Source organism: Gilliamella sp. LMG 34362, assembly GCF_984569125.1.
This window is the reverse complement of the sequence record NZ_OZ474902.1, coordinates 979079-1094421: the sequence shown is the minus strand read 5'-3', so window position 1 is coordinate 1094421 and position 115343 is coordinate 979079. Positions and strand designations below refer to the sequence as shown.

Genomic DNA, 115343 nt, shown 5'->3' with positions numbered 1-115343 from the left:
GTAGTGATATCATACCTCTCACTGGGTGTGGTACGCGCATACGCTCAATATGAGTCGCATTTCGAATAAAAAAATCTGGGTTATCAATAATATATTGGCTAACCATTTCATCATTTAATTTAACAAATGATTTTTTTCGTTGCGACGGTTTTGACTTCAATGTTTGTGTTTTTTTTACGACCATAATTTATTTCATTGTCTTTATGTAATCTATTAATAAAATTCATAAAGTCTAGCGTAATTAAATTGCAATATAACCATCATACACATGCGTAGCTGGTCCTGTCATATAAAGCGGCGACTGATTACCTTTCCAATCTATTATTAATTTTCCTCCGGGTAGATTAACATTCACCCGCTGGTTTAATAATCCTTGATTAATACCAACAGCAACTGCGGCACAAGCTCCGGTTCCACAAGCTTGAGTTTCACCAACGCCTCTCTCATAAACACGTAAATTAATATTATCTCTATCAATAATATGCATAAAACCAATATTCGCTTTTTCAGGAAAGCGTTCATGTTGCTCTAATAACGGACCTAAAGTTAATACTTTAGCGGTTAACACATCTTCAACTTGAATTACACAATGCGGGTTCCCCATAGAAGCGACACCACATAAAACTGTTTGTTCTTGTGCTCGAATAATATAAGTTTTTTCTTCTTTAATGGCTTTGAAAGGAATTTTATTAGGCTCAAAAATTGGTGTTCCCATATTAACCCGAACGGTTTCATCATCATTTACCGTCAAAACAATATTACCTTTCATAGTACTGACTTTTAATACTCTTTTTTTAGTCAATCCTTTCAATCGTACAAAACGAGCAAAGCAACGAGCACCGTTACCACATTGCTCAACCTCTGAACCATCAGCATTAAATATACGGTAATGAAAATCACTTTCAGGAGAATAAGGTGGCTCAACAATAAGTAACTGATCAAACCCTATTCCTGTATATCGATCTGACATACGTTTGATCATTTCACTTGAAAGATGAACATTTTGCGTTACTGCATCAATAACCATAAAATCATTACCCAGTCCATGCATTTTTGAAAAGTTCATCTCTAGTTACCTTTTATTGTAAATCGTCAGTATTTATTACTTTTTCATCATATTGTTTGATTAGATGTATTAATCAAGCAAAAATTAGAAAACATATGTATCAACTTCATAATGAATTATAATACTAATTCACCACGCCATAAATCATCAAAAGTTTCACGCTCTCGAATCAATTTATGCTGATTACTATCTTCAAGCATGACTTCGGCCGGTCGAGGATGACTATTATAATTAGACGCCATACTAAAGCCATAAGCACCTGCACTACAAATAACTAACAGATCATCTTGTTCAACTGAAAGTTCACGTTGATAAGCTAATACATCACTAGATTCGCAAATTGGCCCTACAACATTATAAATCTTTTTGGTATTTGAATCTGTTGATTCTTTAACAGGTAGGACTTGCATCCACGCTTGATAAAGCGCTGGTCGAATCAGATCATTCATTCCGGCATCAACAATCGCAAAATGATTGCCATCTTGATGCTTAGTATATTCAACTTTAGTAATTAATAATCCAGCATTGGCAACGATTGATCTACCTGGTTCGAAAACAATTTCAAGTTCAGGATAATTTTTTAACTTTTCAATTAGTTTTGATACCAGTAATGTCGCTGATGGTGGCTGTTCATCATCATAACAAACACCTAAACCTCCGCCTAAATCAATATGCTTAAGATGAATATTTTCTGCTGCTAGTTGGTCAACTAATGCCAATATACGATCAGCTGCATCAAGAAAAGGCGACAGCTCAGTTAATTGAGAGCCAATATGACAATCAATACCGACTATTTTAATATTATTTAATGATGCTGCTTTACGATAAGTATCTAAAGCTAATTGATAACTTATACCAAATTTGTTTTCACGTAATCCTGTTGAAATATACGGATGTGTTTTTGCATCTACATCCGGATTAATCCGTAAAGAAATGTTCGCTGTTTTCCCTAATTGATGAGCAATATCATTGATACGATATAATTCAGGTTCTGATTCAACATTAAAACATTTAATTCCTACTTCAAGTGCACGTCTAATCTCAACAACAGATTTTGCAACTCCTGAAAATACAATTTTTTTAGGATCAGCACCAGCTTTTAATGCTCTCTCTAATTCACCTTGTGAAACAATATCAAAACCAGCACCAAGTTTAGCTAATAAGTTTAAAACAGATAAATTGCTATTCGCTTTTGCTGCATAACAAATCAAATGCTTCTTATTTTTTAAAGAATCTTGATAAGAAAGAAATTGCTTAGTTATGTGATCAGCAGAATAAACATATAAAGGAGTACCATATTGATTAGCTAAATCGCAAATAGAAACGTTATCCGCCAATAAATAGCCATTTTGGTAATGTAAAAAATCCATCATATTATTCCTTTAAGCTAATTTATTTGTATCATTAGATTCAATAATTGCATTTGACTGATCTGCTGGATGATAAAGAGGTCCTTTTAAACCACAACCTAATAAGGTGAAAATAACTAAAAAAAGAGAAAAGAGTTTTAGAGCGGATTTCATAAAATATTCGCAATTTAATCAGATTTATAATGCAGACTATATTACACGATAGCCATATTCGTGCAAAGATCAAATCTTTAAGTTTTCTAAGCATGATACAAAAAAAATTTGCATAATTTTATGCTATTGATAATAAAAAGTTATATAAAAATTTAATATAAATTACAACACTTACATCATAGTATCGCTAAAATTTAGTTCAATTAATCATAATTATTTTATTATTGATAATCAGAGAGTCTAAAAATAAAATTATAATTGCAATTAATAAATTTAAAGCTGCCATAATTGGATTAATTATATATCTTCAAATGATATATAAAGAATATCAATGCTCCATTTCTAAAATTCATGAAACATAGAACATTGATAATTTATGATTAGATAAAAATTAACTAAACAGGACAAATTCGGCATTTTCAGCTATGGTTTTGAGCCGTTTTTGAGCTGTTATAATGTTTTCTCTCCATTTATGATCTTTTGCCCACATTTCAATAACAAGCGGAGCAGTATAATTTATCTGTTTTAGTATTTTAAATATAGCAAGAAAATCAACCTCCCCCTCACCAATAGTTAAATCTCTAAACTGACCAGAATAATTAGCTTTAACCTTATAAGTATCTTTTAGATGTATTTGAACAATGTGCTCTCGACTTAACATAAGCTCTGTACAGACATCATAATTCCAACCAGAAATGTTCCCTACATCTGGGTAAGCCATAAAATAAGGAGAATTGACTTCTTTTTTTAGAATTTCAAACTTACAGAGTGAATTGAGATAACTAGTATCCATGATTTCAACGGCAAGCATTATCCCCATTTTTTCAGCCTGTTTCGCTGACCACTGCATTCCCGCAATAAATCGCTGGTGAGTCTGTAAATTGGCTGGTTCATAATAAACATCATATCCAGCTAATTGAATTACCCTTATTCCTAGTTTATAGGCGAGCATCAGTGCTTTATTCATAATAACTTTGGCTTGCTGACGTACGCTTTTATCGGCAGATCCAAATGGAAATTTACGATGAGCACTTAAACACATAGAATGCAATGGTAGTCCATATTGTTCACATAATCGCTTTAATCGATAAATTTCATCATCTGACCAATCAAGTCTTGCTCTTCGCTGTTCTGATTCATCAATTGATATCTCGATAAAATTAAATCCTAATGTTTTCGCTTCGTGCAGTTTTTCTTGCCAAGTAAGTTCATTAGGTAATGCCTTTTCATAAATACCAATATAATTAGATTGATTGGTCGGATTGATTGCATATTTTGCCATAATAAAACCTAATAATATTTATTTGAACATCAAATATGCAGTCATTTTACTGACTGCATCGCATCTATTACCAATATTTAGCAATTTGCTCTCTTAAAGCTTGAGCAGTTTGCTTACCATTTTCACTAGCAAGAGCTCGACCAGCAATAAAGGCTTTGGTTTTAATTCCTGCAAATAGGTGAATATCTTCAGGAATAATTCCGCCCGTTATGGAAAGTTCAAGACCTAAATCTGACAATTGTCGCATTTTAACCAAATCATCCTTTCCCCAGCCAATACCAGCTAATTCAGCATCACGAGAACGGTGATAAATAGCCTGTTTAATACCTAATTTTCGCCACGCTTTGGCATCATCAAAAGTCCAATGTCCATATAGTTCAATTTGAATTTCACCTTTGAAATCATCTGCCACTTTTTTACATGCTTCAATAGTGGCAATATGTGCTGCTGCTGATACAGTTAACCAATTAGCACCTGCATTAAAAGCCATTTTTGCTAAAATAGCTCCGCCATCAGTGGTTTTCAAATCACACACTAAGATATGATTAGGATACAGTTGCCTTAAACATCTAACACTTTCCATTCCACCACCAAAAGCAAGAATAGTTCCTACTTCTATGATATCTACAAATCCTGATACGTTTTTAGCAACATCAAGAGCTGATTTTAAGTCTGTTTGATCTAAAGCAATTTGTAATTTTGGTAAAGTCATTTTATTTCCTTAATTTATTTTATTTTGGCCATAATAAGCATTAGCACCGTGTTTACGGAAATAGTGCTTATCGGATAATGTTTGTTGAATTTTAACTGTTTGGTTAAGTTGTCGAGTTGAAATGGCCATCATTGCCACTTCTTCAAGAACTACCGCGTTATGAACAGCATTCGAAGCATTTTTACCCCAACAAAAAGGCGCATGACCTGAAACAATCACACCAGGCATAGCACTAGGATCAATAGCTTTACGCCTAAATTCTTCAATAATGACTAAACCGGTATTTTTTTCATAATCTGTAGCAATTTCACTATCAGTTAGTCGACGAGTACAAGGTACATCACCATAAAAATAATCAGCATGTGTAGTGCCTAGTGCTGGTATATCCAATTCAGCTTGCGCCCAAACGGTTGCATATCGCGAATGAGTATGGACAATCCCACCAATATTTGGGAATGCTTTATAAAGTTCAATATGTGTAGCTGTATCACTAGAAGGGTTTAAATGACCCTCTATTATTTCACCCGTTAATGACACAATGACAATATCATCAATAGCCATATCACTATACTCAACACCAGAGGGTTTAATAGCTATCACCCCATTTTTACGATCAATTTCTGAAACATTACCCCAGGTAAAAGTGACAAGATGATATTTGGGTAATAATAAGTTAGCTTGTAATACTCGGTCTTTTAAAGCTAGAAACATATTTAACCTCCATTCAATGCCTGATCGATGACAGCATAGACATCTTCTTTCGTGTTACAGCATCTTAATTTATCTAAATCAATACCTGTTTCACTATTTTCATCCTCTACGATTTTTATCACTTCCATCAAACCTTCCATATGCTGATCAGATGTACTGCCAGCAAGCGTGACAAGTACATCAACAGGTGCAACTTCACCGTCAAAATATATTGGATTTTTCAAGGTAACTAACGCAAAAGCAGTGCGATTTACACCATCTTCAGGTCTGGCATGTGGCATAGCGAGATTTGGAGCAATAATAATGTAAGGTCCCATTGTGTTAACACAATGAATGATTGCTTCATGGTAAGATGATTCAATTGCATTAGAAGCAATAAGCATATCAGTACCTAACTTCACCGCCTCTTGCCAATTATTAGCGTCTGCTTTTAGTAAAATAGAGTTATTTTCAATTAATGATTCTTTGAAAGCCATGTTAGCCTCCTTTTTAGTATATTTTGTCTATTTAGCATTAACTTTATTGATAATCTCGATGAGTTCATCGCCAAATGTTTGTGGATTTAACATATTTTGTACACCTAATGCATGTTGTCCTTCATTAACTTCAATTTCATGAATTAAATGCTTTGAAGCAACAATAATGTCAACGTTAGGCAATCGTGATTTGTAATCCGTAACTGCACATGAATCCATAATATTTGGAATACCTTTTTTATCTAGATAGTTAGCTATTTTCATTTTCATCATCATTGACGAGCCTTGACCACTACCACAGACAGCAAGAATACGTATCGGTTGACCTTCACTGATTGCTACTTCATCCATTTTTTCAACAACAGCTTCATTAATATCTTGGCTAACATCGTTGTCTTCTAGTCGATTTTTTTGTAATGCTTCTTCTGCTCGTAATCTTTTTGCAGCAAAAAACATATACACCAGTGCTAGTCCGATTAGTAAATAAATGAATAAATGAGAGAAAGATAAGCCTTGTAAAATTGGAGGAAATAAAATTGCCCAATCAGCCATTCCCATCCATGAATCAATTGGTGTGCCATGTTGAGCAAAAATATTAATTACCCACGCCGAACCCAATACTTCTATCATTCCCATCACAAAACAGATTTTCATTACTGCTTTCCATCCACCAAAATGGTTAGCGAATACCCCTATTGTTGCATTTGAAAAAAACATCGGGATAAATCCAGGAATAATCATGATTGGAGATTTAAAAATCAGTAATAGTGCAATAGCTAAAAATTGACCTAATGCGCCCCATATAAAACCGAATACCATTGCATTAGGAGAAAATGCATAAATAGCAGCACAATCGATAGCAAGAACCGCATTCGGAATTAATTTTTCAGAAATGCCTTTAAATGCTTCGGATAACTCTGCTACAAACATTCTTACACCACCAACAATAACCTGAATTGCGACAGCAAATTTAAGTCCTGTTTCAAAAATATAAATAGTCCAATGGGTTGATCCAGCCATTGTTTGTAAGTTATCTAAGCCAAATGAAAGTAAAATAATTCCGAAAAATATCGTCATAACTATTGTAGTTGCAGCAATACTATCGTGAAAAATATGTAACCATTTAGGTAGTTTTAAATTATCAACAGAATCATTTTTGTCCCCTAATTTTGGCGCTAACTTAACCGCTATCCATGAACCAAACTGTTGTTGATGGCCTATTGAAAAACCTGCTCCTCCAGTGACTGCTTCGGTAGGTTTAAACATCATATTCGAGAATATCCCCCAATATAACGCAGTGATAATTGATGAATAGATAATGGTTTCCCACATGCTATAGCCAAATAAGAAATAAAATAGTGTAATTAAACCAACTTGTTGAAACATAATATGGCCAGTTAACATAATCGTTCTAATACCAGTTAAACGACGAAAAATAACAAGTAGGATATTAATAGCTAATGCCAGTAAAACAGCATAGCCAACCCATGAATAGTGTTCACCCATGCCATTTTCCACCGCAACCATAGAAGCATATGTATCAATGATTGATCCTGTAATACCATGATATTCTGAAAGTTTGGCAATAACAGGTTTAAAAGTTGAAACTAAAACACCTGAACCAACTTGTAATAACATAAAACCAACAATGGTTTTAATCGTACCTTTTAAAATAGTCGTGATATCTTTACGTAAAAGGCAATAACCTAACATGGTGACCAACCCTAATAATAAAGGTGCCTTTGTCATAACCTGACTATAAAAAATATAAAATATGTTATAAATTACTTCCATATGTCCCTCTCATTGGTTATCGACATTTCTAACGTTAACGTTATTGTTTAGGTATCTATAACCTTCAAATGTCTTTTATATAATTACCTATCGCAAAACTCATAGATGGAACTTCAACCTATTTAATATTATTCAGTTCGCTGAATAACACTTGTTATATTCCACAATCAAAAATAATCATTCAATGATTGTTTATGATTATTTTGATATTGATCACTTTTCTAAACTTATTGACTTAGCAATTGTGACATTCATCACATTATCTTCAAAAAACAGAAGCAAAACCTAAAAATATAACTATTATTATCAATATATTGAACTTATGATTATTAATATTGATATTTAAATAATTGACAAAATACAAAATGATAACTAACATCATTTTCAATCAAATTTAATCATATTAAATTAATAAGAGGGAACAATGAACGAAATATCACGCCACAACGAAATAGTGGCAATGGTTAATGAAAAAGGGATGGTAAGAGTTACTGAATTGGTTTCTTATTTTGCAATATCACCAGCGACAGCCCGTCGAGATATTACAAAACTCGATCAGGACGGAAAAGTAAAAAAAGTTCGTAATGGCATTATGCGAATAGAAGTACAAAAACCAATTTGGGCACCGATAGGAAATAATAATACCGATCATTATCATGAAAAAGCACGTATTGCCATAAGAGCGGCAAAATTGTGTGGAAGTGATGAAAATATAGTTATTAATTGTGGTTCAACAGCATTTTTATTAGGTCGTGAATTATGTGGTAAAAATGTTTCGATCATTACCAACTACTTTCCTTTAGCTTGTTACTTGATTGAACATGATCACGAAAACGTCATCATTATGGGAGGATTATATAACAAAACACAAAACATTATTCTCAATCCTATAGCAAATATAACTGATTCTTATGCAGGAAAATGGATGTTTACAAGTGGTAAAACATTAACACCCAATGGGCTGTATAAGAATGAAATACTAGGAGCAGTGGCTGAACAACAAATACTTGAAAAAATTGAAAAATTAGTAGTCGTTGTTGATAGTTCTAAAATAAATACTAAAGCTAATTCTGGTATGCTTTTTTGCCCAGTAACTAAAATTGATATTTTAATTACTGGTAAACAAGCAAATAAGGAAGTAATTGAAAAGATAAAGGAACAAGGTACTGAAGTGATTTTAGTTTAAAAACGCAAATATAGAAGGAATAAAGTATGAGTAAAGTGAACGAAATTACCAGAGAATCATGGATTTTAAATACATTTCCTGAATGGGGAACATGGCTTAATGAAGAAATAGAAACGACCGAGGTTAAACCAAATACATTTACCATGTGGTGGCTTGCTTGTACTGGAATTTGGTTAAAATCTGCAGGTAATACAAATATTTCTGTCGATTTTTGGTGTGGTACAGGTAAAAAAACTCACGCAAATCCATTCATGAATAAACAACATCAAATGATGCGAATGGGAGGAGTAAGAGAATTACAACCTAATTTAAGGACTAGCCCATTTGTCCTCGATCCTTTTGCAATAAAAGAGATTGATGCAGTTATGGCAACCCATGACCATGCCGATCATATTGATGTTAATGTTGCCGCGGCAGTCATTCAAAATTGTTCACCGAAAGTAAAATTCATCGGCCCTAAAGCCTGTGTTGAGCTATGGAAAAGCTGGGGAGTTCCAGAGGATCGTTGTATTGTTGCTAAGGTAGGAGAAACCATTGAAGTTGGTGATATCACAATTCGCGTATTAGACTCTTTTGATAGAACGTCATTAGTAACCTTACCTATAGGTGTATCATCCACTGACAAATCAATATTAGATAGTATGGATGATCGCGCTGTAAATTACCTATTCGAGACTTCTGGTGGTTCACTTTATCATTCTGGGGATTCACACTATTCTAATTATTATGCGAAACATGGTAATGATCACAAAATTGATGTTGCACTGCTATCTTATGGAGAAAACCCTAGGGGGGTGACGGATAAAATGACATCTTCTGACATTTTACGAGCAGCAGAATCATTAAAAACGGAAGTCGTAATACCTTTCCATCATGATATTTGGGCAAATTTCCAAAGTGACCCTCGTGAAATAGAAGTACTTTGGCGAATGAAAAAAGATCGTCTTGAATATGAATTTACACCGTTCTTTTGGCAAGTTGGTGGGAAATATACATATCCAACTGATAAGCATAAAATGAACTATCAACATTATCGCGGATTCAGAGATATTTTTACAGATGAACCTGAGCTGCCATACCGTTCATTTTTATAATTAAAAAGCTAACTAATGTGGACTAGAACAACTTTCTATGTCCACTTTTTTATTGTTTTTTTCTATTTTGTTATATCCTAGTAAGAAAAGAGATTTCAACAAAAACAATAATTACTAATATTCTAAACTATAAGCAATTTATCAATAAGAACAAGATTAAGCATTGATATATTTTTGCCGTTCCGGAAGCCAACAATTAACAAGTTGTTTAGCGCACTCTGGAGACTCGCTTAAGATAAGATATGATGCTTTTTGCACCTCGCTAATTAAATGCTGATCACGGATTAAATCAACGATCTTAAAATTCGCTTCCCCCATTTGCCTAGTCCCTAAAATTTCACCACTACCTCTAATTTCAAGATCTTTTTGGGCAATCACAAAACCATCATTGCTTTCACGCATTACTTTCATGCGAGCCTGAGCAATTCTACTTAATGGAGCTTGATACATTAACACACAATGTGAAATTGCACTGCCTCGTCCTACTCTACCTCGTAATTGATGTAGTTGAGCAAGTCCTAAACGTTCAGCATTTTCAATGATCATTAAGCTCGCATTGGGCACATCGACCCCAACTTCAATAACCGTTGTCGCAACTAAAAGTTGAACCTCTCCCGCTTTGAAAGCCTGCATAACAGATTGCTTTTCATCAGATTTCATTTTGCCATGGACAAGTGCTATATTTAAGTGTGGTAACCTTTCTTTCAATTCCTCAACTAACATTTCAGCCGCTTGAGCATCCAGAGTTTCTGATTCTTCTACTAAAGTACAAACCCAATAAACCTGACGATGACTTAAACAAGCTTGATTAACCTTGTCGATAATTTCTTCTCGACGGGAATTAGGAATAACAACAGTGGTAACAGGGGTTCGTCCTGGAGGTAATTCATCAATTATTGAGACATCCAAATCTGCATAAACTGTCATTGCCAACGTTCTTGGTATTGGTGTTGCTGTCATGATTAATTGATGTGGATGTATGGCATTTTTAATACCCTTTTCCCACAAACTTAACCGTTGATTCACGCCAAATCGATGTTGTTCATCAATAATAACCAGCCCCAAATTGGAAAATTCAACTTTATCAACAAACACCGCATGGGTACCAACTAACATCGTTATTTCACCTTGCTTTAAAGCCTCATATCGCTGCTGTTTATTTTTAGCTGTTAATCGACCAGATAGCCAATCTACAGTAATACCTAATGGTTCAAACCATTGTTTAAAATTATTAAAATGTTGCTCTGCCAATATTTCGGTTGGCGCCATTAAAACAACTTGATGACCATTCTCTATCGCATTTAAGGCTGCCATAGCTGCCACTAAAGTTTTACCTGAGCCTACATCTCCTTGCACTAGTCGCATCATTGGAATATGTTTTGTCATATCTTGGTAGATATCTTGTACAACTCTTTGTTGAGCATGCGTTGGATTAAATGGTAATGAAGCTAGAAAAGGCAGAATCAATCGCTGATTACTGTGCATTGAATAAGCACGTTGCTTTTGATTATCTCTTTTAATCATTAACATGCTTAAATGATAGGCAAGTAACTCTTCAAATACAAAACGTTTTATAGCTGGGTGTTCACCGACTAATAACTGATCAATATCAGTCGTAATAGAAGGATTATGAATGATATTTAATGCATCTAAAATAGGTAAATAATTTTGACTTAATGAATCAGGTAATATTTCATTTGGTAAATTGTTTTTCAGTAAAATTAATGCCGATTTTATCATTTTACGGATTACATTTTGTGTCAATCCATATGTAGAAGGATAAATAGGTGTAAATCGCTCTTCATTTAAATCGCTTAGCGAAGCTTGTTCAGCTTTATTCGCTTTGATCTTAAATTGCGGATGAATAATTTCTAAATTAGTTTTACCGCTTTTTATTTCACCATATGCACTTATCCATTTTCCTACTATCATCGACGCTTTCATACCTGCATTAAAATGCATAAAACGTAAAATAGCGATTCCAGAATCATCTTGAATATAACATAACAGCATTTGACGACGCTTAAAAATAATCTCTGTTTTAATTATGCAACCTTCAATAGTGGTATATTCGCCAACTGTAGCATCACCGATAGCGCAAGAAGAACTTCGATCTTCATAACGGAGAGGAAAATGTAATAGCAGATCTTGAATGGTTTTAATGCCTAGTGCATGGAATTTACTTTCTAAACTAGCACCAATACCAGCTAATTTGATTAGTGGTATATGGTTTAGTAAACGATCAGACATGATAATTAATTAATATTACGCATCACACTCACTACATCTTGTTGTAGTGATAACTTTCTAATTAAATCATTTAATTGTTGTGAGTTTTTAACTTCAAGCTGCAAAATAATTGTATAAATTTGCCTATCTTTTTCTTCGGTATTCAACCACTGAATGTGAGCTTTTTCGTCATTAATAATCGAAAGAATATGACCTAAAGTGCCTTGACTGTTAATAATATCTATCCAAATCTCAGCAACAAATAGTTGTTCGATATTTGGTGCCCACTTAAGTGCAATATATTTTTCTGGGTTATTTTGATAACCACTAATATTGCGACATGATTCATGATGAACGGTTAAACCTTTTTCAGGGCTAACATGGCCAACAATCGGATCATTAGGAATAGGATGACAACATTTTGAAAAGGTCACTAAAACGCCTTCACTACCGGTAATAACTAGGGTTTTATTGGTATCAGATTGATTAGATAAAAGCGCTTTATGTTCTAAACCTTTAACAATAAAATGGGACATGATGTTACCAAGACCAATTTCGGCTAATACATCATCGAAGCATGTTAACTTGGTTAACTCAACAATACGATCTTTCTGTTTGAGTGTTAACGATTCAATACCACCTGATTTAATTAACGCTAAATTAAGTAGACGACGCCCTAACTCAATTGCATCTTCTCTTTTTAACGTTTTTAGTGCTTGGCGAATACGAGATCGTGCTTTAGCACTAACGACAAAATTTAGCCAGCTAGCATTAGGACGACTTTCTGGCGAAGTTATAATTTCGACAGTTTGGCCATTACTTAAAGGTTGAGAAAGCGGATAAGGTTTACGATCAACTAACGCACCAATACATTGGAAACCAATATCAGAATGCACTGCATAAGCTAAATCAACTGCTGTTGAGCCTTCAGGTAATTGGACGATACGACCTTTTGGAGTAAAAACATAAATCTCTTTTGGAAAAAGGTCTGATTTAACATTTTCAATAAATTCAAATGAATTACCAACACTTTGCTGAAGTTCTAGCAAACTTTGCATCCAGCGTTGGGCTTTAATCTGAGTGGTGGTATTGTTTAACTCATCATTTTCATTATAAATCCAATGCGCAGCAACGCCCATTTCCGCCATTTGTTCCATGTCTTCAGTTCGTATTTGAACCTCTACCGGGGTACCATGCGGACCAATTAATGATGAATGCAATGATTGGTAACCATTAGCTTTAGGAATAGCAATATAATCTTTAAAACGATTCAGACGTGGCTTATATAAATTATGCACTAAACCAAGTGCACGATAACAAGCATCAACATCTTCCACTACAATTCGGAAAATATAAATATCCATAATTGAATGAAAATGTTGTTCACGCAGTTGCATCTTCTGATAAATCGCATAGATATTCTTTTCAAGCGCTTCTACTTGAGCATCAATACCTGCATCTGCTAGACGACCTCGTATTTCAGTGAGAATTTGCTGAATCAGTTCTTTTCTGGTTCCTCGAGCAATTTTAACCACTTTTTTAAGAACCTTAGCTCGATTAGGATGCATAGCAGTAAAACCAAGTATTTCAAGCTCAGTTTTAATATGATGAATGCCTAAACGATGAGCCAATGGCGCATAAATCTCTAAAGTTTCTTTAGCAATACGGCGACGTTTATCTGGTCTTAAAGCACCAAGAGTACGCATGTTATGCGTTCTATCAGCTAATTTAATTAAAATTACTCGCACATCTTCGGTCATGGCTAAAACCATTTTCCGAAAATTTTCAGCTTGAGCTTCTTGTCGATTTCTAAATTTTAACTTATCAAGTTTTGAAACCCCTTCCACTAAAACTGCAACATGCTTACCAAATTTCTGCGTAATATCTTGGAAGGTTACCGGTGTATCTTCGATAGTATCATGCAAAAGTGCAGCGATGATGGTTTCATAATCTAGCCGCATATCAGCTAAAATGGCTGCAACAGCAACTGGATGGGTTACATATGGTTCACCGCTACATCGGAATTGCCCTTCATGTGCTTGCTTAGCAAAGAGATATGCAGCTTGGATCAATTCAACTTGCTTGACAGGAAGATAAGATGCAACTACCTCTTTTAAGCTTTCAAAATATTGCATGGGCAATTCTCAGCAATGTTTATTCGTATGAAGGAGTATTTTCTAAAAGTACCGTTTCATGAAGGGCTGTACGCACTTCTGATTCTTCATCTTGACGAGCTTGGAATTCAGCAGTATCAAGAATTTGTTTATTGACAAGTCCATCTTCAATTTCGCGTAAAGCAACCACAGTTTCTTTATCGTTTTCTTCTGGAATTAGTGGCGATTTATTTTCGACTTGTAATTGACGAGCACGTCTTGCGGCAACTAAAACGAGATCAAAGCGATTACCAATTTTTTCTACTGCATCTTGGACAGTTACACGAGCCATTTTTACCTCTAATATTTTAACTTATATGCTTCAATTGAAAGATCCGCTATTCTACTTAATTTTGTAGCGAATTGTCCATAACTAATATTACTATGTTATGCAAAATTCACTATTTTAGATAAATTAAAATAATAAATATCTATTCCATTACCTCTAGCCAAACATTAGCACCTATTATAGGCATATCTAAAAGGTAACGTCGTAAGCCATCCAACGCAATTGCTGCCAAAACTTGTTGCTGCGTTCTTTTGCTTTGACTTCGACCAATATACTTTAAGTTGAAATGCAATACTTTTTTTAATGTTGCAATAATTAAAGTAAATTGACTATTCTTTTCTTGAAAATTGATAATACCGATCGCAATATTAGCACCATGTTCTTTTAATAATTTTGTGAAATAACTGCTCGGATCATCCAATAATAAAGGTACAATCTCTGATTTTATGACAGGCGCATCAGCTTCGAGCAATTGATAACTAATAATCCCCGCTGATTGCTGTTCAATAATAACGACAGATTGATTTTTATCGTGCAATAATTTTGATACCACATGAGCCAATCCTGACTCATCTGATTCATTTAATACACCTTCATAAAGCAAATTAGCATTAACAATCGATTTAATTTGTTGCCATAGCTTATCCATTTCATTTTTTTGGCTTTCAGGACCCGTTAATTTTAATTCAATAATAGGCATTGCAGCACGATAACCTATCGTGATATTTTCTGGAATCTCGAGTATAGCGTCAATTTCTTGTGCTAAATCGCTTTCAGTTCGGCCCATTGTTGTTAATCGATAACAAAGTTGGCTCTCAGTCAGTGGATAGTTGAACTTGATCTCGGGGAGAATCTCATTTTGAATCATTTGTTTAAATTCAGAAGGTACACCAGGAGTAAAGAATAATAGACAATTATTCAGCTTCATTTTAAAACCGCATGCGGTACCAATAGGATTATCAATTAACGTCGCACTTTGAGGTAACATGGCTTGTTTAATATTACTTGCAGGCATCGCCCTACCACGATTAAGAAAATAACGCTCAAGTGACTTAAGCCATTCTTCGTGTAAAACTAACGATTCATTATTAGCCAGTGCGGCTGCTTGAGCACTAAGATCATCACTAGTCGGCCCTAATCCACCATTGACAATTAAAATGTCATTTTGCAAACTACGCTCTTGCAAAGTATCAATCAGCGTTGATAAATTATCCCCTACTGTATGACGAGAAGTAATGATAATACCTTCTTGAAACAGAAAATCAGATAACCATGCAGCATTAGTATCAATAATTTGACCATATAAAACTTCATCACCGGTACTAAGCATTTCAATTTTAATACGATCTTTGATGTTAGCCATAATTACCCTTAGTTAATTAAAAATGATTATTCAATGTTTAGTTAATAACTTCTTCATCCTCTTTACTATCCATATGCTCCTTACTTTGCACTAATCGCACAGCAAAATAGAGGTCATAAGCAAATTCGATATAATCACTATCTAATTTAAGATTCATCTGTTTAAACCAATTTTTTAATGTTTTGCGTCGACCAGCCAAAATTAGCACAACATTTCTAACTTTTAATGAATTTACCAATTCATCAATACCCGTCAACACACTAACATCTTTATAAGTAAAACAAGGTATCGCATCGACAATGACATAATTGATCGGATCAGCAGAATCATCAATATAATTGATGATTCTACGCTTAAAATAGGCAATATTAAAATAAGTAAGTGGCGAATTAAATCGATAAATCATAGTATTACTCAATGGTTTGACATCTGAACCAATTGAATGAATTCGACCACCATCATCAACACCTAATAGTTGATCATTCGGTCTAAAAACACGACGTAAAAATAAAAATAATCCTAATAAAACCGCCAGCGCCATCCCCGGAATAATACCAATAACTAAAACTGAAATAAGTGTAGTTAAACTTAAATAGAATGCATCGCGATCAAATTTAAAAAACCGAATAATGGTTTGAAAATTAATAAGTGACAACGAAGAATAGATGAGAATCACGCCTAATACGCAGGTAGGAATGTATTGTAATGGAGATAAAAAGAACAACACTACAAAACCAATTAAAACAGCTGCTATGATTGACACTAATTGGGTTTTACCGCCATTAGCATCATTAACAGCTGTTCGAGATGAAGTACCACTAACAACAAATCCTTGGGATAACCCAGCAACTATGTTGGCCATACCCAATGCTTTAAATTCCACATCGGCATTGGTTTCATAATTATTTTTAGAAGCAAAACTACGTACCGTTATCATCATACTAACAAAACAGATAACGGCAATATTAAGAGAAGGAACGACTAGATTTCGCATTAAGCCTTTATCAAAATCTAACCATGATTCTGCTGGAATGAAATCACTGGTCACGCTACCAATAATCCGAACGTTATATTGTTCAAAATTAAACAGCCATGAAAAAAAAGTCATAATAATGACCGCAAACAGTGGTGCCGGATAACGTGGTTTAAATTTTTTTAAAGCAACCAATATTACTAAAGTAAAAAATGATACTAACGCAGTTAATATATGAATTTGTGATATCTTTAAAGGAAAATAAACAATCCGCTCAATCAAATAAGAGTAGTCATACTGAAATCCCAATGTTTTGGCGAGCTGATCAACCATAATCGTAATTGATATACCATTTAAAAGACCAATTAAAATCGGTTGGCTTAATAAATCAGCTAAAGCCCCTAGGTGAAGTTTACCGGCAATTAGACACCAAATACCAATCATAATGGTTAATAATACAACTAATTGCCAACGTAAAACGGGATCATTAGCAGCTAAAGGGAAAACTACAGCGGCTACAACTGCACAAGTTGCTGTATCTGGCCCAACGATTAATTGTTTAGAAGAACCAAATAGTGCATACACAATCAGTGGCAAGATGGTCGAATATAAGCCAGCAATTGCTCCCACGCCAGTCAGTTCAGCATATGCTATTGAAACTGGTAACGAAACCGCAGCTACTGACAATCCAGCTTTAATATCAAAATTGAGATATTCTCGCTTATAATGCAATAAACTCATCAGCCCAGGCATCCAAAAAATGATTTTTTGGAATAATGCACTATTAGTAAACTTTCCCATGTTTAATTACTTTCCTGCTATACTCATTTTCTCAATCAATATTGAACCACATTGTATATTACTTCTTGTTTCAATATCATTACCTATCGCTACAATATTCTGATATATTTCTTTAAGATTACCGGCAACGGTAATTTCATTAATTGGATATTGGATTTTACCATTTTCAACCCAAAAACCTGTAGCTCCACGCGAATAATCACCGGTCACATTGTTAACACCTTGTCCCATTAATGACGTAATAACAACGCCTTTATCTAGTTTTCTTAACATTGCAGTGAAATCAGCATCAGTTTGGCTTGGTGAGACTAACCAATTATGTATACCACCTGCATGTCCAGTAGATTTCAAACCCAGTTTTTTGGCTGAATAATTACTTAATAAATAAGTTTGCAAAATACCTTGTTCAATAATATTGCGCTTAACAGTTCTCGTCCCTTCACTGTCAAATGGTGAAGAACCTACTCCTCTTAAAATATATGGGTCTTCCAAAATTGTCAGCCAAGCGGGAAAAATTGCTTTTCCTACACTATCCAACAAAAAAGAAGACTTTCGGTAAATCGAACCACCACTAATTGCAGCAACTAAATGCCTTATTAAACCCACGGCTACTTCAGAACAAAAAAGGACAGGTACTTGCATGGTTGGAATTTGTTTAGCACCTAAATGGGCAACAGCTTTCTCAGCAGCTTGTTTTCCTACCCAAACAGGTGATTGCAGCTCATTAATCTCCCGAGACGAAGTATAGGCATAATTACGCTCCATTTGCCCATTTTGCTCAGCAATCACCGAGCAAGAAAGTGAATGCGAACTGGCACAGTAGCCTTGTAACATTCCTAAACTATTACCATAGACATAAACACCATAACGGCTATTAAAATAACCACCATCACAACTTATTAATGAAGACTCAGTAAGCGCTGTTAGTTCCGTCTGTTTAGCTTGTTCTATTGCATTATCAACATTTAAATCACTTGGATGAAAAAGATCTAAATCGGGAATATCAAATGCCATTAACTCTCGATCGCCCAAACCAGAACATGGGTCAGGTGAAGTATATTGCATAATATTGATAGCCATATCCACTGTTTGGCTGATCGCCTGTGGTGACAAGTCACTAGTAGATGCGCTACCCTTACGTTGATTTTGATAAACGGTTATACCTAATGCACCATCACTATTAAATTCAACATTTTCAGTATCACCTTCTCTAGTACTGACACTAATACCAGTAGATTGATTAATCGACACCTCTACTGAATCGACCCGAGCTTGTGCTTGTTTGATAGCATCGGCAACAATAGCGGATAGATGTTGTTGTTGGCTTATCGCATCTTTTTTAATTTGTTCAATACTCATTTTATTATTTTCTACAATTCTGCTAGTGATACGTTATAATATGCCAGAATTTAATTTTAGTTAACAAAAGAAATAGCATGAATAACAATCAAGAGCCAAATCTAGAACCCGACTTCAATATAAATCAAGAAGATGATGAAATTATTTACGTTAGTAAAAGTGAAATCAAAAGAGATGCCGAGGTGCTTAAAAAATTAGGTGTCGAACTTGTCAATTTAAGCAAAAATGAAATAAGTAAAATCCCACTTGATGAAGACTTATTATATTCTATTGAATTAGCTAAAAAAATAAAAAAAGAAGGCTATCGTCGACAAATTCAATACATAGGTAAATTACTTAGAAATCGTGATATTGAACCGATTACACAGGCATTGGATAAACTCAAAAATCGCCATAATCAGCAAGTTGCCATGTTTCACCGATTAGAGAAACTACGTGATGAATTGATCGAAACTGGCGATGCTGAATCAATTATGGAGTTATTTCCTACCGCAGATAGACAGCAATTACGCACACTTGCGCGTTCAGCTAAAAAAGAGCTAGCTGCAAATAAACCACCAAAAACAGCCAGACAAATTTTTCAATATTTAAAAGAATTGTGCGAAACAGAGTAAGTTTTTATAATGTTCGCTTTATATTTATGATTAAATACTACTAACTAATAAAAGATAGAGGATACAAAAATGGGACTATTAAACGTACCAGCCGGTAAAGAATTACCAGATGACATCTATGTTGTGATTGAAATCCCAGCGAATGCTGACCCGATTAAATATGAGGTCGATAAAGATACAGGCGCAGTATTTGTTGATAGATTTATGGCAACTGCAATGTTTTATCCATGTAATTACGGTTATATTAATCACACTTTATCACTTGATGGAGATCCAGTTGACGTATTAGTTCCAACTCCATACCCATTACAACCAGGTTCTGTAATTCGTTGTCGTCCAGTTGGTGTTTTGAAAATGACTGATGAAGCAGGTTCTGATGCTAAATTAGTTGCAGTACCGCATACTAAACTATCAAAAGAATATGACCATATTAAAGATGTAGACGATTTACCTGAATTATTAAAATCACAAATCAAACACTTCTTTGAACAATACAAAGCACTAGAAAAAGGTAAATGGGTAAAAGTTGATGGTTGGGATAATGCTGAAGCCGCTCGTAAAGAAATAATTGAATCTTTTGAAAGAGCCAAACAGAAGTAATCCTACCTAAATTATTCAAAAAAGTAATCATTTCTACTGAGTCATAAGAAAAATTTTTTATGATTCAGTTTTTAAACTTTTTTTTACTTTCGAAATAACTTCAATAACTTAGCACCACTACAATTTGTCATTTATCAAATTACACTATTTAATATAAAAATTTTATATAAAACCGCGCACTAAGATGAAAAAATTGTCATTAACATCTTGCTTTCGATTTTAAATTGTGAGGTAATAGTAACGGGCTAACAACAAGAAGCATTTTTATGAAAACGATTAACTTTCTAATTTAGTTCCAGACTAGTTAGATTAGTTTATGAGTGGGTATATTAATGTTTAGTTAATGCCTAAACTGCCGATAAGGCAAATTATTAATTATTGTTAGGATGTCTAGTAAATGAATAAAAAAACAGGCCAAGTAAAATGGTTCAACGAAAGTAAAGGTTTCGGTTTTATCACTCCAGCCGATGGCAGCAAAGATGTATTCGTACATTTTTCTGCAATCTCTGGTGATGGCTTTAAAACCTTAGCTGAAGGACAACAAGTCGAATTTGCTATCCAAGATAGCCCTCGTGGACCAGCAGCGGCTGAAGTAGTTGTTATCTAATTAAACTTTAATTAAATAATAAAAACAAAACGCCTATTTCTCGAAATAGGCGTTTTTTTATTAAGGCAGAATATAATTTCCCTTTCTAGAATTAAAAAAAGCGACACAAGGTCGCTTTTTTGCAATTACAACTACTTCTAATTATTTAGCAACAACTGCAATTAAGTCTAATACTTTGTTTGAGTAACCAACTTCGTTATCATACCAAGAAACTAATTTAACAAAGTTGTCACTTAATTGGATGCCAGCTTTAGCATCAAATACAGAAGTACAAACTTCACCTAAGAAATCTGTAGACACAACGTCATCTTCAGTATAACCAAGAACACCTTTCATTGGACCTTCTGCTGCAGCTTTGATAGCTTTACAGATGTCTTCGTATTTAGCTGGTTTTTCTAAACGTGCAGTTAAGTCAACAACAGAAACGTCAGGAGTTGGAACACGGAAAGCCATACCAGTTAATTTACCATTTAATTCAGGGATAACTTTACCTACAGCTTTAGCTGCACCAGTTGATGATGGGATGATGTTTTGAGCAGCACCACGACCACCACGCCAATCTTTGTGAGATGGACCGTCAACTGTTTTTTGAGTTGCTGTAGTTGCGTGAACAGTAGTCATTAACGCTTCAACGATACCGAAGTTATCATTAACTACTTTAGCTAAAGGCGCTAAACAGTTAGTAGTACAAGAAGCATTAGAAACGATATCTTGACCTGCATATTCTTTATCATTAACACCCATAACAAACATTGGAGTATTGTCTTTAGATGGGCCAGTTAAAACAACTTTTTTAGCACCAGCTTGGATGTGTTTACGAGCCGTTTCATCAGTTAAGAATAAACCAGTTGCTTCAGCTACAACATCAACACCTACTTCATTCCATTTTAAGTTCGCAGGATCTCTTTCAGCAGTAACGCGGATTGTTTTACCGTTAACGATTAATTTACCGTCTTTAACTTCAACAGTACCGTCAAAACGACCGTGAGTTGAATCATATTTAAGCATATAAGCCATATAATCAACGTCTAATAAATCATTGATAGCAACGATTTCGATGTCAGAGCGTTTTTGAGCAGCACGGAAAACAATACGACCGATACGGCCAAAACCATTAATACCTACTTTGATTGTCATAACAATTACCTTCTTTTTGTTTTAAATGATAAAAATAACTTGCAGTAAACTACCAAATTTTGGGGGCTTATTCAAGACCATTACACATAATTAGGCACGAATTAATCAAATAGTTTTTAACCATAAAAGAAATTACAAACAATATTAAATAAAATCAAATAATTAATGTAATAAAAAATTTTGCTCTCAGCATAAAAATAACCACTGCATTAAGTAAAAATAATTCGTTATAATAAGTTGGATTATAAGAATGATACCGCTTCAAATTCAGTAACAATTTCATAGCGAAGATTTTATCGACCATAAACCTAATATATATTATTCTAGCAATAATTTATGCTAGCTTAGCTTAGTTACAAAATTTTACTATCATAAGCCATTTGGCTGTCTGACTATGAGATTCTGCGATAGAAGTTGAAATTGCAATAGATTTGATAAATTGAATTTTAAACATTAAAGAAATAACACTATGACTGATAACCAAGATTTTACCGACCACACACCAATGATGCGCCAGTATCTAAAGTTGAAAGCTGAAAATCCTGATATTTTGCTATTTTATCGTATGGGGGATTTTTATGAGATGTTTTATGAAGATGCTAAACGTGGTTCACAGCTCTTGGATATTTCACTAACCAAACGAGGCTCATCTAATGGTCAACCTATTCCGATGGCAGGAGTACCTTACCATGCGGTTGAAAGTTATTTAGCCAAACTCATTTCACTTGGTGAATCAGTCGCAATTTGCGAACAAATTGGTGATCCAGCAACAAGTAAAGGACCGGTTGAACGTAAAATTGTCCGTATTGTTACTCCCGGTACTGTAAGTGATGAATTATTGTTAGAAGATCGCAAAGACAATTTGCTTGCTTGTATTTGGCAACAAAAAGAGCACTTTGGTTATGCAACTTTAGACATGAGTTCTGGCCGTTTCTTTGTATTTGAATGTGATAATCCCGAAGCAATACAAGCAGAATTACAACGGACCGCCCCTGTCGAATTACTCTATCCAGAAAATTTCGAATCGATGTCTTTGATTGAACATCGCCATGGTTTAAGACGAAGACCAATATGGGATTTCGATCTTGAAACGGCAAAACAACAACTTAATTTACAATTTGGTACTAATGATTTAGTTGGTTACGGAGTTGAGAATTGTCATTATGCATTATGTGCAGCAGGTTGCTTATTGCAATATGTCAAAGATACCCAACGCACAGCTATGCCTCATATTCGATCAATAATTAAAGAATCGCCTGTTGATTTTGTAGTCTTAGATGCAGCTACCAGAAAAAACTTAGAAATTACTGAAAATTTATCGGGTGGCACTGAACATACCGTTGCCGACATTTTAGATAAAACACAAACCGCTATGGGTAGTCGAATGCTCAAAAGATGGTTGCATTCACCAATACGCAATCTATCTATCTTACACAATCGGCAACAAGCAATAAGTGAATTACAAAATAATATTATCGATTTACAACCGTTATTAAAACAAATCGGTGATCTTGAACGAATTTTGGCAAGATTAGCATTAAGAAGTGCACGTCCGCGTGATTTTGCTCGATTACGTGATGCCTACAACCTTTTACCACAACTTCAGCAATCATTGTCAGAATTTAAGGCACCTGCACTCATTGCATTGAGTGCTAAAATCAATCAATTTGATCAAATAGCCGATCTATTAAATCGAGCAATTATTGAATCACCACCAGTAATTATTCGTGATGGAGGTGTCATTGCTAGCGGTTATAATCAAGAGCTGGACGAACTGCGTGATTTAGCAGATGGTGCAACCAACTATTTAGAACAGCTCGAAATTCGCGAGCGTGAAACTTTAGGCATTGATACATTGAAAGTTGGTTTTAATGCGGTTCATGGTTATTACATCCAAATTAGCCGTGGGCAAAGTCATTTAGCACCAATCCATTATACGCGAAGACAAACACTAAAAAATGTCGAACGCTATATTATTCCTGAGTTAAAAGAGTACGAAGATAAAGTTTTAACATCTAAAGGGCGAGCTTTAGCTCTAGAAAAACAACTTTATGAACAACTATTCGATCAACTGATGCCATCATTAGCTGATATGCAAATCAGTGCTGATGCAATTGCGGAACTTGATGTACTAACCAACCTTGCTGAAAGAGCCTTGACGCTTAATTATTATTGTCCAACCTTAACCAATCAAGCAGGTATTGAAATCAAAGATGGCCGACACATTGTAATAGAACAGGTATTACAAAAGCCATTTATTGCCAACTCATTATCATTATCACCAAATAGAAGAATGCTAATTATAACTGGTCCAAACATGGGTGGTAAAAGTACCTATATGCGTCAAGCTGCATTAATCATTCTACTTGCTTATATTGGTAGTTTCGTTCCTGCCTCTAAAGCAATCATTGGTCCTGTTGATCGTATTTTTACACGGATTGGTGCTTCCGATGACTTAGCTTCGGGACGTTCAACCTTTATGGTGGAAATGACTGAAACCGCTAATATTATGCATAATGCGACACCAAATAGTTTAGTTTTAATGGACGAAATTGGGCGTGGAACGTCAACTTATGATGGTCTGTCACTAGCATGGGCATGTGCTGAAAATTTGGCTAACCAAATCAAAGCGATGACTCTATTTGCTACCCACTATTTTGAACTAACTCAATTGCCAGAACAGATGCAAGGTGTTTATAACATCCATTTTGATGCAATAGAACATGATAATACTGTCGCCTTTATTCATGAAGTCTCAGAAGGTGCTGCAAGCAAGAGTTTCGGTATAGCGGTAGCAGGACTTGCAGGAGTACCTAAAACCATCTTAAAACGCGCCAAACAAAAACTAAAAGAGCTAGAAGTCATTTCTAAACAATCAGCTAATAGCTATGTTGAAAGCTCACAACTTACCTTTATTGGCGATGCAGAACCATCAGAAGTCGAACTAGCCCTACAACAGATCGATCCTGATGCACTAACACCAAAACAAGCGTTAGAAACCATTTACCAATTAAAAAAATTACTTTAACTAATCAACAATGATAGTAAATTAATCAAAAACCGCCATTAAATTAATAGTGGCGGTGATAATTTTAGAATTTTGGTTTGAATTATTTCCAAAATTTCTTCTTGGAGGTTTTACCAATACCTGGATTGAAACTATTAGTTGGATCTAACTCATGGTAAAAGTTTTTCAAATCTGAATTAGCATGATACAAATGGCCAACATTATGTTCAGCTGGATATTGCGCTCCACGCTGATCAAGTATCACCAACATCTCCTCTTCCACTTTAGCACAGTCAGTACCTTTTTTTGCCAAATAGTCTTGATGGAACACTGAACAGAAAAAATGACCATAATATAACTTATGAATAAAATGCTGACTAATACTTTCAGGCAAGGTTTCGAACCAATCTTTATCATTACGTCGCAAAGCGATATCTAACGCGACTAAATCCTCAACCGTTTTAGTATGCACATTACGATAAACTGTCGCCGCACCAGCAACGGCAAAACGGTGCAACATTGCGGCTTCTGCCTCTTTATCATTACAACGAAAATAACTGCCATTACGTTTTTCCGTTGAACTGGTAGCAAAATAGTCCTGCAAAAATGCCTCAGCTTCAGCTATGCCTCCATCAGACATTTTTAAAATCAAATGATGTTCATAACGATCACGATAATCACGCATCGATTTTGGCAAATGATTTGGCCACAATTTACAAACAGTCACGGCAAATTTATCGGAAAAACTGCCCGAAATGAAGGGAATTTTACTCATTATTCGATCAACAAAATTCTTCAAAGCATACATGCGAGGTATGTTATCGGTGCCCAATTTTTGGATCGCTAAAAATAGATGTTTACCATATACTGCAGCTATATCAAACGCATCTCGATGAATATACTCACCAGATACTGGTAAATTTTTAAATTGTCCTAAAATATGACGACGAATATCATCCAGTTCATTGGTATTATTCGTGCCAATATAAAACACTGCAGTATTTTCTTCTAATGGAAACGTATCTAATCGCACCGCAAATACCATTAACCGCCCTGCACTACCTGACGCTTCGTAGTGACGAGCTGGATCTGCATTATATCGAGCCGGCGTATCAGCATCGATTTGTCGCACATGATCACAATAATGGTGATCATGCCCTAAACCTGCGTTCGGGTTAACATCTTTATCGGTATAAACACGATTTTGTAGATTTTGTAAAATATCTTCAGGCGTATCGCCTAACTCAATACCTAAATGATTAACCAAATGTAACTGCCCTTGCTCGTCCAATTGAGCAAATACTGCCATTTGAGTATAAGCTGGCCCCCGTTGAATTAACGCACCACCCGAATTATTACAAACGCCACCTAATACTGAAGCACCAATACAAGACGAGCCAATCACTGAATGTGGTCCACGATGATATTTTTTTAGTTCTTTTTCTAAATGAAATAACGTACTACCCGGCAAACAGACAACCTGATCGCCATTTTCAATTACTTGAATACCATCTAATCGACGGGTACTTACAATAACTATCGGTCTATCATAATCATTACCATCTGGCGTTGAACCACCTGTTAAACCAGTGTTAGCTGATTGAGTTATTACAATAACATCAGCTTCAACACAAGCTTTTAAAACTTGCCACTGCTCTAATAGTGTGCTAGGTATAACCACCGCTAATGCATCCCCTAGGCCAAAACGCGCACCTTGGCGATAAGGTAAAGTACGACTTGGATCAGTTAAGGTATATTTATCGCCAACAATACTTTTTAACTTTTCAACAAGGCCTGATGTACTATTATTCACTGTCATTTTGGTTCCCTTATTTAAATTAGAATTAGACAAATATTCAACTCTTCCTGATCATATTATAACCAATTAAATTTATTGAAAAGAGCACATTACACTTTACAGAGAGAAAGAACAAAACTGACACAAAAAGCTAAAAGGAATAAAAATAAAAGATAATTATTAGTGTATAGAGGTGGTATAAAGAATGAAGATTAAAGTTTTATTGAACAATGCATACATTTTTGAGTTTTAAAAATAGCGTTCCTCAACTTTTTTTGCTAAAAAATTCTTTTAGTCGATAAAAATACTTTCCTAAAAAAGCAAATATACGGTGTTGGTTACTATTCTTTTTTAGTTTTTTAAATTCTTGAACTGATTTTATTAATGGTACATCTGTTTTGAATATTTTTTTCGGTTTCTTTGGCTTTCTAATATTTTTATTTTGTATTCGATTTTCAATAACGCCAACAATACTAATCATAATAACAAATAATATGATTAAAAATTCAGAAAAAACAAAGAAAAATACCTGTTCACTATTGCCCCTAATAGTATAAAATCTTGTTGATACTACAGCTGCATAGCTATCTGTGATAGTCAGCAAAAATAGCATGAGAAATAAAAAAACACTTTTCAAATTTAACATTCCTTTGTCACTATATTCTTAAGTGATGACTGAAAATAAGCATACAACAAAGTATAAAATTTGCATATAAATTAGATAATTTTAGATTGTATTTCATTAGAAAAATCATTTAATTTTTCCAATTATATTATATAGGTTATGCAGATAATTTAAACATTGTTGTATTATAGATTTCATAACTTCATAATTAAAAAATATAGTTTAATCGCTTCAATATCTCGTTCGTTTCGTATCGGTGCTTTAATGACCTTATATATCGGTGGACAAGTAGGATTTAAACTCCGAATAATTGAAGAAACACCTGAAGAAGAAAAAATTGAATCGACATTATCGTTATTAGACGGTCAATAACGAATTACTTCAATGTATCAAATAACTCTTCGCAAACAAATTGTTGAAACAAGCACACCTAAAAGTAAAAAGTTAAACGCAGATTTATATTGATAGAAAAAAGCCTTAGATTCTAATATAGATAGAGAAGAAGCAATTATAAATATTGCTGAGGATAAAAATTTGAAAAGAACAAGAAGATTAACTCAGATTTAATTCTTTGTACATTAACTATTTAATATATTAAAATTTAAAATAAATATTTAATGGTTCGGAATATAATAACTAAATTTTATATTAATATGATGAAAAAACTTTATTTATTGATTATTTTCTTTTTTCTATTTTATTGTAGTAAGTCTGCAATTGCCGAACAAAAAGCTATTGATTTAAATCCTATTAAAGAAACATCAGTAGTGACAGAAAAAAATACTCAATCTCAATATATTTCTTATGAAATGGTGAAAAATTTATCCTTAGATGATGCACTAGAAAAATTTCCTTCCTATGAAAAAGAAACATATATTTTAGGAACTGATGAAGGTCCAATAACAGAATTTAGGATAAGGCTGCTAAATATTTTCAAACCAGACGAAATTGAGCAGCAGGAAATTAAAATAACCGAAATAACTTGGCAAATTAATGCTGAAGAAAATTTAACAGTTTGGTATCATCTACAAAAAGATCAATGGTTACCTATAGATCATTATATTTGGCATAAAGATTCTCTGTTTTAATCTGTTAAAAAATAGTTTGCCACCAATGACGACCACTATCTACAATTTAATAAGAGATCCATTTTATTAGTAAATGGATCTTAACGCTAAATTATAGAATCAAAAATCAAGTATAAAAAATACTAGAACAACGTAGTTTATCTTATAATCCGAAATGCTTTACAAAGCGGATAGAACACGCCATCACGTTCAATTTCATCTTAATAAAATTCAATTATTCATTTTCAATCACGAGTTTGTAATCTTTTGCAATAATATCAAAAATATAATCATAAGTTTGTAATACATAGTGTTTATGATCTTCGCTTATCTTAGAGGATATGCTGCCGTTTTTTAACTCTTGAATTAAACTAGAATTACAAACTAAATCAAAAGATGAATCTAATTTTTTTTCATTTATATAAAGATCTAATTCGCAACACTGATAATAAATAACATCAGAAAAAGAAAAAATATATGGAATAAAATGTTTGTCAGAATTTATATCCGTTAATGAGGAGCTAAATTCACCTTTAAAAATACAACAATATTCTGCACCAAATATCTGTCTAAATTCATCCAAATAAATAGCATCTCTGCCATAAATAATACCTATCTCTTTGGTCTTAATAGCTCTATATTCCATAATATTAAATCATCCAGTTTTTAATTTTTTATATTAACTTAATATTAACAAGCACAAAAGTGCAAAAGTCAGTAGATAAATTTTGCACTAACAGAACTCATTAGCTGTAGCCGATTGCATTATAGAAAATATAAAATTGTACATTTATAGGATTAAAGCATTTTATTCCTGCAAATTCCTAATCAACCAGAATAATTAAGTAAATACAAAAATTTTGCATATCTTTATATTTTTTGGGAATAAAACTTTCTAATCCAATTTTGGATGCTGATCAACCAGTTCTTGTCTTTTATTTTGTAGTTCTTCGATCTGTTGATCAATATCTTCTACTTCATCTTCAATAGAATCAAAATGTTCAGATAAGAGAGCTTTGGCTTCATAGCGATTAGCCGCAGTTGGAGTCGTACCGTGCAATGGTTTTTTAGCTGTTTCGTGCATTGCAAGACCAGTAATAACACCAATAAAACCTATCATCATTAAGTAATAAGCTGGCATAAATAAATTGCCGGTTGATTCAACTAACCATGCCACTAGTGTTGGTGTTAACCCAGCAACAATAATCGCAATATTAAAAATACTGGCGATGGCACTATAGCGAATATTAGTTGGAAACATTGCCGGCAATATTGAAGTGATAATTCCAGTAAAACAGTTTATGAATAACGCTAAAATAAATACGCCTAAAAAGACGAGTGGAATATGTTGGCTATTGATTAACACAAATGCAGGATAAGATAAAAGGAGTAAGCCAATACTACCAATCAATATAAAGGGTTTGCGACCTATTTTGTCACTTAATAAGCCAATTATGGGTTGAATAATTAACATCCCAACCATAATAGCGATAATAATTAGCAAGCCGTGCTCAGTATCATAATTTAGGTTATGTGCTAAATAGCTTGGCATATAAGTTAATAATAAGTAAAAAGACACATTAGTCACAATGATCAATCCAGCACAAATTAAGATATGTCGCCAATATTGGCTAATAATTTGTTTTAGCGCAGTAGTTGATGATGTTTCAGCTATGTCAGCTGATTGCCTAGCCTCAAGGTGCTGTTGAAAAGTTGGGGTTTCTTCTGAGATATGATGCAATATAAAGCTAATTATACCTAAAGGTAAAGCGATTAAAAATGGGATACGCCAGCCCCAACTGTACAAAGCCGACTGACTAAGTAGCATAGACAAAAATACTACTAGACCTGCCCCTAAAATAAATCCAACCATTGAACCAAAATCAAGCCAGCCACCAATAAAACCTCGTTTACGATCTGGTGAATATTCAGCAACAACCGTTGCCGAACCTGAATATTCGCCACCTATTGAGAAACCTTGCGCTAATTTAACAATTAATAACAGAACTGGTGAGGTAACACCAATAGTTTCATAAGTGGGAATAAGCCCAATACCAAACGTACTTAATGACATTATCACTAAACTAATCGATAACACTTTTTGACGGCCAATATTATCACCAATTAAACCAAAAATAATGCCACCTAATGGGCGAATGAAAAAGGGAATCGAAAAAGTCGATAATGCAGCAATAATTTGCACACTAGGAGATACATGAGGAAAAAATATCTGTCCGATAATATAAGCCAAAAAACTGTAAACCCCAAAATCATACCATTCAATAGCATTACTAAAAGCCGATGCCCAAGTCGCTTTTTTTAATTGATTATCATCAATAATGGGAATATCAGTAATGTCTAACGGTTTATTATTCGTTTTATTCACTTTTGCCATAAAATACCGCCTTTTAAATTAATCAATATCAAGATTTAAATCCAAATAATTAACTTTAATTAGCTACTATGCCAAACAGCAGTAGTTATCATTACCCGACTTGACTTACTTTTTGTTGAAAGTGTACGATTCTTATTAATAGAAGACCATATCACAATGATTGATACAGTAAAAAAGATAAAATCGTAAAGTTGTAAAAATGTATAATAAGTAACACTGACAAATAATTAGCGTTATCTAAGTGACTAGATAAAGAATTAAGATAAAACTTTAATCACATATAATTGCAAATTTAGTTTTGTTTATACGAATAATACTCCAAAGAGTATAACCAAAATTATATACCTAAAATCAGCAAAAATAACGCTCTTATCATACTATTTTATCATTTACTTTTTTAATCAAGTAATGGATGTCTATTGCTAGTAACCTTATCTATAATCCTTTAAAATAATATAACTTAAACTGATGAGGTATTCCCTATGCGTTGGAGAAACCAAAGAGAGAGTGATAACATTGAAGATCGCCGCTCACAATCAGGAAGTGATATTGGAACAAGGATTCCAATTGGTGGTAAAGGTAAAATTATTTTATTTATTGTCGTGTTAGTTGCTGGTTATTACGGCGTTGATTTAACTGGCTTACTGAATAGCAATCTGATTGATTTAGACGATACCACATCCATATCATCAACATTGCCTGTTGATAATAGTTCTATAAATAATAATGCAACTAAATTTACCTCAATTATCTTGGCCAGTACTGAAGATTATTGGAGTCAAGAGTTTCAACAATTAGGTAAAACCTATATTGCACCTAAATTAGTACTTTATAATGGTGCAACTCGAACTGCTTGTGGCACAGGTCAAGCAATGACGGGGCCATTTTATTGTAATCTCGATCAAACGGTTTACCTTGATCTATCATTTTATCAAGAGATGAAACAACGCCTTGGAGGCGGTGGTGATTTTGCTCAAGGCTACGTGATTGCTCACGAAGTAGGACATCATGTACAAAACTTACTTGGGATTTTTGCTAAGGTTGAACAATTAAGGCAAAATCAATCTAACGAGACCAATAACCAGTTATCAGTCAAACTTGAATTACAAGCCGATTGTTATGCTGGATTATGGGGAAATGCCATGCAAAAACAGAATATTTTAGAAATGGGTGATATCGAACAAGCCCTAAATACCGTACAAGCAATTGGCGATGATCGCTTACAACAGCAAAATAATGGTTATATAATTCCTGATAGTTTTACTCATGGTTCATCAAAACAACGTTATAGTTGGTTTAAACGTGGTTTTGATAGTGGAGCAATTGATCAGTGCAATACATTTATTCAATAAGGAAATTAAAAAGGAAATAAGTATGTCGAAAAAATTAGTCAACCGAGTTTTATTAGTTAATGATGATGGAATTGATGCACCTGGGATCCGAATTTTAAAAAGTATTGCTGAAAATATCGCCAACGAAGTTTGGATAGTTGCACCAGTTGTCGATCAAAGTGGTGTTTCTTGTTCAGTTAGTTTGAAATCACCATTTCGCGTACAAAAACGTAACCAAACAGAATATGCAGTTTATGGCACACCGGCTGACTGTTCGTTATTTGCCATCAAATCATTAATGGCAGCACAATTACCAGATTTGGTTCTATCTGGGATTAACAATGGTTCAAACTTAGGCTTTGAAACTGTATTATCTGGAACCGTTGGCGCAGCAATGATGGCTATGACACTCGGTGTGCCAGCAATAGCATTGAGTCAAGTGAGTAGTGAGGACAATATACCAACAGATTGGCATTGCTCAACTCATCTTGCTGAGTCAGTAATAAGGCAATTGCTATCCCTAACGACACCAAAGAATACTTGTTTTAATATTAATTTTCCTAATTGCCGAGCAGAGCAAATAAAAGGAATTAAAATCACCAAGCAAGGGACTGCTGATGTTAGCAAATTTGTAGTTGCTGAAACACAAGATCCTGAAGGTCATGAATATTTTTGGTTTAGAGCACAACGCAATCAAAATGTGCTTGATGATGATAAGGAGCTTGATGCAGCCAATAATGGCTATATCGCGATTACGCCATTACATTATGAACGTACTGATTACGACTTTTATCAACAAATAAAAGCTACATTTAACGTTTAACTTTTTGTTTTATGGAATTATTGCGTCTTCCTTGATTAGCTAAATAATCAGGAAGACGTAAAATATAAGTATAAAGCTTTTGAAATTATTTCTTAACCAATGCACAAAAGACAAAAGAAATAGTAACCATCACTAAGCCAATCCAATAAATTATTTCATGACCATATGCTTGTGATGCAAAACCTTGAATAATCCCAGCCAAAATAACACTACAAATAATGCCATTATTAAATAAAGTTGAAGCAACCCCCATTCGAGTTGGTAACAAATCTTGGAAATAGATAATACCAATATTGGCAACGATGCCAATAAATAATGCGTTAAAAATCTGCAATACATATAACATGGTTGGGTCAGTGAATAAAATCATACCAACATAAAATAAAATTCCGCAAATGATAGCGATAAAAAATAGATTGCGCTTACCTAATGCTGGTACCATATACCCTGCAATTATCATTACTGGAATCTCAATCCCTGCAGCCAGCCCCATTAACGCACCAGGTAATGAATCAGAAAGATGCAATACCTTTTCAACATAAATTGGCATATCGATAATATACATCATATTAGCAGTCCACATAAAAATAGTAGAAAGTAGCAAACACATCACATTACGATTAGTAAAAATTGATTGATTAGCGGTAGCTAACTGACCAGGACTAAGTGAGCTGATTGACTTCTTTTCTACTGGTGGTAAAAAAACTGCTACTACAAACATGGATATGATAAACATCGACATCGCACATAAATACATTGAGGTAAAACCATAATGGATAGCTAAACCAAATGATAATGGCGGACCAATAACCCATGCCAAAGATAATTGCGCTCTAATCAATGAATTAAATGCAACGGCATTACGGCCACTTTTTTCAGCATATTCTCGCGCCATAGCAAAAACTTGTGGCATGGCAGCCGAAGCTAACGCTGCAAAAAATACGCCTAATGTAATTAATACATAATAGTTACGTGAATAAGCAAAAATCAGACTATTTGCTAATCCCATCAAGCAACAAAAAATAACAATCTTACGTCTGTCACCTTTGTTGTCTGAATATTTGGCTAACAAATAACTACCGATAATACTAGCTAATGCATTAATTGAGAAAAAGATACCTACCAAACGAGGATCAGCACCCACTTCAAATGATAAGAAACGACTTAATGTGGGTGATTGCAATGCACCAGCCACACCAATAATAAATGTAGTCACTAAAAAAGCGCCAAAAATTACGCCCGATTTTCGAAGAGATGAAGAAGTCATAATAGGAACTTAACAATTTGATAATGTGCGATAATTATATCCCTAAAAGGGGTGTGAATATAGGCTTAAGTTTGATCAGTAGCTAATTATTCAAGCAATAGTTAATATTAATAATAAAATAAATTTGTGCTAATGATTTTTTCACCACTAAATAAACCATCCTAGTTTGAAACCAAAACCTAATTACACCGTTATCCTTTCAATCGATTTTCTCCAATTCATTAATTAACCAAATTTCTATGGCATTTCTATAATATTATTAGGTGATAACTTAATTCAGCAATAAATTAGCTATCTTAAGTTAAACCTTGCTTGGGTAATTGCCAAGTTAATAAAAAAAGCAAATTGCTCGTAAGTAAGATGAAATTTATTAACTAAATCAAATTGCAAAATTAAACGATCAATGCCATTAAGTTTGCCATCAAACGCAGAGAAAACAATTGTTATTGCACTGCCATTAGCTTTTTATATCATTGGATCTTCGCCAAACTAAATAACCACTTGAGCAAAGTCGCCAGCAAATTTAAATCCTCATGACTTAGGTTTAGATTTCTTTTCTACTATAGAATGACTTTTTCTTTGATGATTAAATAATTGTAGTAATAAAGGATAACAAACGAGTTTTTTGAGAAAAGTTCCTAATTTTAATTAGAAAAATAGAAAAAATTTAATATTTTTAATCTTTCAAAATCCCCGTTCCTCAAAATTTTTTAAACATTATTTCTATAAAAAATTTGAGACAAAGAAATTTCGGTATCTTAATCATCATTGAATAAATAGGTAAGCGACATGGTTTAGTAAAACTAAAATAATATATAAACTGGGTAAATTACAGAAAATATATTATTAATTGAATTATTTTTTATTATTCAATTAATCTAGTATTTACTAAACCATGTATGAAACCAATAGATTGATAGTAATCTCTTTATCAACAATAAGTTAGCAAATTTTTACTTTAATCGAATTGATTTAAATCAATTTTATTGACAGATCCTGAATAAATTCATAAACAATTTCAACAGAAAATATCTCGACAACAACAAAAATTCATGATTATTCCAATCTTTGGTTAGAGAACATCCATGTTAATTAACAAAAATACCTTTTTTTGTACTGGTTAGTATAAATAATTTATTTTTTTTTACAATTTTAGTTTTAAAAAAATTGTTAAGATATGTAAATAAATTTCAAAATTACTATTCCATTTTCTTTATTATGTTTTACAAATTTAGTTAAAAAAGATTTCTTTTTGTTTTTTTGAGTGTACAATCAAAATCATCCACAAAAAGAGGTAACGTTATGTTATATAATAACAAATCCACCAAAACTCACCATAATAATCACGACCATTGTCATGGAGATTGTCATAATATTGCTCATAATCATACACATAATTCCCAACATACTCATGAAACAAATCATGAACAGGCTATAGGACATTGTTGTGATGGGCATGATCATAATTCATCACAACAGTGTGAAATTGAAGATCCTCCCGAAGATCCTGAACGGAGCAGTCAAGATGTTAAGCTTACCTGGAAAATTCAGGGTATGGATTGCGCACATTGCGCAAGTAAAATCGAAAACGGTGTAAAAATACTACCTAATATAAATCAAACCAAAATTATTTTTTCTACTGAAAAGTTAATTGTTTTTGTTCCTAAGCATGATGATGCAGTAATAAAGATGATTGAAGACAAAGTCACGGAATTGGGATATACCCCAATTTTTGAATCAACCCCTAACCATGTTCATCACCACGAGCATTCACATAATTTTGATAAAAAAGCATTTATTCCGTTAGGTATTTTAGGCATATTAATTGTTATTAGTTATCTTATTTTGTTGATGAACCATACAGTTGGAGAGTATGCGTTTATAGTGACAGCTGTTATTGGGATAATCCCAATTTTGAAACAGGCTATGGTGTTAACCCGTAGTGGTACACCGTTTGCTATTGAGTCTTTAATGAGCATTTCGGCGATTGGTGCGCTGTTTATTGGTGCCGCCGAAGAAGCCACCATGGTCATCTTTTTATTTATGATAGGTGAAATGCTTGAAGGCTTCGCCACTAGTAAGGCCAAAAAAGGAATTTCGTCACTGGCAGAATTAATGCCTGATGAAACAGTGGTTATCATTGATGGTAAAAGAAAAACCGTTGCCAGTCATACATTAAAACCTGATGATATAATCGAAATTTCCTCTGGTGGACGATTACCTGCTGATGTTGTTTTGATTAGTGAACAAGCCAGTATTGATGAGAGCGCTTTAACTGGTGAATCAATTCCAGTTAATTACTTAAGTGGTGACAAAATTTTAGCTGGCTCGTTAGTGGTAGATAATACCATTCAACTTAAGGTAGTTTCGGAATCAGGACAAAATGCGGTCGATCGCATTTTGCAATTAATTGAAGATGCAGAGGATCGTAAAGCGCCAATTGAGCGGTTTATTGATAAATTTAGTCGTTATTATACTCCAGGCATTACACTATTTGCTTTATTAGTGGTAATAATTCCACCATTATTGATGGGTGCAGACTGGTATACATGGATCTATCGAGGATTAACATTATTATTAATTGGTTGTCCTTGTGCATTAGTCATCTCCACACCAGCAGTTATTACTTCTGCCTTATCTAGCGCGGCTAAATATGGGGTATTGATAAAAGGTGGTGCCGCACTTGAACATATTGGTTCAATCAAAATGCTGGCATTCGATAAGACGGGTACCTTAACCGAAGGTAAACCACAAGTAACAGATGTAATTAACCATCAATGTTCCATAGAACAGTTATTATCTATTGTTGCGGCTATTGAAAGCGGATCACATCATCCGCTTGCGAAAGCTTTAATTGATTATGTGAGGCAAAAACAGATCCCTTTTTACGAAGCAAATAATCGTAAGGCAATTGCTGGCGTTGGCATTCAGGGAGAGCTTGATCAACAAACTTATTTTGTCGTGTCACCAAATAAGATTGAAACAGTAGCAAACGCACTAAGTATTGAAGATCTGCAAACGATCAATCAACTTGAAGATAATGGTAAGACTGTAGTAGTCGTCACAACTGACCAACGATTATTGGGAATTATTGCTTTACAAGATGTACTACGAAATGATGCTTTGCCAGCTATCGGTGAACTTAAACGACTTGGTTTACAAACCTTAATGTTAACCGGTGATAATCAACGAGCAGCAAAAGCAATTGCAGGTCAATTGGGCATCGATTATCGTGCAGAGTTACTGCCAACTGATAAGTTAGCAAAAATTGAGGAGATTGGACGCAATACTTCAATTGCGATGATTGGTGATGGAATTAATGATTCCCCGGCAATGAAAGCTGCAACTGTCGGAATAGCTATGGGCAGTGGTACTGATGTTGCACTTGAAACTGCTGATGCAGCACTGACTAAAAACAGTTTATTAAGTTTGCCAATATTAATACGCCTAGCCCGTTTTGCTAATCGTAATATTAAACAAAATATCACTATTGCATTAGGTATTAAGCTGATATTTTTAATCACCAGCTTATTTGGCGTAACTGGACTTTGGTTAGCTGTGTTAGCCGATTCGGGTACCACCGCGATTGTTACCGCTAATGCCTTGAGATTATTAAGAGTTAAAAAATAACAAACAATTAAATGGTGCCCCATTACAATTAAATGGGGCTATTTTATACAGTGCTAGTCATCACTTCTTAATGAAATTTCCCCACCAATAAAAGTATTAGTTTTACCATTTTGTTCTAAGATTAATGCACCTTGTTCATTTATTCCTTTAGCAACACCTCGAATGACATTATCACCAATTAATAGTTTAACTGGACGATCAACAAAATTGTCGAGTCGTAGCCAATCATCAAGAAATGGTGCTAAACCATGTTGTTCAAAGTCAGTAAGTTTTGATGTTAAGTTCTTGACCACTTTGGCCACTAATAAATTGCGGTCAACTTTACCTAAGTTAGCCCATTTCTGATTAACAATATTAGGATCGGGATTAGTCATCATTAAATTGACACCAATACCAATAACAACATGAGCACAGTCACCTGTTTTACCAGCAAGTTCAACTAATATACCCGCAAGTTTTTGATCATCTAGATACAAATCATTAGGCCATTTAACTTTGATATCTTGACCAGAAATTGCCCTTAACGTATCAGCCATTACAATACCAACCACTAAACTCAGTCCCATAGCAGCAGCAATGCCCTGATCGAGTCGCCAATACATCGAAAAATAAAGATTACTGCCAAATGGTGCGAACCATTGACGCCCTCGCCTGCCTCGGGCTTTGGATTGAAACTCGGCAACACAACTGTCACCCGTTGTTAATCTTTCTATATTATTTAATAAATATTGGTTAGTCGAATCAATGATAGGCAACACTTCGACGTGACTATCTGCGCCATAATAGTTATCGATTTTAGTTTTATCGAGTAAGTCTATAGGTGATGCTAAGCAGTAACCTTTACCTTGTACAGAAGATAAGGTAATCCCCCACTCTCTTAGTACTTTGATATATTTGTTGATACCCGCACGAGTAATACCAAATAGATTAGCTAACTCTTCACCAGAATGAAACTCTCCATCAGCTAATATATTAATCAGCTTCAATGGATTTTGGTTACTGCGCATTAAATCCCTCACTTTTTGACTAACAATAAAACAACAAAATATAGTGAAATTATAGCAAAACTGATGAATAAATAAGTATTGCTTAACTTATCCATTATAAAGGCTATAACCGCTGGTGCAACTAAACTACCAAGAGTATTAGTTAATAACATCGCTTGATTCATTGATACAATTTCTTGTTTGCGTACACACGAACAAGCCCACGCCATAGATATTGGATAAATGGTATAAATGGTTGAACCTAATAAAATAATGGCTAATACGCCACAAACATTAAATATCAGCAAGCTACAAGCAAACATCATTAAGATTGATTCGACCAGTAGCACTATACGCCTTCCAAACTTGTCAGCACACCAGTTGGCAGGCATTTGGGCAATCACACCAGAAAGGATCAGCAATACCATCCAATTTGCTACTTGATTATCAGTATAACCTAAGTGAGAGTAGTAAGCAGGCATTAGTGAATAAAGTGATCCAATTAACATACCAGCAATAGCACAACCAATTAAACCAACTCGAGAAGGTTTGTATAATATCATTGGCATAATATTAAAACTGCTTTTTTTCTTTTTCGGCAATTTATAGTGGGTTAGCAATATAAATAAGATGGCTAATCCCATTAGTACGGTAATCACTAAACCAAAATAGAGTACGTCTTGCGGAAAATATTGTAGCAATGCTTGTCCTAATACAGTACCTAAGTAATAGGTAGTCAAATATACAGCAAGCATTTTCCCTCGTGTGCGTACTGTACCTGTGACTAAAATACAACTTTCGATCACAACCCATGTGACAGCACAGGCAATACCAATAAAAAATCGCCATATTGCCCAACTGTAAAAATCCATAGAGAAACTTAAACCAATTGTCGCAATCGCAAAAATGATGCAACTGTAGGTATAAGTAAATCTGGCGTTAAATCGGCTAATAAACCAATTTGCCATAATCGTACCAAGCAAGTTACCCGTGAAATAACTTGAACCAACTAAACCTATTTGTCCAAGCGAAAAATCTTCACGGACTAGCCAAAGCGGTACTTGCGTATTGAGTGCCGATAAAGCAATGGTAACAAATAATAAACTTGTTAATAAAATAGGAAATGAATACGAATGTTTCATAGTTTTATTGTTTATAAGTAGTTTTATTATCTATAAAGCGTTTGCCACTTTATAAAAAATTATCCACGTCAATTTCACCTGTCGCGCCCATAAATCGAATTTCTGGCGATAGGTGCACCGAGAACTTTTGTAATACTGCATCTTTGATATAACGCGCTAACGCAACTACATCTTGCGCTGTAGCATTATCTTTATTGACTAATACCAGAGCTTGTTGTTGATGAACTGCTGCACCACCAATTTGATAACCTTTTAAACCACACTGATCAATTAACCAACCAGCAGCTAATTTTATTTGATTATCTATTTGAGGATATATAGGCATTGATGGGTATTTTTCAAGTAGTTTATCAGCAAGTTTTTTATCTACCACGGGATTTTTAAAAAAGCTACCACCGTTACCGAGTACTTTTGGGTCTGGCAATTTACTACGACGAATCTCACATACTTTGTCGAAGATCATTTGGGCTGTAACATTCTGCGGATCAAAATTTTTTAATTCCCCATAAGTTAGCACTGGGGTCCACTGTTTTGGTAATTTAATTCCTACATAGACAACCGCATAACCTTCGGCGTATTTTTGTTTAAAAATACTTTCACGATAACCATATTGACCATCAGTAATGCGAATAATTTGACCAGTCGCAAATTCAAGCAATTCAACATAATCTGCTACTTTTTCAAATTCAACACCATAAGCACCAATATTTTGGATTGGTGCAGAACCAACACATCCAGGAATCAGAGCTAAGTTTTCAAGTCCAGAAATATTTTGGTTAATAGTTTGAGCAACAATATCATGCCAATATTCACCGGCACCAACTTTTAAATGCCAGTGAGTTTGCGTTTCAGTAATCGTTAATCCTTTAATTCGATTAACAATGATTGTTCCAGCAAAATTTTCAGTAAATAACGTATTACTACCTTGCCCAATCATCATGATTGGTTGATTATTGGGGTTGTTTTTCCAAACTTGCATTAGTTGTTCAACTGTTGTGATAGTTTCAACTTGTTTAGCATAAACATCTAATGCAAAAGTGTTAGGAATTTTTTGATTCATTAATAACGACCTTTTATAAAAACAGACTTTTAATTTCGTTTAAACCAATCTTATTTGGCATTTTTATGAATTATTCCATTTGTTTGATTAGTTTTAGCGTTTAAAAACATCAAATTAATGGCTTTATCAATTGCATATATGATATAGCTTCTTTATGCAATTGTATTTACTCTTCATTTAGTTACTATTTTAGCACAATGCAAAACGATCTTTTATTTATTAAAATTTTTTTACAGATCTTAATGAGTTACTTGAGCAAAAAAGTGCCAAAAGATTAAGCAAATAATCAAGTAATGTAGATCGATCTCTTTTTTGTTTTTTTTTATCATGTATTATAGTCAGCCAAGCGATCTTTTTTATAAATTGAGTTAAAATCTATTTTACTCAAACTAATGGTAAACGTTATTATTAAAAGGTTTTTAAAAAGCTGATAAATCAGTCATTGATCCTATTTTCTAAAGATCATGGCTTTAGATGGCTTAATAATTTAGAATTGTTGCTATATTTAAAAAGTAGTTGAGATTTAGAGGAAAATATGAAAAGAGTTTTTATTATGATCCTCGATTCCTTCGGGATCGGTGGTGCAGAAGATGCAAAAAAATATGGTGATGAAGGTTCTAATACATTAGGTCATATTGCCGAAGCTTGTGCTTTAGGTAAAGCTGATAACGGCCGTCATGGACCATTAAGTTTACCAAACTTAGGAAAGTTAGGTTTAATTGAAGCTGCCTACGAATCAACTGGTTCATACCCAAAAGGAATGGCTACTGAAGGTAATGTTATTGGTGCTTATGGCTATGCCAGTGAAATTTCATCAGGTAAAGACACACCATCAGGTCACTGGGAAATCGCTGGTGTTCCTGTGCTATTTGATTGGGGATATTTTACTAATACTACTAATAGCTTTCCGCAAGAATTATTAGATAATATCGTTAAACGCGCCAAGTTACCTGGTTATCTTGGCGATTGTCATTCATCAGGTACAGTGATTCTCGATGAACTTGGCCTTGAACATATGGCTACTGGTAAACCTATCTTTTATACTTCCGCTGATTCTGTGTTTCAAATCGCCTGCCATGAAGAAACTTTCGGTTTAGATAAGCTTTATGAAGTGTGTGAAATTGCTCGTGATGAACTTAATAAAGGCGATTATAACATTGGCCGAGTTATTGCTCGACCATTTTTAGGTAATAAACCAGGTGAATTCGTGCGTACTGGTAATCGTCATGATTTAGCTGTTGAACCACCAGCACCGACGATGATTAAAAAATTGGTTGATGAAAAACAAGGTAACGTTGTGTCAATCGGTAAAATTGCTGATATTTACGCCGAGGTAGGTATCACAAAGAAAGTGAAAGCAACTGGCATTGAAGCACTATTTAATGCTTCACTTGATGAAATTAAACAAGCTAAAGACAACACTATTGTATTTACCAATTTTGTTGATTTTGACTCATCATACGGCCACAGACGTGACGTTGCTGGTTATGCTGCAGCATTAGAATATTTTGACCGTCGTTTACCTGAAATGTTAGAACTGATTCAACCTGGTGATCTATTAATTATTAGTGCCGATCATGGTTGTGATCCTACTTGGCCGGGAACAGATCATACTCGTGAACATATTCCTGTTTTAGTTTATGGTGATAGTGTTCCTGCTGGGTCATTAGGTCATCGAAAAACATTTGCTGATATAGGACAAAGTGTTGCGGATTATTTTGATTTATCACCGATGGATTATGGTGAGTCATTTATTCGCAAATAGTAAACTGTTTTTTTGTTAGTGTAGTAACGTATTTTAGACATAAATCAGGAGAGTTAAATGCCTACCCCACATATTAACGCCGCCGATGACGCTTTCGCTCAAACGGTTTTGATGCCCGGCGATCCATTACGCGCTAAGTTTATTGCCGAAACTTTTTTAGAGAATGCTAAAGAAGTAACCAATGTTAGAGGAATGCTAGGTTTTACCGGTGACTATAAAGGTAAGAAAATTTCTGTTATGGGGCATGGTATGGGCATTCCATCCTGTTCTATATACACAACCGAACTGATTAAATTTTATGGTGTTAAAAACATCATTCGTATCGGTTCCTGTGGCGCCATCAGCCCCGCTGTCAATCTTGGTGATGTGGTTATTGGTATGGGTGCCTGTACTGATTCAAAAGTCAATCGGTTACGTTTTAAAGATCATGATTTTGCTGCGATTGCTGATTTCGGTTTAATTTGTAATGCAGTTAATGCTGCTAAACAATTAAATGTTAATGTGAAAGTGGGTAATCTTTTTTCTGCTGATCTATTTTATAGCGTCGAGCCAGATCTTTTCGATATCATGGAAAAATACAATATTTTAGGTGTCGAAATGGAGGCCGCTGGTATTTATGGTGTAGCAGCAGAATACGGAGCTAAAGCATTAGCGATCTGTACTGTTTCAGATCATATTCGCAAAGGCGAAGCTATGTCATCTGAACAGCGCCAGCTGGGTTTTAAAGAGATGATTACAGTCGCTTTAGAATCGGTATTAGTTAATTCATAATAAATAATGGCAGAATATCTGCCATTTTTTTTGGTTACTCAAAAAAGAGGAACCAATAGTTTTAACATTGACGTTATTATTAACGGTAAATGTTGTTGAGCGTTATAACTAGGTTATTAATAGTAATAACAAAATTTTATCTTTATTCATTAATTTTTATCTAATAGGTTAGAAAGATCTCATTTAATAAGGAATCGAAATGAATACCAAGCTACAACTGAAAGTTATATTATTCTTACAATTTTTTATCTGGGGGAGTTGGCTAATTACCTTAGGCTCCTATATGATGATTAAATTAAAATTTACTGGTATTGAAGTTGGCGCCGTATATGGCACCATGGGTATTGCTTCAGTATTTATGCCTAGTCTGCTTGGTATCGTAGCTGATAGATGGATACCTGCTAATCGCTTATATGTGTTATGCCATTTGGTTGGCGCAGTAACCTTATTTATCGCTGCATCTATCACATCGCCATTTTTAATGATGATTGTGATGCTTATCCATTGCCTTGCATTTATGCCAACTATTGCCATTTCTAATTCAATTTCTTACTCTTGTTTAGAATCACAAGGACTAGACGTTATCGAACAGTTCCCTGCTATTCGAATCTTCGGCACTATCGGCTTTATCGTAGCAATGTGGATGGTTAGTTTTATGCAGTTAGAACTCAGTAATATGCAACTTTATATTGCAGCTGGTAGTTCAGTTTTATTAAGTCTCTATTCATTAACCTTACCTTTAATTGAAGTTGCAAAAAATGATGGCAAAGAAAAGTCTATTGTAAGTTCATTAGGTTTAGATGCATTTGTATTATTAAAACAACCTAGATTGGCTATCTTCTTTTTATTTGCTGTATTATTAGGTGGGATTTTACAAATTACTAATACTTTTGGTAATCCGTTTCTACATGACTTCGACAAAGTACCAGAATATGCTGATAGCTTAGTGGTTAAATTCCCATCAGTGTTATTATCTATTTCACAAATTTCGGAAGTTGTATTTATCTTATTTGTACCATTTTTTATGAAAAAACTTGGTATTAAATATGTCATGTTAATCAGTATGCTGGCATGGGTTGCTCGTTTTGGTTTATTTGCTTATGGCGATCCATCACCATTCGGCTTTGTGCTGTTACTGTTATCGATGATCGTTTATGGTTGTGCCTTTGATTTCTATAATATTTCTGGCTCAATGTATGTTGAAAAAACAGTATCACCTAACATCCGTAACAGTGCTCAAGGTTTATTTATGACAATGACTAACGGTATTGGTGCTTATTTAGGTTCAATGATTAGTGGTATTGTTGTTGATCACTATACTTCAGAAGCGGGTATTGATTGGCATAATGTATGGCTTGTCTTTGCAGGTTATTCATTAGTGCTTGCAATTATTTTTGTTTTCATTTTCCAAAATGATACCGCTCAGCAAAAAACAGAAACCATTAGCAGTTAACTAAAATAAAATTCAAGTCAAAGAACCTTCTTTGACTTGAAATATTCAATTAATATTATAGTAAATAGTTGAATCAGATTATTCGCTAATAACTTGATAACATCAACAATTAGGCAACCGTTAAATAGTTGCCTAATTCTTAACTAGGCTAAAATGTTACCAGCCTCACAGAAATTTGATAAGTCACACAAAATGTATGGAAAATAAGTGTCTTATCAAGGTAGAATAAAACGCTTGTAAATAGGGCTTCAATTCGGCTTTTATTACTTAAATCAATTACCGAAATATGACTATTACAAGTGCCCTATAAGCATAATTGAACAGATTAGAACTAGATGAATAAACAAATAATCCCAAAAGTTATACTTCATGAGCATGTAGAAGGCAGTATTACTCCCTTTATGGCTAAAAAACTAGCCGATAAAAATCATTTACCTTTTCCTGATTCATTGTGTTATCAAATCGGCGATTATAATGAGATCGAGTATAAAAATGGTCGATATAATTATGATGAATCTGACTTTGTTTCATTTATCCAAACCTATGATACTGTTTCTAACTTTGTTAAAAGTCCTGACGATTATTACCTAATTACCTATGATTTTTTAAGTAGAAATGCTAAACAAGGGTTAATTTATTGCGAATTATTTTTGTCACCTTATCATATTTGTGCAACAGAAAACCAAGGTAAAGTTGTTTGGGATCAAGCAAGATTTCAACAAACACTAAATCAAATGGATAAAGCAATCATAGATGTTCAAAAAGAGCATAATATAACCGTACGATATCATGTTATTGGTGTACGCCATCTTGGCGCCGATGTAGTATACGATACATTGCAATTTATCGAAAATAATCCGCATCCATTTATTACTGGATTTAATATTGCAGGTAATGAAAAAGCTGGGCATTTTGATGATTTTGAAAAAGCTCATCAACTTGCTGAAAAATTAAATTTAAAAAAATCCTACCATGCAGGTGAAATTGATTCGGCTGAAAGTATTATTCAAGCCTTAAAACATGGTGCAAATCGAATCGGACACGGTATCGCGGCAATTGAAGATGATAGCTTGATTAAACAATTAGTTGATAATGAAATCACGTTAGAAATAGCTCTTACCAGTAATCGTATTTTAGTCAATAATTTACATGGTGATATTCATAAGCACCCAATTCGACAACTTTATGATAAAGGGGTAAGAATTACCCTTAATACCGATGATGCTGGTATTTTTGGTACCGATATCGAAAAAGAGTATCAGCTAGCCGAGCAAGCGTTTCATTTTTCACGTTTGGAATTATTTGATATTACCCTTTGTGGAATTGATGCCGCATTCGTTGAGTCTAACGAAAAATCACGTTTACTCAAGGAGGTTCTATCTTGTTTTAACGACAATGATAAGCAATCTTTACAACAAGCAATTAATGCTAAGCAGTATCATCCGGCTATTATTGCCAGATTAAAAAAATACCAAGATTTATTATTACAACATGTTAATGGATAACCATATCAGAAAAATAGGAAATAAATATGAATAAAACTCGATTAACCCTAAGCCTACTGACCCTATTAATTTCTGGAACACTACAAGCTGCAACGGTTGATTTAAGAATTATTGAAACGACTGATCTGCACGGCAATATGATGAATTACGATTATTTTAAAGATCAGTATATTGATACCTTTGGTTTAGCTAAAACAGCCAATTTAATTCATCAAGCGAGGGAAGAGGTAAAAAATAGCGTATTAGTTGATAATGGTGATCTGATTCAAGGCAGTCCAATGGCTGACTATGCGCTTAATAAAGGACTAAATAAAGGTGATATTCATCCAGTTTACAAAGCCCTTAATACCCTTGATTATGTTGTTGGTAATATTGGTAATCATGAATTTAATTTTGGTTTGGATTTTTTACAAAAAAGTCTAGCAGGGGCAATTTTTCCTTATGTTAATGCCAATGTTTATGATGCAAAGAGCAATAAGCCTTTCTTTAAGCAATATATTATTTTAGATAAAAAAGTGGTTGATAGAGAGGGTAAGCAACACTCTATAAAAATTGGTTATATTGGGTTTGTACCACCACAAATTATGCAATGGGATAAACTTAATTTGGAAGGTAAAGTGATAGTTAAAGATATCACTGAAACCGCCAAAAAATTAGTACCAGAAATGAAAGAGCAAGGCGCTGATATCATCGTTGCTATTCCTCACTCCGGTGTTTCTGCGGAACCTTATAAAGCATTAGCTGAAAACTCTGTTTATTATTTAACTCAAGTTGAAGGTATTAATGCCATTATGTTTGGCCATTCTCATGGCGTATTCCCAAGTGAGGATTTTAAATCGCTACCTAATACCGATATTAATACCGGAAATATTAACAATATTCCTGCAGTGATGCCCGGACAATGGGGAAGCCATTTAGGGGTAGTCGATTTAGTGATTGAGGGAGACAAATCTAACTGGAAAGTAGTTTCTGGTAAATCACAAGCCCGCCCTATCTTCGATAGTAAAAATAAAAAAGCACTAGTTGATGCAGATAAAAATATAACCAAGGTATTAAAAGATGATCATGAAGGTACCCGTGAATTTGTTGGTAAGCCAATTGGTAAGGTATCAACGGATATCAATAGTTATTTAGCCTTAATCGAAGATACATCTGCTTTACAGATTATTAGCGATGCCCAAATTGATTATGTAAAACAATTTGTTCAAGGTGATCCTGATCTAGATGGGTTACCAATTTTATCGGCTATTGCACCATTTAAAGCTGGCGGTCGCAAAAATGATCCTACAGCTTATGTTGATGTGAAAAAAGGTGATTTAACATTTAGGAATGCAGCCGATATCTATCTTTATCCTAATATTTTATCTGCCGTAAAAATTACAGGAAAAGAGGTTAAAGAGTGGTTGGAATGTTCGGCTGGTGTTTATAATCAAATTGACATCAATTCCTCAAAACCACAATATTTGATTAATTGGGATAAATTTAGAACTTATAATTTTGATACTATCGATGGAGTAAGTTATGAAATTGATATCACTAAACCAGCACGTTACGATGGTAGTTGTCAATTAATTAATCCTGAATCAGAACGTATTATAAATTTAACCTATCAACAAAAACCAATTGATCCAAATCAAGCATTTTTAATTGCTACTAACAACTATCGTGCTTATACCGGTGCATTCCCTGGTACAGGTGGTAAAAATGTTAAATTTAATTCACCTGATGATTTAAGAGTTATTCTTTCAGCTTACATTACTAATCACACTAAAAAACAGGGACAAGTTGATGTTACTGTAGATAATAACTGGCGAATTGCACCAATTATCAGCCAAACTAATTTGGATATTCGTTTCGAATCTTCACCAACTGATGAAGCTAAAACCTATATTGAAACACATTCATTGTATCCAACTAAGTTTGTTGAAAAAGATAATCTAGGCTTTGGTGTCTATCAACTTAATTTACAAGCACCAATAAATTTACAATCTAAAAAATAATAACATCTTGATGATGACAAGGATTATAAATATGGCAAATTGAATAATTAATCGAACTAGCAAAAATAGCCCGCTTTAAGGCTTATGTACCCTATCCTAAATTTCAAGTAGGTACGGTATTAATAATCGAAGATGACGAAGCAATTTTAGGTTGTAACATTGAAAATGCTTCCAATGGAATTGCTAACTATGCTGAAATAACAGCGATTTTTAAGGCAGTAGCAAAAGGCAAGAAAAAATCCGAAAAATTGTTGTGATTGATGATACTGAAGGGCCAATCTCAATTTATGTTGCTTGTCGTAAAGTAATTAGTGAGTTTTGTGCTAAAGATATGCCAGTGATTTTGATCAATATACAAGGGAAAATCCAAGAAACCACTGTTGGTGAATTGTTGCCTTGGTGTTTTTCACAAAGTGATTTAGATTAATTTTATTGTTGAACAATATAATTTAACATATTGAAAAAGAAAAATAGCGATTGATGATAGTTAACCAAGATCAGCTCACTCATCAGTCCAAATTTTGGATGAGAAGAATATAATACTAATTTGCTTTATTAATATTAAGAGAGAAGTGTAATGAGATTTGTAGATATTATTGAAAAAAAACGTGATGGTAATGCTTTAACAACCGAAGAGATTCAATTTTTTATAACTAACTATACCAATGGTTCTATTCCTGATTATCAAGTCAGTGCCTTACTTATGGCGATTTATTATCAAGGCATGACTTCAAAAGAGTGTGCTGATTTAACTAGTGCGATGATGTATTCAGGTGATACCGTTGATCTATCATCAATTAAAGGCATTAAAGTTGATAAACATTCAACCGGTGGTGTGGGTGATACAACTACTTTAGTGTTAGCACCATTAGTTGCTGCATTAGATATTCCAGTAGCTAAAATGTCAGGTCGTGGATTAGGCCATACTGGTGGAACGACTGATAAATTTGAAACAGTACCGGGTTTTAAAATTGAATTAGATAAACAAGAATTTATTGATCAAGTTAATCAAAAAGGTGTCGCTGTTATTGGTCAATCCGGCAACCTAACCCCTGCCGATAAAAAACTTTATTCATTACGTGACGTAACAGGTACGGTTAACTCTATTCCTCTTATTGCTAGCTCAATTATGAGTAAAAAACTCGCAGCTGGTGCAGATGCTATTGTTTTAGACGTTAAAACAGGTGACGGTGCTTTAATGAAGACCATGGAAGACTCAGAAAAATTAGCTCATGAAATGGTTAATATTGGTAATCAAATTGGTCGTAGAACCATGGCGATTATCTCTGATATGTCTCAACCTTTAGGTTATGCGATTGGTAATGCGTTAGAAGTTAAAGAAGCCATAGATACATTAAACGGCCATGGTCCTGCTGATTTAACTGAACTGGTATTAACACTTGGCAGTCAAATGGTGGTGTTAGCGAATAAAGCTGAAACACTAGATGAAGCAAGAAAAAAACTACAAGAAGTGATTAAAAATGGTAAGGCCATTGAAAAATTCAAAACATTAATTGAAGCTCAAGGTGGTGATAGTTCAGTGGTTGATCATCCGGAGAAATTAGCTAATGCGCCTTACCAAATTGATCTACCAGCGCAAAAAGCAGGTTATGTATCACGCATTATTGCTGACCAAATTGGTATTGCAGCGATGCAACTGGGTGCAGGTCGAGCAACTAAAGAAGATGTTATCGATCCTGCTGTTGGTATCGTACTACATAAAAAAGTAGGTGATAAAGTTGAAGTAGGTGAAACACTGTTAACTATTCACGCAAGTAGTGATCGTATTGATACAATAAAACAAAAACTATATGACAATATTACTATTAGTGATAGCGCTGAACAGCCACAATTAATTTTTAAAGTAATTACGGAATAGCTTTAATAAATACGGATTCAGGAGACATCATGCATCGTTTAAAATTAAACAAAAAACTGTCACTACTTGTTATTTTAAGTTTGTTTTCAGTCAATTCATTCGCAGCTGTTGCTACCAAACAGTCTACGGCACCTGCTTGGGAAAAAGACAAGTCCTATTCTTTTACTATTTTACATACTAACGATCATCATGGCCGTTTTTGGCAAAATGATATTGGTGAATATGGGTTAGCAGCACAAAAAACAGTTGTTGACCAAATAAGAAAAGAAGTAGCAGAAAAAGGCGGAAAATTACTTCTGCTTTCTGGCGGAGACATTAATACTGGTGTTCCTGAATCCGATGTGTTACAAGCAAAGCCCGATTTTATTGGTATGAATGAAATTGGCTATGATGCAATGGCAGTAGGTAATCACGAATTTGATCATCCGTTAGCGATTATTCGTGAACAACAAAAATGGGCTCATTTTCCATTTTTATCAGCAAATACTTACTTCAAAAATACCGATAATCGTGTTTTTGATGCCTATAAAATATTTGATTTAAATGGTATTAAAGTTGCAGTATTTGGTTTAACCACTGATGACACTATTTTCCTTGCTTCGCCTAAAAATACCGATGGTGTTGAATTTCGTAAAACACTACCAGAAGCGGAAAAAGTCATTAGCCAAATTAAAAGCAATGAACGTCCAGATATGATTATTGCGGTTACTCATATGGGGCATTATGAAAATGGTGAGCATGGTTCAATGGCTCCAGGTGATGTTGAGCTAGCCCGAGGATTAAAAACTGGTGAATTAGATATGATTGTCGGAGGCCATTCACAAAACCCAGTATGTATGGCTAGCCCTAACAAACGTATTACCGAATATGTCCCTGGAACACCTTGTGCTCCAGATCAACAAAATGGTACGTGGATTGTTCAAGCTCATGAATGGGGGAAATATGTTGGTCGTGCTGACTTCGTATTCTTAAACGGTAAAATTACCCTCAAAAATTATCAGTTAATTCCAATTAATTTGAAAAAAGAAGTTGATAACGGTAACGATACCAAACGTCTTGAATATTACACCAGTGAAATCGAACAGGATAAAAAACTGTTGGAAACACTAAAACCTTATCAAGAACAAGGTAAACAACAATTACTCATTAAAAGTGGTGAGTTAACCGGTCGTTTAGAGGGCGATCGTAACGTAGTTAGATATCAACAAAGTAATATGGGGCAATTATTACTTAGTGCCTTTATTGAAAAGACAAATGCCGATATTGGTATTATGTCTGGAGGTATGATTCGTGACTCACTTATAGAAGGCGATATTACTTATCGTGATATTTTGAAAGTTGAACCATTTGGTAATAGTGTTGTTTACTTTGAATTAACGGGTAATGAATTAATCGATTATCTTAAGGTTGCATTAGGTAAAAAACAGGGTTCGGGTGGTTATACTCATTTAAAAAATATTAGCCTAACTAAAACTGGCGATACTATCAGCGACATTAAAATTAATAATGAACCAATTGATTTGCAAAAATCATATCGAATCGCAACATTAGACTTTTTAGCAGCTGGAGGAGATGGTTACCCTATCGTCAACAACTCGCCAACTTATGTAGATACAGGTTATCGAGATGCGGACGCAGTAAAACAATATTTTGAAGCGCATTCACCAATTAATGCAGCCGATTATCAACCGTCTAATTTTATTTTAGAAAAATAATTTCACGTTTTAAAACAGAAATATAAAAACTAATGGCACTGATAATCATAATTCTCAGTGCTAATAACTAAATGATTAGTCATAAAGATTTAATCTTTGCTTTCAGCATATAGGTAATATAGAGGTATTTATGAACATGACAGAATTTCAAAAAAATTGTTACGATATAGTGACCGATGCCAATTTGTCACCAAAACAAAAAGCGAACCTTCTCGCATTAGCCGCAGAAAATAACTTACCTTATGTTGATTTAGATAATGAAACGCAAAATGCGCTCAATGAAAGGGTAATTTGTGATATGTACGAAGGACATGCGCCGTATAAACCTCGTTATGTATTACCTGATTATGCAAAATTTCTTAAGCAGGGATCTGAATACTTAGAACTCGAACCAGCAAAAACCTTTGATGATGCATTAAATATGCTCACTATTGCTTATCATCACGTACCATCGGTCACTGGTATGCCGGTTTATTTAGGCTGTTTAGATCAAGTGTTGCTTCCTTATATCGGTAATTTGACAGAAGAAGAACTTTACCCACGATTAAAGCGTTTTTGGATTATGCTGGATCGCAATCTTCCAGATGCATTTATGCATGCCAATATTGGGCCAACCGATAATGTGATCTGTCGGGTTATTTTACGTGTTGATCGCGAACTTAAACAAGTTGCCCCTAATTTAACTTTTATTTATGATGAAAATATCACACCAGAATCTTTACTAAATACCGCAATTGGAAACATTTGTGAAACAGCAAAACCACATATTGCTAATAATATGATGATTAAAAAGGATTTTGATGAAAAAGGTTATGGTGTTGTGAGTTGTTATAACTCTCTTCCTGTGGCTGGTGGTGGTAGCACTTTATCAAGAATCAATTTAAAAGAGGTTGCGTTAAAAAGTAAAAGCATCACTGACTTTTTACAAAATACTTTACCTTATTATTGCCAATTGCAATTAAATTTGATCAAAGCAAGATCAGAATTTCTTTATGAAAAATCTAATTTCTTCCAAAATAGTTTTTTAGTGAAGGAAGGATTAATTGACGCTACCCGATTTGCACCAATGTTCGGTATTTATGCCATGGCTGAAGCAGTCAATATTTTACAAGAAAAATCTAACTTAACCGGCCGTTATGGTGTTGACGAAGATGCGAATGAATTGGCAACAACCATTTCTAAACAGCTAGCTGACTTTATTGACAGCCATACAATTAAGCATGCTTGGAAAGGTAAAGCAATGTTACATGCTCAATCTGGCATCAGTTCAGATAGAGGCGCTACGCCAGGTTTACGTATTCCTTATGGTCATGAACCAGATCCAGTAACCCATATTATGGCATTATTCAAACACCATAAATATTATGCCTCTGGCATTAGTGATATTTTAACCATTGATGAAACGATTAAAAATAACCCATTAGCCTTAGTACAGATTTGTAAGGCGGCATTTAAATTTGGTTTTCGTGAATTTACCGCTAATATCAGTGGCAATGATCTGGTCCGTGTAACTGGCTATATGGTGAGATTGTCAGATATCAAAAAATATAAACAAGAAGGTTCACGAATTAATACCACATTTTTAGGTAGTGAAGCAGCCGAAGATACCGATAACAATAGTTACTTATGCCGAACACCTCGAGTAATTAGTCATGAACAAGTCATGGGCAATCGTTAATAAACTTTTACCCTTTTCTTGTGTTGACGGACCGGGAAACCGGTTAGTCATTTTTTTACAAGGTTGTAATTTTAAATGTTTAAATTGCCATAATCCTTACACCATTTCACGGTGTAAGAATTGTGGTGATTGCGTTACTACCTGTCCACATCAAGCATTAACATTTATCAATAACAAAGTGATTTGGCAATCTTCAAATTGCCAGCAATGTGATACCTGTATTAATACTTGTAGTTATCAATCCACACCAATGACCTATAACTACAATGTTGAAGATATTCTACTCGAAATTCGTAAATACTTACCTTTTCTAAATGGCATTACAATTAGCGGTGGTGAAGCGACATTACAATTACCTTTTATTGAAAAATTATTTCGAGCAATTAAACAAGCAGATGATTTAAAACACCTGACTTGTTTTATTGATAGTAATGGTTACTTAGCTGAAACTGGCTGGCAAAAAGTTGAAAAGGTTATGGACGGTGCGATGATCGATCTAAAAGCTTGGGATACTCAAGTTCATAAAAAACTCACAGGTCGGGATAATGATCGCGTCAAACAGACCATTGAATATCTAGCCAAAATAGAAAAACTATATGAAGTCAGATTTTTAGTGATTCCCGAGCATACTGATTTGCAAAACAGTGCTAAACAACTTGCTAATTTTCTAATAACACTCAATCCAGAAATTAAAGTCAGAATAAATGCATTCCACAATCACGGCGTACATGGCGTAGCCAAAACATGGCCATTGGCAACACAACAGCAAATCGAATCTTTTGCTGCTGAATTAAAACATTATGGATTGCAGAATATTACTTTGCCGAGTGTTTATTTATAATATCTTTATAGTCACATTAATTATAAGGTCGGATTATTTACAGGTACTTGCTAACCGGTAATTGTGATGATAGTCATATTGCAAATGCAAAAATAATTATCTTTAATCAATACGAAACGACTGATAAGCATAATTATCCTTCCTGACAAAATAAACTTGCTGAAAGTTGGTAATATTTTTTACCAACTTTAGCAAATCATCAATTTTAATTAATATTTGGTACACATTGTATAGGCATTATCTGGTTCGACAATGACATTACCCTCAGAATTTCCTACACTATAGCGATGGATAAATCCATCGGAGTCAACCACAGAAGTCAATTCATTGGTGAAATAAAAATCATAATTAAATAATTTTTCGTAATCAGAATCACTGATACCAGCCATCATATCGCGCAAGTCACCATTTATTGGCGCATAATAGAAAATTTTACCCCACTCTCCCATTAAACTATTGCCAATAGCACGTTTATATCCATTTCCTTGGAGATACCATTCGGTATTAGTGTTATTATCATAAGCAAGAGGTGAATTAGTCAGTTCTGCTCGCGTTGGTAAGCGGTCACCACTGTTTCGGCATAAGGTTTCCGCATTATTGAAAGAGATGAAGCCAAGATTGCCTTTATGTACATAAAACCAATGTTGTATCGAGAATTGATAGAAGAAGGTTGCGTTTGTTTGCGTGTTGGTAAGTTGAATTACAAATTTATCTCCTTTACTAGGAACATTATTAGTAAAGATAAATTCACTTTTTGAGTCTGCAACCGAACTGCGTGGTACATTTTTTAGGGATGAATTTGGATTTTTAAGTATTTTGTATGTATATTGTGATATCGAATTAACTGGCACAATTCTGAAGCGAGCATATGGAAATGCAGTGCTTGGGAAATGATTACCGGAAGCATCAACAGCCGAGGCTATAAAACCAGTACCTTTAACAAATTGATTTGGATCATAAGGATCGGCTCGATTAACAACGTTACTCCCCCACCATGCATTATTATTGCCTTCCGGCCAGCCAGTTGGATAAAGGGTGTTAACTGCTAAAACGCCAGGTCTTATAAAACAAATACCATCGTTAGCTTTTACGGTAAATATTTTGGAAACTTCTTTAGGCTGAGATTCAGTTGGAACACCATACTGAGTTTTAGCAGAAATACTAAAAGTAAGCTTTAGTGTTGAATCACCTTTATAAGTAGATGAATTGCAAATATTACTACCTAATGGAGCGGTTGAATCAGAAGGAATTATATTATTATTACTATCACGCCATTCAGCTGTTACACTCTCCACTTTAAAATTATTGCTACTTCCCAAATAATCACCATCAATATCAATAATATCATCATTAGTCACAGTCGAAAAATCAACATCAAATGAATACATACTTGGTGAAGTATTAAAAGCAACAGATATTTGCTTAGATGAACCAGGGGTTATAACTAAAGGATCACTGTTTGGTACATTTAATTTTACTTTAATACCATTAAGCGCTTTTGTGCCGCCTGACTCTGAAATCTCCGGCGCATTACCATGAATATACATTTGCGTAGTCACGGATAATGATAAAATTGCAAATAGATTATTGGAAAAAATCAATAACATTAATAGCAATAATCTCTTTTTGAAAAATAATCTCAAAGAAATTTTTTTTAAAACAACAGTACAATTATTCATCGCTACTCCTCTACTCATAAACTTCTCCGCCTATCCGAATAAGATTATTGATTTGAAGCATTAGTGAATTAACAATTTTTATAAGTTGTTCAAAAATTGTTACCCGTTAATATCAGAGCTAAGACAATTAAAATCGTTATTTTTCTAACAGAAATTCATCCATATCTAATATACGGCTCGAACAAAATAATTTGACTACAACAATTTGTTTGTTGTTTAAGACTTAAATCGTAACATCCTAAATTTTAAAACTTGTAAAATAAGAACATCAGACAAAATTTGGAAAAGCTAAAAAGGTAAGACTCAATAAAGAAACTGAATTTGAAAACAGTTACTAATTAATTCAAATTCAGTAGTAGCATTATTATATATGATTATACTTTGATAAGGGAATAGTAAAAAAAATTATTTTCCGTTTATTAATACTAATTCATTGAAGAATTTAAAAGTAATGATATTAATTAAGTTATATCTCAATAATCAAAAAGGGGATAATTCCCCTCTTTTTAATTTGATATATAATTACTTGCCTTTTTTAAATGCGGCAGCAAATGCATTACCCATAGCACTGTTAGTCAGCGTTGCAGCAGATTGATTTTTATTAGATACCTTATTGTTAGCCGATCTGCTACTATCTTGTTTCGGCGTAGCTGTATCATCTAAACGCATTGATAAAGCAATACGTTTTCGGGCAATATCAACTTCTATTACTTTCACTTTAACAATATCGCCTGCTTTTACAATGCTTCGCGGATCATCAACAAATCGATCTGATAATGCTGAAATATGAACTAGACCATCTTGATGCACACCGATATCAACAAAAGCACCAAAATTTGTCACATTAGTTACAGCCCCTTCCATAACCATACCGATTTTTAGGTCTTCCATTGTTTCAATGTTATCGGCAAATTGCGCTGTTTTAAATTCAGGCCTTGGATCTCGTCCTGGTTTATCTAATTCTTTAATAATATCAGTTACTGTCGGCACACCAAAATGGCCATCAACATAATCGATAGCTTTTAGTGATTTAAGATAATTCGAATCACCTAAAATGTCTTTTAAGGCTTTATGATTTTTTTCTAAAATCCTTTCAACAACAGGATAGGCCTCTGGATGAACCGCTGATGCATCAAGCGGATTTGCACCTTCCATAATTCTTAAAAAACCGGCACATTGTTCAAAAGCTTTGGGACCTAATCGTGACACTTTTAATAATTGTTTTCTATCAGTAAATTGACCATTTTGGTTACGCCAATCGACAATATTTTGGGCGATCACTTTATTAAGGCCAGCAATACGAGCAAGTAACATCATAGAGGCTGTATTTAAGTTAACCCCTACCGCATTTACCCCATCTTCAACTACTGCATCAAGTTTTTTAGCTAATTGAGTTTGACTTACATCATGTTGATATTGACCAACACCTATCGATTTTGGATCAATTTTCACTAATTCAGCTAATGGATCTTGTAAGCGTCGAGCGATTGAAACGGCTCCCCGAATTGAGACATCTAAATCAGGAAACTCTTGTGCCGCAAGTTCTGAAGCCGAATAAACAGATGCACCAGCTTCACTTACAATCACTTTTTGGCCTTTGACTTCTGGATATTTCTTTTGTACATCAAGATAAAAACGTTCTGTCTCTCGTGAAGCCGTACCATTACCGATTGCGACAAGTTCAACTTGATATTTTATACATAACGCCGCAACAACCATTGCCGCTTTATCCGCCTGACCGGTATGTGGATAAATAGTTTCGGTAGCAACTAATTTTCCTGTTCCATCAACAACAGCAATTTTAACACCGGTACGTAAACCCGGATCCATACCCATGGTAACTTTCATACCAGCCGGTGCGGCCATTAACATATCATGAAGGTTAGCCGCAAAAACTTTGATAGCTTCTTCCTCAGCTCTTTCTCGCAGCGTAGTCATAAGTTCAGTTTCCATATGCATTAAGATTTTAATGCGCCATGTCCAGTTGATCACTGCTTTTCGCCACTTATCAGCTGGCTGATCGTTGAAGCGCACACCTAAATGTTCAGTAACAATCTGCTCGCAATAACTCTCTTTAGGTGCTTCTTCAAACTGTGGATCAGCATTTAATGATAACTGTAAAAATCCTTCATTTCGACCACGGAACATCGCTAAAGCTCGATGTGATGGTACTTTGGAAATAAGTTCACTTTGGGCAAAATAATCTCTAAATTTAGCACCCTCTTCTTCTTTACCAGTAATAACTTGAGAGACAAGATGCGCATTATTCCAAAGATAATGACGAACTTTAGCGAGTAAAGTCGCATCTTCAGCAAAACGCTCCATTAAGATATAACGAGCACCATCTAATGCAGATTTAGTATCAATAATACCTTTATCAGTATTAATATATTTTTCCGCTTCTGATTCTGGCTTAAGATCTGCGTTTTGCCACAAAGATTCAGCAAGTGGCTCAAGACCCGCTTCAATTGCTATTTGACCTCGAGTACGACGTTTTGGTTTATAAGGGAGATAGAGATCTTCTAATTCGGTCTTACTAAGGGTATTGGTAATTTTTTGACTTAATTCAGAGGTTAATTTACCTTGTTCCTCAATTGATTTTAAAATCGTTTGTTTACGATCTTCAAGTTCTCGCAAATAACTTAAACGGCTATCTAAAGTACGTAACTGAGTATCATCCAGTCCTCCCGTTACCTCTTTACGATATCGAGCAATAAATGGCACGGTACTGCCATCATCTAATAATTGAATGGCAGCTAAAACTTGTTCTGGTTTTACGGTTAATTCACCCGCTATAATATGGCTTATTTGATTATTTATCATGGTATCTCTGTATATCTTGTCGATTAACGGAATTTATATTCATCATGCAAAAAGCTAATTATATAACAAGAGAAGGCTACTTGGCACTCGATCGTGAGTTGAAATATTTATGGAAAGAAGAAAGACCTAGAGTAACTCAAGCAGTATCTGATGCCGCAGCACTCGGTGATCGTAGTGAAAATGCCGAATACATTTATGGAAAAAGAAGGTTACGCGAAATTGATAGACGAGTTCGTTTTCTAACTAAACGTTTAGAGACGCTAACCATCGTTGATCCAGATCCACGTCAAGAAGGTAAGGTTTTTTTTGGCGCATGGGTAAAACTTGAAGATGAATCTGGAGAATTACATATTTATCGTATTGTTGGTGCTGATGAATTTGATCCGAAAAAAAATTGGATATCAATTAATAGCCCTGTTGCTAGAGCCTTAATAGGTCATAAAATTGATGATGAAATATCAGTTTTAACACCAAATGGTAAAACATATTATGTTATTGTTGATATCAGTTATCAAAAAATAAGATGATTAAGCAAACCAAAATAATTTACCATATTATTCTCCCACTATAAGAAATTGGCTATATAATTTTATTTAATAATAAATTTAAGTTTTAAAACATAATGATCAAAGTTAACCAACTATTTATCTATCCCATTAAATCAATGCAAGGTATTACATTAACAGCCGCTAATAGTATTGATGGTGGTTTTGAATATGACCGTGTTTTGATGATAAGTGAACCAGATGGCACCTTTATTACGGCTAGACAATATCCAGAACTTTTAAAACTTAAAACTGCATTACACAATAATAAAATAAGGGTTTCGCTGCCAACTAACCAATCAATAACTATTGATTTTGATGAGTTTTCATTAAGCAATGAAGCCACAGAGGTCTGGGGAAATCACTTCACCTCACATATTGCACCAATAAAAGTTAATCAATTTTTTAGTCATATTCTCGAAAAAGATGTACAAATGCGCTGGATAGGCAAACAACTAACCAGAAGAACTAAACGCTACCCAGACGTACCGGTAAGTTTTGCCGATGGTTATCCCTATTTATTATTAAATCAAGCTTCATTCAATTATCTGCAACAGCAATGTCCTGAAACATTGGATATTCAGCAATTTCGTGGCAATATTATTATTGATGGTGCTCTTCCGTTTGCTGAAGATGGATGGAAAACGATTAAAATAGGCGAAGTAATTTTTGATATCGTTAAACCTTGTACCCGTTGTGTACTAACCACCTTCAATGTTAATTCGGCCAAAGCATTACCGAATAATGAACCTTTAAGAACTTTAGGTTACTTTAGAGCTGATTTAGAAGGGAAAATCGATTTTGGCATAAATATGATTGCTCGCAATCATGGCAGTGTATCTATTGGCGATAACATTGAGATACTTGAGCGGCAACCTGCTAAAAATTACATAAAAAACTTCCCTAAACAAACAACAAAAGACTCTCAACTTTGTACAATTACATTCGAAGATAAAAAAATTGTCGGTAATAATCAGCAAACAATTTTAGAACAACTCGAACAACATCATATTTCACTCCCTAATTCTTGTCGAGCTGGCGTATGTGGCCGTTGCTCAGTATTATTAAAAAAAGGAAATGTAAAATCTTTAACTCAATCAGTGGTCAAACAAAATAAACATATTCTTGCTTGTAGTTGTATACCTAAAGGGGATATCACGATAGAATTGGTAAAATGAAAATAACTTTTATTGCAGGACGTAAAATTTATTAAAATTATAAGAAAGATAAAAGGTTATCATGGATGTTTAGAAAATTATTTTTATTTATATTTCTCTGTTCGCTTTCTACAGCTGCATTTTCTTTGGATCATTATAAAATGGTGTTTGATGATATAAAGGAAGGAAAAGAAGCTAAAATTCTTAAAGAACTAAATGAAGGCAATACAACAAACCTCAGTTCCCTTTCACAATTAGGTATGAATTATATCGAATTAGCGCATAATTTTAGCTTAAAAAATTGTAAAAAGGTTTACAAAATTAATGAGTTGGTGTCTAGTTGGAAGGATCATTTTGTTTTGACCGAAGATATCTACTATAACGAATATGATGAGGAAAAAGAATATAATGACTCCTTATCATATAGATGTAAAAAAGTAGATTATGCAGACATAAATTATTTTATTAAACCTAAATTAGTGGATAAAGGATTATCACTAATTCGAATAGCAATCCTGAATGGTGATTTAAACGCAGTTAGATTATTAATAGATTTAAAAGATTCAGATAAAATACCATACGGTTATGTCATTAATTTAATTGAATGTTTAAAAACAGATAATGAGATAAATGTTAATCAATATGCATCATTTTTAATTGGGCAAGAGTATCTTACCTCCCCACAGATTGATCCAACAAGCGCATTGCAACAATTTGCTAATGCAACAGATATTGATGATCCATCTTTATCCTATTTTATTGCTTACGCTAAAATTGAAAAGCTAATTGAGGATTTATTAGATAATAAATACAGTTTTAGTGAAGAAGATTATAAACATGAAAACAAAATAATTGATAAAGATACCTTAGAAAATATTCAAGAGAAAGCTTCTCGAGGCAATATAAAATCCCTACTTTATTTGAGCAAATATTATGTAAACGAAGTAAAGCTAAGTAAAGCTTTGATGTATTTTAATCAAGCTTGCTCACTAGCGTCTTCACGAGCATGTGAAATGTATCAGTTACAGTTCAAGCTTTCAGAAAATCGAGAATTTTACACTTTATTAGAAAAATTTGATAAAGATACACTTGATCCTGAAATAGCCATTGCCATTGCTAAATGGTGTGAATCACATAACAAGTATTTAGCTGCAATTTATTTCTATTCACATGTTGCTGATAACAATCCTCAATTATTCCTTCATATAACTGATTTATATCCTAAAACAGAGCTTTTTACCTCCGAAAAAGATGCAGAAATATTGAAAAATTATATCAAGTACGTGAATTATGTTAAAAGTCCTAAAATCATGGAAAAGATTGCTTTCAAGTATGACGATGATTCAAATCTTGATCAAAAAATTTATTGGTTAGAAGCGGCTGCAAATGCGGGTAGTTTTTCATCTAAACAAACATTATCCGAAATGTATATGAAAGGCGATTATGTAACTCAAAATTATGACAAAGCAATTTACTGGCATCAAAGATACTGTTTCGATGAACAAGATGGATATACATGGGGAAGTTGTATTGCTTTAAATAAATTAAAACAAGATCCTCAATTACAACGTGCATTAGATAATGGTGATATGGAGGCCCAGTACAAAGTAGGTTCAATGTTTATTGAACATACAACATTGTATGAAATAGGGGTAGATTTACTTGAAAAAGCAGCCAAACAAGGTCATAGCTCAGCTGAACTGAGACTAATTTTGAATCGTAGTAAACGCAGCGATTTAAACTTTTCTCAATAATATTAAATTGAAAGTAAAATTATTTTATTAAACGGAATTGTTAAGTTAAAAGAGAATAGATTAATAAATGAGTAGAAACTTGCTACTCATTTAGAATAAAATTATATTAATTAAGAAATAGCTTTTAATGCTAATTGCTCATTCTCAGAAACTACTGAATTTTCTGTTTTTGCTAATGAGTTAACTAAAGCTAATCTGTCATTCATCACTTTGATTGCTTCTGAAAAATAGAAAGTTTTATTCATCGCTACAAATGTTGGTTGTGCAATAATACAAAGTGAGGCGTTTTCACCCGCTTCAACAACTAATAAACATACTTTTTGGCCATTCTCTTGCATATTTACGCTAACAACATCAGCTACTTTAGGTTGGTAAAACATTGGCTGTTGAGAAAAATACCAGCTTTTAGGCATTTGTGGCTTTAAAAAATTTGCTGCAACAATTGCATTAATGGATAATTCAATTTTTTGAGAGTCAGTTAACGCCAACGATTGACAGCTATCATAAAACTGATAATAAGCTGTTGCATCATCAACTGAAAAAGAAAACTCATTAAATACATCTGGAATTAATATTTTGCTAGCATAATTACAACGAAATAGCATTTCTGATGAAATTTCAAGCATTAAACTATCATATTCATTATCAAAATACCAACGCCAGCTGTCTGTTGGTCGAAAAGCCATTTTCATTGATATTTCATCCTTTCAAATTGAACTAAATTTGAACAAAATATATCATGATTTATATAAAAAATAAATAAAAATTTAAAATAAGAAAATTTTAATTATTTAATTTTTAAAAATTTTATGTCGATCCACTCAAGATCAAAATGATCTAAGTTAGATCTAAATTTAGATCTTAATGATCCTTTCGGATCAAATTTAATTTTAATGAAAATAGCATGTATATATAATTATAAATAACAAATTTTTAGCATAAAAAAAGGTGCTATTTAGCACCTTTTTATAATCAGTTAATAGAATTAACTTGCAACATTAATACGTTTCATATCAGTCATATAGCTACGAAGTTTACGTCCAATAACTTCGATTGGATGATGACGAATAGCTTCATTAACATCACGTAGTTGTGCGTTATCAACACTTCCTTCAGGGATTGCTTTCCCTAAATCACCAGCTTGTAACATTGGCATAAATTTCTCTTTTAATAATGGTACAGCAGCATTAGCAAATAAATAGTTACCATATTCAGCGGTATCTGAAATAACAACATTCATTTCATACAGACGTTTACGGGCAATAGTATTTGCGATAAGTGGTAATTCGTGTAATGATTCATAATAAGCTGATTCAGGTAAAATTCCAGACTCAAGCATGGTTTCAAATGCTAGTTCAACACCAGCTTTAACCATAGCAACCATTACAACTCCTTGATCGAAATAAGCTTGTTCATCAATCTTACCTTGGTATTCTGCCGCTTTTTCAAATGCAGTTTCACCTGTTTCTTTACGCCATTTCAATAAGTTAACATCATCGTTAGCCCAATCTTTCATCATAGTAGATGAAAACTCACCAGAAATAATGTCATCCATATGTTTACGATAAAGATCGGTCATAATTACTTTTAATTCTTTAGCTAACGCATTAGCGCGTAACTTAGCTGGATTTGATAAACGATCCATCATTAAGGTAATACCACCTTGTTTTAATGCTTCAGTGATCGTTTCCCAACCAAATTGTAATAATTTACACGCATATGCTGGATCTACGCCATCAGCAACCAATTTATCAAAGCAAAGTAATGATCCAGTTTGTAACATACCACATAAAATAGTTTGTTCACCCATTAGATCTGATTTAACTTCAGCAACAAAAGAAGATTGTAACACACCGGCACGATGACCACCTGTTGCTGCCGCCCATGCTTTAGCAATTGCTAGACCTTCACCTTTCGGATCGTTTTCTGGATGTACAGCGATCAAGGTTGGTACACCAAATCCACGTTTATATTCTTCACGAACTTCTGTTCCTGGACATTTTGGCGCAACCATAACGACAGTAATATCTGGTCGGATTTTTTCACCAACTTCAACGATATTAAAACCATGTGAGTAACCTAATGCCGCATCTTTTTTCATTAATGGTTGTACAGCTTGTACCACAGCAGAATGTTGTTTATCTGGAGTAAGGTTGATAACCAAATCAGCTGTTGGGATTAATTCTTCATAAGTTCCTACTTTAAAACCATTCTCAGTAGCTTTTTTCCATGATGCTCTTTTTTCATCAATAGCTTCTTTACGTAATGCATAAGCAATATCTAAACCAGAATCACGCATATTTAGCCCTTGGTTAAGACCTTGTGCACCACAACCTACGATGACAATTTTTTTACCTTTTAAAAAATTAGCTTCTGATGCAAATTCATCGCGCGCCATAAAACGACATTGACCTAATTGTTCTAATTTTTCGCGTAAATTTAGTGTATTAAAATAATTTGACATTATTCTCTCCATGAGTTGAATTTCTGATAATTAAGTTGTATGCACTATACCGTAAAAGCATAATTGCGGAAATTGATATATTTAGAATATTATGTTGCATAAATTGCAATATACTTGCTAAGTTAACTACTTTCTTTTACTCTAAGCCACCCCAGATAACTTAACCATTTATTTATTATGGATACTCGTTACAAGCAAGCTAATAAAGAAGCAAAACTTTCATTGCTACTGACTATCATTTACTTCGCTGCATGGGTAATTACTGCTTATATTGTCAAAAATCAAACCGGATTTTTGGGTTTACCATTATGGTTTGAACTATCCTGTATATTTGTACCATTGGGTTTTATCTTGTTGTGTTTTGTTATAGTAAAAAAACAATTTAAAAATATTCCACTAGAATAGGCCATTAAACCGTGCAATTAGATATTATTATTCCTCTTGTTATTTATCTTATATTTGTATTTGCATTATCAATTTATGCATATGCAAAACGAAAAAAAGTAAACCAATTTACTGATTATTTTATTGGTAATCGGACTATGGGCGGTTTTTTACTGGCAATGACTTTAGCTGCAACTTATATTAGTGCCAGTTCTTTTATCGGTGGTCCAGGTGCTGCTTATAAATATGGTCTCGGTTGGGTTCTGTTGTCGATGATTCAAGTTCCAACCGTATTATTATCACTTGGTATTCTTGGCAAAAAATTCGCAATTTTAGCGCGTAAATACAATGCAATAACGCTAAGTGATATGCTCTATTCTCATTATAAAAGCAAACTAATTGTATGTTTTGCCAGTATTGCGCTTATTGCGGCTTTTATTGGTGCTATGACCGTACAATTTGTCGGTGGAGCCCGATTACTACAATCATCTGTAGGTATTCCCTATGATATAGGATTACTTATTTTTGGTATTGGTACAGTAATTTACACAGCTTTTGGCGGATTTAGAGCCAGCATATTAAATGATGCATTTCAAGGGTTGGTAATGATGATTGGCGCCATTTTGTTATTATTTGCCATTATTTATGCTGGCGGTGGCATTACAAATATAGTTGATCGTTTAAATCAGATCGATCCTGCTTTATTAACACCTCAAGGCCCTGACAATTTTATGGACTTTCCATTTATGGCATCATTTTGGGTTTTAGTCTGTTTTGGAGTTGTTGGTTTACCTCATACCGCTGTTCGTTGTATGGCTTATAAAGATAGTAAGGCTGTTCATCAAGGCATTATTATTGGTACTGCTGTTGTGACAATCATTATGTTAACAATGCATCTATCTGGCGCACTTGGAAGAGCAATAATAAGTGATTTAACTATTCCAGACCAAATTGTACCAACATTAATTATAAAGGTTTTACCACCTTTAGCCGCAGGAATTTTTTTGGCAGCGCCATTATCAGCAATTATGTCCACTATTAATGCACAATTATTACAAGTTTCATCTGTAATTATTAAAGACCTGTTCTTAACGATGAGACCAAATACTAAATTTAGTGATAAAATGCTTACTCGCATATCAATTATCATCACCTTTATTTTTGGTGGTTTATTAATTGTCGCTGCATGGAACCCACCAGAAATGATCATATGGCTTAATTTATTAGCTTTTGGTGGACTTGAAGCAGTATTCTTATGGCCTCTAGTACTAGGATTATATTGGAAAAAAGCTAATTCAACAGGTGCTTTTTGCTCGATGTTTGCTGGTGCTATAAGCTACACATTACTTGCTGTTTATAACATTAAAATTTATGCTTTCCATCCAATAGTGCCATCATTACTTATTGGATTAGTTATATTTATTATTGCCAATCATTTTGGCCAGACGGGAAAATATTATGCCTTGGATTCAACTCAGAATTAACACAACTAGTGATTTAGCTGAAAGTATTAGCGAACAATTAGAAGAATCAGGGGCAGTGTCAGTCACTTTTCAAGATACTTTTGATAACCCTGTTTTTGAACCTTTACCTGGTGAAACAAAACTTTGGGGGAATACCGATGTTGTCGGATTATATGATGCTGAAACAGATATTGACGAGTTAAAATCAATTTTAAATCTTGAGCAATATTCTTATAAAATCGAACAATTGGAAGATAAAGACTGGGAACGAGAATGGATGGATAATTTCCATCCAATGCAATTTGGTAAACGATTGTGGATTTGCCCTAGCTGGCGTGAAATACCCGATCCTAATGCGGTTAATGTAATGTTGGATCCGGGTTTAGCTTTCGGTACAGGTACTCATCCTACGACGGCTTTATGTTTAACTTGGCTAGACAGTCTCGATCTTAATAACAAAATTGTGATCGATTATGGATGTGGTTCAGGTATTTTAGCCATTGCTGCGTTAAAATTAGGTGCAGCAAGAGTTATAGGCATTGATATTGATCCTCAAGCGATCCAAGCAAGTCATGACAATGCTGAACGTAACAAAGTAAGTGAAAAGATTGAGCTTTATTTAGCAAAAGATATTCCAAATAATTTACAAGCTGATGTGGTAGTAGCTAACATTTTGGCAGGCCCATTGAAAGAACTTAAACCCCAGATTAGTAAATTAGTAAAGCCATCAGGAGAACTTGGACTATCTGGAATTTTAGCTAATCAATCGCAAAGCGTATATGACGCATATCAAACTGAGTTTGTCCTTGATCCGGTTATTGAACAGGATGAATGGTGCCGTATAACCGGTAAAAAATTATAAAAAATTAACATTACCCCTTTTAACTTCGAGAAAAAATGCGTAATATAGCCGGCCTTAATTCGCTTAGTATCGGCAAGGTCAATTTGAAAAATAATCTGATTGCTGCTCCAATGGCAGGAATCAGTGATAAACCATTTCGGAATTTATGTCACCGCTTTGGTGCTGGGATGACTGTCTCTGAAATGTTTTTAGCAAATTCTGATGTTTGGCATACTGATAAATCAGCATTAAGAATGATTTCAAATGATGATGTCGGTATACGTGCAGTTCAAATAGTTGGCTCAGACCCCGACGAAATGGCGAGAGCGGCTGAATTTAACGTCAAACATGGAGCTCAGTTAATTGACATCAATATGGGGTGTCCGGCTAAAAAGGTGAATAAAAAATTAGCTGGCTCTGCTTTAATGCAGTATCCAGAGCTAATAAAAACTATTTTGCAGAAAGTTGTTGGTGCTGTTGATGTACCAGTAACATTAAAAACTCGGACTGGATGGGATAAAAATAATAGAAATTGCATTGAAATCGCACAAATTGCGCAAGATTGTGGCATAAAGGCCATTACTATTCATGGGCGAAGTCGTGCATGCTTATTCAATGGGAAGGCTGAATATGAATCCATTAAAGCAGTTAAAGAAAAGGTAACTATTCCGGTAATTGCAAATGGTGATATTTGTACCCCAGAACAAGCAAAAGATGTTTTTAAATATACGCAAGCTGATGGTATAATGATCGGCCGAGCGGCACAAGGGCGACCTTGGATATTTGAAGAAATTGCATTCTATTTAACACACGGACAGTTAAAGAAAAATAAGTCAATTGATGAAGTTGAGCAAATAGTGTTAACACACCTTGAAGAACTTTATCAATTCTATGGAGAATACAAAGGATTACGGATTGCCAGAAAGCATGTAAATTGGTATACCAAGAACTATGCTGACAGCGATCAATTCAGGCGCTTATTTAGTGTACTTAGCAATTCATGTGAGCAAGTAAAAACACTAAAAGCATTTTTTAGTCAAATTAGAAACAAATAAAAGAGTTAAATATACTATGTCAGAACAACGCGTTACAGCTGCAGCACTTAAATTTACAACTGTAAACTCACAAGACCAAATAACACAAAAACCTTTGCGAGATTCGGTAAAACAAGCTTTAAAAAACTATTTATCACAATTAAATGGTGAAGATCCTACTGATCTATATGAATTAGTGTTAGCTGAAGTTGAACACCCATTCCTTGATATGGTTATGCAATATACTCGTGGCAATCAAACTCGAGCAGCAAATATGCTTGGTATCAACCGTGGTACTCTACGCAAAAAATTAAAACAATATGGAATGAGTTAGTCTAAATCTCTAAAACCATATTATAGGATTATTTAAAAGCGTCTTCTTTGGAGGACGCTTTTTTTGTTCTCAATATATCAATTAGATGTTATTTACGCTGAAAAACGTTTAATTAATGTAGGAGTTAAAGTCAATATTTGTCGCGACTCTTGAGGATTTTGAATACGATTTAGTAAAGTTTCGACTGCTAACTGGCCTAATTCTTCTTTTGGTTGATGGATAGTTGTCAAAGAAGGAGTCATGTATTGCGCAATTTCAATATCATCATAACCAATAATAGCGATATCTTTGCCAACTTCAAGACCATTTCGATATAGAGTTTGGTAAGCACCAATTGCCATGGCATCATTAAAACAAAATACCGCTTCCGGCGGAATCGGTAAATCTAATAATTGCTGCATAGCAATTACGCCAGATGAAAAGTGAAAATCCCCTTGTACTTCATAGCCGTCAAGTATGGTTATATTAGCGGCTTGCAGAGCATTTCTAAAGCCTTTTAAACGCAATTGAGATTGGTTATTATTCAATGGCCCAGTAATACAAGCAATCTTTTTATAATTTTGTTCAATGAGATAATTGGTAGCTAAAGTAGCACCATATAAAGAATGATCCTTTATAATATCATAAAGAGCACTAAATGGTGTCCGGTCCACCATAACTATGGCAAGTTTAGGATATTTAGTGAATATCTGTTGTGGGATTGGCTGAGTTTCAGTACACATTGTTAGTAAACCATCAACACGTTTTTGTAATAAATGTTCAATATTAATTAACATTCGTTGCTGGTCACCTTCGGTATGACATAATATTAAATTATACCCCAGCCTATAACAACATCTCTCAACGCCCTGCACTATTTCTGAAAAGAAGGGGTTATTACTTGCTGTTACTACCATACCAATAGTAAATGTTTTATTACTTTTTAAACTTCGAGCAATGGCTGAAGGTGTATAATTTAGTTGTTTGATTGCCAATTCAACTTTTTTGCGAATAGTTGGACTAACATAACGGTCATTATTAATGACATGAGAGACAGTTGATGTCGATACTTTCGCAAAATTTGCGATATCCTTCATAGTTGCCAAGTCGAAACTACCTATTTACTTTGTTGTTCAAGAAACTCTTCTACTTCATTTCGAGATGGTACTGCTGTTTGAGCTCCCGGTTTCGTAACTGATAATGCACCAGCTGCATGGGCATATTTAATCGCTTGTTCTAAAGTTTTACCTTCTAACAACGCGGTAACTAACATACCATTGAAAGTATCACCTGCACCAATAGTATCAATTGCTTTGACTTTAAATCCAGCAATGATTGCCCCTTGTTGTGCAGAACTTACCCAGGCACCTTTACAGCCTAAAGTAATAATAACCGTTTCGATACCTTTTTTATGTAAAAAAATCGCAGCTTGCTCGGCATCTTTTTCCGTTAAAACTTTAATACCTGTTAAGTATTCAGCTTCAGTTTCATTAGGGGTAATAATATCAATGTGTTTAAGTAAATCATCTGATAATTTTTGTGCTGGAGCCGGATTTAAAATAACTTGAGTCTGATGTTGTTTAGCCAATTTTGCTGCTTGTTCAATTGTTGCCAACGGTGTTTCCAATTGCATTAAAATAGCATCAGCATTGATAATATCTTCTTTATATTTAAGTAAATATTCTGTAGTAACTTGTGCATTTGCACCAGCATGGATAGCAATTTGATTTTCACCTTGTGCATTAACTAAAATCAAAGCTACCCCAGTATTTTGCCCTTCAATACAAGCTACTGAACAAGTATTAATATTATCATTGTTAAGCTGCTGTTTAATTTTGTTACCTAGTTCATCATTTCCGACAGCAGCAATAAATTGAATATTTGCACCCAATCGACCTGCTGCAACAGCTTGGTTTGCCCCCTTACCACCAAAAGAAATTTTATAGTTTGATCCTGATAATGTTTCACCCGGTTTAGGAAACTTAGGAACATTTAAAATATGATCAACATTAACACTACCTAAGACAATCAATTTTTTACGTTTCATTTATCTAATTCCTAATTAAATAGGACGTTTATCACGTCCTATACTAATCTATTTACTAATTAATTTTAACTCCACAGGAATACTCGGACTGACTTTTTCACCTTTTATAACTTTATCAGCGATTTCGACCCCAATTGCGCCAATTTTATCGGGTTGTTGTGCCACAGTTGCAGCTAATTTACCGCGTTCTACAGATTTGATACCATCATCAGTACCATCGAATCCAACGATCAAAATGTCAGTTCGACCAGCGGTTTGAATCGCTCGCATTGCACCTAATGCCATTTCATCATTTTCTGCAAATACAGCTTGAACAGTGGGATAAGCCGTTAATAAATTTTGCATAACATTCATACCTTTAGCTCTATCAAAATCCGCAGGCTGTGCAGTTAAAATGGTAAAATTATTTTCTTGTTGTGATTGATTAAATCCTTCACCTCTTTCACGTGAAGCCGAAGTACCTACAATTCCTTGTAGTTGAATGACTTTTGCCTGTTTACCTAACTTATTAACAATAAAATCACCAGCCATTTTACCGCCAGCAACATTGTCTGATGCTATATGGCTAACTACCTCACCTTTCACTGAACCACGGTCAAGGGTTATAACAGGAATATTTGCTTTGTTAGCCGCTAGAACAGCGTTACCAACTGCTTCCGAATCTGTCGGATTAATTAAAATAATCTTTGTTCCTTTAACAATTGTATCTTCAACATTTGCTAACTCTTTGGCGGGATTATTTTGGGAATCTAACACTACTAAATCGTAACCTAGTTCATTAGCTTTTTTTACGGCTCCCTCTTTTAAAGTAACAAAAAATGGATTGTTTAGCGTGGATATTATTAAAGCAATATTCTCTTTTGCCGAAGCTTGAAAGACAAATAAAAAACTTATTAATACAGCAATGTACTTATTTAATCTCATAACTTTCTCCTAGCTACTTTTATTAAAAAAATTACTTATTAGTTTTTTTATCAACTAAAACCGCAAGTAATATGACGCCACCTTTGACTATCATTTGATAATACGCATCGACCCCTAACATATTTAAGCCATTATTCAAAAAACCTAGAATTAATGCACCGATTAGGGTCCCAATAATTTTACCGCGCCCTCCTGACATACTTGTGCCGCCAAGAACAACAGCAGCAATTGCATCCATCTCGTAACCAGTTCCTGCTGTAGGTTGAGCTGAGGACAATCTTGAAACCTCAATTGTACTGGCAACAGCACACAGTAAACCACTCATCGCATAAACAATAATTTTCACCTTATCAACATTGATACCTGATAATTGTGTTGCTGATTCGTTACCGCCAAGGGCATAAATATAGCGACCTAAACGCGTATATTTCAACAAATACCATGCCGCGGCAAACACAACCAACATAATGATAATTGGTACTGGAATACCGAATACTCGACCAAATGCGATCCATTCAAAAATTTCGGAATTATCATTAGTACCAATAGAAATTGGACTTCCTTTTGTATATACCAGTGTTGCACCACGTAATATTAACATCATCACTAATGTTGCAATAAAAGCTTGAAGCTTTCCTTTCGCGATAATGACTCCAGAAAAGGCCCCTAATATTGTACTTAAAATTAAAGCAGTACATATAGCAATAAATGGGGAAATGTCGGCACCAATCATCGATGCGGTCACAGCGCCCGCTAGTGCAAATATCGAGCCAACTGTAAGATCAATACCGGATGTTAGAATGACTAAAGTCATTCCAACCGCAATAATGGCGTTAATTGAGGTTTGCTGCAAAATATTAAAAATATTATTTAACGTGAAAAAGTTATCACTTAAACATGAAACGATTAAGATTAATACCAGTAACGTTATTAATGACTTCTGCTCAACTAATACATTTTTGAGCGTTTTATTTTGCAGCATCAGATTTCTCCTGTATTTTTCCTACGGCAGCGGCCATAAGTTTTTCTTGTGTTGCTTCATTAATAGTAAAATTTCCGGTTACTTTTCCTTCATGAATAACTAAAATACGATCACTCATGCCAAGAATTTCGGGCATGTCGGACGAAACTAAGATAACACTTAATCCTTGTTGTTTGAATTGATTGATCAGTTGATAAATTTCCTTTTTAGCGCCAACATCAACACCTCTGGTTGGTTCATCCAAAATTAATATGCTTGGACGTGTCATTAATCCTTTAGCAATAGCAACTTTTTGTTGATTACCACCTGATAATAAACCTATAGTTTGATTAATTGATGGGGTTTTAATATTGAATAGTCCCACATAATCATCAACCGCTCGTCGTTCATTTTTTAGTTTTAACTGTTTAAATTGATTAACAAAATAACCAAGGGAGTTGAGTGACATATTATCTTTAACTGACATGCCTAAAATTAATCCATCTCTTTTGCGGTCTTCAGAGATATAAACAATGCCGTTCATTAAACCATCTTTTGGCGAACGTGTTTTAATGGCTTTGCCATTTAAAGTTATTGTTCCTGATTTAGCGGGATTTGCGCCATAAATCATCTTCATCAACTCGGTTCGTCCAGCCCCCATAAGACCAGAGATACCTAATATTTCTCCTTCATGAAGAGAAAAACTAACATCATTCACACCATCACCAATAAGGTGGTTAACCTGTAACGTGATATTTCCTTTTTCCATTTCGATGCGTGGATATTGTTCTTCAAGCTTACGACCCACCATCATCTCAATTAAACTATCTTCATCCAATTGAGTGATCTTCTTTTCCCCCACAAATTGACCATCACGTAATACGGTTACTGCATCGCAAATTTGAAAGATTTCTTTTAGACGATGAGAGATATAGACAATGCCACAATTTTGTTTTTTGAGTTTATTAATGACTTCAAATAATGAAGCGGTTTCTGTATCGGTGAGAGCATCGGTTGGTTCATCCATAATGATAACTTTAGAATCAAAACTTAGCACTTTGGCAATTTCAACCATTTGCTGTTCACCAATCGACAAATCACTAATCAATCTTCGACTGTTATAATTCAAATGCAATTGCGCTAATAATTTATCGGCTTCAGCATAGGTCTTTTGCCAATCAATACAACCGAATTTATTGGTAAATTCTCGACCTAAAAAGATATTTTCGGCGATGGATAATTGCGGTATTAGATTCAATTCTTGATGAATTATACCTATTCCGGCTAATTGCGAAGCTTTGGGACCATTGAAGTTAACTTTACTACCTTGATAAATAATTTCACCAGAATCTTTTTTATATATTCCTGTGAGTACTTTCATTAACGTAGATTTACCCGCGCCATTTTCGCCGATTAAGGCCATAACTTGACCAGCTTTAACAGTCAGATTAGCGCCTGAAAGCGCTTTAACACCGGGAAAAGATTTAGATATATCAGTAAGCTGTAATAAAATATCACTCATAAAATTCCCATTATTTTAATTGTTGTTTTTAAAAAATTACTCCCGACTGTAGAATAATATTCGCGTAAGGTGAACATTCACCAGTCCTAATTACCGCTTTGCATTCGCTGGTTTGCTGTTTTAACATTTCGTGAGTGACATATTCTATATCAATTATATTTTGTTGTGATTCCTCAATTTGTTTAATCTGAGCTAATATTTTTTTATTTATCTCTGGATTATGTTCAAGGATCTCTTCTGCCAGAAGAACTTTTTCAATTTGCATAGATTCAGTTACAGTTTCCAAAACTTGCATAAAAGATGGCACGCCAGATGTCAGCGCCAGATCTATTCTTTCAACATTTTCAGGTATGGGTAAACCTGCATCACCAATAGCAATTTGATCGGTATGTCCCATTTTGGCTAAAGTCTGAACTATTACTGAATTGAACAACTTACTTTTATACATAATGCAATCCTAAGAATAATAATGAAATTGTTTATCGAAACGTTTCGATGAAAGCTTAATCTATCAAGACTAAAGATATAATGAATTAAAACTAAATGAGTTGCAATGAATAAAATATGAATATTTGATACAAATCAATATAATTATTCATTATTAAAATGACATGAACCAATGAAAAAATAGATTGATAATGAACTTTAGTTAAAAGTTTGTTAAAATGATGCGATTTTTAAATTATTTAATCTGGAGAACTCTATGGCAGGTCATAGTAAATGGGCCAATACCAAACACCGCAAAGCAGCTCAAGATGCTAAGCGCGGTAAAATCTTTACCAAAATTATTCGCGAACTTGTAACGGCAGCCAAAATTGGTGGTGGCGATCCAGCGTCTAACCCTCGTCTACGTGCTGCTATGGACAAAGCATTATCTAATAACATGACTCGAGATACCATGAATCGAGCTGTTGCTCGTGGTGTCGGTGGTGAAGATGATACTAATATGGAAACTATCATCTATGAAGGTTATGGACCTGCAGGTACTGCAGTAATGGTTGAATGCTTAAGTGATAACCGAAACCGTACTGTATCTGAAGTTCGTCACGCTTTCACTAAAACTGGCGGTAATCTAGGTACTGACGGCTCAGTATCTTATTTATTTACTAAAAAAGGTGTGATCTCTTATCCTGCAGGCACTGATGAAGATCAAGTAATGGATGCAGCACTTGAAGCTGGTGCTGATGATGTGGTTACTTATGATGATGGTGCAATTGATGTATTTACTACACCTGAATCATTCGGTGAAGTTAAAGATGCACTCGATGCAGCTGGTTTAGTGGCTGAATCCGCTGAAGTTTCAATGATTCCAGCAACCAAAGTTGATCTTGATATTGAGTCTGCACCAAAATTACTACGTCTTATCGATATGCTTGAAGATTGTGATGATGTTCAAGAGGTTTATCATAACGGAGAAGTGTCAGACGAAGTTGCTGCAACACTCTAATGACTATTATTCTGGGTATTGACCCAGGCTCTCGTTTGACGGGTTATGGCGTAATTCGTCAAACGGGACGACAACTCACCTATCTTGGCAGTGGCTGTATTCGCACTGCTGTCGATGACTTACCCACACGTTTGAAACGTGTCTATGCAGGAGTAAGCGAAATCATTCTTCAATTTCAACCGAACATGTTTGCTATTGAACAAGTCTTTATGGCACGTAATGCCGATTCTGCTTTAAAATTGGGTCAAGCACGAGGCTCTGCAATTGTCGCAGCAGTCAATCATGATTTACCCGTTTTTGAATATGCTGCACGCTTGGTCAAACAAAGTGTAGTTGGCACTGGAGCTGCCGACAAAAAACAAGTTCAACATATGGTTAGACTACTATTAAAATTACCTGCAAGTCCTCAAGCAGATGCGGCAGATGCACTAGCTATAGCAATTACCCATGCCCATATGAGTCAACAATTAATCAAATCACGTAAATAATCTAATACTATTCCATATTAACGCCCTGCGTTTATAACTTAAAAACCCCTTTCCTCAACTTTTATCCAACTGTATGAAAACTGTTAAATTAAAATATCAAATAGGCAATCTATTAAAAGTTAGATAAAAAAAAGCACCAATATTATTGGTGCTTTAAATTCATATTAATTATTCATTAACTATTTCTCAGTTTTACCAGTATAGTTAGTTGGCAACACCACTTTATTCTTATGTTTAGTGAATAGTTTAGTTATAAATAAGAAGAATAACGGAACATAGAAAATCGCTAAGAACGTTGCCGTTAACATACCACCAATAACCCCCGTACCTACCGCATTCTGACTTACAGAACCGGCACCACTACTGGTAGCCAGTGGATAAACACCTAGAATAAAGGCAAATGAAGTCATTAAAATTGGGCGTAAGCGTAAGCGACACGCTTCTAATGTTGCATCAATTAATGACTTACCTTCTTTTTCAAGCGCATCTTTAGCAAATTCTACGATCAGAATAGCATTCTTAGCCGATAGACCCATTGTTGTTAATAGACCAACGATAAAGTAGATATCATTATCAAGGCCTCTAAACATAGTTGCATATACAGTACCAATAATACCTAATGGGATAACGAATAAGATAGAAATAGGTACAGTCCAACTTTCATATAATGCAGCTAACGATAGGAACACTACGATAAGTGAGATAATATAAAGTGTTGTCGTTTGTGAACCTGTTTGACGTTCTTGGTAAGAAATATCTGTCCAATCATACGAGAAACCTTTCGGTAAGTTTTTAGATAGTTCTTCCATTATTGCCATAGCTTGTCCTGAACTCATACCTGGTGCAGCGGCTCCACTGACGCCCATGGCTGCAACTCCATCATAACGAACAAGAGATGGCGAACCATAACTCTTAGTTGTAGTGGCAAATGCATCATAAGGAACCATTTCACCTTTTTGATTTTTAACATGCCAAAAGCTGAAATCATCAGGTAACATTCGATAAGCCGAATCTGATTGTAAATAGACTTTTTTAACCCGATTGTTATAAACAAAGTCATCAATATAAGCTGAACCCAATGCTGTTGAAAGTACGGTATTTACGCTACTTACTGCAACACCAAGTGCTTGAGCAGTTTCAAAATCGACATTAATCTTATATTGTGGGACATCTAGCATACTACCTGGACGAACTTGTTGTAGATTAGGATTCTGTGCAGCTTGCCCCAATAATTGGAAAAATGCCCCCATTAGTGCCTCATGGCCAAGTCCAGCGGTATCTTTTAACATGTAAGAAAAACCATTTGCCATACCAAGTGATGGTACAGCCGGTACATTCGTAATAATGACCCGACCTTCAGTAATAGTAGAAGCGAATCCCCAACCACTACCAACTAATGCATCAACTTTTTGATCCGGGCGTTTACGTTCATCCCAATCTTTTAATCGAATAAAGCCAAGTCCCATGTTTTGCCCACGACCAACCATGCTAAAACCTGCAACGGTGAAAATCTCTCTGACTGAATCAGCTTTTTCATTCATATAAAATTGAGAGGTTTTGTTCAATACACCCATGGTTTGTTCTAATGTCGCACCGGGTGGTAACTCAACCATTACAATCAACACCCCCTGATCTTCATTTGGTAAGAAACCAGTTGGTAAACGGTTAAAGCCAAATACTAAGCCAACAACTATCAAGACATAGCAAACAAATGAAATCAGTGGATAACGAATAAACTTAATTACCCCTTTTTCATAGGCATATAAACTTTTGTTATACAAATTATTGAACTTATTGAAAAACCATTTAGTTCCAATTGAAAGCCACGTAAACGGAGGTATGGTTTGTAATTTTTCGCCTAATGTTGTTATCTTAACTTTATTTTTCGATGGTGCTTTTAAAATTTGTGCGCAAAGTGCTGGCGTTAATACAATTGCCATCAATACTGATAAAGCCATTGACGTTACAATTGTGATTGAAAATTGACGATATATCCCCCCTGCAGCACCACCATAAAATGCCATTGGTACGAATACGGCGGATAATACCACCGCAATACCCACTAATGCCGAAGTAATTTGTTCCATCGATTTAACCGTTGCATCATAAGGCGAAAGGCCTTCGTCATGCATAATACGTTCAACGTTTTCAATTACTACGATGGCATCATCGACCAGAAGACCGATGGCCAGCACCATAGCAAACATAGATAACGTATTAATGGTAAATCCAAATATATATAAAACTGCAAAGGTACCTAACAATACTACTGGTACGGTAATAGTTGGAATAAGTGTAGAACGCAGATTTTGTAAAAAGACATACATAACGATAACAACCAATATGATTGCTTCAATTAATGTATGCACAACGTTATTAATCGATAATTTAACAAACGGAGTTGTATCATAAGGATAGGCAAATTTGATATCTTCAGGAAAAATCTGTGATAATTCTTGAATTTTTTGGTCAACTTTTGCTGATGTATCGAGTTGGTTTGCTCCTGTCGCCAAATAAATACCTAAACCAGCTGATGGTTTACCGTCATAACGTGAAAGAAAGTTATAATCAGCAGCACCAATTTCAACATTGGCAACATCTTTTAATAAGATGTTTGAGCCATCTGTGTTAACACGTACTAAAATATTTTGAAATTGCTCAGGTGTTTTTAACCGTGATTGAGCTGTAATAGTTGCATTGAGCTCTTGACCTTCAGTTGCTGGTAAAGCACCTAATTGCCCTGCAGTAACCTGCGCATTTTGTGCTTGAATAGCAGCAATAATTTCTTCAATAGATAAATTAAAATAATTTAGTTTATTAGGATCTAACCAAATACGCATTGCATATTCAGAACCAAATAACTGAGTATCACCGACACCTTGTACACGACGTATCTGATCTTGTACTGTTGAATAAATAAAGTCAGCGATATCTGCTTGTGTTTTTTGAGGATTGGTAGAATAGAAACCAATAACTTTTAAGAAGTTGGTATTATTTTTAGCAACCGATACCCCATTTTTTTGCACGCTTTCTGGCAAACGAGATTTAATACTTTCTACTTTATTTAAGACCTGTACTTGCGCAAAATCAGGGCTAGTGCCGGGAGCAAAAGTCAGAGTGGTTTGTACAACCCCTTGAGCACTACTGGTTGATTTCATATAAATCAAATTATCCAAACCAGTCAAGTTTTGCTCAATCAATTGGGTAACTGTATTCTCAATAGTTTGAGCATCAGCCCCTGGATAAACAGCAGAAACCGTAACAGCTGGTGGTGCGATATCAGGATACTGTTCAACAGCGAGTAGCTTAATACATAAAGCACCGCCCAGCATCATCATGATAGCAATTACCCATGCAAAAACAGGTCTATCAATAAAAAACTTAGCCATAATTAACTCTACCCCTGTTTTATTTCACGCTGCTTTTGATGATATTGTCTAATTGCTCTTGAGAAAGAGTAGCTGGCTTATCTACTACTTGAGCCTTCATTGGTTGCCCCCTTTCTACTGCGGTTAAATTAAGTAAACCGGTAGTAATCACTTGTTCACCAACATCAATGCCACTGGTAACAACCCAATAACCACTGATGCCAGTATAAACTTTAATATCTTGACGATATTCAACTGTATTATCTGGTTTTAAAATCTTAGCTGTATATTGACCTTTTTGGTTACTAGTAATGCCCTGCTGAGGAACTAGTACTGCATTTTTGATAGTACCTAATGTCAATTGTGGTTTTACAAACATCCCCGGTAAAATTTTACCTTCAGCATTTGAAAATTGTGATCGCAGAGTAACTGTTCCAGTCGTTTCATTAACCGTCATATCTGAAAATTTAATATTTCCTGATAGAGCATATTTTGATCCATCATTAAAAAACAATTCAACATTATCGCCTTGAGCTGGTTCATAAATTATATTTTCATCTTGAAGATATTTATTATAACGAGTTGCAGCTTCAGTCATATCAACATAAATTGGATCAAGTTGCTGTACCAAAGCTAATGGAGCAGCTTGCCCTGCTGACACTAATGCCCCCTCCGTGACACTTGATTTACCAATATACCCATCAATTGGCGAGTATACTTTCGTGTAGTCCAAATTAACTTTGGCTGCGTGCTCTGCTGCTTGAGCAACTAAAACACTTGCCTCAGCTTGTTTGGCATCGGCAGCCGCTTTATCATATTCTTGTTGACTGATAGATTTAGTATTCAAAAGTCCAGCATAACGCTTTAAGGTTAGTTGAGCTATATTAGCGTTAGCTTTCGCACTAGCTACACTGGCCACCGCACTATCATAATTCGCTTGATAAATGGCTGGGTCAATTTGATAAAGTGATTGACCAGCTTTAACATTTGAACTTTCTTCAAATTCTCGATTTAGTACAATCCCACTAACCTGTGGTCGGATTTCAGCGATCTGGGAAGCAACGACCCGTCCAGGTAAGTTTATTTTTAGAGTATAGTCTAAAGGTTCAACTTTAAAAACAGTTACCTTTGGTAATTGGCCAGCACCATCTTGTGATTGATTATTATCACAACTTGTTAATAACAATAGACTAGTTAATGCCGCTGGCAGAGTAAGTAATAGCTTATTAAATCTCATATAAAAAAGACCTCGGTAACTTAATAATTATTTTTTAAATAAAAACAATGAATATTATTCAAAAGTGATCGGAGATTTTACAAAAAATATGCATAGATTGTAAGAGTCTTAACGCCTTAATAGCACAGAGTTCTAAAAATTATCTGACTTATTAGCCTTAAAAGCAAATTAATAAAAAAATTCTATTGATAATTATGATTATTGCTAGAAATAAAGTAATATAGACTAATAGTTTTTTTGCGCTGTAATAAGTGAGTATGGATTTAACTTAAATGTAAAAAGTAAAAAAATTTCGTTGTGGTATTTTTTAATCCTTTTTTTTCAATTATATTATTGAATAATTTGAATCTATATTTAATTTAATTCTGAGTGGGTATTATGGATAATTTACGTACTGTTCTAATTGTAGTGGCATCCTTGGTCATCATTGCATTATTAATTCATGGGCTTTGGATCAATAAGAAAGAACGTTCTTCTTTATTTAAGTTAGGCAAAAAAGATAAATTCACAACAAATACTCAGCAATATGAAGACATCTATAATGATGAAGATGATGTGATTTTACTCACGCCAAAAAGCAAAACAAATCAGGACGATGCTAATATTTCTATTAATAAAGCACTAGTAGTAGAAGAAGAACAACTACCCCTTCAAGTTGATCTATTTTCAGATGATGACGAACAACAACCAAAAATCGAAACTAAGGTTTCTAATGAGTCGACTCACGATGTTCAACAGGATATCTTTACTGATGAGCCAATGAAAGAAACTTCTGAAATCGAAAAAACAACCAACGCTAACGAGGATATAAAAACAGATGCTCCTCAACCTGAAGAAAAACTCGAAAAACAAGACAAACTAACAATAGACGATAGTGAAGAAAGCAAAACTGAAATTATTGTATTAAATGTTACTGGCTTAAATGGCAAGGAATTACAAGGTGATATGCTATTAGCTAGCATCATGCAATCAGGATTTCAATTTGGTGATATGCGTATTTTTCATCGCCATGTTGACCCAGCAGGTAATGGGCCGATATTATTTAGTTTAGCAAATATGATTAGTCCGGGGCATCTAGATCCCGAAACTATGCACGAATTTACAACACCAGGTGTATCAATTTTTATGGTTGCACCAACCCATGGAAACAATCAACAAAATTTCAAATTAATGCTACAAACAGCACAACGTATTGCCGATGATGTTAATGGTGTCGTTTTGGATGATGAACATCATATGATGACACCTCAAAAAATCGATAGTTATAAAGAACGCATAAAAAAAGCTTGTAATGAAATTTAAGCTAGCTATTTAAAATTCCTCATTTTTGCTACTATTCCACTAAAAAATTAGTGGAATAGTCTGACTTATATTAGATAATTGACTATATTTAGTAAAATCTGTTGTCCTAAATACAGTTAAATACTATTTTAGTAATAAGCTTAAAAACCTTCTTGATAAATTAAGAGTTTAAAATCATGCCACAATCAAATATAACTGAACATTCAGTAGCGCCATCTAGCTCTAACCAAGATGTAATAACACAGATCTCGACTTTACGTGATCTGATAAGACATCATGAATACTGTTATTATGTGTTAGATGCTCCCGAAATACCCGATGTGGAATATGATAAATTAATTAAACAGCTGCAAAATCTGGAGCTGACTCATCCTGAACTTATTACCCCTGACTCACCAACCCAACGTGTTGGAGGAGCACCATTATCACAGTTTTCGTCGATCAGACATCAATTACCTATGTTATCATTGGATAATGTTTTTGATGAATCGAGTTTTATCGCTTTTAATAAAAGAATAAAAGATCGCTTAGAGCTTGATGAAGAGCAAGCCGTTGAATACTGTTGCGAGTTAAAACTTGATGGATTGGCGGTAAGTCTGTTATATGAAAATGGCCAATTAATTCAAGCTGCTACACGAGGAGATGGAACGACTGGTGAAGATATTACAGCCAACGTTCGAACAATAAAAACTATTCCACTCGTATTGAAGGGTGAGAATATTCCGTCTCGCCTAGAAGTTCGAGGTGAAGTTTTTATGACGCATAAAGGTTTTGCTAAATTAAATGCAGAAGCTGAAAAACGTAACGAAAAAATATTTGCTAACCCTCGTAATGCTGCTGCCGGTTCATTAAGACAGTTAGATCCTAAAATCACGGCTAAAAGACCACTTACTTTTTTCTGTTATGGCGTTGGTATTAATGAAGGAGCAGATTTACCCAATACTCACTATGCAAGACTAATGCAATTTAAAGCTTGGGGCCTACCAGTAAGTGACAAAGTTCAAATTCGCCATGGTGCACAAGAAGCACTAGATTATTTTAAGCAAATTGGTGATCAAAGAATGTCATTAGACTTTGATATCGATGGTGTTGTAATCAAAGTCAATAGCATTACTGAACAAGAACAACTTGGTTTCGTTGCTCGTGCACCTCGTTGGGCTACTGCATTCAAATTTCCAGCACAAGAAGAAGTAACAAAGTTAAATAAAGTTGACTTTCAAGTCGGGCGTACTGGTGCGATAACGCCAGTAGCCAGATTAGAACCAGTATCAGTTGCCGGGGTAATTGTCAGCAATGCCACACTGCATAACAGCGATGAAATCATCCGGTTAGGTATTCGTGAGGGTGATTATGTCACCGTTCGTCGAGCTGGCGATGTTATTCCACAAATTGTCGCAGTAATTAAAGATCGAAGACCTGCTGATACTAAAGAAATTATTTTTCCAACTCACTGCCCGATTTGTGGTTCAATCATTGTCCGTGATGAAGGACAAGCGATATCTCGTTGCGCAGGAGGATTAATTTGTCAAGCACAACGCAAAGAAGCTTTAAAACATTTTGTTTCTCGTCGAGCAATGAATGTCGAAGGTTTAGGCGATAAAATAATTGAACAATTAGTTGATAAAGAATATGTCAAAACACCAGCAGATCTTTATAAACTTACAGTGCCAATTTTATGTTCATTAGATAAAGTTGGTGAAAAGTTAGCCAACAATTTAATGGGCGCATTAGACAAATCAAAAAATACGAGCCTAAATCGATTTATTTTTGCGCTTGGTATTCCTAATGTTGGTGAAGTCACTGCGGAAAATTTAGTTAATCAATTAGGAAATTTAACCGCAATTGAAAACGCATCTTTGGAACAATTACAATCGGTAAATGATATTGGCGCTGTTATTGCAGAAAGTATTATCGACTTCTTTCAAGAACCTCATAACCGCACAGTAATTGATCAGTTAATTAGTGAGGAAATTGGTATACACTGGCCAGATGTTGAAATACAACTGCTAACAACTGACTCACCATTTTCTGACAAAACCGTCGTGTTAACAGGAACTTTATCAATATTAACACGTGACGAAGCAAAAGCTAAATTAAAACAACTTGGTGCTAAAGTAACAGGTAGTGTTTCAAAAAAAACCGACTTTGTAATTGCTGGAGAAGCAGCTGGTTCAAAATTAACCAAAGCTCAAGAACTTGGAATAAAAGTGATTGATGAACAAGAATTGATAAACTTATTAAATCAATGAATATAAAATAGTGGGGTATATTAAGCTAATCAAGCAAAATGGCTTAATCCCAAATTCAAGGAGAAAATTATGCCTTTATTAGACAGTTTTAAAGTTGACCATACCAAAATGAAAGCGCCTTTTGTACGAATAGCCAAAACAATGGTAACCCCAAAAGGCGATGATATTACGGTATTTGATCTTCGCTTTACCATTCCTAATAAAGCACTATTACCTGAAAAAGGTATTCATACCTTAGAGCATTTATTTGCAGGCTTTATGCGTGACCATTTAAACAGTGATAAAGTTGAAATCATTGATATCTCACCAATGGGTTGCCGAACTGGTTTTTATATGAGTTTAATTGGCAAACCAGAAGAGTCTTCAGTTGTTAATGCTTGGTTGCAAGCTATGCATGATGTTATGAATGTAAAATCTCAATCAGAAATTCCTGAATTGAATGAATATCAATGCGGAACCTATACCATGCACTCTTTAGATGAAGCCAAAGCGATTGCTGAAAAAATTATCCAAACTGGAATTGGAATATGCCATAATCAAGACATCGCATTAACCGATGAACAACTAGCCTCCATTAATAATTAGGAAATATTTATGCCAAATGTAGTGATTGATTTTTTAGAAGGACGCACCATTGAACAAAAACGTGAAATGGCAAAACGGGTAACTGATGCCATTGTTGAAACGCTTAACTGTAAACCTGAAGCGGTACAAATTATTATGCATGAAGTCTCAAAAGATCAAATTGCTAATGGTGGCGTACTAAGATGTGACAAAGATTAATAAATTTTTTATTAACAGATAAAAATTAACCTCAAAACCGCTGATAGATTTTGAGGTTAACGATTAAATAATTATAACAACTAAATTAAAAATATGGCAACTCGTATAATTCACCTTTTAAGTGTTAGTGATTACATTGATGTAAATGTAATAAATGCCCCAATTTATTAGCTTTAGTCGCTAAATAATACTCATTGCTCGGGTTTTCTCCCACTTCCAAAGGAACTCGTTCAGTAACATTAATACCTGCTTGCTCAAGAACTTTTATCTTTTCTGGATTATTCGTTAATAATCGAACTTGAGAAACATTTAATAACCTTAGCATATCAGCACACAAAGTAAAATCACGCTCATCAGCAGCAAAACCTAATTGCTCATTTGCCTCAACCGTGTCTAAACCCTGATCTTGAAGCGCATAAGCCCTAATTTTATTTAGCAAACCGATATTACGCCCTTCTTGACGATGATAAATCAAGACACCTTTACCCTCTTTAGCTATCTGCTTCAATGCAGCTTCTAATTGAAAACCACAATCACAACGTAAACTAAATAATGCATCGCCCGTCAAACATTCTGAATGAACACGTGTTAATATTGATGAATGATCATTAATATCACCAAACACTAATGCGACATGATCCTTACCTGTTGCAATTTCTTCAAAACCAACAATAGTAAAACATCCCCAAGGGGTTGGTAGTTTAGCTTGTGCAACATGTTTTAATTGCATTATTATCTCCAAGTTTTGTCACAACATGATTAAGATTTTTTAAAAATAAATCGTATTTCCATGTTAAAATAAATAAATTTTTATGCTTAATTGAGTTTTAAATGGGGTTAGTAATAAAAAAAACAATAGTGCCATTGATCTTATTTCTGATTATACCGTTATCTGTTATAACCGTAAATTGGCAGTGGCAACCAACGTCAATAAATAATACATCTAAATATTTATTTTGGGTAACTGAAACTGCTAGTTTTCCGTGGGCAATAATAACATCTGGGCTATTTTTCTTTATCTTTTACCTAAAACTGGTTAATAAAAATAAAAAAACATTATTACTATTATGTCTAGTTTTAGTCAGTGCTATGTTAGGTGGTCAAATTATTAAAAGCATAATCAAACAACAAACTGCTGAAGCCAGACCTTATGTGATATGGTTAGATAAAGAGTTTAATCTTAATCAACAGCAATTTTATTCACAAGCAAGAGCAGAACGCAAAGCTAATATTGAAAAATTGTTAGCCAATTCAACCATTATTCCTAGATGGCTATCTAATCATTGGCAGAATGAAACAGGCTATGCTTTTCCTTCTGGGCACACCTTATTTGCAGTAACTTGGGCTTTATTAGCCATAACACTACTAAGTTTTAAACGACATTTTTTTATTGTATCAATCATTACTATTTGGTCATTGCTCATTGAAACGAGTCGGCTATTACTAGGCATGCATTCTGCTTATGATTTAATATTAGGGATATTGCTTGCTTGGTTAATTTCACTTATCTGCTGTTTTTATGTTAAAAAATGGCATATAGTAATGGAATAACACTAGGAAAAAGAATAGTTTTAAAGAAAAGAATTAGATTAAATCAATATTTTTAATAAAATAATAAGGTTAGCATTATGAAATTAGTAATATCAATTTTATTGATAATTCTTATTTTCGCCATTTCGATAACAATAGGTTCAGCTAATAATCAAATAGTGACTTTTAACTATTTAATTGCTAAAACTGAAGTCAGATTATCAGTATTACTGGCAATATTATTTGGCTCAGGTTTTTTAGTTGGCTGGATATTAACTGGAATATATTTCTTAAAATCTAAATTCCAACATTCATCAACTAAACGTAAATTAAATAAATTGCAAAAAAAATATGATGAAGACATATCTAATCATCAAAAAATGAATTTAACCAATACCAATTAAAATAGGTAATTATGTTTGAATTGTTATTTCTGTTACTGCCAATAGCCGCTGCCTATGGCTGGTATATGGGTGACAGGAATGCCAAACAAAAATATTTAAATCAATCGAATCGATTATCTCGAGAATACGTAGATGGTCTAAATTTTCTTTTGTCTAATCAAAAAGATAAAGCGGTTGACATCTTCCTTGATCTACTTAAAGAGGATGAAGGTACTCTTGAAGCGCATTTAACATTAGGAAACTTGTTCCGTTCACGAGGAGAAGTTGATCGAGCAATACGTATTCATCAAGCATTAATGGAAAGTTCATCATTATCATTTGATCAACGATTATTGGCAATTCAGCAACTCGGACGAGACTATATGGTTGCAGGTCTTTATGACCGTGCCGAAGAGATGTTTTTACAATTAATTGATGAAGAAGACTTCCAACAACATGCTCTACAACAATTACTTATCATTTATCAATCTACAAGCGAATGGAGTAATGCGATTAATATCGCAACCAGACTAGTAAAACTCGGCAATGAAAAATATAAGATCGAAATCGCCCAGTTTTATTGTGAACTAGCGACACTCGCTATCGCTGATAATGATTTAGAACAAGCATACAACTTCTTAAAAAAATCCGCTACTGCCGATGCTAATTGTGCACGCACTTCATTAATGCTTGGGCGAGTATTAATGGCTTTAGACAAAACCGAACAAGCAATTGAATCTTTTCAACAAATAATAAACCAAGACAAGGCTTTTATTGGCGAAGCATTACCACTATTAAAAGCATGTTATGAAAAAATAAATCAGCCACAACTATTAAAACAGTTTTTAGAAATTTGTGTCAAACAGGACACTGGTAATGTAGCCGAACTAATGCTTGCCGATATTGTTGAAAAGAACAACGGATTAGATGCCGCCCAATATTACCTTTATCGTGAACTATTAAAACACCCAAATCTTAAAGGATTCTACCGTTTAATGGATTACCATGTGGCAGATGCTGAACAAGGAAAGGCTAAAGAAAGTCTACTACTACTTCGAAATATGGTAGGCGAACAAATAAAATCAGTTCCTAATTACCGGTGTCAAAAATGTGGATTTACCGTTAATACTCTCTATTGGTTGTGCCCAAGTTGTCGCTCATGGTCAACCATAAAACCTGTTCGTGATTTCGAACATCATTCAAATAATTAAAAGAGTTTAATATGTTTCTAATTGATTCGCACTGTCATTTAGACAGTTTGGACTATACTAATAAAACGCTTGATAGCGTTTTGCAAGAAGCACTACACAATGATGTGAAACATTGTCTAAGTGTTGCAACAACGTTGTCGGGTTATGAATCGATGAAAGCAATGCTAATGCCCTATAAAAAACAGTGCTCGTTTTCATGCGGTATTCACCCTCTCAATTTAGATGATGAACCTTACGATGCCGAGCGTTTTGCCCGCCTCGCTCAAGAAGACAATGTTATCGCTCTTGGCGAAACAGGTCTTGATTATTACTATCAACAAGATAATCTTGAACTACAGCAATACAATTTTATACAACACATTCATTTAGGTAAGCAATTAAAAAAACCAATAATTGTCCACACCCGTAACGCTAAACAAGATACCCTAAAAATATTAAAAGAAGAGCAAGTTTACTCGGGGGTTTTACATTGTTTTACTGAAGATATTGATACAGCTAAAGCTTTATTAGATATTGGTTTTTATATTTCATTTTCAGGAATTATCACCTTTAAAAATGCCGAATCTCTTCGAGAAGTAGCAAGATTTGTGCCATTAGATCGTATGTTGATTGAAACTGATTCCCCTTATTTAGCACCTGTTCCCTATCGGGGAAAAGAAAATCAGCCCACTTATGTTAGAGAGGTAGCTAACTATTTAGCCGCACTAAAAGGCGTAACTCTTGACACTATTGCACAACAAACTACAACAAACTTTTGTCAATTATTCAATTTACAAGGAGTAATTAATGAGTAATAAATTAACAATCAATTGGGATGACTTTTTAACTAATTATTGGCAAAAAAAACCAGTTATTTTACGTAATGCTTTTAGTAATTTTATCGACCCAATTTCTCCTGAAGAACTAGCTGGTCTTGCCATGGAAGAAGAAATCGAAAGTCGAATTGTTACCAACAAAAATGGGGAATGGGACGCAAAATATGGGCCATTTATCGATTATAGTGACTTAGGTGAAGATCATTGGAGCCTGCTTGTCCAAGCTGTCGATCATTGGCATGAGCAAGCAGCCAGTTTAGTCGAACCATTTAAATGCATTCCACAATGGCAATTTGAAGACCTAATGATATCTTATGCAACCCAAGGTGCTGGTGTTGGCCCTCATATTGATAATTATGATGTCTTTATCATTCAAGGTAAAGGCCGCCGCCGTTGGCAAGTCGGTGATCGCAATCCTAACTATAAACAGTTTAGTGCTCATAAAGCTTTATTACATGTTGAAGATTATCAACCTATTATTGATGAAGAAATCACTGCTGGAGATATTTTATATATACCAATTGGTTTTCCACACAATGGAGTATCGATTGGCGAATCACTTAGTTACTCAGTAGGATTTAGAACCCAAACATCACAAGACTTACTCAGTGGATTTGCCGATTATATTATCGATAATTTGCCTAATGGTATTTTTTATCAAGATCCAGAGTTAAAATTACCAAAAGATCCTTATTTAATTCAACCATATGAAATTGAAAAGCTTCAAAGTCAAATGATTGATTTAATAAAAAATCCTGCTTTGTTTAATGATTGGTTTGGTAAACATATCACAATGCCTATGCATGAACTAAACATCATTCCTATTGAACCAGCTTATGATTTAGATGAATTCGAAGCAATTCTCAAAGCTGGAGCTGAACTCTACCGAGTTCCTAGTATCCGTATCTTAAAAATCGGTGATACCGCCTATATCAACGGCAAAAAAATACCTTTACCAATGACAACAATCAATTTGTTATGTGAAACTGAAGTACTTTGCTATGAGCAAATACAAGACGATATAACCTTAGAAGTCATGTTAAAATTTGTTAATCTTGGCTATTGGTATTTTGCCGAAGAGTAAAATTTTCATTTTAACAATATCGGTTACTAAGCTATCGGCTAATATCCGTAAAATGGCAAAATTATCGGCCAATTTGTCTAAAAAATTAGATATTTTTCAATATTAAACAGATAATTTTGCCAAAACAACAATAAATAAAATAAAAGCTGATATTTTTGGATTTTCATTTAGCTTTTTGCCATTTTTAAGTATATACTTGCCCCCGCTTTTTGAGCCCCTTCGTTTAATGATGAGTTAAACAAAATAACGCTTATATTGAACCACTATCTTTTTATTGACTTGAGGTAAACATGAATATTAACGCAAACATGACCAACCAAGCTGAGAGTGAAAGCGCACAAACAACTCCTTATCAAAAACGTACTTTATTTGCATCAACGGTAGGATATGCATTAGATGGTTTAGATATGATGATTTTAGGTGTTTGTTTTAGTCTAATTGCAACCACTTTTAACCTAACTAACCCCGATCTTGGTACATTAACTTCAGTAACATTATTAGGAGCTGTATTAGGTGGAATTCTTTTCGGCGTGCTTGCTGATAAATTTGGCCGTGTTAGAGTATTTTCATGGACAATCTTAATCTTTTCATTATTTACAGGCCTTTGTGCTATTTCACCAAATTACGAAAGCTTTTTAATTTTTCGCTTTGTTAGTGGCCTTGGTCTAGGTGGTGAATTTGGTATCGGCATGACATTGGTATCAGAAAGCTGGCCTAAACACAAACGTTCCAGAGCAACATCGATTGTGGCATTAGGCTTTCAAGTGGGTATAATTCTTGCCGCTTTAACAGTTAATTTTATTGGTGAAGTGCATGGCTGGCGTTGGGCATTTGCCATGGGTGTATTACCAGCACTATTTGTTGCATGGACACGTAAAGGATTAAAAGAGCCTGAAATTTGGCAAAACTTAAAAGACCAAAACAAAAATAAAATCGCTATCGGTAAATTATTTAAATCCCCTAGAATCACAGCTACTACTATTGGTTTAACTATTGCTTGTGCAGTACAAAACTTTGGTTTTTATGGACTCATGGTTTGGATGCCAAACATGATTGCGACTGAATTAAAACTACCGTTCAAAAACACGATGTTTTGGACCATATCAACTACGATTGGTATGTCATTAGGGATCTTAATTTTCGGCTGGTTATGTGATAAATTTGGTCGTCGCCCATCTTATATAATATTCTTACTTATATCAGCTATTTCAATATGGTTTTATTTTCACCAAACTGATATGTTAGTTTTAATTCTATTTGGTTCAGTAATTGGCTTTTTTGTTAATGGTATGATGGGTGGATATGGGGCTTTACTGGCTGAACATTACACTACTGATGCCCGTTCTAGTGCTGAAAATATTATCTTTAACGTGGGTCGTGGTATTGCGGGTGTCTCGCAAGTACTCATTGCCTATTTAGCAACTGTTTACTCTATCAGTTATGCATTAGCATTACTTTCTGGAGCTTACTTATTATCAGCAATAGCCTTTATCTTCTTGATCCCTGAAACCAAAGGCAAAGCATTAGAATAATTACATAAAAAAACAGGGCTAAATAGCCCTGTTTTACTAATAAAAGTAATAGTTATTTTTAACTATTTTGCATCACAATCAGAAGGTTTTAAGTGAATACTAAATACCACTTCATCTTTAATATAATAATTATGAATCGCACCATCAGGGAAAGCATTTTTAAAAGCTTTCATTTCACTATTATCTGAACAATAAAGAGTTTTTAATGCATCAGCTGTAATTTTTTTACTTTGGTCAATATCTAACTCATCTTTAGATATATCCATTACATATTTATAGTTAATTGAATTATTTTCTTTATAAAGATCAACTAGGCTTGAATTTGAATTCACTTTTGTTGGTAAGAAACCTTTAGCTTCACTTATATAATTGTCTTGAGCTTTACTTAGATCTGTCTTGGCTGCCTCCGCATCATTAGAAGCTGGTGCAGTTTTGGCTGGCTCACTATTGGCACTGTTATCTGCTGGTTTAGATTTTGAATCATCACAACCGAATAGAGCGGCAGCCATTAGGACAAATGCCGAATATTTTAAACCTTTCATATAAATTCCTTATTATAAAATTAATTAATGATTTAATCAGATTAAAAAGACTATTAAATTGTAAATTATAACTATAAAAAAATATACAACTTTTCATATTGAAAAAGAAAGAAAAAATCGTTCATATACAATATAAAAAAAGGGCTAATACAGCCCTTTAAAATATTATAATTATTGAAAATTAATTAATATGCATACCGCCAGTTACACCATATACTTCCGCGGTGGTATAGCTTGATTCTTCTGATGCAAGATGAACATAAACGCCAGCAAGTTCAACAGGCTGACCAGCACGTTTTAATGGCGTCTGTTTACCAAATTCAGGTATTACTTCGCTTGGTTGACCACCACAGATTTGTAATGGCGTCCAAACTGGACCAGGAGCTACACAGTTGACACGGATACCTTTACCACCTAATTGTGCAGCTAAACCTCGAGTAAAAGCTATAATTGCAGTTTTAGTTGCAGCATAGTCCAATAAATTAGCACTTGGTTGATAAGCCTGAACTGAAGAAGTGGTAATAATCGTTGCCCCTGGTTTTAAATACTCCAATGCAGCTTTAGTTAGCCAAAAGAGTGAAAAAACATTAATTTCAAAGGTTTTTTTAATCTGTTCAGTAGAGAGATGCATAATATCTTCAACGGCTGTTTGTTTACCAGCAACTAAGGTTAGATTATCAAGCCCACCTAATTTTTTATGCGCTTCATCAACTAATTTTTTACAAAATCCCTCATCACTTAAATCCCCAGGAATCAACACTACTTTACGCCCTACAGATTCGATAACTTTAGCAACATCTTCAGCATCTTTTTGTTCAGCTGGCAAATAGTTGATTGCCACATCAGCACCTTCTTTTGCATAAGCAATAGCTGCTGCACGACCAATCCCTGAATCCCCACCAGTAACCAACATTTTTCGACCTTCTAACCGTTGATGACCTTGATAACTTTTTTCACCACAATCAGGCACTGGATTCATTTCATATTGTAAGCCGGGAGGAGTTTGCTTTTGTTTAGGAAACTTGTCATGATGATATTTAGTTATCGGATTATAGGTTTGCTTGCTCATAATTTTCTCCTAAGTTAGACATGTATTTGTAGACAAATTCAATATAACTTAAATGAAATCAATTAATAATCACAAATTCCTATTGCTAGATTTATTTTATATCTTTAAAATATTTAATTAATTCAATTAATTATATTAACCGATAAAACACTGTAAAAATATTAATCATTAATAACCAAAATTTGAGAATAAAGTAACAGTGACTTCCTTGAATGGCCTAGCGAGGACAGAATAGACTTATGCTAAAACCATGACTGATTATAAATTGAACAGCAAAAATAGTGTAACAAATAAATAAACATTAAGCTAGCAACGCCTGCTTAATAATCGCTATTTATTAGTTGAGCAAGCAATCACGACTATAGTTAACACACTTTTCCCTTCAATATAATAGATAAATTTCGCACCTTGATTAAAATATTTTTTTCACCCTTTTCATTTGGGGAATCTCTTTGCAATAACTTTCAACCATTCCCTGACGAATTTGCTGTTTATTTTTTGGCGACATTAAAAACTTTCTAGCTATCCCTTTAATTTTATAATGATAAACAATAATATTATTTTCAGCTGTAACATCAAATAAGATCGTATGAACATCAATAGTAATAGACAATATTTCCTTAATTATACTGATGGCAGCAGCTTTATCATCATCTAAACCATAAGGTTTATTATTTTTTAACGCATTGTATTTTAACGCATTGTATTTTGCATAATTAGCTTGATCGATCAGTTATAATCGCTTCTCGGTCTTTTCAGCTCCAACATTTTACACAAGTCTATCAATTTTCTTATTACCTATCGGTGAATTATCACAACCAAATTGGAGCATAACCAACACAATAAAATAAATAATTGTCTTCATCCATAATCCTTAGCTAGCCTATTTCTTATACCTTCTTTGAAGAATGATCATTTTATCAATTACAGATAATTATTTAACATGACAATCTACCGGGGTTAATTCAACCACGACAATCTCTTTATTATCAATAAAATAATGATAGTTTGCGCCATCAGGAAATGCTGTTTTTAACTGTTGCATTTCTTCATTATTTTCACAATAAGCCTTAAACAAAGTTTGACGGATAGTATCAAGTGTACTTGGCAATAATAACGTATGTTCAGAGGTATTTTTAACCTCATATTGGTAATTAATGATGTTATGATCTTTATCGATACCAATCAAAGTCGTTAACTCATCAATCACAATGGGTAAAGCTTTCTTGATGGGTTCAATCATTGCATTTTGTACCGCAACAAGTGATTCATCATTAACGTTATCCACGGTATTGTCTTTTGCTTTTTTACAACCAAACACTAAAAAACTCACTAGCAAAAATGCAACCAATCTAAGTATTTTCATATAAACATCTCTTAATGAGTAATAAATAATAATTAACAATACTAGGTTAAAACAGCTAGCTTACTTTTAAGATCAATGATTAATATTTATACACTAACCAGCCATAAAAAGCCAAATTAAAACTGAAAATAATCTTTTTTTAAGTCTAAAAAACCCCTTTCCTCAAACTTTTTTCAAACAATAAACAAATTAATTAAAGCTGCTTTTGAAAAAAGCATAAAAAATTGTTGCACTTTTTTTTAAAACGAGTATTTTGATTAAACATCTTTCGAAAATGACAAAAGAATTACAAAAGCATTATGATTTTTTCACTCATCGTCGTCCTCATTAACATTATTGTCAGCGTGGTCATTATTCCAACGCGGGGGCGTCTTTTGAGTTAAATATATGGTTACCATATTTCAAAAACCCCCGCCCCAAAAAGCGGGGTTTTTTTTATGAAAAATTTTGACATTAACAATAAATGAGCAAAAGTAACAAGTGAGGAATAAATGTTAGGAACACAGTGGATAGTAAGAACCTTAAAAGAAAAAGGCATTACCACCGTTTTTGGATATCCTGGTGGTCAAATTATGCCTCTATACGATGCACTTTATGATGGTGGAATTGAACACGTATTATGTCGTCATGAACAAGGTGCCGCAATGGCAGCCATTGGTTATGCTCGCGCCACCGGAAAAATTGGAGTTTGTATTGCAACATCAGGCCCTGGCGCGACCAATATTATTACTGGCCTTGCTGATGCATTAATTGATTCAGTACCTGTTATAGCCATTACAGGACAAGTTCCAACCACATTAATTGGTACTGATGCCTTTCAAGAAGTTGATGTTTTAGGCTTATCCTTAGCTTGCACCAAACATAGCTATTTAATTAATGATGCCACCCAGTTGCCAAATACCTTACAAGAGGCCTTCAATTTAGCCAATTCGGGCAGGCCGGGACCAATATTAATTGACATCCCAAAAGATATCCAGCTTGCCGAACATGATTACCAAACCTATTTAACACCGACAACCATAAAAACTCCTTCTGATAATGCTCAATTATATCCAATCTCATCTGACGAGATAGCCCTTGCTAAACAAATGATTGGCCAAGCCGAAAAACCAATGCTTTATATTGGTGGTGGCGTTGGACTATCAAATGCAATTGCTGAAATGCGTGAATTTATGAACTTAACGCAAATACCTAGTGTATCGACATTAAAAGGACTCGGTGTTGCTGATCTTAACAATCCTTATTACTTAGGATTAATTGGTATGCATGGCGCCAAAGCAGCTAATTTAGCGGTACAAGAGTGTGATTTATTGATTGCTTTAGGCGTTAGATTTGACGATAGAGTAACAGGCAAACTCAATGAATTTGCTAAACATGCTAAAGTCATTCATATTGATATTGATCAGTCTGAAATCAATAAATTACGCCAAAGCCATTTAGGATTGCAAGGTGATATCAAACATGTTTTACCAATGCTTCATCAGACTGTCTCTATTAAAGATTGGCACGAGAAAATTAAACAATTGAAGGCGCAGCACCCTACTCGCTATGATCATCCAGGTGAAGCAATTTATGCGCCAGCATTATTAAAACGTATTTCAGAAAGAAGGCCAGTCAACAGCGTAATTACCACTGATGTCGGTCAACACCAAATGTGGACAGCGCAACATATGAGTTTTAATCATCCGCAAAACTTTATTACTTCTAGTGGATTAGGAACAATGGGCTTTGGTCTACCCGCTGCTATAGGTGCACAACTGTCCAGACCTGAAGATATGGTAATTTGTGTATCTGGTGATGGTTCTTTTATGATGAACGTACAAGAATTAACCACAATAAAACGTAAAAAATTGCCAGTCAAAATTGTGCTAATTGATAATCAACGCTTAGGTATGGTAAGACAATGGCAAGAGCTGTTTTTTAATGAAAGATATAGCGAAACCAATTTATCGGACAACCCTAATTTTCTAATGTTAGCTAAAGCATTTGATATTCCGGGACAAATGATCAGTAAAAAGTCGGAAATCGAATCAGCCCTTGACAATCTATTTAATTCATCTGGAGCTTACTTACTGCATGTATGTATTGATGAACTAGAAAATGTATGGCCACTAGTACCACCAGGGGCAGCAAATGAAAATATGTTAGATAAAAGTAATAAGGAGTAAGTGATGAATCAAATAGCAACACATCAATTTACTATAAAAGCCAATGATAAATTGGGTTCTCTTGAACGCATTTTACGCGTTGTTCGCCACCGTGGCGGACATATACAACAGATGCAAATGCAATCAATTGATAATCATTTATTTATCTTAAATCTAACATTAACTACGGAACGATCACTATCATCATTACAAAGCCAAATTAGCAAATTGGAAGATGTTATAGAGATAGAATAAAGTATAAAATAAACCTTAGTGAAACAATAAGTTAAATAAAAAAAAGTAATTTTTTTAGCAGTTAAACAAACAAAAAAGTGATGTATAATGCTTACCATTAAATGAATAAAAGCAGTATACATGCTTAACAAAAGTAAATTTAAGAGGAAAACAAAAAATGGGTACTACAGCAAAATCTGATTATATTTGGTTCAATGGCGAAATGGTTCCATGGGCAGATGCGAAAATTCACGTAATGTCACATGCTCTGCATTATGGTACTTCAGTATTTGAAGGTGTCCGTTGTTATGAAACTAACAAGGGGCCAGCAATTTTTCGTCATAAAGAGCATGCGCAGCGCCTATTAAATTCAGCTAAAATTTATCGTTTTCCTGTTCCTTATTCACTTGAAGAGATCATGGAAGCAACACGTCAAGTAATTAAGAAAAACAACTTAAAAAGCGCATACATTCGTCCATTAGCATTTATTGGCGATGTTGGTATGGGGGTTATTCCACCAGCAGGTTATCAAACAGATGTTATGATTGCCGCTTTCCCATGGGGAGCCTACCTTGGTGAAGACGCCTTAGAACAAGGTATTGATGCAATGGTATCATCATGGAACCGTTTTGCTCCAAATACCATTCCAGCAGCAGCAAAAGCTGGTGGTAACTACTTATCTTCACTACTTATCGGATCTGAAGCTCGTGCTAATGGCTTCCAAGAAGGGATTGCATTAGACGTTAACGGTCAGCTTTCGGAAGGCTCAGGTGAAAACCTATTCATCGTTAAAGACGGTATATTATTTACCCCATTACTATCATCATCTGCCCTTCCAGGGATCACTCGTGATGCGATCATTACTCTTGCACGTGATCTAGGCATTGAAGTACGTGAACAGACTCTGTCTCGTGAATCACTATATCTTGCTGACGAAGTGTTTATGACCGGTACTGCTGCCGAAATCACACCAGTACGAAGTGTTGACCGTATTCAAGTTGGTATTGGTCGTTGTGGCCCAATCACTAAACAAATCCAACAGACATTCTTCGGATTATTCAATGGCAAAACTGAAGATAAATATGGTTGGTTAGATCTAATTAAATAAGCATTAATAAGAGCCGCCGATTAAGATTAATTCGGCGGTGTCATCATTTTACTATTTATTAAGAACTCAAAAATGTACCGATAGAAATCGGTCACTTGCATTAGGAAAAATTGGGAGCAACAAATGCCTAAATATCGTTCAGCAACCTCAGTTGAAGGTCGCAACATGGCAGGCGCCCGCGCCTTATGGCGTGCAACAGGCGTAAAAAATGAAGACTTTGGTAAACCCATCATTGCAGTGGTTAATTCATTCACACAATTCGTACCTGGCCATGTCCACTTAAAAGATATTGGTCAACTAGTGGCAAAAGAAATTGAAGCTTGTGGTGGTATTGCCAAAGAGTTTAACACTATTGCTGTTGATGATGGTATCGCTATGGGCCATGGTGGTATGCTTTATTCCTTACCATCTCGAGAACTCATTGCCGATTCAGTTGAATATATGGTTAATGCACACTGTGCTGATGCTATGATCTGTATCTCAAACTGTGACAAAATTACCCCAGGGATGTTAATGGCGTCACTGCGTTTAAACATTCCAACTGTGTTCGTCTCTGGCGGTCCAATGGAAGCTGGTAAAACTAAACTGTCAGATCAAATCATCAAACTCGACTTAGTTGATGCTATGATCCAAAGTGCTAACCCCAATGTTAGCGATGCCGACAGCGAGGCAATTGAACAATCTGCCTGCCCGACTTGTGGATCATGCTCTGGGATGTTTACTGCTAACTCAATGAACTGTTTAACCGAAGCATTAGGTCTCTCTTTACCGGGTAATGGCTCACTGGTTGCCACCCACAAACAGCGTGAACAACTTTTCTTAAATGCGGCTAAGCGCATTGTTGAAATAACCAAACAGTATTACGAACATGATGATGTAGCTTATTTACCTCGATCAATTGCAACTAAAGCTGCTTATGAAAATGCTATGTCTCTTGATATCGCCATGGGTGGCTCAACAAATACCGTATTACATTTACTTGCCACAGCGCAAGAAGGTGAAATAGACTTTACTATGTCAGACATCGACAGATTATCACGTAAAGTTCCTCATTTATGTAAAGTTGCACCAAGTACCGCAATTTATCATATGGAAGATGTCCACCGTGCTGGTGGTGTGGTCTCTATCATGTCTGAATTGGACAAAGCAGGATTACTAAACCGTAACGTACATAACGTACTTGGTTTAAGTTTACAAGAAACCTTTGCCAAATATGATATTACGCAAACAACTGACGAAGCCGTTAAAAAAATGTATCGCAGTGGTCCAGCAGGCATTCGCACCACCAAGGCCTTCTCTCAAGATTGTTATTGGGATAGCTTAGATGATGATCGTGAAAATGGCTGTATTCGTGATAAGGCACATGCTTATAGTCAAGATGGTGGATTAGCAACCCTTTATGGTAACGTCGCCCAAGATGGCGCTATTGTAAAAACCGCTAGTGTTGCTGCCGAAAACCTAGTTTTCCGTGGTCCGGCCAAAGTTTATGAAAGCCAAGAAGATGCCGTTGATGCAATTTTAGGTGGCAAAGTAGAGGCAGGCGATGTGGTAGTAATTGTCTACGAAGGACCAAAAGGTGGGCCGGGTATGCAAGAAATGCTTTATCCGACAAGTTACTTAAAATCAATGGGACTTGGTAAAGCCTGTGCATTAATCACTGATGGCCGTTTTTCTGGTGGTTCATCTGGATTATCTATTGGTCACATTTCACCAGAAGCCGCTAATGGTGGGGTGATTGGTCTTGTGCGTGACGGTGATATTATCGATATCGACATCCCAAATCGTAAATTAGAGCTCATCGTACCAGAAGATGAATTAGAACGTCGCCGTGTCGCAGAACTTGCTCGTGGTGATAAAGCCTTTACTCCTCATAATCGTGACCGTTATGTCTCATATGCATTAAAAGCTTATGCTAGCTTAGCAACTAGTGCAGACAAAGGTGCGGTACGTGATAAAAGCAAATTAGGTGGTTAATGTGAATCAACAAGCTAACAAACTAACCGGCGCTGATTATTTAAAAGCTACACTATGCAGTGCCGTGTATGATGTCGCCCAAGTGACGCCACTGGAACATATGGAAAAAATATCCACTCGTTTAAAAAATCAAATTTTTGTTAAACGGGAAGATCGTCAATTAGTCCACAGTTTCAAAATTCGTGGCGCTCAAGCCATGATAGCCAGCTTAACCCCCGAAGAACGTAAATGCGGCGTAGTTGCCGCATCAGCCGGTAATCATGCCCAAGGCGTTGCATTTTCAGCAACTAAATTAGGGATTAAATCGTTAATTGTAATGCCATTAAATACAGCTGATATCAAAGTCGAAGCCGTAAAAGGCTTTGGTGGTGAAGTACTACTCTATGGAGCCAATTTTGACGAAGCTAAAGCCAAAGCAATGGAATTGGCTAAGCAACAAAATCGGATATTTATTCCACCTTTTGATCATCCACTAGTTATCGCAGGTCAAGGCAGTATAGCTATGGAACTGCTACAACAAAATGCCAAGCTTGACCGCATTTTTGTGCCCGTCGGTGGTGGTGGACTCGCTGCTGGTATTGCCGTATTAATTAAGCAAATCATGCCATCAATCAAAGTGATTGCGGTTGAACCTGAAGATGCTGCCTGCTTGAAAGCGGCTTTAGTGGCAGGACATCCAGTCGATCTTGATCGCGTTGGTTTATTTGCTGAAGGTGTTGCAGTTAAACGAATTGGTGATGAAACATTTAGACTCTGTCAGCAATATATTGACGATATCATTACTGTTGATAGCGATGAAATCTGTGCGGCAGTTAAAGATCTATTTGATGATGTACGTGCCATTGCAGAACCATCGGGTGCAGTAGCATTAGCTGGTCTTAAAAAGTATGTCGAACAAAATAACATCTGTAGTGAAAATTTAGCCCATATTTTATCTGGCGCTAACTTAAACTTCCATAATCTACGATATGTATCTGAACGTTGTGAATTAGGTGAAAAACGTGAAGTACTCTTAGCGGTAACTATACCTGAACAAAAGGGTAGCTTTTTAAAATTTTGCCAATTATTAGGTGGACGAGCAGTCACAGAATTCAACTACCGCTATCATGACGATAAATCGGCTTGCGTTTTTGTTGGCGTTAAAATTGCTCGAAGCAATGAAAAAGACGAAATCATGCAAGAACTCAGCGCAGCTGGTTATCAAGTTGTCGATCTCACTGATGACGAAATGGCCAAACTACATGTTCGTTATATGATTGGTGGTAAACCATGCCAACCTCTTAACGAACAAGTTTACAGTTTTGAGTTTCCTGAATCACAAGGTGCATTGCTTAAGTTTTTACAAACGCTAGGTACTAATTGGAATATATCAATGTTCCATTATCGCAGTCACGGTACCGATTATGGCCGAGTACTAGCTGCTTTTGAAATAGATAAAGCTAGCCATACAACCTTTGCAAAACATTTAACCGAGTTGGATTATGGTTTTAATAATGAAACTGAAAATCCATCACTTAAATTATTCTTAACCAATGAATAATTCAACCGCCCCTAAAATAAATTAGGGGCACTTTTTCTGCCTAATAAATAGCATAATTTTTTAATTAATAATGATAATTTTTGGCAATTAAATAGACTCAAAAACGCCGTTCCTCACATTTTTTTGCCAATAATTATCTTTCGATTATTATGTGATATGCACTAAGTCATTTAATATAGGAAATTAATTATGTGTCGCCCAACCTTTAAATATCATCCTAATGCCTACGAACTTGATATATTTATTCATGAAGAAGGGAAGTGTTCGGTCTGTAATCAATTACGCCATCTTAAATATTCAGCAGATTTTTATAGTGATGAAGAACCAGAATATATTTGCCCATGGTGCATAGCTAATGGCCTAGCAGCGGAAAAATTTGCTGGTTCATTCAATGATTATATTGGCGTCGAAGTTATACCTAAGGATAAACTTGATGAAGTGTTATATAGAACACCAAGTTATATATCTTGGCAACAACAAGTATGGCTATCACATTGTAATGAACCATGTGCTTTTTTAGCTTATGTTGGTGCAAAAGAGATATTACCTTTTTGGGATGAGCTTATTGAAGATATAGAACAACAGGAACTTTCTGCAGATTTTATTAAAGCCAATTTATCCAAAGATGGGGATATGATTGGATATTTATTTGAATGTCTTCATTGTTCAAAAAAGCGATTACATATTGATTTAAATTAATTTCATTTATTAATAGATGAATTTGGTAAACTAATTTAATTAGCATTTATAGAATAAAAAACCCTCATGCGAGGGTTTTTTATTTAGTTAGGTTCTTATTTTTCTAATTTCATTCTATTGCTTAAATCTTCATAAATAATTGATACACCATTATCAAATGCAGATGACACAGAAACATCAGATAATTTGAATGTGCTTTCTTTTCCAGATAACAGAGTGTAAGTCGATACAGTCATGGGCTTACCATTTAGATATGATGCATGAGCAACAATATCAACATTTTCGCTAGTATCATTTTTAAGTGTTATTGTTACTGATGGCTGTATTTTAGACATTCCTGACTTACTGACTTTGTCAATTTTAGTTTTTAAGTTTGGTGACATTTTTACCACCAGACCTCCACCAAAATCAGCATTAGCTAATTGTATATCACCAGTTAACTCTTTACCACCAACAGTGATAGGAATTTCAAATAATGCTTTTGAATCCATTTTTTCTCTATAACATTCAATATATTTGGCATCACCAAATACTTCTGTTATCCCCTTTTTAGCTTGGATTAAGCTAGATGATTCATTACGAGAATCTTTATAATCAGCACATGCTGTCACTTCTACAATTAATTTTGATGAAATAGTTTTCGCTGTATCGCTGTTTATATCACTTAAATTTACCGTTGGAGTTAATTCGACTTTACAGCCAGTTAATAACACCACTGACATTAAAGAGATAAGTACTTTTTTCATGTATTACTTCCTTTTATTAAAACAATCTCATTAAGGTTATTGAATTAGATTTAATTAGTAATAATTAAAGTTAAGATTATAACTAAGATATATAACGATATATTACATAATAATGATTCCAATCAAATCGGCAAATAACCACTTTGTATAGTAGCAATTGTGTAAATAGTTTTTAATTATATGATAGTTATAAAAATAATATTATTAACTGAAAAATATGCCATTCAAAACTATCCACCAACTTCAGTTGATCCCATTGAAATAATGAAAATTAGAATGTAACAATAAAGATTATCTACTAAGGATTTAGTTAATACGATTGATCAATCCAATAGAGATTATGAAATTTTAAATGGAAAACATCAATTGCCTTAACAACGATAAAAAATCTAAATCATATACTGAATATTTCATTTGAGAGCTTAATTAGATAATTTGTATTGAGATAACATTGGGCGTAATCAATAGCTGATAATAAGTATGAAAACGCCCCTATAATCAAATTTTTTAACAATTAGAAACTAATATGATCAATATATCCTTTCACTATATTGACACTATTAGTGAATAATTTTTTTTCGTTGTCATTAAAATTAAGTTCGATAACTTTTTTAATACCATGTTGATCTAAAATTGCCGGTACGCCTATTGCCAAATCTTTATAACCATACTCACCATCTAATACACAACTAAGAGCTAATGCTCGGTGACTATTGGTAAAAATATGTTGGCAGATCTCTGCAATAGTACTAGCTATACCATATTCAGTACAATGCTTATATTTGGCTATTTCAAAGCCTTTGTTTTTTGCTTTTAGCCCAATATCATTAAAATCGATGTTTTTACTTTCTAAATCGTTGAGATTGATACCATAAACCGATGAGTGTGACCAAACTGGAAATTGGGAATCACCATGCTCGCCAACAATAAATGCATCAATACTTTGTGGACCAATATCCATCTGTTCTCCTAATAGTCGTCGTAAACGCACGGTATCAAGCCAAACACCAGTACCAATAACTCTATGACGAGGTAAACCAGATAACTTCCACACTTGATAAGTAATCGCATCACACGGATTAGTAGCAATTAAAAATATCCCTTTAAAGCCACTTTTCATCATACTAGGAATAAGATTAGCCATAATTTTAGACGTACCTACAAGTTCTTCAGCCCTGCTTTTTTGCGCTAATCCGGAGGTAACAGTAATGACTGCAATATCAATATCGGCACAGTCCGTCGATTCACGCAAACTGACTTTAATCATATTTTGTCGATATGCTGCGGCGTCTAATAGATCTTGCCCATGACCGTAAGCTAAATCCTTATTAAGATCAACCAGTGCAATTTCTTCACAAAAGCCACGATTGACCAATGTATAAGCGGTAGTTGAACCAACATTACCTACACCAATAACCATTACTTTACGCAGTTTCATATTTAAATCCACCTTTTTAAATTACTGATTTTTAAGTTGTATAAATATCGTTGATTACTTCACTATCATATACCTTTACCATTAATAAGCAAGGAGCAGCAAATAGTTGATATAAATCGTTTTTAATAATAATTATTCGATAATAACAATTACTAATTTGAGTAACCTATTTTATTCTGTTAGGCTGTTTGTGAATATATAAGGAAAAGAAAGAGAAAAGAGATGAAAAAGAAAAAATTAATTACATTATTATCCCTAGTTATGCCATTAACGGTTAACGCTTTGAATTTACAAGGTACACAAACTTTTACTGATGAAGTAAATATTCCGGAAACACATAATTTCGAGAGTTTTAGAGATAATGTTACATCGGCAATAAATATAACTTCTGGAAGTAATACTGTTTTTGAAAAAGATGTTAGCATAATTATGTCCAGAGATGATTTACACAATCTTGATGATAAGTTTAACATTTCAGGTATTAGCGCATTTTCACCGTGGTCTCCGATAGGAGAATCATTTGTTGTATTTAATGGAGATCTTAACATTGAAATGAACGGCGAGAAAATGAATGCTATTTCTTTATTAGATAAAAATGTCAACTTGACTGTTAATGGAAAAGCAAATTTAAGATCTAAAAGTAGCGAAGATGATGAGACTATTTTTATTATGGGAGGAAGTAGTATAACATTTAATGATGAAACACATATAGATAGTGATATTGATGCTATTTTTCTATCAGGAACTGGTTCAAATGTGACATTAAATGGTGAATCTTATATCAATGGTAATCTTTTTATTAATAGCGGTGCATTATTAGAAATCAAAAATAAATCCATTATAAAAGGCGATATATGGGCTGAGTTTGGTGGTAAGGTAATTCTAGATTTAGCTGCGGGCTCTAAAATTGTCGGGGAAGTTTCAGCATTTGGAGACCCTGATGATCCTGACGAGCCTAATCAAGATACCACAGGAATTATAAAAATGAATCTAGCCAAAGGCTCTTCTTGGGAACTTGATGGTTACGATTCTTATTTAACTGAATTATCAGGACAAGGAAATATAATATTTACTAATATTGAGAATGATAATGATGACTACTTTGGTGAGCTCGTTATCGAAAATTTAAAAGGAGCTTCGACGTTTAATTTACGTACCGATATTGCCGCTCAACAAAGCGACAAAATTATTATCTCAAAATCATCTGATACCAATCGAACAGTTTCAGCTGAAGGAACCCATACGATTAACCTAATTAATAATGGTTCTGCAAAAACTACTGGTAATGAAAAGTTAACTCTAGTTGAAATCGATGAGAATGCGACAAATACAGCAGAATTTAAAACTAATCATGATGTAGAACTCGGTGGTTATCAATATAGTTTAAATAAAGAAGGGAAAGATTATGTCCTCACAGGACAACCGATTACCTCATCGGCTATGGCGAGTGTTAGTTTTCTTAATGCTAACTATTTGATGAGTTATGTTGAAACTCAAACCCTTTTAAAACGTTTAGGTGATATGCGAACTAGTGGTGAATTTGGTGATGTTTGGTTACGTGGTTTCACCGGTAAATTAGATTCATTTTCTGGTGGCAAATTAAGCAAATTTGATATGCGCTATCATGGTTTCCAATTTGGGGCAGATAAACAACTATCTGAAAATTCACCATTTGTCATTGGTGCTTTTGTTGGACAAACTTATGGTGACCCAAATTATCGTAAAGGTGATGGTTCACTGCGTTCATTTAACACCGGTCTATATGCAACTTATTTAGATAATAGTGGCTTTTATATTGATGGTGTTGCCAAATATGACCGTCTAAAAAATCAATTTAAAGTTAGAGATACAGCGAATAATCGTGTGCAAGGTTCAGGACATTCCAATGGAGTTGGTGTATCAATGGAATTAGGTCAGAAATTTAAAATTAATGATTTCTATATCGAACCACAAACACAGTTATCATATAGTCATCAAAATGGTACTACGATTAATGCTTCTAATGGCCTTAATGTTAAATTAGGCAATTATAATTCATTACTAGGCCGAGCATCAGCTCTATTTGGTTATGAATATAAATCAGATAAAAATAGCATCAATCTCTATGCTAAAACCGGTATTGTAAGAGAGTTTGATGGTGATACTTACTATAAACTAAATAACCATAAAGAAAGCCATTCATTTAAAGGCAATTGGTGGAATAATGGCGTTGGTATAAACGCTCAAATAAATCAAAATCATAATATTTATTTAGATTTAGAAAGCTCACCAGGGAATAAATTCGATTTATTACAAGTTAATGGTGGTTACCGCTATTCGTTCTAATGCATGACTTTATTTAAATCTGACATATCAATCACACGCTGATTAATTAAGCGTGTGATTTTTTCAATTATTATTAAGTTTAACACTACATTAGCTATCAATCTAATAGATGTATCTATCTACGCTTTTTTTGTATCTTTATTTAACATTAATAGAATTAGTTATAAAAAATAATTTGACTTTCATTAATTAAATGATAATAATTCTCATTAACATTTAAATGTTATGATTTTGTTATTAATAATTTATCTAGAGAAGGATTTCATTCATTTCTGATTAGTTTTATCTATAACTTATTTTTGTATTTCGATCTAGCTTGAGCAAGTAGTATTAATAAGGATTCGCTAATGAAATTTAATTTTTTTAAAAGCCGCAAAACGTTATTAAATATGATATTAACATCATTGTTAGTTTTAACTGGCTTAGCTAATTCAGCATCGGCTGATGAAAAGAAATTTAAAGTGGTTACCACATTTACCGTCATTCAAGATATTGCCCAAAACGTTGCAGGTGATGCTGCAATTGTTGAATCCATTACCAAGGTAGGAGCCGAAATTCATGAATACGATCCTACCCCAAAAGATATTACTAAAGCTCTCTCTGCCGATTTGGTGCTTTGGAATGGTTTAAATTTGGAACTTTGGTTTAAACGTTTTTTTGAGGATATTAAAGATGTACCTTCAGTTGTAGTTACAGAAGGAATCGATCCTATGCCAATTCAAGAAGGCAGTTATAAAGGTAACCCAAATCCACATGCTTGGATGTCACCAACCTTAGCTTTAATCTATATTGAAAATATTCGAGCCGCTTTTGTTAAATATGATCCTAAAAATGCCGAAATTTATAATAAGAATGCCGCAGATTATGTAGCTAAAATTAAAGCGCTAGATGCCCCACTTCGTGAGCGTTTAGCTAAAATTCCAGAATCACAACGTTGGTTAGTCACCAGTGAAGGGGCATTCAGTTATTTAGCTCGTGATTATAATCTTAAAGAAGCTTACTTATGGCCAATTAATGCGGAACAACAAGGTACTCCCAAACAAGTTAAGAATCTTATTGACTTAGTTCGAGCGAATAATATCCCTGTCTTATTTAGTGAAAGCACCATTTCAGATAAACCTGCAAAACAAGTCAGTAAAGAAACCGGTGCTAAATACGGTGGTGTGCTATATGTTGATTCACTTTCAACTCAAGATGGCCCAGTACCAACTTATATCGATTTATTAAAAGTGACTGTTGAAACAATCGCTAAAGGATTTGAAAAATAATGACTCAAATTTGCTTAAATGTTGATGATATTACCGTGACTTATAATAACGGTCACACCGCAATTCATGATGCAAGCTTTCGTTTAAATGGTGGCACAATCTGTGCGCTGGTTGGCGTTAATGGTAGTGGTAAATCAACACTATTTAAAAGCATTATGGGAATGATAAAACCAACTAAAGGACAAGTGACTTTTAATAATATTTCGGTAAAACAAGCATTGAAGCAAAATATTATTGCCTATGTTCCACAAACAGAGGAAGTCGATTGGGATTTTCCGGTTTTAGTTTCTGATGTGGTGATGATGGGACGCTATGGTCACATGTCTTTTTTGCGAATACCAAGTAAAGAGGACAAAAGACAAGTCGATTTAGCGCTAGAACGGGTCAATATGTTAGATTTTAAACATCGCCAGATTGGTCAACTTTCTGGTGGTCAAAAAAAACGTGTTTTTTTAGCAAGAGCTTTGGCTCAGCAAGGTAAGGTATTGTTGTTAGACGAGCCATTTACCGGCGTCGATGTTAAAACAGAAAATGCTATTATCGATCTGCTTAAAGATCTTCGTGATGAAGGCCATTTAATTTTGGTTTCTACTCATAATTTAGGTAGCGTACCTGAATTTTGTGATCAAGTGGTGTTAATTAACCAAACCGTATTGGCTTTTGGCGAAACAAAAACCACCTTTACACCACAAAATTTGATGACTACTTTTGGTGGTGCATTACGTTATTTAAGCTTGTCAGGTGAACAATTGCATGAGGATGAAGATCCTCGCAAGATGTCGATTTTAACTGATGATGAACGTGCTGCTGTATTTTACGGTGAAGGTAGTGATAGTTCACCTCATCAAGATTTATTAGTCGAACCAACGATAATTGAACCTAAAGGGCAAAACTAAATGGAATTACTTCTGGAACCTTTTACCTATGGCTTTATGTTAAAAGCAATTTGGGTAAGTAGTATAGTTGGCGCCGCTTGTGCATTTTTATCAGCGTTTTTGATGTTAAAAGGCTGGTCTTTAATGGGTGATGCCCTTTCCCACTCTGTAGTACCTGGTGTAGCTGGTGCCTATGCGATCGGCTACCCTTATTCGGTTGGGGCGTTTTTTACAGGCTTGTTGGCAGCTTTATCAATAATCATTGTCCGTGCTTTTACCCGTTTAAAAGAAGATGCAATTATAGGTTTTATCTTTTCCACCTTTTTTGCTATTGGCCTTTTAATCATCTCATTAAATCCAACCTCAATTAATGCTCAAACCATTATTTTTGGGAATATTTTGGGAATTGATGATAGTGATATGAGACAAGTGCAAATCATCATTCTGGTTTCGTTTATTTTGTTATTCTTATTCTGGAAAGATCTGTTAGTGGTGTTTTTTGATGAAACACATGCACGCTCTATTGGTTTAAAACCATTACCATTAAAGATTCTATTTTTCACTATTTTAAGTGCTTGTACGGTTGCAGCTCTGCAAACTGTGGGGGCAATATTAGTCATTGCGATGGTGGTAACGCCAGGCGCAACCGCTTACTTACTCACTGATAGATTTACAAGGTTATTAATTATTTCTGTGGTTATTGGTGCATCAACTAGTGCAATTGGCGCTTGGATAAGTTATTTTTTAAATGGCGAAACCGGTGGCGTGATTGTGACACTACAAACCTTAATCTTTTTGACTGCTTTCTTCTTTGCGCCAAGACAAGGATTGATTTCCAACCGTCGTCGAATTAGACAAGCAAGACGCATTAAAGGGGGAGTGGTATGACTATGTTATGGGAGCTGATTTATCATCCCCTAACAATTCCTTTTGTTCAACGTGCTATTCTGGCTGCCTTAGCTACGGGGATTGTTTGTGCTTTGCTATCGTGCTTTTTAGTATTAAAAGGCTGGTCATTAATGGGGGATGCTATTTCTCATGCAGTATTACCTGGTATTGTACTCGCTTATTTAATTGGAATCCCCCTAATAATAGGTGCGTTTACTTCAGGATTATTTTGTTCTGTCGCCACCGGTTATATTAAGGAAAACAGTAGAATTAAAGAAGATACCGTGATGGGTATTGTTTTTTCGGGAATGTTTGCTTTTGGCTTGGTGCTATTTTCTAAAGTTGAAACATCCCAACATTTAAACCATATTCTATTTGGTAGCGTATTAGGTACTAGTTATCAAGAATTAATACAGATTATTGCTATTGCGGGCATTGTTTCGGTTATAGTGATTGTTAAGCGCCGTGATTTAATGTTGTACTGCTTTGATGCCGTACAAGCCAAAGTGGTAGGTTTGCCTGTTAAATTATTGCATTACGGTTTATTAAGTATTTTAGCATTAACCATTGTTGGATCACTAAAAGCCGCGGGTGTTATATTGGTTATTGCAATGCTAATTGCACCTGGTATCACTGCATTTTTATTAACCAAACGATTTGAGAAAATGCTAATAATTGCCGTGATTGTATCGGTTTTTTCGACAGTAACTGGCACATTAATCAGTTTTCATTTAGATGCATCTACCAGTGCTTGTATTGTGATTTTACAGGCGTTTATCTTTATTGTTGCTCAGTTTTATCGAGTCTATGCTAACCATAAGATAAAGCGTTAATTGTTCTAGTGTAAATGTTATATTTTTTCACATTTACACTAGTTATTTAGTTGATTTTATTATTCATCATCTAAATATTTACTGGCATCAGCATAATTATCAAATCTTGAAAATTGACCTTGGAATTTTAATCTCACTTTACCTATTGGGCCATTACGCTGTTTACCTAAAATGATTTCGGCAATACCTTTATGTTCCGAAGCTTCATTATAGACTTCATCACGATAGATAAACATAATCACGTCAGCATCTTGTTCAATAGATCCTGATTCACGTAAGTCAGAGTTAACAGGTCGTTTATCGGCACGTTGCTCTAAGCTACGGTTAAGCTGAGAAAGTGCAACCACTGGGATTTGCAATTCTTTTGCTAATGCTTTTAATGAGCGTGAAATTTCAGCGATCTCAAGTGTTCGGTTTTCAGAAATATTAGGTACACGCATAAGCTGTAAATAATCGACCATGATCATACTTAATCCTTTATGTTCACGATAGATTCGTCGTGCTCGTGAACGCAATTCCATAGGTGTTAATCCTGATGAGTCATCGATATAGATATTTTTCTTCTCAAGGAGTAAGCCCATAGTGCTCGATATTCTAGCCCAGTCATCATCTTGTAGTTGACCTGTACGAATACGAGTTTGGTCGACACGTGATAGCGATGCTAACATACGCATCATAATTTGCTCTGATGGCATCTCAAGACTAAAAATAAGAACCGGTTTTTCTTGCATCATGGCGGCATTTTCACAAAGGTTCATAGCAAAGGTGGTTTTACCCATTGATGGACGAGCCGCGATAATAATTAAATCTGAACGTTGTAAACCTGCGGTTTTCTTGTCTAGGTCAAGGAAGCCTGTCGATACGCCAGTCACTCCATCATGTGGGCGTTGGAATAGTTCTTCAATTTTTGCTACCGTAGCTTCAAGCACATCGGTAATATTTTTAGGCCCTTCACCTTGCTTGGTACGACTTTCGGCAATTTGGAAAATTTTGCTTTCAGCTAAATCTAAAATTTCCGTACTATCTCGACCTTCAGTTGAGTAACAGTTGTCGGCTATTTCATTTGAAGCACTAATCAGTTCACGCAATATAGCTTGTTGACGAATAATATCGGTATATGCAACCACATTAATCGCACTAGGGGTATTTTTAGAAAGTTCAGCTAAATAGGCAAATCCACCAACATCGATCAGCAAATCCTTACTTTCTAAACTTTCGGAAAGTGTTATTAAATCAATCGGAGTACCACGACTGACTAAGGTATGCATTTCTGAAAATATTAATTGATGATGACGAGAATAAAAATCGCGGTCAGTAATCATTTCTGCGACAACATCCCAACGTTGATTATCCAACATTAGGCTACCAAGCACAGCTTGTTCTGCCTCGATAGAGTGAGGAGGCAACTTTATATTTTGCAGTTTTGATTTTTTTGCGTCTTGATTTTTGAGTTCTTTATTCGAACTTGTTTCATCATTTTTCATTGCATTCATCTTTGTGTTTTTAAATTAATTTAACCTATAACTAATTCGCTTACTGTATAAATAATGGACCTAAAGCGCAATTAGGAATTTGATATTCTAATGGATAATCCACCTGAACCAAATATAATCCTTCAGGTTTTGCCGTTGCTGCTGCTTGGGTACGATCTTTTGCCGCTAATAAAGCTTCGATCCATTGTGGTGATTGGTTACCTGCACCAACTTCCAACAAACTGCCAACAATATTACGCACCATATGGTGAACAAAAGCATTAGCTTTAATATCGACAACAACATATTCACTCTGTCTTGTAACTTCAATATGGTGAATATTACGCCATGGAGTCCGTGACTGACATTGCGCAGCTCTAAATGATGAAAAGTCGTTTTCACCTAATAAATATTGTGCTGCTTGATGCATGAGTTGTTCATTTAATGGCAGATAATAATGTGACACACCTTTAGCTAAAATAGCCGGACGATAACGATGATTATAAATAATATATCGATAACGGCGAGCTGTTGCGCTAAATCTAGCATGAAAACTATCATCAACACTTTTTGCCCAGCGTACAGCGATATTGTCAGGAAGATGTGAATTGACTCCCATTGTCCATGCTCCTTCAGCACGCTGAGCAGTGGTTTCAAAATGAATTACTTGCCCTGTTGCATGAACTCCGGCATCAGTTCTCCCAGCGCAAAATACCGCGATAGGTTCATTAGCAATTACTGACAAGGCTGATTCTAATCTTTGTTGTACTGAATCAACATGTTGTTGACGTTGCCAACCAAAATAACCGCTACCATCATATTCAATACCTAAGGCAATCTTACAGGTAGTCATTAATTAAGATCTCTAACGTCTCGATTAACATTAAACCACCTAAATAACGGACATTATCCGCCACTGACCAAAATTGAATTTGCTCATAATTACCATAACTGTGTCGTAAATTAGCAAGTTTGATCGTCAGATTACTTTCAGCATCAGTATTTACTTCGGTTACCGGTGTTGGTAAATCTTCACTTTTTACTTCAACGCCAAATTCACCAAAACGGGCCATATCTAATTCAATTGGTAAACTGCTTGAAACATTAACTGCTTGGGCCAATCCATAAAATACGGGAACAATAACTGATTCAATAGAGATAGGTAAATCATAATTGCTTATCACTTTACGAATTTGATTAATTTGTGAGTGTTCACCTAAACTTAAGTGGTCAGACTCATGAGAAACAGGTAACAAATTAAAAGCAAGTTGATTGTCAAACAGTTGATTATCAACAGGCATACCATTTAGTAACCGAGCACTTTGCCCAGCAAGTTCGTCAACACCTGGTTTGCCATATAATGAAGAAGGAATAAAACTACTTAAATGTAAATTAGTCAATAACTGAATATCGGTTAGCGAAGCAACACAGCGTAGTAATTGTGAAACGGTAGGGCTAGCAACAGCTATAATGTTTTCATTGCGATATTCGGTGAGTACACTGTCATTTACTTTCGGTACAATTAATGGAATATGATCCTGATCAGCAAAAAAACCACTAGCATCAATAACGATACAGCCTGCTTGCGCTGCTGTTTGAGCATATTTTTCACTGGTTTTACTGCCGGCAACAAAAAAAGCAAAATGACATTGACTCCAATCCATCTGCTCACTATCAATAACCGTTAAATTTTTACCAGCAAAACGCACCACTTCGCCAGCGCTGTTATCACTACCAACTAGGTAAAGATTATCAATTTCAAAACTTTTTTTTGGTAAGCTATGTTCTTGCAATAACTCAACCAACGCAGAGCCTACTTGCCCTGTTGCACCAACAATAGCTATATTCCATGCAGTCATATATTAAACCCAAATTAAAAAATATAGCTGTAATTATACCACTATATTGCCAAAGATTTTGCAAAAAAGATGTTTTCTAACTTTGGAATATTGCTCGAAAAAATAGATATTAGCTAATTACAATTTCGCTGTTCTTCGTTAAAGTGATTTTATCTGTTATTCGATTGCAGTAAGAATTATGGCAAAAATCACATTATCAGCGATTGCGAAAAAAGCTAAGGTTTCAGTAGCATCTGTATCTAGAGTACTAAGAACTCCTAATATGACATCGTCACGAACTCAATCTATTGTTTATCAAGCCATGAAAGCTTTAAATGTTGATCTGTCAGAAAACTTGAAAGATTACCAACTAGATCATTCCAGTAATAGAATACTAATTATTGATAACCAACTTATTTCAAAAAGTTTAATCAATTTTGGTATTGAACAAGCTTTATATGAAGTTAAATTACAATTTTGCTATTTACAATTTTCTTACCAAGACGACAGTGATATTTATCATTTGATTCAGTACATTACTCAAAATCGCTTTATTGGTATTTTAATAATTAATCAAGCACCTTATTTAGACCATCTGTATAGTTATAAAAAATCACTACCGCCAATGGTATTTGTGAATCATTTTAAACATAATTTTTCTTGTGTCTATTTTGATCATCTCACAATTGGTTTTAAAACAACGCAACAATTAATTAAAAAAGGCAACCAACGGATCGCTATTTTTGTTAATAGCGATAAAAGCATCAACTCATCGTTTTTCCTACAAGGTTATCAACAATCCTTACAACGACATAATTTATCAATTGATTCTGACTATATCATTCAAGGCTGTTTAACTTATGAACATGGTCGAGATGCAATTAAAACCTTATTAAATAGTAATAAACCACCAACAGCTATTATTTTTGAAGAT

At 34.6% G+C, this 115343-nt stretch carries 96 protein-coding genes and 2 pseudogenes (2 of these 98 running past the window's edge); 52 read left to right on the top strand and 46 right to left on the bottom strand.

Features of this window, described 5'->3' with window-relative positions; genetic code table 11:
* The 9 genes from AC5LWZ_RS05080 to AC5LWZ_RS05040 all read right to left on the bottom strand — a co-directional run.
* On the bottom strand, positions 1-160 hold the 5' end (the start) of the coding sequence (locus tag AC5LWZ_RS05080; RefSeq protein ID WP_370527365.1) for a DUF484 family protein. The gene continues 551 nt to the left of window position 1, outside the view; 160 of the gene's 711 nt are visible here — the first part of the coding sequence; the start codon lies at positions 158-160; its stop codon lies beyond the left edge, outside the window.
* Between the two features lie 81 nt (positions 161-241).
* Positions 242-1066, bottom strand: coding sequence for a diaminopimelate epimerase (dapF, locus tag AC5LWZ_RS05075; RefSeq protein ID WP_493464086.1), 825 nt, complete (start codon positions 1064-1066; stop codon positions 242-244).
* A 116-nt stretch (positions 1067-1182) separates the two neighbouring features.
* Positions 1183-2436 (bottom strand): diaminopimelate decarboxylase, encoded by a 1254-nt coding sequence (lysA, locus tag AC5LWZ_RS05070; protein ID WP_493464176.1) that lies wholly within the window; start codon positions 2434-2436, stop codon positions 1183-1185.
* Between the two features lie 12 nt (positions 2437-2448).
* Entirely contained in the window at positions 2449-2589 is a 141-nt protein-coding gene (gene lptM, locus AC5LWZ_RS05065; RefSeq protein WP_110448238.1) for an LPS translocon maturation chaperone LptM, read from the bottom strand.
* 391 nt (positions 2590-2980) lie between these two features.
* Positions 2981-3871: an L-ribulose-5-phosphate 3-epimerase gene (locus AC5LWZ_RS05060; protein ID WP_110448239.1), complete on the bottom strand. Its 891-nt coding sequence runs from the start codon at positions 3869-3871 to the stop codon at positions 2981-2983.
* Positions 3872-3938: 67 nt separating this feature from the next.
* Entirely contained in the window at positions 3939-4583 is a 645-nt protein-coding gene (locus AC5LWZ_RS05055; RefSeq protein ID WP_086363488.1) for a 3-keto-L-gulonate-6-phosphate decarboxylase UlaD, read from the bottom strand.
* Between the two features lie 9 nt (positions 4584-4592).
* Entirely contained in the window at positions 4593-5294 is a 702-nt protein-coding gene (locus AC5LWZ_RS05050) for an L-ribulose-5-phosphate 4-epimerase (RefSeq protein ID WP_110448240.1), read from the bottom strand.
* A gap of 2 nt (positions 5295-5296) precedes the next feature.
* Entirely contained in the window at positions 5297-5770 is a 474-nt protein-coding gene (locus AC5LWZ_RS05045; protein WP_110448241.1) for a PTS sugar transporter subunit IIA, read from the bottom strand.
* Positions 5771-5797: 27 nt separating this feature from the next.
* Positions 5798-7519 (bottom strand): PTS ascorbate-specific subunit IIBC, encoded by a 1722-nt coding sequence (locus AC5LWZ_RS05040; protein ID WP_232350069.1) that lies wholly within the window; start codon positions 7517-7519, stop codon positions 5798-5800.
* Positions 7520-7988: 469 nt separating this feature from the next.
* Here AC5LWZ_RS05040 and ulaR point away from each other — a divergent pair, with 469 nt between their 5' ends.
* Positions 7989-8750, top strand: a complete 762-nt coding sequence (gene ulaR / locus AC5LWZ_RS05035; protein WP_086363484.1) for an HTH-type transcriptional regulator UlaR — start codon at positions 7989-7991, stop codon at positions 8748-8750.
* Positions 8751-8776: 26 nt separating this feature from the next.
* Positions 8777-9844 carry an L-ascorbate 6-phosphate lactonase gene (gene ulaG / locus AC5LWZ_RS05030; RefSeq protein WP_493464085.1) on the top strand — a complete coding sequence of 356 codons (1068 nt, stop codon included), beginning with the start codon at positions 8777-8779 and terminating at the stop codon, positions 9842-9844.
* A 156-nt stretch (positions 9845-10000) separates the two neighbouring features.
* Here ulaG and recG read toward each other — a convergent pair whose 3' ends face one another.
* The 6 genes from recG to pmbA all read right to left on the bottom strand — a co-directional run bounded on the left by recG (position 10001) and on the right by pmbA (position 19011).
* Positions 10001-12094, bottom strand: coding sequence for an ATP-dependent DNA helicase RecG (gene recG, locus AC5LWZ_RS05025; protein ID WP_294892338.1), 2094 nt, complete (start codon positions 12092-12094; stop codon positions 10001-10003).
* Positions 12095-12099: 5 nt separating this feature from the next.
* Entirely contained in the window at positions 12100-14208 is a 2109-nt protein-coding gene (gene spoT / locus AC5LWZ_RS05020) for a bifunctional GTP diphosphokinase/guanosine-3',5'-bis pyrophosphate 3'-pyrophosphohydrolase (protein WP_493464084.1), read from the bottom strand.
* A 19-nt stretch (positions 14209-14227) separates the two neighbouring features.
* On the bottom strand, positions 14228-14518 hold the full coding sequence (gene rpoZ, locus AC5LWZ_RS05015) for a DNA-directed RNA polymerase subunit omega (RefSeq protein WP_034903119.1): 291 nt from the start codon (positions 14516-14518) through the stop codon (positions 14228-14230).
* A 139-nt stretch (positions 14519-14657) separates the two neighbouring features.
* Positions 14658-15878, bottom strand: coding sequence for a CinA family nicotinamide mononucleotide deamidase-related protein (locus AC5LWZ_RS05010; RefSeq protein WP_493464083.1), 1221 nt, complete (start codon positions 15876-15878; stop codon positions 14658-14660).
* Between the two features lie 37 nt (positions 15879-15915).
* Positions 15916-17652, bottom strand: coding sequence for a SulP family inorganic anion transporter (locus AC5LWZ_RS05005; protein WP_198199255.1), 1737 nt, complete (start codon positions 17650-17652; stop codon positions 15916-15918).
* 6 nt (positions 17653-17658) lie between these two features.
* Complete coding sequence (pmbA, locus tag AC5LWZ_RS05000; protein ID WP_493464082.1) at positions 17659-19011, bottom strand: metalloprotease PmbA; 1353 nt, start codon at positions 19009-19011, stop codon at positions 17659-17661.
* Between the two features lie 77 nt (positions 19012-19088).
* Between pmbA and yjgA the strand changes: the two genes are divergently transcribed.
* The 3 genes from yjgA (at position 19089) to cspE (ending at position 20832) form a co-directional block, all read left to right on the top strand.
* A complete protein-coding gene (gene yjgA, locus AC5LWZ_RS04995; protein ID WP_493464081.1) occupies positions 19089-19625 on the top strand; it encodes a ribosome biogenesis factor YjgA in 537 nt (178 codons plus the stop codon).
* A 69-nt stretch (positions 19626-19694) separates the two neighbouring features.
* A complete protein-coding gene (gene ppa, locus AC5LWZ_RS04990) occupies positions 19695-20225 on the top strand; it encodes an inorganic diphosphatase (protein ID WP_065578025.1) in 531 nt (176 codons plus the stop codon).
* Between the two features lie 397 nt (positions 20226-20622).
* Positions 20623-20832, top strand: a complete 210-nt coding sequence (cspE, locus tag AC5LWZ_RS04985) for a transcription antiterminator/RNA stability regulator CspE (RefSeq protein ID WP_025315032.1) — start codon at positions 20623-20625, stop codon at positions 20830-20832.
* 141 nt (positions 20833-20973) lie between these two features.
* Here the strand turns inward: cspE and gapA are convergent, their stop codons facing one another.
* The gene (gene gapA, locus AC5LWZ_RS04980; protein WP_086363477.1) at positions 20974-21969 is read right to left on the bottom strand and encodes a glyceraldehyde-3-phosphate dehydrogenase; all 996 of its coding nucleotides are present in this window, start codon (positions 21967-21969) and stop codon (positions 20974-20976) included.
* A 469-nt stretch (positions 21970-22438) separates the two neighbouring features.
* On the opposite strand from gapA, the gene mutS reads away from it, so the two are divergent.
* On the top strand, positions 22439-24997 hold the full coding sequence (mutS, locus tag AC5LWZ_RS04975; protein ID WP_294892340.1) for a DNA mismatch repair protein MutS: 2559 nt from the start codon (positions 22439-22441) through the stop codon (positions 24995-24997).
* Positions 24998-25079: 82 nt separating this feature from the next.
* Here the strand turns inward: mutS and dld are convergent, their stop codons facing one another.
* Both dld and AC5LWZ_RS04965 read right to left on the bottom strand, forming a co-directional pair.
* The gene (dld, locus tag AC5LWZ_RS04970) at positions 25080-26795 is read right to left on the bottom strand and encodes a D-lactate dehydrogenase (RefSeq protein ID WP_493464080.1); all 1716 of its coding nucleotides are present in this window, start codon (positions 26793-26795) and stop codon (positions 25080-25082) included.
* A 244-nt stretch (positions 26796-27039) separates the two neighbouring features.
* Positions 27040-27411 (bottom strand): hypothetical protein, encoded by a 372-nt coding sequence (locus tag AC5LWZ_RS04965; RefSeq protein WP_198221797.1) that lies wholly within the window; start codon positions 27409-27411, stop codon positions 27040-27042.
* A gap of 641 nt (positions 27412-28052) precedes the next feature.
* Between AC5LWZ_RS04965 and AC5LWZ_RS04960 the strand changes: the two genes are divergently transcribed.
* Positions 28053-28487 carry a hypothetical protein gene (locus AC5LWZ_RS04960; RefSeq protein ID WP_493464079.1) on the top strand — a complete coding sequence of 145 codons (435 nt, stop codon included), beginning with the start codon at positions 28053-28055 and terminating at the stop codon, positions 28485-28487.
* A 214-nt stretch (positions 28488-28701) separates the two neighbouring features.
* Here AC5LWZ_RS04960 and AC5LWZ_RS04955 read toward each other — a convergent pair whose 3' ends face one another.
* Complete coding sequence (locus AC5LWZ_RS04955; protein ID WP_493464078.1) at positions 28702-29112, bottom strand: hypothetical protein; 411 nt, start codon at positions 29110-29112, stop codon at positions 28702-28704.
* A gap of 249 nt (positions 29113-29361) precedes the next feature.
* The gene (gene proP / locus AC5LWZ_RS04950) at positions 29362-30861 is read right to left on the bottom strand and encodes a glycine betaine/L-proline transporter ProP (protein ID WP_493464077.1); all 1500 of its coding nucleotides are present in this window, start codon (positions 30859-30861) and stop codon (positions 29362-29364) included.
* A gap of 482 nt (positions 30862-31343) precedes the next feature.
* Between proP and ypfJ the strand changes: the two genes are divergently transcribed.
* Both ypfJ and surE read left to right on the top strand, forming a co-directional pair.
* Entirely contained in the window at positions 31344-32213 is an 870-nt protein-coding gene (gene ypfJ / locus AC5LWZ_RS04945; RefSeq protein WP_493464076.1) for a KPN_02809 family neutral zinc metallopeptidase, read from the top strand.
* 22 nt (positions 32214-32235) lie between these two features.
* Entirely contained in the window at positions 32236-33015 is a 780-nt protein-coding gene (surE, locus tag AC5LWZ_RS04940; RefSeq protein WP_181414685.1) for a 5'/3'-nucleotidase SurE, read from the top strand.
* A gap of 85 nt (positions 33016-33100) precedes the next feature.
* Here surE and AC5LWZ_RS04935 read toward each other — a convergent pair whose 3' ends face one another.
* Entirely contained in the window at positions 33101-34282 is a 1182-nt protein-coding gene (locus AC5LWZ_RS04935) for a sugar efflux transporter (RefSeq protein ID WP_110448257.1), read from the bottom strand.
* 1302 nt (positions 34283-35584) lie between these two features.
* Here AC5LWZ_RS04935 and AC5LWZ_RS04930 point away from each other — a divergent pair.
* Positions 35585-37912 (top strand): zinc/cadmium/mercury/lead-transporting ATPase, encoded by a 2328-nt coding sequence (locus tag AC5LWZ_RS04930; RefSeq protein ID WP_493464075.1) that lies wholly within the window; start codon positions 35585-35587, stop codon positions 37910-37912.
* Positions 37913-37965: 53 nt separating this feature from the next.
* On the opposite strand, the gene birA is transcribed toward AC5LWZ_RS04930, so the two are convergent.
* From birA to murB, 3 genes are read right to left on the bottom strand one after another with little or no spacing between them, the layout of a single operon-like run.
* Positions 37966-38919, bottom strand: a complete 954-nt coding sequence (gene birA / locus AC5LWZ_RS04925) for a bifunctional biotin--[acetyl-CoA-carboxylase] ligase/biotin operon repressor BirA (protein ID WP_198199219.1) — start codon at positions 38917-38919, stop codon at positions 37966-37968.
* Between the two features lie 8 nt (positions 38920-38927).
* Positions 38928-40040 carry an MFS transporter gene (locus AC5LWZ_RS04920; protein WP_110448260.1) on the bottom strand — a complete coding sequence of 371 codons (1113 nt, stop codon included), beginning with the start codon at positions 40038-40040 and terminating at the stop codon, positions 38928-38930.
* A gap of 49 nt (positions 40041-40089) precedes the next feature.
* A complete protein-coding gene (murB, locus tag AC5LWZ_RS04915; protein ID WP_493464074.1) occupies positions 40090-41100 on the bottom strand; it encodes a UDP-N-acetylmuramate dehydrogenase in 1011 nt (336 codons plus the stop codon).
* A 535-nt stretch (positions 41101-41635) separates the two neighbouring features.
* On the opposite strand from murB, the gene AC5LWZ_RS04910 reads away from it, so the two are divergent.
* The 10 genes and pseudogenes from AC5LWZ_RS04910 to AC5LWZ_RS04865 all read left to right on the top strand — a co-directional run bounded on the left by AC5LWZ_RS04910 (position 41636) and on the right by AC5LWZ_RS04865 (position 54707).
* Positions 41636-42865: a phosphopentomutase gene (locus AC5LWZ_RS04910; protein WP_110448262.1), complete on the top strand. Its 1230-nt coding sequence runs from the start codon at positions 41636-41638 to the stop codon at positions 42863-42865.
* Positions 42866-42922: 57 nt separating this feature from the next.
* Positions 42923-43636 carry a purine-nucleoside phosphorylase gene (deoD, locus tag AC5LWZ_RS04905; RefSeq protein WP_110448263.1) on the top strand — a complete coding sequence of 238 codons (714 nt, stop codon included), beginning with the start codon at positions 42923-42925 and terminating at the stop codon, positions 43634-43636.
* 199 nt (positions 43637-43835) lie between these two features.
* A complete protein-coding gene (locus tag AC5LWZ_RS04900; protein ID WP_110448264.1) occupies positions 43836-45089 on the top strand; it encodes a nucleoside permease in 1254 nt (417 codons plus the stop codon).
* Positions 45090-45424: 335 nt separating this feature from the next.
* Positions 45425-46594, top strand: a complete 1170-nt coding sequence (add, locus tag AC5LWZ_RS04895) for an adenosine deaminase (RefSeq protein WP_493464073.1) — start codon at positions 45425-45427, stop codon at positions 46592-46594.
* A 26-nt stretch (positions 46595-46620) separates the two neighbouring features.
* Positions 46621-48594, top strand: a complete 1974-nt coding sequence (locus AC5LWZ_RS04890) for a bifunctional 2',3'-cyclic-nucleotide 2'-phosphodiesterase/3'-nucleotidase (RefSeq protein ID WP_493464072.1) — start codon at positions 46621-46623, stop codon at positions 48592-48594.
* Positions 48595-48644: 50 nt separating this feature from the next.
* Positions 48645-49021 (top strand): annotated as a pseudogene (locus AC5LWZ_RS04885) (cytidine deaminase).
* A gap of 150 nt (positions 49022-49171) precedes the next feature.
* Complete coding sequence (locus AC5LWZ_RS04880) at positions 49172-50473, top strand: pyrimidine-nucleoside phosphorylase (protein WP_198246974.1); 1302 nt, start codon at positions 49172-49174, stop codon at positions 50471-50473.
* A gap of 29 nt (positions 50474-50502) precedes the next feature.
* Positions 50503-52188: a bifunctional UDP-sugar hydrolase/5'-nucleotidase UshA gene (ushA, locus tag AC5LWZ_RS04875; RefSeq protein ID WP_493464071.1), complete on the top strand. Its 1686-nt coding sequence runs from the start codon at positions 50503-50505 to the stop codon at positions 52186-52188.
* Positions 52189-52318: 130 nt separating this feature from the next.
* Positions 52319-53866, top strand: a complete 1548-nt coding sequence (locus AC5LWZ_RS04870; protein ID WP_198246972.1) for a YjjI family glycine radical enzyme — start codon at positions 52319-52321, stop codon at positions 53864-53866.
* Positions 53841-54707 (top strand): YjjW family glycine radical enzyme activase, encoded by an 867-nt coding sequence (locus AC5LWZ_RS04865; RefSeq protein ID WP_294892353.1) that lies wholly within the window; start codon positions 53841-53843, stop codon positions 54705-54707. Before AC5LWZ_RS04870 ends, AC5LWZ_RS04865 begins: the two co-directional genes overlap by 26 nt.
* A 209-nt stretch (positions 54708-54916) precedes the next feature.
* Here AC5LWZ_RS04865 and AC5LWZ_RS04860 read toward each other — a convergent pair whose 3' ends face one another.
* Entirely contained in the window at positions 54917-56404 is a 1488-nt protein-coding gene (locus tag AC5LWZ_RS04860) for a hypothetical protein (protein WP_198199189.1), read from the bottom strand.
* Between the two features lie 636 nt (positions 56405-57040).
* Positions 57041-59209 (bottom strand): annotated as a pseudogene (locus AC5LWZ_RS04855) (Tex family protein); the annotation flags it as partial.
* Positions 59210-59253: 44 nt separating this feature from the next.
* Between AC5LWZ_RS04855 and greB the strand changes: the two are divergent.
* The 3 genes from greB to AC5LWZ_RS04840 all read left to right on the top strand — a co-directional run bounded on the left by greB (position 59254) and on the right by AC5LWZ_RS04840 (position 62665).
* A complete protein-coding gene (gene greB, locus AC5LWZ_RS04850) occupies positions 59254-59736 on the top strand; it encodes a transcription elongation factor GreB (protein ID WP_493464070.1) in 483 nt (160 codons plus the stop codon).
* 95 nt (positions 59737-59831) lie between these two features.
* The gene (locus AC5LWZ_RS04845; protein ID WP_493464069.1) at positions 59832-60932 is read left to right on the top strand and encodes a YcbX family protein; all 1101 of its coding nucleotides are present in this window, start codon (positions 59832-59834) and stop codon (positions 60930-60932) included.
* 65 nt (positions 60933-60997) lie between these two features.
* Positions 60998-62665 (top strand): tetratricopeptide repeat protein, encoded by a 1668-nt coding sequence (locus AC5LWZ_RS04840; protein ID WP_493464068.1) that lies wholly within the window; start codon positions 60998-61000, stop codon positions 62663-62665.
* Positions 62666-62775: 110 nt separating this feature from the next.
* Here AC5LWZ_RS04840 and AC5LWZ_RS04835 read toward each other — a convergent pair whose 3' ends face one another.
* Together AC5LWZ_RS04835 and ilvC are read right to left on the bottom strand one after the other, a co-directional pair.
* Positions 62776-63357: a cell division protein ZapC gene (locus tag AC5LWZ_RS04835; RefSeq protein ID WP_198221833.1), complete on the bottom strand. Its 582-nt coding sequence runs from the start codon at positions 63355-63357 to the stop codon at positions 62776-62778.
* A 293-nt stretch (positions 63358-63650) separates the two neighbouring features.
* Complete coding sequence (gene ilvC, locus AC5LWZ_RS04830) at positions 63651-65129, bottom strand: ketol-acid reductoisomerase (RefSeq protein ID WP_065614117.1); 1479 nt, start codon at positions 65127-65129, stop codon at positions 63651-63653.
* 177 nt (positions 65130-65306) lie between these two features.
* On the opposite strand from ilvC, the gene AC5LWZ_RS04825 reads away from it, so the two are divergent.
* The 5 genes from AC5LWZ_RS04825 to fis are packed head-to-tail and all read left to right on the top strand — an operon-like array spanning position 65307 to position 69185.
* Positions 65307-65534 (top strand): YhdT family protein, encoded by a 228-nt coding sequence (locus tag AC5LWZ_RS04825; RefSeq protein WP_294892362.1) that lies wholly within the window; start codon positions 65307-65309, stop codon positions 65532-65534.
* 11 nt (positions 65535-65545) lie between these two features.
* Positions 65546-66997 (top strand): sodium/pantothenate symporter, encoded by a 1452-nt coding sequence (panF, locus tag AC5LWZ_RS04820; RefSeq protein WP_493464067.1) that lies wholly within the window; start codon positions 65546-65548, stop codon positions 66995-66997.
* Positions 66972-67838 (top strand): 50S ribosomal protein L11 methyltransferase, encoded by an 867-nt coding sequence (prmA, locus tag AC5LWZ_RS04815; RefSeq protein WP_493464066.1) that lies wholly within the window; start codon positions 66972-66974, stop codon positions 67836-67838. The genes panF and prmA overlap by 26 nt, the downstream gene beginning before the upstream one ends.
* A gap of 35 nt (positions 67839-67873) precedes the next feature.
* Positions 67874-68872, top strand: a complete 999-nt coding sequence (dusB, locus tag AC5LWZ_RS04810; protein WP_110448279.1) for a tRNA dihydrouridine synthase DusB — start codon at positions 67874-67876, stop codon at positions 68870-68872.
* Positions 68873-68888: 16 nt separating this feature from the next.
* On the top strand, positions 68889-69185 hold the full coding sequence (gene fis / locus AC5LWZ_RS04805; protein ID WP_034883623.1) for a DNA-binding transcriptional regulator Fis: 297 nt from the start codon (positions 68889-68891) through the stop codon (positions 69183-69185).
* Positions 69186-69277: 92 nt separating this feature from the next.
* On the opposite strand, the gene AC5LWZ_RS04800 is transcribed toward fis, so the two are convergent.
* From AC5LWZ_RS04800 to rbsD, 6 genes are read right to left on the bottom strand one after another with little or no spacing between them, the layout of a single operon-like run.
* Entirely contained in the window at positions 69278-70270 is a 993-nt protein-coding gene (locus AC5LWZ_RS04800; RefSeq protein ID WP_493464065.1) for a substrate-binding domain-containing protein, read from the bottom strand.
* A gap of 11 nt (positions 70271-70281) precedes the next feature.
* A complete protein-coding gene (gene rbsK, locus AC5LWZ_RS04795; protein WP_198246961.1) occupies positions 70282-71211 on the bottom strand; it encodes a ribokinase in 930 nt (309 codons plus the stop codon).
* 48 nt (positions 71212-71259) lie between these two features.
* Positions 71260-72135: a ribose ABC transporter substrate-binding protein RbsB gene (rbsB, locus tag AC5LWZ_RS04790; protein WP_110448282.1), complete on the bottom strand. Its 876-nt coding sequence runs from the start codon at positions 72133-72135 to the stop codon at positions 71260-71262.
* A 31-nt stretch (positions 72136-72166) separates the two neighbouring features.
* Entirely contained in the window at positions 72167-73117 is a 951-nt protein-coding gene (gene rbsC / locus AC5LWZ_RS04785; protein WP_493464064.1) for a ribose ABC transporter permease, read from the bottom strand.
* Positions 73104-74618, bottom strand: a complete 1515-nt coding sequence (gene rbsA / locus AC5LWZ_RS04780; RefSeq protein ID WP_198221843.1) for a ribose ABC transporter ATP-binding protein RbsA — start codon at positions 74616-74618, stop codon at positions 73104-73106. The genes rbsC and rbsA overlap by 14 nt, the downstream gene beginning before the upstream one ends.
* 28 nt (positions 74619-74646) lie before the next feature.
* A complete protein-coding gene (rbsD, locus tag AC5LWZ_RS04775) occupies positions 74647-75066 on the bottom strand; it encodes a D-ribose pyranase (protein WP_110448285.1) in 420 nt (139 codons plus the stop codon).
* Between the two features lie 255 nt (positions 75067-75321).
* Here rbsD and AC5LWZ_RS04770 point away from each other — a divergent pair, with 255 nt between their 5' ends.
* Positions 75322-76065, top strand: coding sequence for a YebC/PmpR family DNA-binding transcriptional regulator (locus AC5LWZ_RS04770; protein WP_110448286.1), 744 nt, complete (start codon positions 75322-75324; stop codon positions 76063-76065).
* A complete protein-coding gene (gene ruvC, locus AC5LWZ_RS04765) occupies positions 76065-76553 on the top strand; it encodes a crossover junction endodeoxyribonuclease RuvC (RefSeq protein ID WP_110448287.1) in 489 nt (162 codons plus the stop codon). Before AC5LWZ_RS04770 ends, ruvC begins: the two co-directional genes overlap by 1 nt.
* 179 nt (positions 76554-76732) lie before the next feature.
* Here ruvC and AC5LWZ_RS04760 read toward each other — a convergent pair whose 3' ends face one another.
* Positions 76733-79942 carry an efflux RND transporter permease subunit gene (locus tag AC5LWZ_RS04760; protein ID WP_198221849.1) on the bottom strand — a complete coding sequence of 1070 codons (3210 nt, stop codon included), beginning with the start codon at positions 79940-79942 and terminating at the stop codon, positions 76733-76735.
* Between the two features lie 19 nt (positions 79943-79961).
* On the bottom strand, positions 79962-81158 hold the full coding sequence (locus AC5LWZ_RS04755; protein WP_110448289.1) for an efflux RND transporter periplasmic adaptor subunit: 1197 nt from the start codon (positions 81156-81158) through the stop codon (positions 79962-79964).
* Positions 81159-81533: 375 nt separating this feature from the next.
* Between AC5LWZ_RS04755 and zipA the strand changes: the two genes are divergently transcribed.
* The 4 genes from zipA (at position 81534) to thmT (ending at position 85492) form a co-directional block, all read left to right on the top strand.
* Positions 81534-82460 carry a cell division protein ZipA gene (gene zipA / locus AC5LWZ_RS04750; protein ID WP_493464175.1) on the top strand — a complete coding sequence of 309 codons (927 nt, stop codon included), beginning with the start codon at positions 81534-81536 and terminating at the stop codon, positions 82458-82460.
* Between the two features lie 176 nt (positions 82461-82636).
* Entirely contained in the window at positions 82637-84709 is a 2073-nt protein-coding gene (gene ligA, locus AC5LWZ_RS04745) for an NAD-dependent DNA ligase LigA (protein WP_493464063.1), read from the top strand.
* A gap of 69 nt (positions 84710-84778) precedes the next feature.
* Positions 84779-85294 (top strand): S-ribosylhomocysteine lyase, encoded by a 516-nt coding sequence (gene luxS / locus AC5LWZ_RS04740; protein ID WP_110448292.1) that lies wholly within the window; start codon positions 84779-84781, stop codon positions 85292-85294.
* A gap of 9 nt (positions 85295-85303) precedes the next feature.
* Positions 85304-85492, top strand: a complete 189-nt coding sequence (gene thmT / locus AC5LWZ_RS04735; RefSeq protein ID WP_034901609.1) for a 2-hydroxymuconate tautomerase — start codon at positions 85304-85306, stop codon at positions 85490-85492.
* Positions 85493-85616: 124 nt separating this feature from the next.
* Here thmT and ribA read toward each other — a convergent pair whose 3' ends face one another.
* Entirely contained in the window at positions 85617-86222 is a 606-nt protein-coding gene (gene ribA / locus AC5LWZ_RS04730) for a GTP cyclohydrolase II (protein WP_493464062.1), read from the bottom strand.
* Positions 86223-86323: 101 nt separating this feature from the next.
* On the opposite strand from ribA, the gene AC5LWZ_RS04725 reads away from it, so the two are divergent.
* The 6 genes from AC5LWZ_RS04725 (at position 86324) to AC5LWZ_RS04700 (ending at position 92047) form a co-directional block, all read left to right on the top strand.
* Entirely contained in the window at positions 86324-87043 is a 720-nt protein-coding gene (locus AC5LWZ_RS04725) for a phosphatase PAP2 family protein (protein ID WP_493464061.1), read from the top strand.
* A 77-nt stretch (positions 87044-87120) separates the two neighbouring features.
* The gene (locus tag AC5LWZ_RS04720; RefSeq protein ID WP_198199171.1) at positions 87121-87426 is read left to right on the top strand and encodes a LapA family protein; all 306 of its coding nucleotides are present in this window, start codon (positions 87121-87123) and stop codon (positions 87424-87426) included.
* 11 nt (positions 87427-87437) lie between these two features.
* Positions 87438-88616, top strand: a complete 1179-nt coding sequence (lapB, locus tag AC5LWZ_RS04715; protein WP_493464060.1) for a lipopolysaccharide assembly protein LapB — start codon at positions 87438-87440, stop codon at positions 88614-88616.
* A gap of 11 nt (positions 88617-88627) precedes the next feature.
* Positions 88628-89410: a YchF/TatD family DNA exonuclease gene (locus AC5LWZ_RS04710; protein ID WP_493464059.1), complete on the top strand. Its 783-nt coding sequence runs from the start codon at positions 88628-88630 to the stop codon at positions 89408-89410.
* A complete protein-coding gene (locus AC5LWZ_RS04705; protein ID WP_294882829.1) occupies positions 89403-90515 on the top strand; it encodes a ribosomal protein uL16 3-hydroxylase in 1113 nt (370 codons plus the stop codon). The genes AC5LWZ_RS04710 and AC5LWZ_RS04705 overlap by 8 nt, the downstream gene beginning before the upstream one ends.
* Before the next feature lie 290 nt (positions 90516-90805).
* Positions 90806-92047 (top strand): MFS transporter, encoded by a 1242-nt coding sequence (locus AC5LWZ_RS04700; RefSeq protein WP_493464058.1) that lies wholly within the window; start codon positions 90806-90808, stop codon positions 92045-92047.
* A 62-nt stretch (positions 92048-92109) separates the two neighbouring features.
* On the opposite strand, the gene AC5LWZ_RS04695 is transcribed toward AC5LWZ_RS04700, so the two are convergent.
* From AC5LWZ_RS04695 to AC5LWZ_RS04680, 4 genes are all read right to left on the bottom strand, one after another.
* Entirely contained in the window at positions 92110-92589 is a 480-nt protein-coding gene (locus tag AC5LWZ_RS04695) for a hypothetical protein (RefSeq protein ID WP_110448300.1), read from the bottom strand.
* Positions 92590-92770: 181 nt separating this feature from the next.
* A complete protein-coding gene (locus AC5LWZ_RS04690) occupies positions 92771-93658 on the bottom strand; it encodes an SDR family oxidoreductase (protein WP_198199166.1) in 888 nt (295 codons plus the stop codon).
* 412 nt (positions 93659-94070) lie between these two features.
* Complete coding sequence (locus tag AC5LWZ_RS04685; protein WP_198199165.1) at positions 94071-94271, bottom strand: hypothetical protein; 201 nt, start codon at positions 94269-94271, stop codon at positions 94071-94073.
* Between the two features lie 321 nt (positions 94272-94592).
* Entirely contained in the window at positions 94593-95024 is a 432-nt protein-coding gene (locus AC5LWZ_RS04680; protein ID WP_493464057.1) for a hypothetical protein, read from the bottom strand.
* Positions 95025-95515: 491 nt separating this feature from the next.
* Here AC5LWZ_RS04680 and ilvG point away from each other — a divergent pair, with 491 nt between their 5' ends.
* The 6 genes from ilvG to AC5LWZ_RS04650 all read left to right on the top strand — a co-directional run bounded on the left by ilvG (position 95516) and on the right by AC5LWZ_RS04650 (position 102726).
* Positions 95516-97192, top strand: coding sequence for an acetolactate synthase 2 catalytic subunit (gene ilvG / locus AC5LWZ_RS04675; protein ID WP_110448303.1), 1677 nt, complete (start codon positions 95516-95518; stop codon positions 97190-97192).
* 3 nt (positions 97193-97195) lie between these two features.
* Positions 97196-97426, top strand: coding sequence for an acetolactate synthase 2 small subunit (gene ilvM / locus AC5LWZ_RS04670; protein WP_110448304.1), 231 nt, complete (start codon positions 97196-97198; stop codon positions 97424-97426).
* Between the two features lie 157 nt (positions 97427-97583).
* The gene (locus AC5LWZ_RS04665; RefSeq protein WP_110448305.1) at positions 97584-98513 is read left to right on the top strand and encodes a branched-chain amino acid transaminase; all 930 of its coding nucleotides are present in this window, start codon (positions 97584-97586) and stop codon (positions 98511-98513) included.
* A gap of 123 nt (positions 98514-98636) precedes the next feature.
* Entirely contained in the window at positions 98637-100487 is a 1851-nt protein-coding gene (ilvD, locus tag AC5LWZ_RS04660; RefSeq protein ID WP_493464056.1) for a dihydroxy-acid dehydratase, read from the top strand.
* A 1-nt stretch (position 100488) separates the two neighbouring features.
* Entirely contained in the window at positions 100489-102027 is a 1539-nt protein-coding gene (ilvA, locus tag AC5LWZ_RS04655) for a threonine ammonia-lyase, biosynthetic (protein ID WP_258334371.1), read from the top strand.
* A 189-nt stretch (positions 102028-102216) separates the two neighbouring features.
* Positions 102217-102726 carry a CbrC family protein gene (locus AC5LWZ_RS04650; RefSeq protein WP_493464055.1) on the top strand — a complete coding sequence of 170 codons (510 nt, stop codon included), beginning with the start codon at positions 102217-102219 and terminating at the stop codon, positions 102724-102726.
* 95 nt (positions 102727-102821) lie between these two features.
* Here AC5LWZ_RS04650 and AC5LWZ_RS04645 read toward each other — a convergent pair whose 3' ends face one another.
* Positions 102822-103472, bottom strand: coding sequence for a DUF7424 family protein (locus AC5LWZ_RS04645; RefSeq protein WP_493464054.1), 651 nt, complete (start codon positions 103470-103472; stop codon positions 102822-102824).
* Between the two features lie 514 nt (positions 103473-103986).
* On the bottom strand, positions 103987-104910 hold the full coding sequence (locus AC5LWZ_RS04640) for an L-lactate dehydrogenase (protein WP_198221869.1): 924 nt from the start codon (positions 104908-104910) through the stop codon (positions 103987-103989).
* Positions 104911-105132: 222 nt separating this feature from the next.
* On the opposite strand from AC5LWZ_RS04640, the gene AC5LWZ_RS04635 reads away from it, so the two are divergent.
* From AC5LWZ_RS04635 to AC5LWZ_RS04615, 5 genes are all read left to right on the top strand, one after another.
* Positions 105133-107235, top strand: coding sequence for an autotransporter outer membrane beta-barrel domain-containing protein (locus AC5LWZ_RS04635; protein ID WP_493464053.1), 2103 nt, complete (start codon positions 105133-105135; stop codon positions 107233-107235).
* A 389-nt stretch (positions 107236-107624) separates the two neighbouring features.
* The gene (locus tag AC5LWZ_RS04630; RefSeq protein ID WP_370547451.1) at positions 107625-108503 is read left to right on the top strand and encodes a metal ABC transporter substrate-binding protein; all 879 of its coding nucleotides are present in this window, start codon (positions 107625-107627) and stop codon (positions 108501-108503) included.
* Positions 108503-109399 carry a manganese/iron ABC transporter ATP-binding protein gene (locus AC5LWZ_RS04625; protein WP_198199157.1) on the top strand — a complete coding sequence of 299 codons (897 nt, stop codon included), beginning with the start codon at positions 108503-108505 and terminating at the stop codon, positions 109397-109399. Before AC5LWZ_RS04630 ends, AC5LWZ_RS04625 begins: the two co-directional genes overlap by 1 nt.
* Entirely contained in the window at positions 109400-110266 is an 867-nt protein-coding gene (locus AC5LWZ_RS04620) for a metal ABC transporter permease (RefSeq protein ID WP_198199156.1), read from the top strand.
* Positions 110263-111099, top strand: coding sequence for a metal ABC transporter permease (locus tag AC5LWZ_RS04615; RefSeq protein WP_493464052.1), 837 nt, complete (start codon positions 110263-110265; stop codon positions 111097-111099). The genes AC5LWZ_RS04620 and AC5LWZ_RS04615 overlap by 4 nt, the downstream gene beginning before the upstream one ends.
* 59 nt (positions 111100-111158) lie before the next feature.
* On the opposite strand, the gene dnaB is transcribed toward AC5LWZ_RS04615, so the two are convergent.
* Genes dnaB through AC5LWZ_RS04600 form a run of 3 tightly spaced genes read right to left on the bottom strand, consistent with a single transcriptional unit; the run spans position 111159 to position 114430 of the window.
* A complete protein-coding gene (dnaB, locus tag AC5LWZ_RS04610) occupies positions 111159-112583 on the bottom strand; it encodes a replicative DNA helicase (RefSeq protein ID WP_232350066.1) in 1425 nt (474 codons plus the stop codon).
* Between the two features lie 49 nt (positions 112584-112632).
* Positions 112633-113424 (bottom strand): tRNA pseudouridine(38-40) synthase TruA, encoded by a 792-nt coding sequence (gene truA / locus AC5LWZ_RS04605; RefSeq protein ID WP_493464051.1) that lies wholly within the window; start codon positions 113422-113424, stop codon positions 112633-112635.
* Positions 113411-114430 (bottom strand): aspartate-semialdehyde dehydrogenase, encoded by a 1020-nt coding sequence (locus AC5LWZ_RS04600; protein ID WP_110448316.1) that lies wholly within the window; start codon positions 114428-114430, stop codon positions 113411-113413. The genes truA and AC5LWZ_RS04600 overlap by 14 nt, the downstream gene beginning before the upstream one ends.
* Before the next feature lie 178 nt (positions 114431-114608).
* Here AC5LWZ_RS04600 and AC5LWZ_RS04595 point away from each other — a divergent pair, with 178 nt between their 5' ends.
* On the top strand, positions 114609-115343 hold the 5' portion of the coding sequence (locus AC5LWZ_RS04595; RefSeq protein ID WP_198221883.1) for a LacI family DNA-binding transcriptional regulator. The gene runs 315 nt beyond the window's last position; 735 of the gene's 1050 nt are visible here — the first part of the coding sequence; it begins with the start codon at positions 114609-114611; its stop codon lies beyond the right edge, outside the window.

What these genes read in the sequence shown, in the direction of transcription:
- dapF (WP_493464086.1), bottom strand. Translation starts at nt 1,066, where the DNA reads ATGAACTTTTCAAAAATGCATGGACTGGGTAATGATTTTATGGTTATT.
- lysA (WP_493464176.1), bottom strand. Translation starts at nt 2,436, where the DNA reads ATGGATTTTTTACATTACCAAAATGGCTATTTATTGGCGGATAACGTT.
- lptM (WP_110448238.1), bottom strand. Translation starts at nt 2,589, where the DNA reads ATGAAATCCGCTCTAAAACTCTTTTCTCTTTTTTTAGTTATTTTCACC.
- AC5LWZ_RS05060 (WP_110448239.1), bottom strand. Translation starts at nt 3,871, where the DNA reads ATGGCAAAATATGCAATCAATCCGACCAATCAATCTAATTATATTGGT.
- AC5LWZ_RS05055 (WP_086363488.1), bottom strand. Translation starts at nt 4,583, where the DNA reads ATGACTTTACCAAAATTACAAATTGCTTTAGATCAAACAGACTTAAAA.
- AC5LWZ_RS05050 (WP_110448240.1), bottom strand. Translation starts at nt 5,294, where the DNA reads ATGTTTCTAGCTTTAAAAGACCGAGTATTACAAGCTAACTTATTATTA.
- AC5LWZ_RS05045 (WP_110448241.1), bottom strand. Translation starts at nt 5,770, where the DNA reads ATGGCTTTCAAAGAATCATTAATTGAAAATAACTCTATTTTACTAAAA.
- AC5LWZ_RS05040 (WP_232350069.1), bottom strand. Translation starts at nt 7,519, where the DNA reads ATGACAAAGGCACCTTTATTATTAGGGTTGGTCACCATGTTAGGTTAT.
- ulaR (WP_086363484.1), top strand. Translation starts at nt 7,989, where the DNA reads ATGAACGAAATATCACGCCACAACGAAATAGTGGCAATGGTTAATGAA.
- ulaG (WP_493464085.1), top strand. Translation starts at nt 8,777, where the DNA reads ATGAGTAAAGTGAACGAAATTACCAGAGAATCATGGATTTTAAATACA.
- recG (WP_294892338.1), bottom strand. Translation starts at nt 12,094, where the DNA reads ATGTCTGATCGTTTACTAAACCATATACCACTAATCAAATTAGCTGGT.
- spoT (WP_493464084.1), bottom strand. Translation starts at nt 14,208, where the DNA reads ATGCAATATTTTGAAAGCTTAAAAGAGGTAGTTGCATCTTATCTTCCT.
- rpoZ (WP_034903119.1), bottom strand. Translation starts at nt 14,518, where the DNA reads ATGGCTCGTGTAACTGTCCAAGATGCAGTAGAAAAAATTGGTAATCGC.
- AC5LWZ_RS05010 (WP_493464083.1), bottom strand. Translation starts at nt 15,878, where the DNA reads ATGGCTAACATCAAAGATCGTATTAAAATTGAAATGCTTAGTACCGGT.
- AC5LWZ_RS05005 (WP_198199255.1), bottom strand. Translation starts at nt 17,652, where the DNA reads ATGGGAAAGTTTACTAATAGTGCATTATTCCAAAAAATCATTTTTTGG.
- pmbA (WP_493464082.1), bottom strand. Translation starts at nt 19,011, where the DNA reads ATGAGTATTGAACAAATTAAAAAAGATGCGATAAGCCAACAACAACAT.
- yjgA (WP_493464081.1), top strand. Translation starts at nt 19,089, where the DNA reads ATGAATAACAATCAAGAGCCAAATCTAGAACCCGACTTCAATATAAAT.
- ppa (WP_065578025.1), top strand. Translation starts at nt 19,695, where the DNA reads ATGGGACTATTAAACGTACCAGCCGGTAAAGAATTACCAGATGACATC.
- cspE (WP_025315032.1), top strand. Translation starts at nt 20,623, where the DNA reads ATGAATAAAAAAACAGGCCAAGTAAAATGGTTCAACGAAAGTAAAGGT.
- gapA (WP_086363477.1), bottom strand. Translation starts at nt 21,969, where the DNA reads ATGACAATCAAAGTAGGTATTAATGGTTTTGGCCGTATCGGTCGTATT.
- mutS (WP_294892340.1), top strand. Translation starts at nt 22,439, where the DNA reads ATGACTGATAACCAAGATTTTACCGACCACACACCAATGATGCGCCAG.
- dld (WP_493464080.1), bottom strand. Translation starts at nt 26,795, where the DNA reads ATGACAGTGAATAATAGTACATCAGGCCTTGTTGAAAAGTTAAAAAGT.
- AC5LWZ_RS04960 (WP_493464079.1), top strand. Translation starts at nt 28,053, where the DNA reads ATGATGAAAAAACTTTATTTATTGATTATTTTCTTTTTTCTATTTTAT.
- AC5LWZ_RS04955 (WP_493464078.1), bottom strand. Translation starts at nt 29,112, where the DNA reads ATGGAATATAGAGCTATTAAGACCAAAGAGATAGGTATTATTTATGGC.
- proP (WP_493464077.1), bottom strand. Translation starts at nt 30,861, where the DNA reads ATGGCAAAAGTGAATAAAACGAATAATAAACCGTTAGACATTACTGAT.
- ypfJ (WP_493464076.1), top strand. Translation starts at nt 31,344, where the DNA reads ATGCGTTGGAGAAACCAAAGAGAGAGTGATAACATTGAAGATCGCCGC.
- surE (WP_181414685.1), top strand. Translation starts at nt 32,236, where the DNA reads ATGTCGAAAAAATTAGTCAACCGAGTTTTATTAGTTAATGATGATGGA.
- AC5LWZ_RS04935 (WP_110448257.1), bottom strand. Translation starts at nt 34,282, where the DNA reads ATGACTTCTTCATCTCTTCGAAAATCGGGCGTAATTTTTGGCGCTTTT.
- AC5LWZ_RS04930 (WP_493464075.1), top strand. Translation starts at nt 35,585, where the DNA reads ATGTTATATAATAACAAATCCACCAAAACTCACCATAATAATCACGAC.
- birA (WP_198199219.1), bottom strand. Translation starts at nt 38,919, where the DNA reads ATGCGCAGTAACCAAAATCCATTGAAGCTGATTAATATATTAGCTGAT.
- AC5LWZ_RS04920 (WP_110448260.1), bottom strand. Translation starts at nt 40,040, where the DNA reads ATGAAACATTCGTATTCATTTCCTATTTTATTAACAAGTTTATTATTT.
- murB (WP_493464074.1), bottom strand. Translation starts at nt 41,100, where the DNA reads ATGAATCAAAAAATTCCTAACACTTTTGCATTAGATGTTTATGCTAAA.
- AC5LWZ_RS04910 (WP_110448262.1), top strand. Translation starts at nt 41,636, where the DNA reads ATGAAAAGAGTTTTTATTATGATCCTCGATTCCTTCGGGATCGGTGGT.
- deoD (WP_110448263.1), top strand. Translation starts at nt 42,923, where the DNA reads ATGCCTACCCCACATATTAACGCCGCCGATGACGCTTTCGCTCAAACG.
- AC5LWZ_RS04900 (WP_110448264.1), top strand. Translation starts at nt 43,836, where the DNA reads ATGAATACCAAGCTACAACTGAAAGTTATATTATTCTTACAATTTTTT.
- add (WP_493464073.1), top strand. Translation starts at nt 45,425, where the DNA reads ATGAATAAACAAATAATCCCAAAAGTTATACTTCATGAGCATGTAGAA.
- AC5LWZ_RS04890 (WP_493464072.1), top strand. Translation starts at nt 46,621, where the DNA reads ATGAATAAAACTCGATTAACCCTAAGCCTACTGACCCTATTAATTTCT.
- AC5LWZ_RS04880 (WP_198246974.1), top strand. Translation starts at nt 49,172, where the DNA reads ATGAGATTTGTAGATATTATTGAAAAAAAACGTGATGGTAATGCTTTA.
- ushA (WP_493464071.1), top strand. Translation starts at nt 50,503, where the DNA reads ATGCATCGTTTAAAATTAAACAAAAAACTGTCACTACTTGTTATTTTA.
- AC5LWZ_RS04870 (WP_198246972.1), top strand. Translation starts at nt 52,319, where the DNA reads ATGAACATGACAGAATTTCAAAAAAATTGTTACGATATAGTGACCGAT.
- AC5LWZ_RS04865 (WP_294892353.1), top strand. Translation starts at nt 53,841, where the DNA reads ATGAACAAGTCATGGGCAATCGTTAATAAACTTTTACCCTTTTCTTGT.
- AC5LWZ_RS04860 (WP_198199189.1), bottom strand. Translation starts at nt 56,404, where the DNA reads ATGAGTAGAGGAGTAGCGATGAATAATTGTACTGTTGTTTTAAAAAAA.
- greB (WP_493464070.1), top strand. Translation starts at nt 59,254, where the DNA reads ATGCAAAAAGCTAATTATATAACAAGAGAAGGCTACTTGGCACTCGAT.
- AC5LWZ_RS04845 (WP_493464069.1), top strand. Translation starts at nt 59,832, where the DNA reads ATGATCAAAGTTAACCAACTATTTATCTATCCCATTAAATCAATGCAA.
- AC5LWZ_RS04840 (WP_493464068.1), top strand. Translation starts at nt 60,998, where the DNA reads ATGTTTAGAAAATTATTTTTATTTATATTTCTCTGTTCGCTTTCTACA.
- AC5LWZ_RS04835 (WP_198221833.1), bottom strand. Translation starts at nt 63,357, where the DNA reads ATGAAAATGGCTTTTCGACCAACAGACAGCTGGCGTTGGTATTTTGAT.
- ilvC (WP_065614117.1), bottom strand. Translation starts at nt 65,129, where the DNA reads ATGTCAAATTATTTTAATACACTAAATTTACGCGAAAAATTAGAACAA.
- AC5LWZ_RS04825 (WP_294892362.1), top strand. Translation starts at nt 65,307, where the DNA reads ATGGATACTCGTTACAAGCAAGCTAATAAAGAAGCAAAACTTTCATTG.
- prmA (WP_493464066.1), top strand. Translation starts at nt 66,972, where the DNA reads ATGCCTTGGATTCAACTCAGAATTAACACAACTAGTGATTTAGCTGAA.
- dusB (WP_110448279.1), top strand. Translation starts at nt 67,874, where the DNA reads ATGCGTAATATAGCCGGCCTTAATTCGCTTAGTATCGGCAAGGTCAAT.
- fis (WP_034883623.1), top strand. Translation starts at nt 68,889, where the DNA reads ATGTCAGAACAACGCGTTACAGCTGCAGCACTTAAATTTACAACTGTA.
- rbsK (WP_198246961.1), bottom strand. Translation starts at nt 71,211, where the DNA reads ATGAAACGTAAAAAATTGATTGTCTTAGGTAGTGTTAATGTTGATCAT.
- rbsB (WP_110448282.1), bottom strand. Translation starts at nt 72,135, where the DNA reads ATGAGATTAAATAAGTACATTGCTGTATTAATAAGTTTTTTATTTGTC.
- rbsC (WP_493464064.1), bottom strand. Translation starts at nt 73,117, where the DNA reads ATGCTGCAAAATAAAACGCTCAAAAATGTATTAGTTGAGCAGAAGTCA.
- rbsA (WP_198221843.1), bottom strand. Translation starts at nt 74,618, where the DNA reads ATGAGTGATATTTTATTACAGCTTACTGATATATCTAAATCTTTTCCC.
- rbsD (WP_110448285.1), bottom strand. Translation starts at nt 75,066, where the DNA reads ATGTATAAAAGTAAGTTGTTCAATTCAGTAATAGTTCAGACTTTAGCC.
- AC5LWZ_RS04770 (WP_110448286.1), top strand. Translation starts at nt 75,322, where the DNA reads ATGGCAGGTCATAGTAAATGGGCCAATACCAAACACCGCAAAGCAGCT.
- ruvC (WP_110448287.1), top strand. Translation starts at nt 76,065, where the DNA reads ATGACTATTATTCTGGGTATTGACCCAGGCTCTCGTTTGACGGGTTAT.
- AC5LWZ_RS04760 (WP_198221849.1), bottom strand. Translation starts at nt 79,942, where the DNA reads ATGGCTAAGTTTTTTATTGATAGACCTGTTTTTGCATGGGTAATTGCT.
- AC5LWZ_RS04755 (WP_110448289.1), bottom strand. Translation starts at nt 81,158, where the DNA reads ATGAGATTTAATAAGCTATTACTTACTCTGCCAGCGGCATTAACTAGT.
- ligA (WP_493464063.1), top strand. Translation starts at nt 82,637, where the DNA reads ATGCCACAATCAAATATAACTGAACATTCAGTAGCGCCATCTAGCTCT.
- luxS (WP_110448292.1), top strand. Translation starts at nt 84,779, where the DNA reads ATGCCTTTATTAGACAGTTTTAAAGTTGACCATACCAAAATGAAAGCG.
- thmT (WP_034901609.1), top strand. Translation starts at nt 85,304, where the DNA reads ATGCCAAATGTAGTGATTGATTTTTTAGAAGGACGCACCATTGAACAA.
- ribA (WP_493464062.1), bottom strand. Translation starts at nt 86,222, where the DNA reads ATGCAATTAAAACATGTTGCACAAGCTAAACTACCAACCCCTTGGGGA.
- AC5LWZ_RS04725 (WP_493464061.1), top strand. Translation starts at nt 86,324, where the DNA reads ATGGGGTTAGTAATAAAAAAAACAATAGTGCCATTGATCTTATTTCTG.
- AC5LWZ_RS04720 (WP_198199171.1), top strand. Translation starts at nt 87,121, where the DNA reads ATGAAATTAGTAATATCAATTTTATTGATAATTCTTATTTTCGCCATT.
- lapB (WP_493464060.1), top strand. Translation starts at nt 87,438, where the DNA reads ATGTTTGAATTGTTATTTCTGTTACTGCCAATAGCCGCTGCCTATGGC.
- AC5LWZ_RS04710 (WP_493464059.1), top strand. Translation starts at nt 88,628, where the DNA reads ATGTTTCTAATTGATTCGCACTGTCATTTAGACAGTTTGGACTATACT.
- AC5LWZ_RS04705 (WP_294882829.1), top strand. Translation starts at nt 89,403, where the DNA reads ATGAGTAATAAATTAACAATCAATTGGGATGACTTTTTAACTAATTAT.
- AC5LWZ_RS04700 (WP_493464058.1), top strand. Translation starts at nt 90,806, where the DNA reads ATGAATATTAACGCAAACATGACCAACCAAGCTGAGAGTGAAAGCGCA.
- AC5LWZ_RS04695 (WP_110448300.1), bottom strand. Translation starts at nt 92,589, where the DNA reads ATGAAAGGTTTAAAATATTCGGCATTTGTCCTAATGGCTGCCGCTCTA.
- AC5LWZ_RS04690 (WP_198199166.1), bottom strand. Translation starts at nt 93,658, where the DNA reads ATGAGCAAGCAAACCTATAATCCGATAACTAAATATCATCATGACAAG.
- AC5LWZ_RS04680 (WP_493464057.1), bottom strand. Translation starts at nt 95,024, where the DNA reads ATGAAAATACTTAGATTGGTTGCATTTTTGCTAGTGAGTTTTTTAGTG.
- ilvG (WP_110448303.1), top strand. Translation starts at nt 95,516, where the DNA reads ATGTTAGGAACACAGTGGATAGTAAGAACCTTAAAAGAAAAAGGCATT.
- ilvM (WP_110448304.1), top strand. Translation starts at nt 97,196, where the DNA reads ATGAATCAAATAGCAACACATCAATTTACTATAAAAGCCAATGATAAA.
- AC5LWZ_RS04665 (WP_110448305.1), top strand. Translation starts at nt 97,584, where the DNA reads ATGGGTACTACAGCAAAATCTGATTATATTTGGTTCAATGGCGAAATG.
- ilvD (WP_493464056.1), top strand. Translation starts at nt 98,637, where the DNA reads ATGCCTAAATATCGTTCAGCAACCTCAGTTGAAGGTCGCAACATGGCA.
- AC5LWZ_RS04650 (WP_493464055.1), top strand. Translation starts at nt 102,217, where the DNA reads ATGTGTCGCCCAACCTTTAAATATCATCCTAATGCCTACGAACTTGAT.
- AC5LWZ_RS04645 (WP_493464054.1), bottom strand. Translation starts at nt 103,472, where the DNA reads ATGAAAAAAGTACTTATCTCTTTAATGTCAGTGGTGTTATTAACTGGC.
- AC5LWZ_RS04640 (WP_198221869.1), bottom strand. Translation starts at nt 104,910, where the DNA reads ATGAAACTGCGTAAAGTAATGGTTATTGGTGTAGGTAATGTTGGTTCA.
- AC5LWZ_RS04635 (WP_493464053.1), top strand. Translation starts at nt 105,133, where the DNA reads ATGAAAAAGAAAAAATTAATTACATTATTATCCCTAGTTATGCCATTA.
- AC5LWZ_RS04630 (WP_370547451.1), top strand. Translation starts at nt 107,625, where the DNA reads ATGATATTAACATCATTGTTAGTTTTAACTGGCTTAGCTAATTCAGCA.
- AC5LWZ_RS04625 (WP_198199157.1), top strand. Translation starts at nt 108,503, where the DNA reads ATGACTCAAATTTGCTTAAATGTTGATGATATTACCGTGACTTATAAT.
- AC5LWZ_RS04620 (WP_198199156.1), top strand. Translation starts at nt 109,400, where the DNA reads ATGGAATTACTTCTGGAACCTTTTACCTATGGCTTTATGTTAAAAGCA.
- AC5LWZ_RS04615 (WP_493464052.1), top strand. Translation starts at nt 110,263, where the DNA reads ATGACTATGTTATGGGAGCTGATTTATCATCCCCTAACAATTCCTTTT.
- dnaB (WP_232350066.1), bottom strand. Translation starts at nt 112,583, where the DNA reads ATGAAAAATGATGAAACAAGTTCGAATAAAGAACTCAAAAATCAAGAC.
- truA (WP_493464051.1), bottom strand. Translation starts at nt 113,424, where the DNA reads ATGACTACCTGTAAGATTGCCTTAGGTATTGAATATGATGGTAGCGGT.
- AC5LWZ_RS04600 (WP_110448316.1), bottom strand. Translation starts at nt 114,430, where the DNA reads ATGACTGCATGGAATATAGCTATTGTTGGTGCAACAGGGCAAGTAGGC.